The 107,973-nt window shown below is 71.4% G+C and carries 118 protein-coding genes, 1 tRNA gene and 2 pseudogenes (2 of these 121 running past the window's edge); 57 read left to right on the top strand and 64 right to left on the bottom strand.

Annotated features, from left to right (window positions below; all coding sequences use genetic code 11):
* Together ACTWJ9_RS17600 and mshD are read right to left on the bottom strand one after the other, a co-directional pair.
* Window positions 1-1,023: the beginning of an RNA degradosome polyphosphate kinase gene (locus ACTWJ9_RS17600; protein WP_279335181.1), read on the bottom strand. 1,215 nt of this gene lie to the left of the window's left edge; 1,023 of the gene's 2,238 nt are visible here — the first part of the coding sequence; its start codon is at window positions 1,021-1,023; the stop codon falls past the left edge of the window.
* Window positions 1,024-1,689: 666 nt separating this feature from the next.
* On the bottom strand, window positions 1,690-2,661 hold the full coding sequence (gene mshD / locus ACTWJ9_RS17605; protein ID WP_387035813.1) for a mycothiol synthase: 972 nt from the start codon (window positions 2,659-2,661) through the stop codon (window positions 1,690-1,692).
* Between the two features lie 271 nt (window positions 2,662-2,932).
* Here mshD and ACTWJ9_RS17610 point away from each other — a divergent pair, with 271 nt between their 5' ends.
* A complete protein-coding gene (locus ACTWJ9_RS17610; RefSeq protein ID WP_443294406.1) occupies window positions 2,933-4,789 on the top strand; it encodes a bifunctional metallophosphatase/5'-nucleotidase in 1,857 nt (618 codons plus the stop codon).
* Window positions 4,790-4,913: 124 nt separating this feature from the next.
* On the opposite strand, the gene ACTWJ9_RS17615 is transcribed toward ACTWJ9_RS17610, so the two are convergent.
* From ACTWJ9_RS17615 to ACTWJ9_RS17625, 3 genes are read right to left on the bottom strand one after another with little or no spacing between them, the layout of a single operon-like run.
* Window positions 4,914-5,114, bottom strand: coding sequence for a DUF1737 domain-containing protein (locus ACTWJ9_RS17615; RefSeq protein WP_279335184.1), 201 nt, complete (start codon window positions 5,112-5,114; stop codon window positions 4,914-4,916).
* Between the two features lie 47 nt (window positions 5,115-5,161).
* Entirely contained in the window at window positions 5,162-5,401 is a 240-nt protein-coding gene (locus ACTWJ9_RS17620; protein ID WP_279335185.1) for a hypothetical protein, read from the bottom strand.
* Complete coding sequence (locus tag ACTWJ9_RS17625) at window positions 5,398-5,724, bottom strand: DUF6247 family protein (RefSeq protein ID WP_279335186.1); 327 nt, start codon at window positions 5,722-5,724, stop codon at window positions 5,398-5,400. The genes ACTWJ9_RS17620 and ACTWJ9_RS17625 overlap by 4 nt, the downstream gene beginning before the upstream one ends.
* A 27-nt stretch (window positions 5,725-5,751) precedes the next feature.
* Here ACTWJ9_RS17625 and ACTWJ9_RS17630 point away from each other — a divergent pair, with 27 nt between their 5' ends.
* Window positions 5,752-6,231 (top strand): hypothetical protein, encoded by a 480-nt coding sequence (locus ACTWJ9_RS17630; protein ID WP_388708379.1) that lies wholly within the window; start codon window positions 5,752-5,754, stop codon window positions 6,229-6,231.
* Window positions 6,232-6,339: 108 nt separating this feature from the next.
* Here the strand turns inward: ACTWJ9_RS17630 and ACTWJ9_RS17635 are convergent, their stop codons facing one another.
* The 7 genes from ACTWJ9_RS17635 to ACTWJ9_RS17665 all read right to left on the bottom strand — a co-directional run bounded on the left by ACTWJ9_RS17635 (window position 6,340) and on the right by ACTWJ9_RS17665 (window position 12,797).
* On the bottom strand, window positions 6,340-6,969 hold the full coding sequence (locus tag ACTWJ9_RS17635; protein ID WP_387035805.1) for a class I SAM-dependent methyltransferase: 630 nt from the start codon (window positions 6,967-6,969) through the stop codon (window positions 6,340-6,342).
* Window positions 6,970-7,018: 49 nt separating this feature from the next.
* Complete coding sequence (locus ACTWJ9_RS17640) at window positions 7,019-8,479, bottom strand: sensor histidine kinase (protein ID WP_387035804.1); 1,461 nt, start codon at window positions 8,477-8,479, stop codon at window positions 7,019-7,021.
* Window positions 8,476-9,222: a response regulator transcription factor gene (locus ACTWJ9_RS17645; protein ID WP_279335189.1), complete on the bottom strand. Its 747-nt coding sequence runs from the start codon at window positions 9,220-9,222 to the stop codon at window positions 8,476-8,478. Before ACTWJ9_RS17645 ends, ACTWJ9_RS17640 begins: the two co-directional genes overlap by 4 nt.
* A 166-nt stretch (window positions 9,223-9,388) precedes the next feature.
* A complete protein-coding gene (locus tag ACTWJ9_RS17650; RefSeq protein WP_443294407.1) occupies window positions 9,389-9,583 on the bottom strand; it encodes a hypothetical protein in 195 nt (64 codons plus the stop codon).
* Window positions 9,584-9,652: 69 nt separating this feature from the next.
* Window positions 9,653-10,708 (bottom strand): S1C family serine protease, encoded by a 1,056-nt coding sequence (locus tag ACTWJ9_RS17655; RefSeq protein WP_443294408.1) that lies wholly within the window; start codon window positions 10,706-10,708, stop codon window positions 9,653-9,655.
* A gap of 141 nt (window positions 10,709-10,849) precedes the next feature.
* A complete protein-coding gene (locus ACTWJ9_RS17660) occupies window positions 10,850-11,872 on the bottom strand; it encodes a LacI family DNA-binding transcriptional regulator (protein ID WP_279335192.1) in 1,023 nt (340 codons plus the stop codon).
* Window positions 11,873-11,996: 124 nt separating this feature from the next.
* The gene (locus tag ACTWJ9_RS17665; protein WP_279335193.1) at window positions 11,997-12,797 is read right to left on the bottom strand and encodes a winged helix-turn-helix transcriptional regulator; all 801 of its coding nucleotides are present in this window, start codon (window positions 12,795-12,797) and stop codon (window positions 11,997-11,999) included.
* A 324-nt stretch (window positions 12,798-13,121) separates the two neighbouring features.
* Between ACTWJ9_RS17665 and ACTWJ9_RS17670 the strand changes: the two genes are divergently transcribed.
* The 8 genes from ACTWJ9_RS17670 to ACTWJ9_RS17705 all read left to right on the top strand — a co-directional run bounded on the left by ACTWJ9_RS17670 (window position 13,122) and on the right by ACTWJ9_RS17705 (window position 18,552).
* Window positions 13,122-14,042: an alpha/beta hydrolase gene (locus tag ACTWJ9_RS17670; protein ID WP_279335194.1), complete on the top strand. Its 921-nt coding sequence runs from the start codon at window positions 13,122-13,124 to the stop codon at window positions 14,040-14,042.
* 41 nt (window positions 14,043-14,083) lie between these two features.
* Window positions 14,084-14,338 carry a MoaD/ThiS family protein gene (locus ACTWJ9_RS17675; protein ID WP_279335195.1) on the top strand — a complete coding sequence of 85 codons (255 nt, stop codon included), beginning with the start codon at window positions 14,084-14,086 and terminating at the stop codon, window positions 14,336-14,338.
* A 3-nt stretch (window positions 14,339-14,341) separates the two neighbouring features.
* Window positions 14,342-15,574: a hypothetical protein gene (locus tag ACTWJ9_RS17680; protein WP_443294409.1), complete on the top strand. Its 1,233-nt coding sequence runs from the start codon at window positions 14,342-14,344 to the stop codon at window positions 15,572-15,574.
* Between the two features lie 183 nt (window positions 15,575-15,757).
* Window positions 15,758-16,498, top strand: coding sequence for an LmeA family phospholipid-binding protein (locus ACTWJ9_RS17685; RefSeq protein ID WP_279335197.1), 741 nt, complete (start codon window positions 15,758-15,760; stop codon window positions 16,496-16,498).
* Window positions 16,499-16,746: 248 nt separating this feature from the next.
* On the top strand, window positions 16,747-16,854 hold the full coding sequence (locus ACTWJ9_RS17690; protein WP_350849312.1) for an Ms5788A family Cys-rich leader peptide: 108 nt from the start codon (window positions 16,747-16,749) through the stop codon (window positions 16,852-16,854).
* A 134-nt stretch (window positions 16,855-16,988) separates the two neighbouring features.
* Window positions 16,989-17,834: a sulfurtransferase gene (locus ACTWJ9_RS17695; RefSeq protein ID WP_279335198.1), complete on the top strand. Its 846-nt coding sequence runs from the start codon at window positions 16,989-16,991 to the stop codon at window positions 17,832-17,834.
* A gap of 50 nt (window positions 17,835-17,884) precedes the next feature.
* On the top strand, window positions 17,885-18,172 hold the full coding sequence (locus ACTWJ9_RS17700) for a DUF1416 domain-containing protein (RefSeq protein ID WP_006139129.1): 288 nt from the start codon (window positions 17,885-17,887) through the stop codon (window positions 18,170-18,172).
* A gap of 110 nt (window positions 18,173-18,282) precedes the next feature.
* Window positions 18,283-18,552: a DUF3099 domain-containing protein gene (locus ACTWJ9_RS17705; protein ID WP_279335199.1), complete on the top strand. Its 270-nt coding sequence runs from the start codon at window positions 18,283-18,285 to the stop codon at window positions 18,550-18,552.
* 18 nt (window positions 18,553-18,570) lie between these two features.
* Here ACTWJ9_RS17705 and ACTWJ9_RS17710 read toward each other — a convergent pair whose 3' ends face one another.
* Together ACTWJ9_RS17710 and ACTWJ9_RS17715 are read right to left on the bottom strand one after the other, a co-directional pair.
* Window positions 18,571-18,933, bottom strand: coding sequence for a DsrE family protein (locus ACTWJ9_RS17710; RefSeq protein ID WP_443294410.1), 363 nt, complete (start codon window positions 18,931-18,933; stop codon window positions 18,571-18,573).
* A complete protein-coding gene (locus ACTWJ9_RS17715; RefSeq protein ID WP_279335201.1) occupies window positions 18,915-20,204 on the bottom strand; it encodes an RNA-guided endonuclease InsQ/TnpB family protein in 1,290 nt (429 codons plus the stop codon). The genes ACTWJ9_RS17710 and ACTWJ9_RS17715 overlap by 19 nt, the downstream gene beginning before the upstream one ends.
* Window positions 20,205-20,302: 98 nt before the next feature.
* Between ACTWJ9_RS17715 and tnpA the strand changes: the two are divergent.
* The 4 genes and pseudogenes from tnpA to ygfZ form a co-directional block, all read left to right on the top strand.
* Window positions 20,303-20,669 (top strand): annotated as a pseudogene (gene tnpA, locus ACTWJ9_RS17720) (IS200/IS605 family transposase); the annotation flags it as partial.
* Between the two features lie 302 nt (window positions 20,670-20,971).
* Window positions 20,972-21,547 carry an FABP family protein gene (locus ACTWJ9_RS17725; RefSeq protein WP_279335202.1) on the top strand — a complete coding sequence of 192 codons (576 nt, stop codon included), beginning with the start codon at window positions 20,972-20,974 and terminating at the stop codon, window positions 21,545-21,547.
* Window positions 21,548-21,658: 111 nt separating this feature from the next.
* Window positions 21,659-22,096 (top strand): Fur family transcriptional regulator, encoded by a 438-nt coding sequence (locus ACTWJ9_RS17730; protein ID WP_279335203.1) that lies wholly within the window; start codon window positions 21,659-21,661, stop codon window positions 22,094-22,096.
* A gap of 9 nt (window positions 22,097-22,105) precedes the next feature.
* On the top strand, window positions 22,106-23,071 hold the full coding sequence (gene ygfZ / locus ACTWJ9_RS17735; RefSeq protein WP_279335204.1) for a CAF17-like 4Fe-4S cluster assembly/insertion protein YgfZ: 966 nt from the start codon (window positions 22,106-22,108) through the stop codon (window positions 23,069-23,071).
* 102 nt (window positions 23,072-23,173) lie between these two features.
* Here ygfZ and dtd read toward each other — a convergent pair whose 3' ends face one another.
* The gene (dtd, locus tag ACTWJ9_RS17740) at window positions 23,174-23,599 is read right to left on the bottom strand and encodes a D-aminoacyl-tRNA deacylase (protein ID WP_109379231.1); all 426 of its coding nucleotides are present in this window, start codon (window positions 23,597-23,599) and stop codon (window positions 23,174-23,176) included.
* A 176-nt stretch (window positions 23,600-23,775) separates the two neighbouring features.
* Here dtd and ACTWJ9_RS17745 point away from each other — a divergent pair, with 176 nt between their 5' ends.
* From ACTWJ9_RS17745 to ACTWJ9_RS17755, 3 genes are all read left to right on the top strand, one after another.
* Window positions 23,776-24,516, top strand: coding sequence for an RsiG family protein (locus tag ACTWJ9_RS17745; RefSeq protein ID WP_279335205.1), 741 nt, complete (start codon window positions 23,776-23,778; stop codon window positions 24,514-24,516).
* A 104-nt stretch (window positions 24,517-24,620) separates the two neighbouring features.
* Window positions 24,621-25,907 carry a GNAT family N-acetyltransferase gene (locus tag ACTWJ9_RS17750; protein WP_279335206.1) on the top strand — a complete coding sequence of 429 codons (1,287 nt, stop codon included), beginning with the start codon at window positions 24,621-24,623 and terminating at the stop codon, window positions 25,905-25,907.
* 347 nt (window positions 25,908-26,254) lie between these two features.
* Window positions 26,255-26,971, top strand: coding sequence for a winged helix-turn-helix domain-containing protein (locus ACTWJ9_RS17755; protein ID WP_279338004.1), 717 nt, complete (start codon window positions 26,255-26,257; stop codon window positions 26,969-26,971).
* A gap of 27 nt (window positions 26,972-26,998) precedes the next feature.
* Here ACTWJ9_RS17755 and ACTWJ9_RS17760 read toward each other — a convergent pair whose 3' ends face one another.
* Window positions 26,999-27,187: a hypothetical protein gene (locus ACTWJ9_RS17760; RefSeq protein ID WP_279335207.1), complete on the bottom strand. Its 189-nt coding sequence runs from the start codon at window positions 27,185-27,187 to the stop codon at window positions 26,999-27,001.
* Between the two features lie 164 nt (window positions 27,188-27,351).
* On the opposite strand from ACTWJ9_RS17760, the gene ACTWJ9_RS17765 reads away from it, so the two are divergent.
* The 5 genes from ACTWJ9_RS17765 (at window position 27,352) to rox (ending at window position 34,355) form a co-directional block, all read left to right on the top strand.
* Window positions 27,352-28,242, top strand: a complete 891-nt coding sequence (locus ACTWJ9_RS17765) for a winged helix-turn-helix domain-containing protein (RefSeq protein WP_279335208.1) — start codon at window positions 27,352-27,354, stop codon at window positions 28,240-28,242.
* Window positions 28,191-29,042 carry an HAD family hydrolase gene (locus ACTWJ9_RS17770; RefSeq protein WP_279335209.1) on the top strand — a complete coding sequence of 284 codons (852 nt, stop codon included), beginning with the start codon at window positions 28,191-28,193 and terminating at the stop codon, window positions 29,040-29,042. Before ACTWJ9_RS17765 ends, ACTWJ9_RS17770 begins: the two co-directional genes overlap by 52 nt.
* 190 nt (window positions 29,043-29,232) lie before the next feature.
* Window positions 29,233-31,470, top strand: a complete 2,238-nt coding sequence (locus ACTWJ9_RS17775; RefSeq protein WP_443294411.1) for a phosphotransferase family protein — start codon at window positions 29,233-29,235, stop codon at window positions 31,468-31,470.
* A 72-nt stretch (window positions 31,471-31,542) separates the two neighbouring features.
* Window positions 31,543-32,583 (top strand): vWA domain-containing protein, encoded by a 1,041-nt coding sequence (locus ACTWJ9_RS17780; protein WP_279335211.1) that lies wholly within the window; start codon window positions 31,543-31,545, stop codon window positions 32,581-32,583.
* 290 nt (window positions 32,584-32,873) lie between these two features.
* Window positions 32,874-34,355 carry a rifampin monooxygenase gene (gene rox, locus ACTWJ9_RS17785; protein ID WP_388708430.1) on the top strand — a complete coding sequence of 494 codons (1,482 nt, stop codon included), beginning with the start codon at window positions 32,874-32,876 and terminating at the stop codon, window positions 34,353-34,355.
* Between the two features lie 106 nt (window positions 34,356-34,461).
* On the opposite strand, the gene ACTWJ9_RS17790 is transcribed toward rox, so the two are convergent.
* Window positions 34,462-35,541, bottom strand: coding sequence for a MerR family transcriptional regulator (locus ACTWJ9_RS17790; protein WP_279335212.1), 1,080 nt, complete (start codon window positions 35,539-35,541; stop codon window positions 34,462-34,464).
* Between the two features lie 312 nt (window positions 35,542-35,853).
* Between ACTWJ9_RS17790 and ACTWJ9_RS17795 the strand changes: the two genes are divergently transcribed.
* Window positions 35,854-36,588, top strand: coding sequence for a hypothetical protein (locus tag ACTWJ9_RS17795; protein ID WP_443294412.1), 735 nt, complete (start codon window positions 35,854-35,856; stop codon window positions 36,586-36,588).
* A 103-nt stretch (window positions 36,589-36,691) separates the two neighbouring features.
* On the opposite strand, the gene ACTWJ9_RS17800 is transcribed toward ACTWJ9_RS17795, so the two are convergent.
* Complete coding sequence (locus ACTWJ9_RS17800) at window positions 36,692-37,138, bottom strand: hypothetical protein (RefSeq protein WP_387035779.1); 447 nt, start codon at window positions 37,136-37,138, stop codon at window positions 36,692-36,694.
* Between the two features lie 388 nt (window positions 37,139-37,526).
* Here ACTWJ9_RS17800 and ACTWJ9_RS17805 point away from each other — a divergent pair, with 388 nt between their 5' ends.
* The 5 genes from ACTWJ9_RS17805 (at window position 37,527) to ACTWJ9_RS17825 (ending at window position 41,539) form a co-directional block, all read left to right on the top strand.
* Window positions 37,527-38,597 (top strand): transposase family protein, encoded by a 1,071-nt coding sequence (locus ACTWJ9_RS17805; RefSeq protein WP_443294413.1) that lies wholly within the window; start codon window positions 37,527-37,529, stop codon window positions 38,595-38,597.
* Between the two features lie 41 nt (window positions 38,598-38,638).
* Window positions 38,639-39,199: a GNAT family N-acetyltransferase gene (locus ACTWJ9_RS17810; RefSeq protein ID WP_279335215.1), complete on the top strand. Its 561-nt coding sequence runs from the start codon at window positions 38,639-38,641 to the stop codon at window positions 39,197-39,199.
* A gap of 556 nt (window positions 39,200-39,755) precedes the next feature.
* Entirely contained in the window at window positions 39,756-40,367 is a 612-nt protein-coding gene (locus ACTWJ9_RS17815) for a helix-turn-helix domain-containing protein (protein WP_279335216.1), read from the top strand.
* Window positions 40,368-40,442: 75 nt separating this feature from the next.
* Window positions 40,443-41,057 (top strand): hypothetical protein, encoded by a 615-nt coding sequence (locus ACTWJ9_RS17820; RefSeq protein WP_279335217.1) that lies wholly within the window; start codon window positions 40,443-40,445, stop codon window positions 41,055-41,057.
* 149 nt (window positions 41,058-41,206) lie between these two features.
* The gene (locus tag ACTWJ9_RS17825) at window positions 41,207-41,539 is read left to right on the top strand and encodes a DUF2516 family protein (RefSeq protein WP_279338006.1); all 333 of its coding nucleotides are present in this window, start codon (window positions 41,207-41,209) and stop codon (window positions 41,537-41,539) included.
* A gap of 30 nt (window positions 41,540-41,569) precedes the next feature.
* On the opposite strand, the gene ACTWJ9_RS17830 is transcribed toward ACTWJ9_RS17825, so the two are convergent.
* The 3 genes from ACTWJ9_RS17830 to ACTWJ9_RS17840 form a co-directional block, all read right to left on the bottom strand.
* Window positions 41,570-42,973, bottom strand: a complete 1,404-nt coding sequence (locus ACTWJ9_RS17830) for a PP2C family protein-serine/threonine phosphatase (RefSeq protein ID WP_279335218.1) — start codon at window positions 42,971-42,973, stop codon at window positions 41,570-41,572.
* A 305-nt stretch (window positions 42,974-43,278) separates the two neighbouring features.
* Entirely contained in the window at window positions 43,279-44,454 is a 1,176-nt protein-coding gene (locus ACTWJ9_RS17835) for a C40 family peptidase (protein WP_279335219.1), read from the bottom strand.
* 163 nt (window positions 44,455-44,617) lie between these two features.
* Window positions 44,618-45,457: a class I SAM-dependent methyltransferase gene (locus ACTWJ9_RS17840; protein ID WP_384206793.1), complete on the bottom strand. Its 840-nt coding sequence runs from the start codon at window positions 45,455-45,457 to the stop codon at window positions 44,618-44,620.
* Window positions 45,458-45,709: 252 nt separating this feature from the next.
* Between ACTWJ9_RS17840 and mshA the strand changes: the two genes are divergently transcribed.
* On the top strand, window positions 45,710-47,047 hold the full coding sequence (gene mshA, locus ACTWJ9_RS17845) for a D-inositol-3-phosphate glycosyltransferase (protein WP_279338008.1): 1,338 nt from the start codon (window positions 45,710-45,712) through the stop codon (window positions 47,045-47,047).
* A complete protein-coding gene (locus ACTWJ9_RS17850) occupies window positions 47,040-47,552 on the top strand; it encodes a YbjN domain-containing protein (RefSeq protein WP_443294414.1) in 513 nt (170 codons plus the stop codon). Before mshA ends, ACTWJ9_RS17850 begins: the two co-directional genes overlap by 8 nt.
* Window positions 47,553-47,595: 43 nt before the next feature.
* On the opposite strand, the gene ACTWJ9_RS17855 is transcribed toward ACTWJ9_RS17850, so the two are convergent.
* Entirely contained in the window at window positions 47,596-48,414 is an 819-nt protein-coding gene (locus ACTWJ9_RS17855) for an AraC family transcriptional regulator (RefSeq protein WP_443294415.1), read from the bottom strand.
* Between ACTWJ9_RS17855 and ACTWJ9_RS17860 the strand changes: the two genes are divergently transcribed.
* The gene (locus ACTWJ9_RS17860) at window positions 48,413-48,880 is read left to right on the top strand and encodes a DUF2000 family protein (RefSeq protein WP_384206802.1); all 468 of its coding nucleotides are present in this window, start codon (window positions 48,413-48,415) and stop codon (window positions 48,878-48,880) included. The two genes, ACTWJ9_RS17855 and ACTWJ9_RS17860, sit on opposite strands and share 2 nt — an antisense overlap.
* Window positions 48,881-48,894: 14 nt before the next feature.
* On the opposite strand, the gene ACTWJ9_RS17865 is transcribed toward ACTWJ9_RS17860, so the two are convergent.
* The 6 genes from ACTWJ9_RS17865 to ACTWJ9_RS17890 form a co-directional block, all read right to left on the bottom strand.
* Window positions 48,895-49,317: a PIN domain-containing protein gene (locus ACTWJ9_RS17865; RefSeq protein WP_279335223.1), complete on the bottom strand. Its 423-nt coding sequence runs from the start codon at window positions 49,315-49,317 to the stop codon at window positions 48,895-48,897.
* Window positions 49,314-49,592, bottom strand: a complete 279-nt coding sequence (locus ACTWJ9_RS17870; RefSeq protein ID WP_443294416.1) for a CopG family transcriptional regulator — start codon at window positions 49,590-49,592, stop codon at window positions 49,314-49,316. The genes ACTWJ9_RS17865 and ACTWJ9_RS17870 overlap by 4 nt, the downstream gene beginning before the upstream one ends.
* Window positions 49,593-49,623: 31 nt before the next feature.
* Window positions 49,624-50,520 (bottom strand): phosphorothioated DNA-binding restriction endonuclease, encoded by an 897-nt coding sequence (locus ACTWJ9_RS17875; protein WP_443294417.1) that lies wholly within the window; start codon window positions 50,518-50,520, stop codon window positions 49,624-49,626.
* Between the two features lie 116 nt (window positions 50,521-50,636).
* Window positions 50,637-50,993, bottom strand: coding sequence for a hypothetical protein (locus ACTWJ9_RS17880; RefSeq protein WP_279335226.1), 357 nt, complete (start codon window positions 50,991-50,993; stop codon window positions 50,637-50,639).
* Window positions 50,990-51,334 carry a hypothetical protein gene (locus ACTWJ9_RS17885; RefSeq protein ID WP_279335227.1) on the bottom strand — a complete coding sequence of 115 codons (345 nt, stop codon included), beginning with the start codon at window positions 51,332-51,334 and terminating at the stop codon, window positions 50,990-50,992. The genes ACTWJ9_RS17880 and ACTWJ9_RS17885 overlap by 4 nt, the downstream gene beginning before the upstream one ends.
* A gap of 207 nt (window positions 51,335-51,541) precedes the next feature.
* Window positions 51,542-51,844, bottom strand: a complete 303-nt coding sequence (locus tag ACTWJ9_RS17890) for a DUF6404 family protein (protein WP_443294418.1) — start codon at window positions 51,842-51,844, stop codon at window positions 51,542-51,544.
* A gap of 271 nt (window positions 51,845-52,115) precedes the next feature.
* On the opposite strand from ACTWJ9_RS17890, the gene ACTWJ9_RS17895 reads away from it, so the two are divergent.
* Window positions 52,116-53,051, top strand: a complete 936-nt coding sequence (locus tag ACTWJ9_RS17895; RefSeq protein WP_443294419.1) for a class I SAM-dependent methyltransferase — start codon at window positions 52,116-52,118, stop codon at window positions 53,049-53,051.
* Entirely contained in the window at window positions 53,048-53,566 is a 519-nt protein-coding gene (locus tag ACTWJ9_RS17900; RefSeq protein ID WP_387037489.1) for a hypothetical protein, read from the top strand. The genes ACTWJ9_RS17895 and ACTWJ9_RS17900 overlap by 4 nt, the downstream gene beginning before the upstream one ends.
* 98 nt (window positions 53,567-53,664) lie before the next feature.
* Here the strand turns inward: ACTWJ9_RS17900 and ACTWJ9_RS17905 are convergent, their stop codons facing one another.
* From ACTWJ9_RS17905 to ACTWJ9_RS17925, 5 genes are all read right to left on the bottom strand, one after another.
* On the bottom strand, window positions 53,665-54,000 hold the full coding sequence (locus ACTWJ9_RS17905) for a type II toxin-antitoxin system PemK/MazF family toxin (protein WP_443294420.1): 336 nt from the start codon (window positions 53,998-54,000) through the stop codon (window positions 53,665-53,667).
* Window positions 53,997-54,362, bottom strand: coding sequence for a hypothetical protein (locus ACTWJ9_RS17910; protein ID WP_388703242.1), 366 nt, complete (start codon window positions 54,360-54,362; stop codon window positions 53,997-53,999). Before ACTWJ9_RS17910 ends, ACTWJ9_RS17905 begins: the two co-directional genes overlap by 4 nt.
* Window positions 54,363-54,448: 86 nt before the next feature.
* Window positions 54,449-55,369, bottom strand: coding sequence for a hypothetical protein (locus ACTWJ9_RS17915; RefSeq protein ID WP_443294421.1), 921 nt, complete (start codon window positions 55,367-55,369; stop codon window positions 54,449-54,451).
* A 281-nt stretch (window positions 55,370-55,650) separates the two neighbouring features.
* On the bottom strand, window positions 55,651-55,788 hold the full coding sequence (locus ACTWJ9_RS17920; RefSeq protein WP_387037494.1) for a DUF397 domain-containing protein: 138 nt from the start codon (window positions 55,786-55,788) through the stop codon (window positions 55,651-55,653).
* The gene (locus ACTWJ9_RS17925; RefSeq protein WP_387037518.1) at window positions 55,745-56,659 is read right to left on the bottom strand and encodes a helix-turn-helix domain-containing protein; all 915 of its coding nucleotides are present in this window, start codon (window positions 56,657-56,659) and stop codon (window positions 55,745-55,747) included. The genes ACTWJ9_RS17920 and ACTWJ9_RS17925 overlap by 44 nt, the downstream gene beginning before the upstream one ends.
* A 181-nt stretch (window positions 56,660-56,840) precedes the next feature.
* Here ACTWJ9_RS17925 and ACTWJ9_RS17930 point away from each other — a divergent pair, with 181 nt between their 5' ends.
* Entirely contained in the window at window positions 56,841-57,359 is a 519-nt protein-coding gene (locus tag ACTWJ9_RS17930; RefSeq protein WP_443295897.1) for an ATP-binding protein, read from the top strand.
* Window positions 57,360-57,550: 191 nt separating this feature from the next.
* Here the strand turns inward: ACTWJ9_RS17930 and ACTWJ9_RS17935 are convergent, their stop codons facing one another.
* The 4 genes and pseudogenes from ACTWJ9_RS17935 to ACTWJ9_RS17950 all read right to left on the bottom strand — a co-directional run bounded on the left by ACTWJ9_RS17935 (window position 57,551) and on the right by ACTWJ9_RS17950 (window position 59,977).
* Window positions 57,551-58,075 carry a hypothetical protein gene (locus tag ACTWJ9_RS17935; protein WP_387037497.1) on the bottom strand — a complete coding sequence of 175 codons (525 nt, stop codon included), beginning with the start codon at window positions 58,073-58,075 and terminating at the stop codon, window positions 57,551-57,553.
* A 247-nt stretch (window positions 58,076-58,322) separates the two neighbouring features.
* Window positions 58,323-58,712, bottom strand: a complete 390-nt coding sequence (locus tag ACTWJ9_RS17940; protein WP_443294422.1) for a VOC family protein — start codon at window positions 58,710-58,712, stop codon at window positions 58,323-58,325.
* 62 nt (window positions 58,713-58,774) lie between these two features.
* Window positions 58,775-58,936, bottom strand: a pseudogene (locus tag ACTWJ9_RS17945) (NmrA family NAD(P)-binding protein); the annotation flags it as partial.
* 60 nt (window positions 58,937-58,996) lie between these two features.
* The gene (locus ACTWJ9_RS17950; RefSeq protein WP_387037501.1) at window positions 58,997-59,977 is read right to left on the bottom strand and encodes an alpha/beta fold hydrolase; all 981 of its coding nucleotides are present in this window, start codon (window positions 59,975-59,977) and stop codon (window positions 58,997-58,999) included.
* Window positions 59,978-60,293: 316 nt separating this feature from the next.
* On the opposite strand from ACTWJ9_RS17950, the gene ACTWJ9_RS17955 reads away from it, so the two are divergent.
* The gene (locus ACTWJ9_RS17955; RefSeq protein WP_279335239.1) at window positions 60,294-60,650 is read left to right on the top strand and encodes a zinc ribbon domain-containing protein YjdM; all 357 of its coding nucleotides are present in this window, start codon (window positions 60,294-60,296) and stop codon (window positions 60,648-60,650) included.
* Window positions 60,651-61,344: 694 nt separating this feature from the next.
* Window positions 61,345-61,944 carry a hypothetical protein gene (locus tag ACTWJ9_RS17960; RefSeq protein ID WP_279335240.1) on the top strand — a complete coding sequence of 200 codons (600 nt, stop codon included), beginning with the start codon at window positions 61,345-61,347 and terminating at the stop codon, window positions 61,942-61,944.
* 147 nt (window positions 61,945-62,091) lie between these two features.
* On the opposite strand, the gene ACTWJ9_RS17965 is transcribed toward ACTWJ9_RS17960, so the two are convergent.
* The 3 genes from ACTWJ9_RS17965 to ACTWJ9_RS17975 form a co-directional block, all read right to left on the bottom strand.
* Window positions 62,092-62,292, bottom strand: coding sequence for a hypothetical protein (locus ACTWJ9_RS17965; protein ID WP_279335241.1), 201 nt, complete (start codon window positions 62,290-62,292; stop codon window positions 62,092-62,094).
* Between the two features lie 797 nt (window positions 62,293-63,089).
* A complete protein-coding gene (locus ACTWJ9_RS17970) occupies window positions 63,090-63,356 on the bottom strand; it encodes a hypothetical protein (protein ID WP_443294423.1) in 267 nt (88 codons plus the stop codon).
* A gap of 205 nt (window positions 63,357-63,561) precedes the next feature.
* Complete coding sequence (locus ACTWJ9_RS17975; RefSeq protein WP_443294424.1) at window positions 63,562-64,221, bottom strand: signal protein; 660 nt, start codon at window positions 64,219-64,221, stop codon at window positions 63,562-63,564.
* Between the two features lie 991 nt (window positions 64,222-65,212).
* Here ACTWJ9_RS17975 and ACTWJ9_RS17980 point away from each other — a divergent pair.
* Together ACTWJ9_RS17980 and ACTWJ9_RS17985 are read left to right on the top strand one after the other, a co-directional pair.
* Window positions 65,213-65,944 carry a ferritin-like domain-containing protein gene (locus ACTWJ9_RS17980; RefSeq protein WP_443294425.1) on the top strand — a complete coding sequence of 244 codons (732 nt, stop codon included), beginning with the start codon at window positions 65,213-65,215 and terminating at the stop codon, window positions 65,942-65,944.
* 354 nt (window positions 65,945-66,298) lie between these two features.
* Window positions 66,299-66,730 (top strand): SMI1/KNR4 family protein, encoded by a 432-nt coding sequence (locus tag ACTWJ9_RS17985; protein ID WP_443294426.1) that lies wholly within the window; start codon window positions 66,299-66,301, stop codon window positions 66,728-66,730.
* 160 nt (window positions 66,731-66,890) lie between these two features.
* Here ACTWJ9_RS17985 and ACTWJ9_RS17990 read toward each other — a convergent pair whose 3' ends face one another.
* Window positions 66,891-67,067, bottom strand: a complete 177-nt coding sequence (locus ACTWJ9_RS17990; protein WP_443294427.1) for a DUF7660 family protein — start codon at window positions 67,065-67,067, stop codon at window positions 66,891-66,893.
* A gap of 174 nt (window positions 67,068-67,241) precedes the next feature.
* Window positions 67,242-68,003, bottom strand: coding sequence for a phosphoglyceromutase (locus ACTWJ9_RS17995; protein ID WP_279335252.1), 762 nt, complete (start codon window positions 68,001-68,003; stop codon window positions 67,242-67,244).
* Window positions 68,004-68,150: 147 nt separating this feature from the next.
* Between ACTWJ9_RS17995 and ACTWJ9_RS18000 the strand changes: the two genes are divergently transcribed.
* On the top strand, window positions 68,151-69,434 hold the full coding sequence (locus ACTWJ9_RS18000) for an MDR family MFS transporter (protein ID WP_443294428.1): 1,284 nt from the start codon (window positions 68,151-68,153) through the stop codon (window positions 69,432-69,434).
* A gap of 31 nt (window positions 69,435-69,465) precedes the next feature.
* On the opposite strand, the gene ACTWJ9_RS18005 is transcribed toward ACTWJ9_RS18000, so the two are convergent.
* The 3 genes from ACTWJ9_RS18005 to phoU form a co-directional block, all read right to left on the bottom strand.
* Window positions 69,466-69,717, bottom strand: coding sequence for an SCO4226 family nickel-binding protein (locus ACTWJ9_RS18005; RefSeq protein WP_279335254.1), 252 nt, complete (start codon window positions 69,715-69,717; stop codon window positions 69,466-69,468).
* A gap of 132 nt (window positions 69,718-69,849) precedes the next feature.
* The gene (locus tag ACTWJ9_RS18010; protein ID WP_279335256.1) at window positions 69,850-70,011 is read right to left on the bottom strand and encodes a hypothetical protein; all 162 of its coding nucleotides are present in this window, start codon (window positions 70,009-70,011) and stop codon (window positions 69,850-69,852) included.
* 127 nt (window positions 70,012-70,138) lie between these two features.
* Window positions 70,139-70,840, bottom strand: a complete 702-nt coding sequence (phoU, locus tag ACTWJ9_RS18015; protein ID WP_279335257.1) for a phosphate signaling complex protein PhoU — start codon at window positions 70,838-70,840, stop codon at window positions 70,139-70,141.
* Between the two features lie 269 nt (window positions 70,841-71,109).
* Between phoU and ACTWJ9_RS18020 the strand changes: the two genes are divergently transcribed.
* The gene (locus ACTWJ9_RS18020; protein WP_279335258.1) at window positions 71,110-72,492 is read left to right on the top strand and encodes a sensor histidine kinase; all 1,383 of its coding nucleotides are present in this window, start codon (window positions 71,110-71,112) and stop codon (window positions 72,490-72,492) included.
* Window positions 72,489-73,169, top strand: coding sequence for a response regulator transcription factor (locus ACTWJ9_RS18025; RefSeq protein WP_042168908.1), 681 nt, complete (start codon window positions 72,489-72,491; stop codon window positions 73,167-73,169). Before ACTWJ9_RS18020 ends, ACTWJ9_RS18025 begins: the two co-directional genes overlap by 4 nt.
* 127 nt (window positions 73,170-73,296) lie before the next feature.
* On the opposite strand, the gene ACTWJ9_RS18030 is transcribed toward ACTWJ9_RS18025, so the two are convergent.
* Entirely contained in the window at window positions 73,297-73,962 is a 666-nt protein-coding gene (locus tag ACTWJ9_RS18030; RefSeq protein ID WP_279335259.1) for a DUF461 domain-containing protein, read from the bottom strand.
* Window positions 73,963-74,679: 717 nt separating this feature from the next.
* On the opposite strand from ACTWJ9_RS18030, the gene ACTWJ9_RS18035 reads away from it, so the two are divergent.
* The 6 genes from ACTWJ9_RS18035 to ACTWJ9_RS18060 all read left to right on the top strand — a co-directional run bounded on the left by ACTWJ9_RS18035 (window position 74,680) and on the right by ACTWJ9_RS18060 (window position 81,550).
* Window positions 74,680-75,162, top strand: a complete 483-nt coding sequence (locus ACTWJ9_RS18035; protein ID WP_042168913.1) for a CarD family transcriptional regulator — start codon at window positions 74,680-74,682, stop codon at window positions 75,160-75,162.
* Window positions 75,163-75,639: 477 nt separating this feature from the next.
* Window positions 75,640-76,437 carry a 2-C-methyl-D-erythritol 4-phosphate cytidylyltransferase gene (ispD, locus tag ACTWJ9_RS18040; RefSeq protein ID WP_279335260.1) on the top strand — a complete coding sequence of 266 codons (798 nt, stop codon included), beginning with the start codon at window positions 75,640-75,642 and terminating at the stop codon, window positions 76,435-76,437.
* On the top strand, window positions 76,427-77,002 hold the full coding sequence (gene ispF, locus ACTWJ9_RS18045; RefSeq protein WP_387038142.1) for a 2-C-methyl-D-erythritol 2,4-cyclodiphosphate synthase: 576 nt from the start codon (window positions 76,427-76,429) through the stop codon (window positions 77,000-77,002). The genes ispD and ispF overlap by 11 nt, the downstream gene beginning before the upstream one ends.
* Before the next feature lie 75 nt (window positions 77,003-77,077).
* Complete coding sequence (gene cysS / locus ACTWJ9_RS18050; protein ID WP_279335261.1) at window positions 77,078-78,484, top strand: cysteine--tRNA ligase; 1,407 nt, start codon at window positions 77,078-77,080, stop codon at window positions 78,482-78,484.
* Window positions 78,485-78,675: 191 nt separating this feature from the next.
* Window positions 78,676-79,617 carry a 23S rRNA (guanosine(2251)-2'-O)-methyltransferase RlmB gene (rlmB, locus tag ACTWJ9_RS18055; RefSeq protein ID WP_279335262.1) on the top strand — a complete coding sequence of 314 codons (942 nt, stop codon included), beginning with the start codon at window positions 78,676-78,678 and terminating at the stop codon, window positions 79,615-79,617.
* A gap of 118 nt (window positions 79,618-79,735) precedes the next feature.
* Window positions 79,736-81,550, top strand: a complete 1,815-nt coding sequence (locus ACTWJ9_RS18060; protein WP_443294429.1) for a DoxX family protein — start codon at window positions 79,736-79,738, stop codon at window positions 81,548-81,550.
* A gap of 124 nt (window positions 81,551-81,674) precedes the next feature.
* On the opposite strand, the gene ACTWJ9_RS18065 is transcribed toward ACTWJ9_RS18060, so the two are convergent.
* The 4 genes from ACTWJ9_RS18065 to ACTWJ9_RS18080 form a co-directional block, all read right to left on the bottom strand.
* The gene (locus ACTWJ9_RS18065; protein ID WP_443294430.1) at window positions 81,675-82,406 is read right to left on the bottom strand and encodes a nucleotidyltransferase family protein; all 732 of its coding nucleotides are present in this window, start codon (window positions 82,404-82,406) and stop codon (window positions 81,675-81,677) included.
* A gap of 152 nt (window positions 82,407-82,558) precedes the next feature.
* Complete coding sequence (locus tag ACTWJ9_RS18070) at window positions 82,559-83,029, bottom strand: hypothetical protein (RefSeq protein ID WP_279335265.1); 471 nt, start codon at window positions 83,027-83,029, stop codon at window positions 82,559-82,561.
* A gap of 235 nt (window positions 83,030-83,264) precedes the next feature.
* On the bottom strand, window positions 83,265-84,353 hold the full coding sequence (locus tag ACTWJ9_RS18075) for an ABC transporter ATP-binding protein (RefSeq protein ID WP_279335266.1): 1,089 nt from the start codon (window positions 84,351-84,353) through the stop codon (window positions 83,265-83,267).
* 211 nt (window positions 84,354-84,564) lie between these two features.
* Complete coding sequence (locus ACTWJ9_RS18080) at window positions 84,565-85,590, bottom strand: helix-turn-helix transcriptional regulator (protein WP_443294431.1); 1,026 nt, start codon at window positions 85,588-85,590, stop codon at window positions 84,565-84,567.
* 123 nt (window positions 85,591-85,713) lie between these two features.
* Between ACTWJ9_RS18080 and ACTWJ9_RS18085 the strand changes: the two genes are divergently transcribed.
* Both ACTWJ9_RS18085 and ACTWJ9_RS18090 read left to right on the top strand, forming a co-directional pair.
* Window positions 85,714-86,124: a DUF3224 domain-containing protein gene (locus ACTWJ9_RS18085; RefSeq protein ID WP_279335268.1), complete on the top strand. Its 411-nt coding sequence runs from the start codon at window positions 85,714-85,716 to the stop codon at window positions 86,122-86,124.
* A 93-nt stretch (window positions 86,125-86,217) separates the two neighbouring features.
* Window positions 86,218-86,294, top strand: a tRNA-Thr gene (locus ACTWJ9_RS18090).
* A 322-nt stretch (window positions 86,295-86,616) separates the two neighbouring features.
* On the opposite strand, the gene ACTWJ9_RS18095 is transcribed toward ACTWJ9_RS18090, so the two are convergent.
* Window positions 86,617-87,699, bottom strand: a complete 1,083-nt coding sequence (locus tag ACTWJ9_RS18095) for a YeiH family protein (protein WP_387038153.1) — start codon at window positions 87,697-87,699, stop codon at window positions 86,617-86,619.
* A 71-nt stretch (window positions 87,700-87,770) separates the two neighbouring features.
* On the opposite strand from ACTWJ9_RS18095, the gene ACTWJ9_RS18100 reads away from it, so the two are divergent.
* Window positions 87,771-88,763: a LysR substrate-binding domain-containing protein gene (locus ACTWJ9_RS18100; protein ID WP_279335270.1), complete on the top strand. Its 993-nt coding sequence runs from the start codon at window positions 87,771-87,773 to the stop codon at window positions 88,761-88,763.
* Between the two features lie 510 nt (window positions 88,764-89,273).
* Here the strand turns inward: ACTWJ9_RS18100 and ACTWJ9_RS18105 are convergent.
* Together ACTWJ9_RS18105 and ACTWJ9_RS18110 are read right to left on the bottom strand one after the other, a co-directional pair.
* Window positions 89,274-90,413, bottom strand: coding sequence for a PP2C family protein-serine/threonine phosphatase (locus ACTWJ9_RS18105; RefSeq protein WP_443294432.1), 1,140 nt, complete (start codon window positions 90,411-90,413; stop codon window positions 89,274-89,276).
* Between the two features lie 263 nt (window positions 90,414-90,676).
* Window positions 90,677-90,805, bottom strand: a complete 129-nt coding sequence (locus ACTWJ9_RS18110; RefSeq protein WP_443294433.1) for a hypothetical protein — start codon at window positions 90,803-90,805, stop codon at window positions 90,677-90,679.
* A 133-nt stretch (window positions 90,806-90,938) separates the two neighbouring features.
* Here ACTWJ9_RS18110 and ACTWJ9_RS18115 point away from each other — a divergent pair, with 133 nt between their 5' ends.
* A complete protein-coding gene (locus ACTWJ9_RS18115; RefSeq protein ID WP_279335272.1) occupies window positions 90,939-91,250 on the top strand; it encodes a hypothetical protein in 312 nt (103 codons plus the stop codon).
* 100 nt (window positions 91,251-91,350) lie between these two features.
* On the opposite strand, the gene ACTWJ9_RS18120 is transcribed toward ACTWJ9_RS18115, so the two are convergent.
* From ACTWJ9_RS18120 to ACTWJ9_RS18130, 3 genes are read right to left on the bottom strand one after another with little or no spacing between them, the layout of a single operon-like run.
* Entirely contained in the window at window positions 91,351-92,292 is a 942-nt protein-coding gene (locus ACTWJ9_RS18120; RefSeq protein WP_388703281.1) for an aminoglycoside phosphotransferase family protein, read from the bottom strand.
* 13 nt (window positions 92,293-92,305) lie between these two features.
* Complete coding sequence (locus ACTWJ9_RS18125; protein WP_279335274.1) at window positions 92,306-93,280, bottom strand: zinc-binding dehydrogenase; 975 nt, start codon at window positions 93,278-93,280, stop codon at window positions 92,306-92,308.
* Window positions 93,281-93,331: 51 nt separating this feature from the next.
* Entirely contained in the window at window positions 93,332-94,510 is a 1,179-nt protein-coding gene (locus ACTWJ9_RS18130) for an NAD(P)-binding protein (RefSeq protein ID WP_279335275.1), read from the bottom strand.
* Between the two features lie 210 nt (window positions 94,511-94,720).
* Between ACTWJ9_RS18130 and ACTWJ9_RS18135 the strand changes: the two genes are divergently transcribed.
* Entirely contained in the window at window positions 94,721-95,416 is a 696-nt protein-coding gene (locus ACTWJ9_RS18135) for a pentapeptide repeat-containing protein (RefSeq protein WP_279335276.1), read from the top strand.
* Between the two features lie 52 nt (window positions 95,417-95,468).
* Here the strand turns inward: ACTWJ9_RS18135 and ACTWJ9_RS18140 are convergent, their stop codons facing one another.
* Together ACTWJ9_RS18140 and ACTWJ9_RS18145 are read right to left on the bottom strand one after the other, a co-directional pair.
* Window positions 95,469-95,969, bottom strand: a complete 501-nt coding sequence (locus tag ACTWJ9_RS18140) for a hypothetical protein (protein WP_279338011.1) — start codon at window positions 95,967-95,969, stop codon at window positions 95,469-95,471.
* Between the two features lie 185 nt (window positions 95,970-96,154).
* The gene (locus tag ACTWJ9_RS18145) at window positions 96,155-96,730 is read right to left on the bottom strand and encodes a TerD family protein (protein WP_279335277.1); all 576 of its coding nucleotides are present in this window, start codon (window positions 96,728-96,730) and stop codon (window positions 96,155-96,157) included.
* A 171-nt stretch (window positions 96,731-96,901) separates the two neighbouring features.
* Here ACTWJ9_RS18145 and arfB point away from each other — a divergent pair, with 171 nt between their 5' ends.
* The gene (arfB, locus tag ACTWJ9_RS18150; RefSeq protein ID WP_279335278.1) at window positions 96,902-97,339 is read left to right on the top strand and encodes an alternative ribosome rescue aminoacyl-tRNA hydrolase ArfB; all 438 of its coding nucleotides are present in this window, start codon (window positions 96,902-96,904) and stop codon (window positions 97,337-97,339) included.
* 37 nt (window positions 97,340-97,376) lie between these two features.
* Here arfB and ACTWJ9_RS18155 read toward each other — a convergent pair whose 3' ends face one another.
* Both ACTWJ9_RS18155 and ACTWJ9_RS18160 read right to left on the bottom strand, forming a co-directional pair.
* Complete coding sequence (locus ACTWJ9_RS18155) at window positions 97,377-97,850, bottom strand: GNAT family N-acetyltransferase (protein WP_279335279.1); 474 nt, start codon at window positions 97,848-97,850, stop codon at window positions 97,377-97,379.
* A gap of 71 nt (window positions 97,851-97,921) precedes the next feature.
* Window positions 97,922-98,413, bottom strand: a complete 492-nt coding sequence (locus tag ACTWJ9_RS18160) for a flavin reductase family protein (RefSeq protein ID WP_341483716.1) — start codon at window positions 98,411-98,413, stop codon at window positions 97,922-97,924.
* A gap of 460 nt (window positions 98,414-98,873) precedes the next feature.
* On the opposite strand from ACTWJ9_RS18160, the gene cdgB reads away from it, so the two are divergent.
* Complete coding sequence (gene cdgB, locus ACTWJ9_RS18165) at window positions 98,874-100,574, top strand: diguanylate cyclase CdgB (protein ID WP_279335281.1); 1,701 nt, start codon at window positions 98,874-98,876, stop codon at window positions 100,572-100,574.
* Between the two features lie 117 nt (window positions 100,575-100,691).
* Entirely contained in the window at window positions 100,692-101,633 is a 942-nt protein-coding gene (locus tag ACTWJ9_RS18170; protein WP_279335282.1) for a CBM35 domain-containing protein, read from the top strand.
* Window positions 101,634-101,726: 93 nt separating this feature from the next.
* On the opposite strand, the gene ACTWJ9_RS18175 is transcribed toward ACTWJ9_RS18170, so the two are convergent.
* From ACTWJ9_RS18175 to ACTWJ9_RS18185, 3 genes are all read right to left on the bottom strand, one after another.
* Window positions 101,727-102,656, bottom strand: coding sequence for a 1-phosphofructokinase family hexose kinase (locus tag ACTWJ9_RS18175; protein WP_279335283.1), 930 nt, complete (start codon window positions 102,654-102,656; stop codon window positions 101,727-101,729).
* Window positions 102,657-102,839: 183 nt separating this feature from the next.
* On the bottom strand, window positions 102,840-104,012 hold the full coding sequence (nagA, locus tag ACTWJ9_RS18180) for an N-acetylglucosamine-6-phosphate deacetylase (RefSeq protein WP_279335284.1): 1,173 nt from the start codon (window positions 104,010-104,012) through the stop codon (window positions 102,840-102,842).
* Window positions 104,012-104,959: an ROK family protein gene (locus ACTWJ9_RS18185; RefSeq protein ID WP_387038165.1), complete on the bottom strand. Its 948-nt coding sequence runs from the start codon at window positions 104,957-104,959 to the stop codon at window positions 104,012-104,014. The genes nagA and ACTWJ9_RS18185 overlap by 1 nt, the downstream gene beginning before the upstream one ends.
* Before the next feature lie 137 nt (window positions 104,960-105,096).
* Between ACTWJ9_RS18185 and ACTWJ9_RS18190 the strand changes: the two genes are divergently transcribed.
* Both ACTWJ9_RS18190 and ACTWJ9_RS18195 read left to right on the top strand, forming a co-directional pair.
* Complete coding sequence (locus ACTWJ9_RS18190) at window positions 105,097-106,398, top strand: extracellular solute-binding protein (protein ID WP_443294434.1); 1,302 nt, start codon at window positions 105,097-105,099, stop codon at window positions 106,396-106,398.
* A 61-nt stretch (window positions 106,399-106,459) separates the two neighbouring features.
* A complete protein-coding gene (locus ACTWJ9_RS18195) occupies window positions 106,460-106,693 on the top strand; it encodes a DUF3263 domain-containing protein (RefSeq protein WP_279335286.1) in 234 nt (77 codons plus the stop codon).
* A gap of 383 nt (window positions 106,694-107,076) precedes the next feature.
* On the opposite strand, the gene otsB is transcribed toward ACTWJ9_RS18195, so the two are convergent.
* Window positions 107,077-107,973 carry the 3' portion of a trehalose-phosphatase gene (otsB, locus tag ACTWJ9_RS18200; RefSeq protein WP_279335287.1) on the bottom strand. Its footprint extends 9 nt past the window's final position, so only the last 897 of its 906 coding nucleotides appear in the window; the start codon falls outside the window, past its right edge; its stop codon occupies window positions 107,077-107,079.

Here is a 107,973-nt window from a genome sequence, read left to right on the forward strand (position 1 = left end):
CGGCAGCGGGTACACCTCGGCCTCGCTGATCTTCAGCTCGCGCACGAGCAGGTCCAGGACGTCGCGGTCGATGGACTCCTCGACCTCCAGGCGCACCGGCGGCCCGAAGCGGCGCCGCATGAGCTCCTTCTCCAGGGCCTGGAGAAGGTTCTCCGCGTCGTCCTCCTCGACCTCCAGATCCTCGTTGCGGGTGAGCCGGAAGGCGTGGTGCTGCAGCACCTCCATACCCGGGAACAGCTCCTCCAGATGGGCGGCGATGACGTCCTCGAGGGGGACGTAGCGGCCCGGGGAGCTCTCCAGGAAGCGGGACAGCAGCGGCGGCACCTTGACCCGGGCGAAGTGCTTGTGGCCGGTGACCGGGTTGCGCACGACCACGGCCAGGTTCAGCGACAGGCCCGATATGTACGGGAACGGGTGCGCCGGGTCGACCGCCAGCGGGGTCAGCACGGGGAAGATCTGGTGCCGGAAGAGGGTGAACAGGCGGGCCTGCTCCTTCTCCGTCAGCTCGCTCCAGCGGACCAGGTTGATGCCCGCGTCCGTCAGCGCGGGCAGGACGTCCTCGTGGAAGCAGGCGGCGTGCCGCGCCATCAGCTCGCGCGAGCGGCTCCAGATCATCTCCAGCACCTCGCGCGGCTGGAGGCCGGAGGCGGAGCGGACGGCGACACCGGTGGCGATACGGCGCTTCAGGCCGGCCACCCGGACCATGAAGAACTCGTCCAGGTTGCTGGCGAAGATCGCGAGGAAGTTGGCCCGTTCGAGCAGCGGGGTGGCGGGGTCCTCGGCGAGTTCGAGGACCCGCTCGTTGAACGCGAGCCAGCTGCGCTCCCGGTCGAGGAATCGGCCCTGGGGCAGCGGTTCGCCGCCCGTCTGCGACTCCTCGTAGGCGTCGAGGTCCGCGTCGATGTCGGGTTCCAGGTCGGAGACCGTGCCGGCCACGGTGTGCGGCCGGTGTGCGGCGATGGAGCCCACGGAGGGCTGCGCGTGCTGTACCTGTGCCTTTGCGTCGGCGTTCGGCTGGCTCATGGACCCATTGTTCCGCGCCTGCAGCCTCACGGGCGCGTCGGAAAGCGCGGGTGGGACGAATGGTGCCCCTGGGACGTCCCAGTCACCCCTCCGGGGCGGCGGTGGCTCTGAGGCGGCGCGATTCATTCGCCGAGCGTCGCAAGACTGTCTGAATCAGCGGTTACGGAGACATGACGTGCGGGATATCGGGGAGCGGCCCGCGGGGAGCGCGTCCGGGGTGCGAACCGTACATTCCCGGCGGTATGGCGCCGTGTCGATCAGGTGTCCCGTGCGGGGGTGGGGGTGTGGCCCGCCCCGGGCCCGCTTCGGGCCGGTTCTGCGGCCCTCCGTCAGCCGTATGCGCCCGCTTCGGGCGGGCTCGCGCCGGGGGCCGGATTCGGGCCCCCGGCGGAGACGGCGGGCCGGAGCCGGTGCGCGGGGCGCGAGCCCGGTCTCTCCGGTCCGCCGGTCTGTCGGGTCTGCTGGGTTCGCCGGTCTGTCGGGTCCGTCGGGGTCGCCGGGTTCGCCGGGTCCGCCGGTCTGTCGGGCTCGCCAGGTCCGCCGGGCCTGTCAGGTTCATCGGGTTCGCCGGGTCTGTCGGGCTCGTCGGGCCTGGCAGGTCTGACGAGCCCGTTGGGCTCGCCGGGTCCGTTGGGTCTGTCGGGTCCGCCGGGGCCGGTGGGTTTGTCAGGTCTCCGTCCGGTACATCAGGTCCGTCTCGTGGGTGAGGAAGCCCAGCCGCTCGTAGACGGCCACGGCCGCCTTGTTGTCGGCGTCGACGTACAGCATCGCGGTGGGCAGTCCCTGCCCCGCCAGGTACCGCAGGCCGATCGTGGTCAGGGACTTGCCCAGGCCGCCGCCCTGGGCCTGCGGGCTCACGCCGAGGACGTACACCTCGCCGAGCCCCTCCGCCCGGTGCACCTTGGTCCAGTGGAAGCCGACGAGCCCGCCGCCCTCCCGCTCGGCGAGGAAGAAGCCCTCGGGGTCGAACCACGGCTCGGCCTTGCGGTCGTCCAGGTCGCGCTGGGTGAGGGCACCCTGCTCGGGGTGGTGGGCGAAGGCGGCGGCGTTCAGCGCGAGCCAGGCGGCGTCGTCCCGCCCGGGGACGAAGGCCCGCACGGTCACGCCCTCCGGCAGTACCGGATCGGGCAGCTCCAGCCCGGCCAACGGCCGCCGCATCTGCCGCAGTTCGCGGAAGAGGGTGAGTCCGAGGACCTGGGCGAGATGGCGGGCCGCGGAGTGACCGCCGTGCGCCCACACCCGCAGCCGCTTGCCGGAGGCGGCGAGCAGCGCGGACCCGAGCGCCCGTCCGTGCCCCCGCCCCCGGTGGGAGGGGTGCACGACCAGCTCGGCGGCCGGTGGTTCGACCGGGTCGGTGTCCTCCAGCTGGGCGTACCCGACGAGTTCGCCGTCCTTGCCGCCGTCGCTCTCGCTCGCCTCGCTCGTCTCGCGGGTGAGGAAGAGCAACAGATGGGTCACGCCCGCCCGTTCACCGCCGCGCAGCTGCAACCGCCCCTGCTCGGACACCGCCTGCTGTCCGTCGGTCCGGGCGGCCTCGTCGAGCAGGGCGAGAACCGCCTCGATCTGCTCGGGGGAGAGCGCGGTGTACGTCTGGAGCGAGCGGGTGCGGCCCGGCCGTGCGAAGTCGTCGCTGGTCATGCGTACGAGGGTAAGCGGCGGGCGCCGAAAAGGGACGACGACGGCGTCGGACGCGGAGCCGAACGCACGGCGCGAGCGGCCCCGGCCGCACGGCGCGACCGGTGCCGGGACTGAAAGATAACCAGGATGTAATCATGAACCCCCTGTCGCGCTACGCGCGTTGACCCTAGGCTGCGCCGGGCGGTCGGCGCGCGCCTCACGCGGGTTCGGCCCGGCCCCGCGTAGACCAACCCCGACCGACTCCGACCCACGCAGACCCGCAGGGGGGCGCATGCCAGCCACACCCAGGTCCACATCCTTGACGTACCGTCCGCGCCGCAGACGCCGTACGAACCGTCTTCTCGTGTCCGCCGCCGGTGTGCTCACCATCGGCGCGCTGGCCGCGGCCACCCTGCCCGCGGAGGCGGCGAGCGCGGGTGGGGTCAAGGGCGGCGCGTCGCACGGGCACGGCCACCACAAGGGGCACCCGGGCCGCTACCAGGACGTGCAGCTGCTGTCCTTCAACGACCTGCACGGCAACCTGGAACCCCCGACGGGTTCCTCGGGCCGGGTCACCGAACTGCACCCGGACGGGACGACCAAGACCGTCGACGCGGGCGGTGCGGAGTACCTCGCCACCCACCTGCGCGAGGCCCGTAAGGGCAACCGCTACTCCGTCACCGCGGCCGCCGGCGACATGGTGGGCGCGTCCCCCCTCCTCTCCGGTCTCTTCCACGACGAGCCCACGATCGAGGCGCTGAACAAGCTCGACCTGGACGTCTCCTCCGTCGGCAACCACGAGTTCGACGAGGGCGCCAAGGAGTTGGGCCGGCTGCAGAACGGCGGCTGCCACCCCGTCGAGGGCTGCTACACGGACAAGAAGTTCAAGGGCGCCGACTTCCCGTACCTGGCGGCCAACGTCCTGGACGAGAAGACGGGCAAGCCCGTCCTGAAGCCGTACTGGGTGTGGAAGCAGAAGGGCGTCAAGGTCGGTTTCATCGGCGTGACGCTGGAGGCCACCCCCGACATCGTCTCCGCGGAGGGCGTGAAGGGCCTGTCCTTCAAGGACGAGGTCGAGACGATCGACAAGTACGCCAAGGAGCTCCAGCGCCAGGGCGTGAAGTCGATCGTGGCCCTGGTGCACGAGGGCGGCTTCCCCGCCTCGTCCTCCTACAACTACGACTGCGACTCCCCGGGCGCCGGCGACGGCGTCTCCGGCCCGATCGCCGACATCGCCAAGAAGGTCTCGCCCCAGGTGGACGCGCTGGTCACCGGCCACACCCACGCGGCGTACGTGTGCACGATCCCGGACCCGGCGGGCAAGCCCCGCATGGTCACCTCGGCCGCGTCCTTCGGCCGCCTCTACACGGACACGACGCTGACGTACGACCGCGCGACGGGTGACATCGCCCGTACGGCCGTCAAGTCGGCGAACCACGTGGTGACGCGGGACGTCCCGAAGGCGCCGGACATGACCCGGCTGATCGGCAGGTGGAACACCCTCGCCGCCCCCATCGGCAACCGCCCGATCGGCTACATCTCCGGTGACATCACCAAGGACGGCACCACCGAGACCCCGCTCGGCGACCTGATCGCCGACGCCCAACTGGCCTACGGCCGGACGCTGGACCCGGAGACCGACCTGGCCCTGATGAACCCCGGTGGCATCCGCGCCCCCCTCACCTACGCGGCGAGCGCCGCCGAGGGCGACGGCGTGGTCACCTACGCCGAGGGCTTCACCGTGCAGCCGTTCGCCAACACGGTCAACCTCCAGGACTTCACCGGCGCGCAGCTGATCCAGGTCCTCAAGGAGCAGGTGAGCGGCGCCAACGAGGCGGCGCCGAAGATCCTCCAGATCTCCGCCGGCCTGACCTACACCCTGGACCTGACCAGGACCGGCGCGGAGCGGGTGGTCACGGACTCCCTCAGGCTGAACGGCTCCGCGATCGACCCGGCCGCCACCTACCGCGTCGCCACGAACAACTTCCTCGCGGGCGGCGGCGACGGCTTCCCGACCCTCGGCGAGGGCACGGCGGATCTGGTCGGCGAGGACGACCTGACGGCCCTGGAGCAGTACCTGACGGCCAACTCCTCCCCCACGAACCCGATCGCCCCGCCGGCGGCGGACCGCATCACGGTCGTCCGGTAATCGGCGGACGACCCCCGGGAGGGGCCCGGCACACCCGGCAGGCCGTGAGGCCCGCGGGCGCCGGGCCCCTTCTTTCCGTTCCGGAAGCCCGGCCCGGCCGTGCGCATGCGCCGGAGCGTGTCCGTCACCTCGAGGCGGTGTCTCCCGCTCCGGGCCACACGACCGCCTGCGCGACGATCACCCGGTCGCCGTCGAAGGTGACCGACGGCCCTTCGTGGAGCCGGTACCCCATCGCCAGGGCCTCGCTCACCCGACGGCAGAACGCCACGTCGTCAGGACCGGTCAGCACGCGGTACACAGGCAGCCCGTCCGGCGGTGTCTTCATGATCCCAGCGTGTCACACGCGTCCCGGTTCCAGAGGGCTCAGAGGGCTCAGAGGGCCACGAGGTCGATGACGTTGACGACGACGTGGCGGTTGGACACGACGTAGGTGACGAAGCCGCCCTGGAAGCCCGCGGACCAGCTGTTGTCGCGGTTGCTGAGGGCCGGCGGGCCGAACGGGTTCAGGGTGAGCAGCTTCTCGAGGTTCTCGAGCGAGGTCCGCCGGGAGCCCGGTAACGCGGCCTTCCGCGCCGCCGCGCGGTCCACGTACCGGATGGCGTAGGCGCTCACCGGCACCCGCCCGCGGGGACGGGCCGGCCGTCCGCGTCGAAGCCGTGGCCCTGCGCGTCGCGGAACACGAGGCCTTCGGTGTCGTCCGTCGTCATGCGTTTGACGGTCTGTTCGACGTCGTCGAGGTAGCCCGGCGTGGCGCAGGCGCAGGCGAAGGGGAACCACTTGTCGATCACGGCGTCGAGCGCCGACTGGTCGAAGTCGGCGGCGGCGCTCAGCCACTCCTGCTCGAAGGCCTGCAACCAGTCCCGGCGCCGCTGCAGGGCCGCACGGATCGCCTCGGGTGTCCTCTCGCAGGAGTTCGGATCCACCTCGTGGGCCATGGTCGGCTCCTCTCCTCCGGCCGGGGTGTGACGTGTGGGCCGGAGGACCACGGTAGAACGCGCGAGACACCGGACGGGGACAGACGGACGTACCACCTGTCACCACCGGCCCACCCGCCCACCGGCCTCCGGACCGCCGAGCACGGTCCCGCCGAGCACGGTCCCGCCGAGCACGGCCCCGGCGAGCACCTGCTCACCCGAGTGCGACTGGGCCGCTACCGCACCCGCGCCGGGGAACTGCTCACCGCCGGAGTCTTCTCCGACCGGGGGCGTCGCCTGTCACCGCAGTCGGCTGAATGCCTGGTCGGCGTCGGCCACGGCCTCGGGGTGAACGTCGTGGGCGGTTCGACCGTCGGCGATCTTCTGCCAGTTGGTCCGGGCGAGCACCCGCTGGACCGCGAGTGTCTGGGCGGCCAGCAGGCGTGCCTGGATGCCTTCACCGAGGGCGCCCGCCAGTGGGCCGCCGACCACGCCACCGCGTTCACGGAGGGTTCGGAGAGGCCGTAACCTCGTCGACCGCGATCTGCGCCCCGGGCCGCAGCCCTCAGTCCGCCGTCGCCCGCCCCCCGTCTCCGGGATGTGCCGGACGAGTGCGCGCGTCGCCTGCAGACGTCCTCAGGGGCGGCGGGCCAGCACGTGGGCGTCGAGGAAGCCCCGCTCGGAGGCCGGGTCGTGGAGCAGCCGGGCGAACGTGACGAGGCCGGCCCCGGCCAGCAGCTCGGCGAACCGGTCCACCGGCCAGCTGTAGGCGGGCGTCACCTTGTGGTCGAAGCGGACCGGCTCCGGTCCGTCGGTCGCGAAGAACGAGACCAGGAGCAGGCCCCCCGGCGTCAGGACACGCACCTGCTCGGCGAGCAGCGCGGGCAGTTCCTCAGGAGGGGTGTGGATCACCGAGTAGTGGGCCAGCACGCCGCCGAGCGCGCCGTCCTCGACCGGCAGGGCCTCCATTCGCGCCTCGTCGAACCGCAGCGCCGGATGGGCCCGCCGGGCGTGGTCGACCATGCCCGGGGACAGGTCGAGCCCGAAGGCGTCCAGCCCCAGGTCGTGCAGCATGGCCGTCAGATGTCCGGGCCCGCAGCCGACGTCGGCCGCCCGCGGGTTCCCCGTCCCGCGCACCAGCTCGGCGAAAGTACCGATCATGTTCCGTGAGAACGGGTGCGTCTCCAGCCGATCGGCGAACAGCGACGCATAGAGCTCGACGACCCCGTCGTAGGCGGCCTTGGTCTCGTCCTGGTGTTCCGCCACGGGGAAGAAGCTAACACTCGTTCCGCACGCTCGATCGGCCCTGCCCCCGTCAGGGCACCTCGGGGGGTGGGGTGGGGGCGCCGGGGAGGCGGATCGTGGCGGTGGTGCCGCCGCCGTCCGCGCGGGTCAGGGTGACCCGGCCGCCCGCCTGCTGGACCGTGCGGGCCACGATGGACAGGCCGAGGCCCGAGCCGGGGAGGGCGCGGGCGGTGGGGGAGCGCCAGAAGCGGTCGAAGACGTGGGGGAGTTCGTCGGCGGCGATGCCGGGGCCGTGGTCGCGGACGGTGAGGACGCCGTCGGCGAGGCGGACGTCGACCGTGGCGCCCTCCGGGCTGAACTTCACCGCGTTGTCCAGGACGTTGACCATGGCCCGCTCCAGCGCGGAGGGCTCCGCGCGTACGTACCAGGGCCGGACGTCCGCCGCGATGGTCAGCTCCGGGCCGCGCAGCCGGGCCCGGCGCAGCGCCGACTCCACGACGTCCTGCCAGGCGACGATCTGCGCACGGCCCTCGTGCTGGCCGGTGTCCGGCCGGGACAGCTCCTGCAGGTCGCCGATGAGTGCCGCCAGCTCCGTCATCTGTGCCTTGACCGAGGTGAGCAGGGCCTTGCGGTCCTCGGCGGGCAGGGGGCGGCCCGTCTCCTCGCTGCGGGTGAGGAGTTCGATGTTGGTGCGCAGGGAGGTGAGCGGGGTGCGCAGTTCGTGGCCGGCGTCCGCGATGAGCTGCTGCTGCAGGTCGCGGGAGCTGGCCAGGGCGGACGTCATCGAGTTGAAGGAGCGGGAGAGACGGGCGACCTCGTCCTCGGAGTCGTCCTCCACGGGGATGCGGACGCCCAGGTCCTCGGTGCGCGCCACGTGCTCCACGGCCTCGGTGAGCTTGTCTACGGGACGCAGACCGGCGCGGGCGACCGCGAGGCCGGCGGCGGCCGCACCGAGCACTCCGACGCCGGAGACGAGGAGCAGGATCAGCGCGAGGTCGCCCAGCGTCGACTCGGTGCCCTTGAGGGGCACGGCGACGAGGACGGCGGCCTTCGAACTGGTCAGCGTGCTCGGATTGTTGATCACCAGCGGCAGCGTCAGGACGCGCACCTCGGCGCCGTCCTGGTCGGTGCCGTCGCGGTAGAGGCCCGTCGAGCCGTCGCCCGCGCTCGCGATGACGTCCCGGTCGGACTCGGTGACCTTGATCCTGCCCGCCGAGCTGGGGAACAGGCACACGGTCCCGTCCTCCCTGACCACCTGGGAGAAGGTCTGCCCGAAGCCTCCGTCCATGCTGTCCCGGGGGGTGTCCGTGCAGTTGCCGAGGGCGCTGCGGATCTCGCCCCGCTGCTGCGGGTCCTGCAGCGCCGTCGCCTTCTTCAGGTCGTTGTCGACCTGCTCGTACAGCTTCCCCTGCACGATGAACCAGCACGTCACCGACACCGCCGCCACCGCGAACGCCACCGCCGCCGCCACCAGCAGCGACAGCCGCGCCCGGATGGGCAGCGCGCGGAACCGGCGGACCAGTGCCGTCACTCCGTGCCGTCCTGCCGCAGGGCGTAGCCGACGCCCCGCACCGTGTGCACCAGGCGCGGTTCGCCGCCCGCCTCGGTCTTGCGGCGCAGATACATGACGTACACGTCGAGGGAGTTCGACGACGGTTCGAAGTCGAAGCCCCAGACCGCCTTCAGGATCTGCTCCCGGGTGAGCACCTGGCGCGGGTGCGCCAGGAACATCTCCAGCAGGGTGAACTCGGTGCGGGTCAGCTCCACCCGTCGCGTGCCCCGGGTCACCTCGCGGGTCGCCAGGTCCATGCGCAGGTCGGCGAAGGCCAGGACGTCGTCCTCCTCGGCGGTGCCGGCCACGGCCGCCGCGTACGAGCTGCGGCGCAGCAGTGCGCGGATCCGGGCGAACAGCTCGTCCAGCTCGAACGGCTTGACCAGGTAGTCGTCCGCCCCGGCGTCCAGCCCGGTCACCCGGTCGCCGACCGTGTCCCGGGCGGTCAGCATCAGGATGGGTGTGGTGTCGCCGGTGGCCCGGATGCGGCGGGCGGCGGTCAGGCCGTCCATCCGGGGCATCTGGATGTCGAGGACGACCAGGTCGGGCCGGTGGGCCGCCGCCTTCTCCAGGGCGTCCGCGCCGTCGACGGCGACCTCGGTGCCGTATCCCTCGAAGGCCAGGCTGCGCTGGAGCGCTTCGCGCACCGCCGGCTCGTCGTCGACGATCAGGATGCGCTGGGGGGCACGGTCACGGTCACGGTCGCCGTCTGCGGGGCTCATGGGGTCGGGGGATCCTCTGGTCTGCCGGGATGTCGGGGGGCCGGGATGTCGGCCGGTGGTGTCTCGGGCTGCTGGCCTGCTGGTCTGGGAGGGGAACGCGCGGCCGGGCGTTCGAACTCTCAGGGTCTCAGGCTCGCACGAGTGCCCGGGGCGCGTGGGTCACGGATCAGCCGCGCGCGGTGCGGCGGTGACCGTGTCCGTTGTCGGTCCTGCGGCGGGTCGTGGCCGGGGCGACCTCCGGGGCCCGCGGTGCCGGGGTGGGCAGCTCGGCCGCGACCTCCAGCGCGAGGGCGAGACCGGCCGGGTCGGCGCCGGGGACCTCGTGGGTGACCTGTTTGATCTGCCGGGCCTGTGCGATCATGTCGGACTCCTCGGGTGGGAACCGCGTCGGATCGGTGCGTACCGCGTGGGGCGGGGATGCGCGGCACTGTCAGTTCATGGCGCCGGACCGCAGGGCCGGGAGGTCCGCCTTGACCGTGTTGACCGGGATGGCGAAGCCCAGGCCCACGCTGCCGGCGTCGGCTGAGGAGGAGCCGCCGCCGCTCGACGAGTACATCGCGGAGTTGATGCCGATGATGTCGCCGTTCATGTCGATCAGCGCGCCGCCGGAGTTCCCGGGGTTCAGGGACGCGTCGGTCTGGATCGCCTTGTACGTCGTCGTGGACCCGCCGGTGTCGCCGTTGAACTGCTGCCCGCCGAACTCGAAGGGCAGGCCGCCGCCCGGCTGCCCCTGCGGGCTCTGCCCCTGGCTCCCGTCGGTGGAGACGGTCACGTCGCGGTCGAGCGCCGAGACGATGCCGCTGGTGACGGTGCCGGTCAGGCCCTCGGGGGAGCCGATCGCCACGACCTGGTCGCCGACCTGTACGCCGTCGGAGTCGCCGAGGGTGGCCGGTGTCAGGCCCGAGGCGTCGTTCAGTCTGATCAGCGAGAGGTCCTTCGAGCTCTCGGTGCCGACGACGTCCGCGGTGTACGTCCTGCCGTCGCCGGTCCGCACCTTGACCGAGGAGGCACCGGCGACGACGTGGTGGTTGGTGATGATCTCGCCGTCCCCGGTGATGATCACACCGGAGCCGGTGGATGATCCGGCGCCGGAGGTGGCGTTGATCTCGACGATGCTCGGGCTGACCGCCTTGGCGACGCCGGACACCGTGCCCTTCTGACCGGTCGGCACCACAGGGGTGCTGCTCGCGTTCGACGAGGCGACGGTGCCGTTGCCGGTCAGCTCCTGGATGCCGTAGGCGGTGCCGCCGCCCACGGCCGCCGCCACGATCGCCACGGCGGCGAGCAGGGCGGCCGGACCCCGGTTCCGCTTCCGGCGGGGCCTGGCGGTGCCGGTGGTGCCGGTGGCGTCGGCGGTGACCGGATGCCCCGGCGCGAACGCAGGCGGGGGCGGCCACTCGGGGTTCACCGGAGAGGAGGAGGGGTGCTGCGGGCCGCCCGCGTGGGGGTTCTCGTGTGCGCCGCTGCGGCGAAAGGATTCGGTCATGTCGACGAGCCTCCCGTCCCCCCATGAGAACACCCTGAGTGCCCGCTGAGAAGTCCGACAGAACCTCGTATGCCCGATATGAAGACGCCCTCGGTGGCCCGGGCGGCGGCTCGAGCAGTGGTCCAGCCGGTGGCCTGACCGCTACGCGCAGCCGCAGGAGCTGCGGATCACCAGTTCGGAGGGGAAGACCTTCAGCCGCTCGCGCTGCGAGCCGGCCACCCGCAGTCCGTCGTCGAGGACGAGGTCGACCGCCGCGCGGGCCATCGCCGAACGGTCGGAGGCGACCGTGGTCATCGGCGGATCGGTGAGCGCCGCCTCCTTGATGTCGTCGAACCCGACGACCGCGAGCTCACCGGGCACGTCGATGCGCAGCTCGCGCGCCGCGCGCAGCACGCCGACCGCCTGGTCGTCGGTGGAGCAGAAGATCGCGGGCGGGCGGTTCGGCCCGGAGAGGATGTCGAGCCCGACGCGATAGGCGTCGTAGCGGTTGTACGGGGCCTCGAAGAGGCGGCCCTCGGTCGGGAGGCCGGCCTCTTTCATCGCCCGCCGCCAGCCCTCGACGTGGTCGGAGACCGGGTCGCCGACGGAGGGGGTCTCCGCGGTGCCACCGACACAGGCCACGTACGCGTTGCCGTGCTCCAGCAGGTGGCGGACGGCGAGCTGGGCGCCGCCGAGGTCGTCGGTGACGACGGCGACGTCGTCCATGGCCTCGGGGCGCTCGTGCAGCAGGACGACCCTGGCGTCCCAGGCGTCGATCTCCGCGGCGGCCAGGTCGTTGAGCGCGTGGCTGACCAGGATCAGTCCGGAGACGCGCATCCCCAGGAACGCCCGCAGGTAGTGGACCTCGCGCTCGCCGATGTAGTCGGAGTTCCCGACGAGCACCATTTTCCCGCGCTCGGCCGCGGCCTGTTCGACCGCGTGCGCCATCTCCCCGAAGAAGGGCTGGCGCGCGTCCGGGACGATCAGGCCTATCAGGTCCGTGCGCCGCGACGCCATCGCCTGGGCGACCCGGTCGGGTCGGTACCCCAGCTCCTTGATCGCGGCGAGTACGCGTTCGCGCGTGGCCGGGGCGACCGGCCGGGGTCCGTTGTTGATGACATAGCTGACGACGGCGGTGGAGGTACCCGCCAGTCGCGCCACATCATCCCTTGTCACCTTGGCCACGCGCGGAGTCTACGCGGATATAACCGATCCCGGCAGAGTGAGAAAGATCCTGTGAACGGGAAGCAGCGGGAAGCTGTGGGAAACAGAGGGAAAAGGACGCGTGCCCGCGAACACACGCGAAGTCTCACGCCTGCGTCCGTGCCTCCGTGGTTCTCCGGACGGCCTTCTCGTCCGTGTCCGCCGCCTTGTGCCGGTCGGTGGCCTTGTTGTCGTCCTCCTCGGCCTTGTCCTTGGCCTTGGCGGCACGCTCACCCTTCTCCGGCGTAACGAATCGATAACCCACGTTCCGGACGGTGCCGATCAGCGACTCGTGCTCGGGTCCGAGCTTGGCCCGCAGTCTCCGTACGTGGACGTCGACCGTGCGGGTGCCGCCGAAGTAGTCGTAGCCCCAGACCTCCTGCAGCAGCTGGGCACGGGTGAACACCCGGCCGGGATGCTGGGCGAGGTACTTCAGCAGCTCGAACTCCTTGAAGGTGAGGTCGAGGACGCGACCCTTCAGCTTGGCGCTGTAGGTCGCCTCGTCGACGGACAGATCGCCGTTGCGGATCTCCATGGGGGAGTCGTCGCCGGCGATCTGCAGCCGGCCCATGGCGAGCCGCAGCCGGGCCTCCACCTCCGCCGGTCCGGCGGTGTCGAGGAGGACGTCGTCGATGCCCCAGTCCGCGGTGACGGCGGCGAGGCCGCCCTCGGTCACCACGAGGACGAGGGGGCAGCCGGGGCCGGTGGAGCGCAGCAGCTGGCAGAGGCTGCGGACCTGCGGGAGGTCGCGCCGGCCGTCGACGAGGATGACGTCGGCGCCGGGGGTGTCGACCAGGGCGGGACCCTGCGCCGGGGCCACGCGCACGTGGTGGAGCAGCAGGCCGAGGGCGGGGAGCACCTCCGCCGACGGCTGGAGGGCGTTGGTCAGCAGGAGCAGTGAACTCATCGCACCCCTCCTCCGAGATCTCGGCGCCGGGAGCCGAGTTCACGGAACCGGTTGTCGGGTTCCCGGTCCGGTGCGGGTGCTGCCCGCTTCCGGGTCGTCGTACGGTCGTGCACGGTTCGCTCGCCCATGACGTCTGGTTCCTCCTCGGTCCCTGCGACGGGGTACCTCCCACGCCATCGGGGCGGTGGGGGAGTCCGCGGCTTGCCTCGTGCGTCCGACGGCCCGTACGTCAGCGGTCTCCCGCGTCGTACACGATGCTTCCGAAAGCACAAAAGGACCCGGGGGCTTCGCTGCCCGAGTCCTCTCCCCCGCAGAATAGCCGACATGAGCACCGGTCCGGCAGGTCATGTGGAACGTTCCGCCATTCGTCCGAATTCCGAGACGCACGGCGCAACAGGCGGTGGTATGTCTTTGCGGACGTTTCTGCGTACCGCGGACGGTGTACGGATCGATTCCGTGTACGAATCGGCGGTGTACGGATCGGCGGCGCACGGATCGGCGGTCGCTCCGGCGGCGGCCGGGAGCGGCGGCTTCCGGTTGCCTTCCCGTGATCCGGTGTTCGTGATCGCGCACGGGTTCACGGGGCACGTGGACCGGCCGCACGTCCGCAGGGCGGCGCGGGCTTTCGCCCGGCACGGGGCGGTCGTGACGTTCTCCTTCCGCGGGCACGGCGCGTCGGGCGGGCGGTCCACGGTGGGGGACCGCGAGGTGCTGGATCTGGCGGCGGCGGTGTCGTGGGCGCGGGAACTGGGGCACGCGCGGGTGGCGACGGTCGGGTTCTCGATGGGCGGCTCGGTGGTGCTGCGGCACGCGGCGCTCGGCGCGGGCGGCGGGGGTGGTTCCGGTGAGGCGGACGGTCCGGATGCCGTGGTGTCCGTCAGCGGGCCCGCCCGGTGGTTCTACCGGGGGACGGCTCCCATGCGGCGGCTGCACTGGCTGGTGACCCGGCCCTCTGGGCGGGCGGTGAGCCGGTACGGGCTGCGGACGCGGATCCACCGCCGGAACTGGGACCCCGTCCCGCTGTCCCCCGTCGAGGCGGTGCCGCGCATCGCGCCGACACCGCTGCTGGTCGTGCACGGCGACCGGGACGGCTACTTCCCGCTCGACCATCCGCGCATGCTGGCGGCCGCGGCCGGCGAGCACGGGGAACTGTGGGTGGAGCCGGGCATGGGGCACGCGGAGAACGCGGCGTCCGACGGGCTGTTGCACCGGATCGGGGACTGGGTGGTGGCCCGATCGGGCTAGCCTGACCGTGTTCACCGTCAACCCGATTGAGGAAGCAGCAGATGGCAAAGGTCACGGTGCGGTACTGGGCCGCCGCCAAGGCCGCGGCCGGGGTGGCCGAGGAGGCCTTCGAGGCGGCCACGCTCGCCGAGGCGCTCGACACGGCACGCGAGCGGCACCCCGGCGAACTCACGCGCGTCCTGCAGCGGTGCTCCTTCCTCGTCGACGGTGATCCCGTGGGCACCCGCGCACATGAGACGGTACGGCTGGCCGACGGCGGCACGGTCGAGGTGCTCCCGCCGTTCGCAGGAGGGTGAGCGATGACCAACCAGCCGTATCAGGGCTACGACGGGCACGAGGGACAGCGGGGCCACGACCCCCACGGGCGGCCCCAGCCCCAGCCCCAGTCCCAGCAGAACCAGCAGTATCAGCAGCCCCAGCAGTATCAGCAGCCCCGCCCCCCCGAGGCGCAGGCGTGGTCCGGGGGACAGCCGGGGCACGAGGATCCGCACGCCGCCATGCAGTACACGCAGCAGTGGCAGGGGCAGACGTGGGAGACGCAGATGCAGCCGCCGGTACCGGCGGCCACCTCGGCGGAGGAGACCTCGTACCTGCCGCAGACCCCACCGGCCCCGCAGGGGCACGGCGGGCCCGCGGCGTACGCCGGGTACGGCGCGGCCCCGGTCCACGGGACCCCGGCGGGCGCCGTTCCCGCACCCCCGCTCGCACCCTCCGCACCCGCACCCTCCGCACCCGCTGACGGTCCCGGGTACGGGCCCGCCACCCTCGCCGGGAGCACCCGGGTCACGGACGCGCAGCGGGCCCGTGCGGAGGGGCGCTCGCCGATCATCGAGCCCGGCATGCAGCCGGCGGCGCTCACCGCGCTGCTGGGGCTGCTGCTCGCCGGTGGAGCGGCGCTGGGCACATACGCCCTGCTCGTACCGCTGGTGGCCCTCCAGGGGCTCACCGCCGCGGGCTGGTTCCGGCTGAACGGGATGTGGCCCGCGCGGCAGGGCATCGCGCTGGGCTTCCTCGGGGCGCTGGTCGCCGACGTGGCGCTGCTGGCGTCCGACCGCTCACCGTCGGCCGTCCTCGGCACGCTGGGGGTGTGGGTGGTGCTGTCGCTGGTACTGCAGCTGCGCTCGCACGCCGACCCCGACGAGCGGCTGTACGGCCTGACGGCGACGGTCGCCGCGTCGGCGCTGGCGATCGTGGCGAGCGGATACCTGGCGGCCGACGCCGACGCGGTGACGGTCGGCGGGGTCGCGCTGGCGGCGGCGGTCGTGGCGCGTGCGCTGCCGTTGCCGACTCCGGCGTCCCTCGTGGCCGCGCTGCTGGTGGCGGCGGGTGTGGGCGCGGCGGTCGGCGGGGCGACGGGGTTCGGTGCCTCGGGCGCGCTGATCGGTGCGGGCGCGGCGGTGTGCGCCCTGATCGGGCACCGCGTCGCGAGCTACGACTACCCGTCCCGGTTCGTCCACTTCACGGCCGGGGTGGCCCTGCCGCTGGCCGCGGCGGCACCGGCGGTGTACGTCCTGGGACGCGTCGTCGGCTGACGGCGGGGACAGCACAAACAGCACGGACGGCGCACGGACGGCCGGCGGACCTGCGGCCCCTGTCACAGGTGATCGACAATCGCGGGGTTTCCCCGGTCGTGCGGGTTACCCTCGCGCAGGACGGCTGCCCGGCCGTCCGTGGGGGACTGCCGTCGAAAGCACCTAGGTGGGGGAACCAACCGCATGCGCGCACTGCGAATACTGCTGGTCGTCGTCGTGATTCTGGGCGGCATCTTCGTGATCGTGGACCGGGTCGCGGTCAGCTTCGCGGAGGGCGAGGTGGCCGACCGGCTCAAGTCGACGGAGAACCTCGCCACCGCTCCCGACGTGTCCATCAACGGTTTCCCCTTCCTCACCCAGGTCGCCGGCGGCACCCTCGACGAGGTGCAGATCGGCATCGAGGGCTACGAGGCCGCCACCGGCGACGGCGCGAAGAGCATCCGTATCGCCGACCTGCGCGCCGACATGACGGGCGTCGAGTTCTCCAGCGACTTCAGCTCCGCCACCGCAGCCGCCGCGACCGGCAGCGCGACCGTCGCCTACGACGAGCTGCTCAAGGCCGCCACGTCCGATTCCACGCAGGTGGCCCCCGGTGTCACCGCCGCCGTCGTCGGCCTCTCCGACGGCGGCAACGGGAAGATCAAGGTGACGGTGGAGGCCACCGTCCTCGGCACCAAGCTGCCCGAGCCGGTCTCCGTGCTCAGCTCCGTGACGGTCGTGGACGGCAACACCGTGCGGGTGCGGGCGGACGGGCTGCCGAAGTTCGGCGGCGTCACGCTCGCCGAGACGCAGGTGCGGGCGGTCACCGACTTCGAGCAGAAGATCAACGGCCTGCCCGGCGGCATCAAGCTGGACAAGGTCGAGGCGGCGGAGAGCGGTGTCCACATCACCGTGAAGGGTTCCGACGTCCGCCTGGCCGGGTAGGTGGCGAGCGGCGGGCTCCCGGGGTCCCCGATGAACCTCCGACGCCCCTGACGAATCCCCGTCGGACCTCAGACGTCCGACAGGCGAGACGAGGACGTCCGTAGAGCAGATGTGGCGGCGCACACGGCCCCGCCCGGGGTGCGCGGGGGCAGGCCCGGCGGTACAGTCATCCCACATCCCGGACAATCCTGTATCAGGATGTGACACATCGGTGACACGCCCGCCCTGCCCTCCCTACGATCGACGGCATGCAGTGTCAGACGAGCGTCCTCCGAGCGCGAGGACAAGCGGATCTCACGAAGCGGCGGGCAGTCGACCTGTGCCGCGTCGCCGCCATGCTCTGTCGACCTTTCTGAGCGGCCGCACCGCCGTCCGCGCTTACTGCTTTCCCGCTTCGCCCCGCCGAGGGGCGTCCGTGCCCCGGCCCCGCAGGGGTGCGCAGCCTCTCTACTCACATGCCCCGCCGCAACTGCCCCGGAGGAGACGGAACATGAGCCGCAACGACGTACTGGTCGACGCCGACTGGGTCCAGGAGCACCTGGACGACCCGACGATCGCCATCGTCGAGGTGGACGAGGACACCACCGCCTACGAGAAGAACCACATCAAGAACGCCATCCGGATCGACTGGACCAAGGACCTCCAGGACCCGGTCCGCCGTGACTTCGTCGACCAGGCGGGCTTCGAGAAGCTCCTGTCGGAGAAGGGCATCTCCAACGACCACACGGTCGTCCTCTACGGCGGCAACAACAACTGGTTCGCCGCGTACGCCTACTGGTACTTCAAGCTGTACGGCCACGAGAACGTCAAGCTCCTCGACGGCGGCCGCAAGAAGTGGGAGCTGGACGCCCGCGAGCTGGTCGCCGGCGACGAGGTGCCCGAGCGGGCGAAGACCGAGTACAAGGCCACGCCGCAGGACCTGTCCATCCGCGCCTTCCGCGACGAGGTCGTGGACGCCATCGGCACGCTGAACATCGTCGACGTGCGGTCGCCCGACGAGTTCTCCGGCAAGCTGAACGCCCCGGCGCACCTGCCGCAGGAGCAGGCGCAGCGTTCCGGCCACGTGCCGAGCTCCCGCAACATCCCGTGGTCCAAGAACGCCAACGACGACGGCACCTTCAAGTCCGACGAGGAGCTCAAGAAGCTCTACGAGGACGAGCAGATCGACCTGTCGAAGGACACCATCGCCCTGTGCCGCATCGGTGAGCGCTCCGCGCTGTCCTGGTTCGTGCTGCACGAGCTGCTGGGCGTGGAGAACGTCAAGAACTACGACGGCTCCTGGACCGAGTACGGCTCCCTCGTCGGCGTGCCGATCGAGCTCGGCGACGGCAAGTAAGCCCGGCCGGCCGACCCTTCCAGACCACTAGACCACTTCAGGAGTACGTCATGTGCGGTGCGAAGGCCGGTGGCCCGGACGCCTCGACGATCAAGCCCGGCGAGACCACCATCCAGGGTCAGGTGACCCGTGACGGCGAGCCGGTGACGGGCTACGTCCGTCTGCTGGACTCGACCGGAGAGTTCACGGCCGAGGTCCCGACCTCCGCCACCGGACAGTTCCGCTTCTACGCGGCCGAGGGCACCTGGACCGTCCGTGCCCTGGTGCCCGGCGGCAGCGCCGACCGCACGGTCGTCGCCCAGCAGGGCGGGCTGGCCGAGGTCGCCATCGCGGTGTGAGGGCCGGTCCCGCGGACCCGTCCGCGGGACCGGTGACGGCCGAAGGGCCGCATCCCCGGAACGGACGCCGGGATGCGGCCCTTCGTGCTGTTCGGTTCTACGCTGGAGACATGTACGCGCGCAGGCGTCATGTCTACTTCGTCATGATGGGGACGTGTATCACGCTGTTCGTCCTGGCCTGGAGCGTCGTGCGGCTGTGGTCGGTTCCGGTGGCCGTGGGCATGTGCGTGGTGGCCATGGTCATCCCGCCGGTCGCCGCGATGATCGCCAACCGGCGTGGCCCCGAGGACCGCTGGTGGGACGACCCCTCCGGCGATCCCCAGTCCGACGAATGGTGGGACGAACTGGACGGCAAGAAGGGACCGCGGCCGCCCCGGTGAGAGGCGGGCGGCGGATCCTCAGTACACGAGTGCCTGGGTGTCGTCCGCCAGCGCCTCCTGCACGAACACCTGCGCGCCCGCGATCCGTACGCCCTCGATGACGTCCTTCTCCGTGATGTCCCGGCGGGCCGCGCACTGCGTGCACAGGGTGAGGCGCCCACCCGCGACGATCGAGTCCAGCAGGTCGGGCAGCGGGGCCGCGTGCGGCAGCTCGAACTCCGCGGCACGGCCCGGCAGCGCGAACCACGCGGACTCGCCGGTGAGCCACAGGGAGACGTCGACCCCGCTCGCCACGGCCACCGCCGCCACCGTGAACGCCTGCGAGCAGCGTTCGGGTGCGTCGGACCCCGCGGTCACCTTGATCACAAGCTTCTTCGCCATGGCTGAATCTTGACGTGCTCCCTGGACTGAAGTCCAGGGATTCCGGCCTGGCTCGTCCGAGCCTTCCGGGGGCTTCCTGCTTCACCGCGCTGTGCGGGCACGGGTGCCCGTCTGACCGGCGCTCCACAGGCGTTTGGTGTCTCCGCCCGTCCGGCGGCGACGATCCGGCGTCCCTCGACCAGGACGTTGCGGGCCGCGTTGTGGTCGCGGTCGTGCACCGTGCCACATTCCCTGCACGCCCACTCACGGACGTGCAGCGGCTTGGGACCGTCCCGAAATCCACAGGCCGAGCAGACCTGGGAGGACGGGAAGAAGCGGTCCACCCTGGCGAAGGTGCGGCCATGCTTGACCGCCTTGTACTCCAGCATCCGGGTGAACGCGGACCATCCCGCGTCGTGCACCGACTTGGCCAGCCGGGTGCGGCCGAGGCCGGACACCGAGAGGTCCTCCACATACACCGCTTGGCTGTCGCGGATGATCTGTGTGGAGGCCTGGTGGTGGAAGTCCCGGCGCCGGTCCGCCACACGCGCGTGCTGGCGTGCGACCCTGCTGCGGGCCTTGGCCCGGTTCTTCGACCCCTTCTGCTTGCGGGACAGCTCCCGCTGAAGACGCTTGAGTTTCCTCTCCGCCCGGCGCAGAAACCTCGGAGAGGCGATCTTTTGGCCATCGGACAGGACGGCGAACGCGGACAGGCCGAGATCGATCCCGGCGTCGGTCTCCACGTCCGGGAGGACGTCCGGTGCGGTGTCCACGACGAAGCTGAGGAAGTACCGGCCACAGCTGTCCTTGGTGACGGTCACAGAAGTCGGGGCTGTGGGAAGCCGACGCGACCACTTGACCTTGAGGTTGCCGACCTTGGCCACGTACACCGTGCCGTCGTCCTGGAGGGAGAAGGCGTTGGAGTTCAGGCGGATCGACTGCCGGGTGTCCTTCTTCGACTTGTAGCGGGGCGGGCCCATCTTCCGGCCCCGCCGCCTGCCGGTGAGGCTGTCGAAGAAGTTCTTGTAGGCGGTATCCAGGTCCCGCAGCGCTTGCTGCAGGACGACCGCGGAGACGTCGGCGAGCCAGGCGCGTTCCGTGGTGCGCTTGGCCTGGGTGATGCGCAGCCGGGACAGCTCGGCCGACGTCACGTACGGCAGCCTGGCCGCGTGCGCTTCCTTGCGGTCGCGCAGGCAGTCGTTCCACACCACCCGGGCGCACCCGAAGGCACGCGCCAGCGCATGGCGCTGGGCGGCGTCGGGGTAGGCGCGGTAGTTGTAGCGAAGCTGCACAAACCGTGACGCTACTACGATTGGTCTCACCGAGGGGCGGAACGGCTGAAAGCGTGGCAGGCGCGGGGTACGGGCGTGGCAGGCGTGTCGTTTCGGCGATGCATGCGCGCTTGGTCTTCGTGACGGAGGGCCGGCACCGGGTGTTCGACGACGAGATGCCGGCGCGCTGCGAAGAGAGCATGCGCAAGGTGTGTGGGGACTTCGAGGCGGAGCTGAAGGAGTTCAACGGCGAACGCGATCACGTCCACCTCCTGGTGCACTACCCGCCCAGGGAAGCTGTCTCCAAGCTGGTCAACAACCTCAAGGGCCTCTTCGCTCGCCGGATGCGGCCGGGGGAGAATTCCCGGCCGGATCAACCGCGCCATCATGCACGGACACCTGTGGTCACCCTTCTGCTTCTCCGCGTCGTGCGGCGGGGCGCCGTTGGCGATCGTCCGTCAGTACATCGAGCAGCAGAAACGTCCACTCCAAAGTGCGCGTCAAAGCACTCTTGAGAAGCATTCGCCCCAGGCGCGAACACCGGGGCTTTCTGCAAGGAACCCGGTAAGCAACCGGGTGCACGACGGGGCCGGGTCCCGGCCGCGTAAGCTGGGGGCGGCCCTGTGTACACGCAACGCACCGCACCCGCTCAAGGAGCACCCCGTGGAGATCTTCTTCTCATTCCTGCTGGTCCTGGTCGCCGTCGGCGTCCTCGCCTTCGCCGGGCTGGCCGTGAAGAAGCTGTACCAGGGTCAGCGCTGACCGCCCACGTCCAGGAACTGCCACTGATGATCGAGATCCCGTCCGACCTCCACAAGGACCTTGTGCCGCTCGCCTTCCTGCTCGGCGACTGGGCGGGCGCCGGGGTGCACGACTTCCCCGGCGCCGAGAAGTGCAACTTCGGGCAGGAGGTCTCCTTCACCCACGACGGCCGGGACTTCCTGGAGTACAGCTCCCGCACCTGGGTGCTCGACGGGGACGGCAAGAAGGTCCGCCCCCTGGAGTCCGAGCACGGCTTCTGGCGGATCGACGCCGCCCGCAAGGTCGAGGTGACGATGACCCGCGACGACGGCGTCATCGAGATCTGGTACGGCGGGCTGGCCGACCAGAAGCCGCAGATCGACCTGGTGACGGACGCGGTGGCGCGCACCGCCACCGCTGATCCCTACAGCGGCGGCAAGCGGCTGTACGGCTACGTCAAGAGCGACCTGATGTGGGTCGGCGAGAAGCAGACCCCCGAGGTCGAGCTGCGCCCCTACATGTCGGCGCACCTGAAGAAGGTCGTCACCCCGGAGGACGTCGAGCGCTGGGCCAAGGCCCTCCCCGACGACATGCCGGACGACGGAATCGCCTTCTTCAAGTGAGCTCCCGGGCCGCACGGCCCCGGGTTCCGTGCCCCACGTCCCAGGGCCTCTCGTTCGGACCAGGCCCCGCGAGCCCGGCCTGATCCGAACGAGAAGCCCTAGACTCGTGGTGTGGTGAGCACCGACTGGAAGAGCGACCTCAGGCAGCGCGGCTACCGGCTGACGCCGCAGCGCCAACTCGTGCTCGAAGCCGTCGACACGCTGGAGCACGCGACCCCCGACGCCATTCTGGTGGAAGTGCGCAAGACGGCGTCAGGGGTCAACATCTCCACCGTCTACCGCACGCTGGAGCTCCTGGAGGAGCTGGGGCTGGTCAGCCACGCCCACCTCGGGCACGGCGCCCCGACCTACCACCTCGCCGACCGGCACCACCACATCCACCTCGTCTGCCGCGACTGCACCAACGTCATCGAGGCGGATGTGGAGGTGGCCGCCGAGTTCACGGCGAAGCTGCGCGACATGTTCGGTTTCGACACGGACATGAAGCACTTCGCGATCTTCGGCCGCTGCGAGGACTGCTCCCTGAAGCGTTCAACTACCGAGTCGTAGGCTAGGGGTATGAAGAGCCCTCTGCTGACCCTGCCCGGCGCCGTCCCCGCCGAGGGCGTGGACGAAGGCGTGGCCGCGCACTACGGCGACCTGTTCCGCGAGCAGCGCGCCCTCGCCGACGGCACCGGCTTCGTCGACCTGTCCCACCGCGGCATCGTCACCGTCTCCGGGGCGGAACGGCTGAGCTGGCTGCACCTGCTGCTCACCCAGCACGTCAGCGACCTCCCGCCGCACCAGGCCACCGAGGCGCTGATCCTCTCCGCGAACGGCCACATCGAGCACGCGCTCTACCTGGTCGACGACGGTGAGACGGTCTGGGCCCACGTCGAACCCGGCACCCAGGACGCGCTGATCGCCTACCTGGAGTCGATGAAGTTCTTCTACCGGGCCGAGGTCGCCGACCGCACCGCCGACTTCGCGGTGGTGCACCTGCCGGCCGGTTCCATCACGGAGGTGCCCGAGGGCGTCGCCGTCCGGGAGACGCCGTACGGCCGTGACCTGTTTCTGCCCCGCGCCGACCTGGAGTCGTTCGCGGAGAAGGCGGGGCCGCCGGCCGGCATCCTCGCCCACGAGTCGCTGCGGGTCGAGCAGCACCGCCCGCGGCTCGGTTTCGAGACCGACCACCGCACCATCCCGCACGAGCTGGGCTGGATCGGCGGCGCGGTGCACCTGCAGAAGGGCTGCTACCGGGGCCAGGAGACGGTCGCCCGGGTCCAGAACCTGGGCAAGCCGCCGCGCAGGCTGGTCTTCCTGCACCTGGACGGCAGCGAGGTCCACCTGCCGCCGGCCGGGACCGACATCCGGCTCGCGGACGACGGCCCGGACGGGCGCAGGATCGGCTTCGTCACCACGTCCGTACGCCACCACGAGCTGGGACCGGTCGCCCTCGCGCTGATCAAGCGGAACGTCCCCGTCGACGCCCGGCTGATGGCCGGGGACACGGCGGCGGCGCAGGAGACCGTGGTCGAGCCCTGAGCGTCGGGGCTCCGGCCTGCGGGCCCGAGCGCTCGAGGTCCGAGGGTTCACGGGTCCGCGGGTCCGAGCGCTCGAGGGGACGGGTGCTCGAGCGCCCGCGGGTCAGACCTCCAGCAGGACGGTGAACGGGCCGTCGTTGGTCAGCGACACCCGCATCTGCGCGCCGAAGCGGCCCGTCGCCACCGTCGCGCCCAGGGAGCGCAACCGGGCCACCACCTCGTCGACGAGCGGTTCGGCGACGTCCCCGGGGGCCGCGGCGCTCCAGGTGGGGCGACGGCCCTTGCGGGCGTCGCCGTAAAGAGTGAACTGGCTGATCACCAGGAGCGGCGCGTCGATGTCGCTGCACGACTTCTCGTCCTGGAGGATCCGGACCGACCAGAGCTTCCGGGCCAGCTGGGCCGCCTTCTCCTTGGTGTCCTCATGGGTGACGCCGACGAGGACACACAGGCCCTCGCCCTCGATCGCCCCCACCGTCTCGCCGTCCACGACGACGCTCGCGCCGTCCACCCTCTGCACCACCGCACGCATACGTCCATCATGCCGGTCGGCGAACGGACGACTGACGGCGGCTCGTGCGGGACCCCGGTCGGGCTATTTTCACTCCTTACCCCCATCTGGGGCGGATCAGGGGCACTCGGTCACATAGCGGCCACCAGGGGTGGCACGATGCTGGCACACACCGGTCGAGGGGACGGTTGAGGCACATGAGCACACCAGGAACCGGGCAGCAGCCCGGCTCTGTCCGGTCGGCGGCCTTGTCGGCGCCGACCGGAGTGGGGGTCGGGGAACGCGTCGGGGAACAGGAGTTCCACCGTCCGCCCGCCCAGCGCACGGACAGTCCGGCACTGGAGCACGATCCGGCACCGGAGCCCGAGCTGATCGCACGCAGCCTGCCCGACCTGCGCACGCTGCGCCGTGACGCGCAGCGCGACGAGGCCGACCTCAGCTATGTGCGGCGGCTGCTCCAGGGGCGCATCGACATCCTGCGGGCGGAACTGGCCCGGCGTACGCCGGTGGACGGGCCGGGGGATGCCGGCGCGGGCGCGGGCCCGTCCGACGGGGGTGGGTCCGACCCGGGCACGTCCGGCGGGGGCGCGGTCCCGGTCGTCGCGCCGGTGGAGGCGTCCGTGGTGGAGCGGCTTCCGGAGATCCTGCGGGACACCCCGGCCCGCCACCGTTCCTCCGCCCGCCACGTCACCCTGGGCACCCCGCGCAGCGAGGAGTCCCGGCGGCTGGCGGCGGAGATGCTCGCCGAGGTGGAACTCTCCGACCTGGGGGCGCGTACGGACGGCGAACTGCGCGCCGCGATGGGCCGGCTCGTGCGGTACGAGGAGCAGGTCTCCCGGCGGCGGCAGGGGCTGCAGCGCACCGCGGACGACTGCGGCGCGGAGATCGCGCGCCGGTACCGCGAGGGGGAGGCCCAGGTCGACGACCTGCTCGAGTGAGGCGGGAGCACCGGAGCAGGCGGCCGGAACAGGAGGTCGGAGCAGGCGGACGGACCGTCGGAAAAGTGCGCGACACCCCGCCGGGCGCGATCTACCGTGAACGCATGACCTCCAGCGCCGCCACCCCCCGTGCCGTCACCCCCCGCACCGACATCGACGTACGCCCGATCACCGAGACCGAGTTCGAGGACTGGAACCGGGCGCTGAACATCGGGTTCCTGCGCGAGCCCACCCCCGCCCGGGAGGAGCTCGACGCGCGGCGCCCGGAGTTCCGGCCGGGCCGGTCGCTGGGGGCCTTCGACGGCGGCCGGTGTGTCGCGACGCTCCGCTCCTTCGCGCAGGAGCTCACCGCCGTCGGCGGCGCCGCCGTGCCCGCCGACGCCATATCGAACGTCACCGTCAGCCCCACCCACCGCCGGCGCGGCCTGCTGACCCGCATGATGGCCCAGGACCTCGCCGCCGCGAAGGAGCGCGGGGACGTCGTCGCGACGCTCATCGCCGCCGAGTACCCGATCTACGGCCGGTACGGCTTCGGCCCCGCCACCTGGATGACCGAGTGGACCGTCGACGTCCCGCGCAGCGGCCTCGACCCGCGCTGGGCGGGCCCGGAGGACGGCGGACGCGTCGACCTCGTGGACGCCGAGGACGTACGCAAGCTCGGCCCGGAGCTGCACGAACGGCTGCGGGTGGCCCAGCCGGGTGCCGTCAGCCGTACGGAGCACTGGTGGAAGTTCGCCACCGGCGCCCTGAGCCACCGCCCGACCTGGACCGAGCCCTGCTTCGCCGTGTACCGCTCGGCGGACGGCGAGGTCGAGGGCATGGTCTCCTACAAGGCGGACGACCACTGGGACGACTCCATGCAGCCGCAGAACACGGCGAGTGTGAACTGGCTGCTCGCGGTGAGCCCGGCCGCGGAGCGCGCGCTCTGGCACTACCTGTGCTCGATCGACTGGATCGTGAAGGTGAAGAGCGGCTGGCGGGCCCCCGACGACCTGCTCCCGTCCTTCCTGCCGGACCCGCGTGCGGCAACCGTGACGATCCAGACGGACTGGCTGTGGGTGCGCGTCCTGGACGTCGTACGGGCGCTGGAGGCCCGGACGTACGGCGCGGCGGGGACGCTGGTGCTGGAGGTGGTGGACGGCTCGGGACCGGCCGGTGGCCGCTACCGGCTGGAGGCGTCGGCGGACGGGACCGGAGCCTGCGCGGCGACCACGGAGAGCGCCGATCTGACGCTGGACGTCGCCGGGTTGGCGTCGCTGTGGCTGGGCGACGAGTCGGCGGTGCGGCTGGCGGCGCTGGGCCGGGTGCGGGAAGAACGAGCGGGCGCCGCCCGTCAGGCCGACGCCCTGCTGCGTACGTCCAGGCGCCCGTGGTGCCCGGACCTCTTCTGAGCGCTTCTGCTGCTGCTCCCCTTCCTTTCTCGTCCCCGGCGGGCCTGTCCGCCGACGGCTGGTGCTGGATCGTCATCCGTAGCTGTGTGCTGTTCAGTTGTGGTTGTCGCGCCGTGACGCCGTGACGCCGTGGTGCTGGCCGGCCGGGTTCCCGGCTCCCCTCCAGGAGGGAAGCCCGGCCGGATCCTCGAGAGGTGCCCCGACGTTCACCGTGGGGGCCAACCTCCCGGGAGGTTCGACCAGGTCGCCCAAGTTGGCGACCAACTTCTCTTCAGTTATCTCCGCCTGGAAGCGGCTCATAACCACCTTTCCCTGAACTGCCCAAGGATGGCGCGAAGTTGTGGGGTTTGGTCGTGGACCCGGAATACGCCCCTGTCAATGGACGGAAGAGGTCACAGCGGCCACAGCACCCACAGCGGACACATCGCGAGGTGGCCGACGAGTTGCGCGCCCGGATCAGGTCCGGGGAACTGAGTGCCGGCCGGCGCATGCCCACCCAGGCCCGGCTCGCCGGGGAGTTCGGCGTCGAGCGCGGTACCGTGCGCCAGGCGCTGCGCAGCCTGCAGTCCGAGAGGCTCCTCGGCAACGTCTCCAAGGGTGCCCCGGCGACCGTCGCCGTCTGCCTGACCGCCATGTCCCTCACCCTCGCGATCGGCGAACCGCTGCGCCAGATCCATGCCGGGCGACTGAAACCGGCCAAGGTCGACGTCCGTGTCCTGCTCCCCGGCCGGGACATCGACCTCGCCTTCCCGGTGGCGGTCGAGGGCCGCGACGACGGCCACGCCGTGCACGAGCGGTGGCTGTCGATGCGCAACGCCCAGGGCCAGGTGCTCCGGCACGACCCGCTCGCCCTGCGCGCCACCCACGGCATCGACGTCCGCGTCTCCTTCCGGGCCCTGCCCTCCACCCCGCCGGTGAAGCTGTACCTGCTCAACGGCACGGAGGTGCTGTTCGCCTTCGGACAGGGCACCGGGACGCGGGACGCCACCTTCGTGGAGCAGTCCCGTCTGTGGTTCGACGCACTGCGGGGGACGATCAGTTCGGAGCCGGTGCTCACCGACTGACGTCTCCCGGCCGTGGGTGCCGACGGCTCACAGGGCGGGCCGCGCCAGCAGCAGGGCGAGCAGGACCGCTCCCGCGGAACTCACGCCGGGGCTGTTGGCCTTGATGCCCACGGTGAGCAGCAGCAGGCCGACGATGCCGGCGATGCCGTACTTCCATTCGACGTACTGCTCGACGGTGAGGAAGACCACCGCGGAGACGAGAGCGAGGACAGGCACGGAATTCCCCCTTCGTGCTTCCCCCGGCAGCGGAAGCGGAACTTCCGCCAACCCGGTCAAGTTGTCCAAGTTGGCAACCAACTCTAGGTGGGTTGTCCCCACTTGGTGGGTATCTATAAACAACTTCCAAACAACTCCCCATAGATGGATCAAAGTTGTAGCTTTTGGTCGTGACCCAGGAGAACGTCGCAGTGAACGGCAGCAGAAGGACATCGCCCCAGGAGATCGCCGGCATCCTGCGCGAACGCATCCGCGCCGGGGAGCTCAAGGCCGGTGAGCGCCTGCCCACCCAGGCCGAGCTCGCCGCGGAGTTCGGCGTGGAGCGCGGTGTCGTCCGCCAGGCCCTGCGCATTCTTCGGGAGGGCGGCCTCCTGAGCAACGTCAGCAAGGGCAGCCCGCCCCGGGTCGCCGTACCGGCCCCCGCCCCCGACGAACCCCAGCGGACCATGGTCGGCCTGGCCCCCCGCCTCACCGAGGCCTTCTCGGCGGCGCACGTCCGCATCGACGTCGTGTGCCACACCTCCGAGACCCTGATGGTCGCCCTCGGCGAACCCGTGCGGCTGATCCACGAGGGCACGCTCCACCCCGAGTCGATCGAGTTCCGTGTCCTCCTGCCGTCCCGGAAGATCAACCTGGCCTTCCCCGTCCTGGTCGACGAGGACGCCGACGGCGGGGACCCGGTGCACGAGCGGTGGCTGCAGATGCGCAACGCCCAGGCCCAGGTGCTCCAGCACAACCTGCAGGCCGTCCGCCACACCCACGGCATCGACGTCCACGTCAGGTTCCGCGCCCTGCCCTTCACCCCGCCGGTGAAGCTCTACCTGCTCAACGGGCAGGAGGCGCTCTTCGGGTACTACATGCTCGCCAGGCGCGAGGAGGAGTGGGGCACCCAGACCCTGGACATGTACGACGCCCTCGGCTCCCAGTCCCTGCTCTTCCTCTTCACCAGACATGCCGGACAGGCCGGACACCGGGACCAGGTGTTCGTGGAGGAATCCCAGAAGTGGTTCGACGCCCTCTGGGAAACCATCACAACGGACCTGACACTCTCCTAGTGACTTCTGATACGACACGGACCGATCCGGTGACACACGAGTCCGAGAAGGACCGAAAGCCCTCCAGGGACCCGAGCGAACCGAGCGATCCGAACGAGCTGAACGAGCTGAGCCATCTGATCAGAGGTGCCCGTGTGGTGCTGTGGGACTTCGACGGGCCGATCTGCCGCCTGTTCGCGGGCCATTCGGCGGAGCGGGTGGCGAAGGAGCTCGTCGAGTGGCTGGAGGGGCGGGGGCTGCACGGCCTGCTGACGGAGCCCGAACGCGAGTCCCCGGACCCGCACGCGGTGCTCCGCGCCGTGGACCGCCGCCACCCGGGCAGTGACCTGGTGGAGGAACTGGAGGCACGGCTCACCCAGGAGGAACTGCGCGCCACCTCCTCGGCGCTGCCCACCCCCTACGCCGACCCGCTGATCCGCACCTGGACCGCGGTGGGCTCCCGGCAGGCCATCACCACGAACAACTCCCCCGACGTGGTCCGCACGTACCTTGCCGACCGCGACCTCCTCGACTGCTTCGCCCCCCACGTCTACGGCCGCACCCAGCAGCTCAGCCGGCTCAAACCGGACCCCCACTGCATCAACCGCGCCCTGAGCGCCATGGGCGCGGCCCCGGACTCCGCCCTGATGATCGGCGACACCCCCTCCGACCTGTACGCCGCGAAGGCGGCCGGCGTGCCCTTCCTCGGCTACGCCCGCAACGAGCGGAAGGGAAAGGTGCTGCGGGACGCGGGCGCCACCACGGTCCTGTCCTCCCTGCAACCCCTCCTCGACCACATCCGCTCCGCCCCTCAGGCCTGAACCGTCAGCAGGGCCGCCCCCACGGCGAGTCCGTCCCGCCGGGTCCGCGTCCACACGCAGAGCGGTGGCACGTCACCTGGTGCGTACGGGTACGCGTGCCACTTTGTTGCGTGCGTCCATCGCGCGTGACATCGGCCTCGCGCTTACCGTTTGCCATGTCGTGACTCCCCTCGCACCTCCGGAGTGGTCAGTGGGCGCACCTTCGCTTCCCCGTCCCGCCCCCGGGAAGCGCCTTGCGCCCGACCCCGGATACCGCGCCTTCGTCGACCTGGCTGTGCGGGAGGGACGGTCGATCAGCGGCCACCACAACCAGAACCACGTCGTACCGGTCACACCGGCCATGGCGGAACCACTGGGCCGTGCTGTCGGTACGCCCGTCACCGTGCGGGTCCGGCGCGCCGAGGCGCTGCCGGTGGTGATCAGAACCTGGCAGAACGAGGAGGAGATCCTCGACGCCATCGAGGGAGCCCTGCCGCACGTGCCCCGGTGTCTGGCCAAGGGGGACGGCTTCGCGATCCACAGTTATGTGGAGGGCGTACCGCTCTCCGGCCTCTGCGCGAACGGCAAACCGGTCGACACCCTGCTCATGAAGACGCTGGCGGGGCTGCTGGCCCGGATGGCCCGGGTGCGGCGCGACACGCTGCCTCCGCTGCCGTCCGTCTGGCCCCGCGACGAGACGGACGGCCAGGGGTTCCTCCGGACGCTGGCCCACCTGGCGGACCAGCAGATCAGACGGCCCAACTGGTCCACGTTCGGGGGACTGTTCGTGGCCCTCGGCGTTCCCGAGGACGCCCTGACCGGGCTGGCCGGGCGGATCCCCGCCATGGCACGACGGCCGTACAGCCTGCTCCACACGGACCTGCACCGCGACAATCTCATCGTGTCGTACGGTGGCGATCCGCCCCTCATCTGCGTCGACTGGGAGCTCGCGACCTACGGCGACCCCCTGCACGACCTCGCGACCCATCTGGTGCGGATGCGGTACCCGGGTCACCAACGGCCCGAGGTGGTCGACGCCTGGGCGGACGCCATGCGGGAGGTCCGGCCGGCCGCCGTCAACGGCCTGGACAAGGACCTGCGCCACTATCTGGCCTTCGAACGGGCGCAGAGCGTGTACCCCGATGTGATGAGGGCGGCGCGGTCCCTGGAGGAGTCGTTCACCCGGAAGGGCCTGGACGAGGCCACGGCCCGGGTGCGCAGGGCGCTCGAGGCGGCCGCCCGCCCGCTGCGGCTCGCGAACGTGCCCGGACAGCGGGAGATCGAGAGCGCCCTGTTCCGCTGGCTGGTGTCCCGGGACCGGCACGGTCGTGGCGGTCGCGGTGTGATCACCACGGCCCTGAACTGGGCGGGGGACCGGCGTCTCGACCCGCCCGACGACTTCCCCGGGTCCGCGGTGCGCGAGGCCCTGACGGTGGAGGGGGCCGCGCCTGCGGGCCGCGTGTTCAAGGGGACCGCGCACCTCAACACCGTGGTGCGGATGTCGAGTTCGACCCGTCTCGTGGTCGTCCGGCGGAGACTGCCCGAGACGTGCCGCCGGGAACACGGCTTCCTCAGCGAGCACGCCGTCCTGCGAGCCATCGAGGACACACCCGTCGCCGTGGCCGCGCCGAGGGCCCTGGCACTGGGCGTCAGTCACCCGGACGGCCCCTTCGCCATCCACACCTACGAGGGCCCGGGCGACGTCGACCGCCCCCCGGAGCACCCGGTGAACGGCCTGCTGCCGCACGAGGCGGACGGCCTCGTGGACCAGCTCCGCGCCCTGACCCTGGTGGACTTCAGACGGCTCGATCCGCTGGCCGGGGAGCGGGGCTTCCACCGCCGGCTGAAAGACCAACTGGTCACCCTGGTGGCCGAACTGCCCGGGAGCTCCCGACTGCTGGCACGACAGCTGGGACTGCCGGACGCCGACCGCCTTCGGCAGATCCTCTCCCGGCACGAGGTGAGCCACCGGAAGCCGTCCCTGCTGCACGGAGATCTCAACCCGTGGAACCTGGTCCGCAGGGGGGACGCCTTCGCACTGACCCTCATCGACTGGGAGATGGCCCTGGTCGGCGACCCGCTCCACGACCTGGTGCGGCACATGCATCTGACGCCCACCCGCCCGGAGATCCGCGAGCGGATGTTCCGCCGCTGGGAACGCGGGCTGCCGTCCGAGTACACCCGTGACTGGCGGAAGGACTGGCAGGTGTACCGCCTGCTGGAGATCGTGCGCTCCGCCTACGTCGACCTCGATCGCATCGTGACCGGCGCGAGCCTGGACGCCTCCAACGTCCGGCGCGCGGTGGGCTCCTACGCGGTCACCCTGGCCGTCGCGACCGGCTCCCTGGGCCTGCCCGTCCGCACCACCGCCACCCCGTATCTGGCGCGCGCCCTGGTGCAGTCGGGTGCGGTGCGGGGTGGTGCGTCCCGGTCCGGGAGCCGAGGCTGATTGTCAGTGGTGGGTGAGACGGTAGGAGCATCGAGTCGGAGATCCGGAAAGCCGGAAAGAGGGGGATCTGCCATGTCTGGAACCCAGAACTACATCAACCACGTTGCCCTTGTCCTGGATGCCAGTTCGTCCATGTCGCACCTGAGCGGCAAGGTCGTCGAAGTCGCCGACCAGCAGATCGCGTACCTCGCCCGCCGGTCCAGGGAACTGGACCAGGAGACCCGCGTCACGGTGTACGTCTTCGCCGACAAGGTGGAGTGCGTCATCTACGACAAGGACGTGCTGCGGATGCCGTCGCTGAAGCAGATGTACCGGGTCGGGGGGATGACGGCTCTGCTGGCGGCCGCACTGAAGTCCCAGCGGGAGCTGGCGCAGACGGCCCAACTGTACGGCGACCACAGCTTCCTGACGTTCGTCCTCACCGACGGACAGGAGAACGCGAGCCACCGCTGCCCGGACGCCCCTGCCAGGAGTCAGCGTGAACTGATAGGTGCCGTGGCCGAGATGTTCCAGACCCAGAAGGACAACTGGACGCTGGCCGTCCTGGTGCCGGACCAGATGGGCAAGCGCGAGGCCATGCAGTGCGGCTTCCCGAAGGACAACATCGCCATCTGGGACGCCACGAGCACGCAGGGGCTGGAGGAGGCCGGGCAGGTCATCCAGCAGGCCACCGAGAAGTTCATGGTGGGCCGCACCCAGGGCATCCGGGGCTCGCGGGCTGTGTTCTCCACGGGTGCGGACGCGGTCAACAAGGACACCATCAAGGCGGCCGGCCTCTCCCCGGTGGATCCGTCGAAGTACCAGCTGATCCCGGTGGCCCGTGACGCGGGGATCAAGGAGTGGGTCCTCGAATGCGGGCACGCCTACCGTACCGGTGGTGCGTTCTACCAGCTGAGCAAGTCGGAGAAGGTCCAGGCGCAGAAGCAGATCGCGGTGCTGGAGAAGAAGACGGACCGGGTGTACACGGGACCCGAGGCCCGCGCCCTGCTCGGCCTGCCGGACGTGGAGGTCCGCGTCAAGCCGGACCACAACGACGACTTCACGATCTTCGTGCAGAGCACCAGCGTGAACCGGAAGCTCGTGGCGCACACCCGGCTGCTGCTCATGCTCTGAGGAAGGCGAAGGAAGGCGAAAGAGGGGTTGCTGGCGCAGGAAAGCAAAAAGGCAAGGAGGTTCGCCCACTCCTTGCCACTCTCAACGTATAGCGCACCAGGGGGCTTGCGGCAAGGCCCGGGTCGTGGCGCAGAATCGTCGCCCGAGGCCGGAACCTGGGGAAAGCGGGTGTTCGCGGGGCTCGTGCGCTTTTGTCACTGTGCAGGGCTCACGGCGCGACGTGGAGAGCCGGCCGGCCATCGACATCGTGCAGGGGGGTTTCCGTGGTGAATGCCAGTGACGTCGGCGACATCGTCGACGTGATCGTGGTCGGTGGCGGACCGACCGGCCTGATGCTGGCGGGGGAGCTGCGGCTGCACGGCGTACGTGTGGTCGTACTGGAGCGGCTGACCGAGCCGACCGAGCAGTCACGCGGCCGCGGGCTGCACGCGCGCAGCGTCGAGATGCTGGACCAGCGCGGTCTGCTGGACCGGTTCCTCGAGGTCAGCGAGAAGTTCCAGGTCGGCGGTCTCTTCGGCGGCATCGTGAAGCCGTGGCCGGACCGTTTGGACACGGCTCACCCGTACGGCCTCTCCACCCTGCAACCGGTCACCGAACGGCTGCTGGGTGAGCGTGCCCTCGAGCTCGGCGCCGAGATCCGGCGCGGCTGCGAAGTGGTCGGCCTGAGCCAGGACGAGGACGGGGTGACCGTCGAGCTGGCCAATGCGGGCGTAGCCGCCGGGGGAGGGGGAGGAGCGCGGCTGCGCGCCCGCTACCTCGTCGGCTGCGACGGGGGCCGCAGCGTGGTGCGCAAGCGGCTCGGCGTCGGTTTCCCCGGCGAGCCCGCCACGGTCGAGACGCTGCTGGGCGACATGGAGATGACCGAGGACCCGGAGACGGTCGCCTCCGTCGTCGCGGAGGTCCGCAGGACCCAGCTGCGGTTCGGCGTCATCCCCAACGACGACGGGAAGGAGGGCGTCTTCCGCGTGATCGTGCCCGCCGACGGTGTGGCCGAGGACGGTGCGACCGCGCCGACCCTCGAGGAGTTCAAGCAGCAGCTGCGGGCCTGCGCGGGCACCGACTTCGGCGTGCACTCCCCACGCTGGCTGTCCCGGTTCGGCGACGCCACCCGGCAGGCCGAGCGCTACCGGGTCGGCCGGGTGCTGCTGGCCGGCGACGCGGCGCACATCCACCCGCCGACCGGCGGACAGGGGCTCAACCTCGGCGTCCAGGACGCCTTCAACCTCGGCTGGAAGCTGGCCGCCGTGGTGGCCGGCTGGGCGCCGGAAGGACTGCTGGACAGCTACCACGCCGAACGGCACCCGGTCGGCGCGGCCGTGCTGGACAACACCCGCGCGCAGATCGCGCTGTTGGGCACCGATCCGGGCGCGACCGCGCTGCGGGAACTGTTCTCGAAGCTGATGGACTTCGAGGAGGTGAACCGGTACGTCACCGAGATGATCACCGCGACCGGAGTCCGCTACGACTTCGGCGAGGGACACGAACTGCTCGGCCGCCGGATGCGGGACGTCCGGCTGAAGCAGGGCCGCCTCTACGAGCTGATGCACGGCGGCCGCGGACTGCTGCTCGACCGGACCGGCCGGCTCTCGGTGGCAGGCTGGGCCGACCGCGTCGACCACGTCGTCGACACCGTCGACAGCGACGACACCGGTGAGGAACCGGACGTCCCCGCGGTGCTGCTGCGGCCGGACGGCCACGTGGCATGGGCCGGCCACGATCAGCACGACCTCCTCAACCACCTGCCCCGGTGGTTCGGCGCCCCCACCGCCTGAACCACCGGACCTTCCCGACGCGTCGCGTGAGTCGGTACGCGTCGGCTTCACGGATGAGTTCCCGGGAGCGGAACCGGTGCAACTCGAGGTGCATGCCGCTCACCGCTCACCGTTGGAGCGCCACGACATCGGCGACCAGGCAACTGACGTTGTCGGGACCGCCGGAGCCGTTGGCCAGGGCGATGAGTCCACGGACCGCCTGCTCGGGTTCCCCGGTCCCGGAGAGCACCCGGTGGATCTCCTCGGCCGGCACGACGGCCGGCAGACCGTCGGAGCAGAGCAGGTACCGGTCCCCCCGCCGGGCGTCGTGCAGGCGCATGTCGGGGGTGGCGTCGGCTCCTCGGCCCAGGGCTCGTACCAGCAGCGACCGCTGGGGGTGGGAGGCGGCCTCTTCCGGGCTGAGGCGTCCTTCGTCGACCATCGACTGCACCACGGTGTGGTCGTGGGTGATCCGGGACAGCTCTCCGTCGCGCAGGAGGTACGCCCGGGAGTCGCCGATGTGGACGAGGGCCAGCTGGGAGCCGGTCCAGAGCATCGCGGTGAGTGTGGTGCCGTCCTCTTCGGACGAGGGGCCGTTCCCGGCGGCGCCGTGCACCGCGTGCTCGGCCCGGTCGATCGCGTCCTCGAGGACGTTGAGGAGAGGGCCCGCCGGGATGCCGTCGGTTTCGAGGGGCTTGAGCGCGTCGACGGCGGCCGCGCTCGCCACGGCTCCTCGGCCGCCGTAGCCGTCGGCGACGGCGAGCAGGCGGGAACCGGCGTAAACGGTGTCCTGGTTGCTCTCGCGGACCAGGCCCGTGTCGGACAGTGCGGCGTAACGGATTCCCAGGGGCTCGGTGACCGGGGGCATGGCGGGGTCCTTCCTGGAGAGATGGTCGATGAGGAAGACGGCCAGGTCCCGCCGTGCGGCGGTGTCGGCTTCGAACTGGGCCCGGAATGCGCGGATCTCCTGGGCCGCCGGGCCCGCCTCCAGCGTGCAGACGTGCTGGATGCGGGCGAGGGGCATTCCCAGGCGCCGGAGCCAGGCGACCAGCCGGGCCCGGTCCAGTTGTTCCGGTGCGTAGGAGCGGTAGCCGGTCACCGGGTCGACGCGGGCGGGGGTCAGCAGGCCGAGTTCGTCGTACAGGCGCAGTGCCTTCGGCGACAGCCGGGACACCTTCGCGAACGCCCCGATGGTCAGCAGCCCCATGCTCGTTCCTCCTCGTGCCGGGCACCTCGCCCGGCCCCACCGATGCTGTGGCCTACCCCAAGGGGAAGGTCAACCAAGGCTGCTCGCGTCGCCCTCGGCAGCGTTCCGTGAGGGCGGGGTCCTGTCACATTCGCGCTACGGCAGCGTCATCGAACGGTGCGGGGTTTCCGGGAAGTTGGAGCCTCGGTACGAGAGATCGTTCATTTATGTGCCGATAAGTCACTTTTCTTGAAAGGTTCGAACGGTCGTGCGTCTCGTCGTCGCCCGGATTCGCCCCCGAGGTGTGTCGGTGGCGACGCTTACGCTCGTTTTATGCGATACCCCAAGATTCTGATCGGCCTGGCCGCGGCCGGCCTGCTCACCGCGGGCTGCGGCTCGGACGGCGGCTCCTCCGGCTCCAGCGGCAACCCGGCCGGCTCCAGCGACCGCTCTGCCGGATCCAGCGATCGTTCGGCCGGTTCGGGCGATGACCAGAAGGTGCTGCCGGTCGCCGTCGACGGTCCGCAGGAGGACGTGGTCGACAGCAGCGGCGACGCCAAGCTCAAGGTCACCCCGGCTCCCGAGAACGGCGCGCCCTTCACCCAGAAGGTGGAGCACAAGCTGCGCGAGACCGTCCTCCGCGGCGTCATGGTGCCGGGCGAGACCAGCGCCGAGTGTGCCGACGGCGTGACCCAGAAGGCCGGCGCGGTCAGCCAGTGTGTCGTGACGTACGAGGGGGCCGAGATCCCCTACGAGGTCAAGATCAGTGACAAGTACACCGAAGGCGGCATGTTCACCTTCTACGACACCACGCCCAAGAAGGGCCTGCTGGTGGCGAAGTCGGTCTACAACACGCTGCACGAGAGGTACAGCGCCGAAGCCGGGTACACGGGCAGCAGCAAGCTCGCCTGCGAGGAGATTCCCGTCGCCAAGACGGTCGACCTGAACTCCGACACCGGTTACACGTGCCAGTACTGGACCGAGACCGCCAACGACGGCGAGGGCGGCTACACGACCCTGCGGGTCATGATGGGCGTCCGGGGCCCCGGCTTCGAACAGGTCGGGTGACGCACCGGCGGGCGCAGCGCACCGCGGCCACGCACCCACGGGGTGGGGGCTCTTCGGCCCACACGGGCGGAGAACCCCCACCCCGTCCGCACTGCGCGTGCCGTCAGTGGATGGTGTACTCGCACAGGTGCTTGCCGTCGACACCGCCCGGGTCCTCGACGACCTTCTTCCCGTCGACGGTGATCGAGCAGGGAGCCGCACCGAGCCGGCCGTCGGACAGCTTCACCGGCCCCGGCGCGACGGACACGATGGTTCCGACCTTGAGTTGGGTGCTGGTCAGGGTGAGGCTGTCCGACTTCTTCCACGGCAGCGTGACCTGCTCGAAGTGGTTCGTGTCGAGGTTGTAGTAGATGCTGGACCTGCCCTCGCCGCCGACTTCGAGGGTGACCTCGTACGTCTTGTCCTGGCCCTCGGAGGCCGGCTCGGACGACGACGTGCTCGTTCCCTTGTCGGCGCGCTCCTTCTCGGCGTCGCCGCCTCCGCCGCTGCCGCACGCGGTCATCAGCCCGACTGCCGCGATGAGCGCCGTCATGGTCATGGCTCTGCGCATGTGTGTGTTCCCCCGTGGTGTGGATGTGACCCGGTGCGAGGAACGGGTCGTGCGAAGCATCGTAGGTGTGCGGTCCCTGGCGTCGGGGGGCGGGCTGACAGCCGGCCCGAAGAGCGCTCGGTCGCGGGTGTGGCTGAGCGCCGCGGTCGGCCAGTTCGAGCACGCCAGTTGGCCAGCATGAAATAGCACCCGCGCTGGTGTGACCGGGGTCGCATGGGGTGTTCTGGGGATTTGTGCCGGACTGCGGCCAACCCGGGACCGAGAGGTGAAGTTGTTGTCGTCACCTCAAGCAGTTCGGCCAGTGACGTTTTCTCAGCGAAATGATCTACGCGAAGCGGTATGAACCACTCCACGCGGCAGCCGCGCGCTCGGCCCGTTCCGCCAGGCCGTGCTGGTGCTGCGCTGGTTCCGCGAACGCGGATGCGTCCACTGCCTGGCCCGCGACGCCGGCGTCTCCCGGGCCACTGGCTACCGCTACCTGCACGAAGGCATCGACGTCCTCGCCGCCCAGGCCCCGGACCTGCACCAGGTCCTGGACCAGTGCCGACGCGAGGGGATGACCCACGTGATCCTCGACGGCACTCTCGTCGAAACGGACCGCCTCGCCGGCGTCCGCGACAACGGCAACGACCTGTGGTTCAGCCAAAAACACAAGGCGTTCGGCGGCAACGTCCAGTTCCTGGCCGCCCCGGACGGCACCCCGCTGTGGATCTCCGACGTCGAACCCGGCAGCGTCCCCGACATCACTGCCGCCCGCATCCACGCCCTGCCCGCGCTGTACAAGGCGGCGGCCGGCAGCCTGCCCACCCTGGCCGACAAGGGCTACATCGGCGCCGGGATCGGCAGCCTCGTCCCGGTCCGCTGCCCGAAGGGCCAGTCAGAACAGGCCCTGCACACCGACATGCGCACCACCAACAGCCTGATCAGAGGCGTCCGGGCCCTCGGCGAACGCGCCGCCGCCCGAGAGGGAATCGAAATGTTCACGGGTTTCGACAGCAGCACTGGCGCGGAGAGGTTGCTGCTGGGGTGCGATGGCCGACGCCGTCGGGGTCCAGTGCTCCGCATCGGTGCGCCGGCTTCAGGCAGGTGGAAGTGGCTTTGTGACGGTGACCGTGCCGGTCCACCAGTCCGGTTGATCGGGTCCGTGCCAGAGGACGTCGAGCCGGCGGTGGGCGAGTTCCGCCACCTTCCGAACCAGGGCCGCCTGCGCGATGTCCGGCTCGGACCAGGGCGGAGGACCGGCGAGCGCGCCGTCGGCGATGCCGGCCGGCCCGGTGAAGTGGACGGCGCACCTCCATCCGTCCGGGATCCGGTACGGGACGAGGCTGGTCGGCGTCCCGAGGGTGCGCCAGTACGACCGCCGTTTGCTCGCCCTGCCGGCACGGTACTGCGGACTCACCGCCCATGCGGCGCGTCCGGCGTCACCGGGGACGTACGCGCCCCCCGACCGTCCGGATAAACGGATGGTCGGGGCGAGCGTGACGCGGCAGGATGCTCCGCATGACCTTGCCCACCCCCGAGCTGCACACCGCCCGCCTGCGACTGCGGCCGTTCACCGACGCCGACGCGGCGCCGCTCTACGCGCTGCACAGCAGCGCCCACGTGCTGCGTTACTGGGACTCCCCGCCGTGGACCGAACCGGCCCGCGCCCAGCGCTTCATCGCGACCTGCCGGACGATCGAGGAGGAAGGCACGGGAGCGCGGGTGGCCGTCGACCGCGTCTTGGACGGCGCGTTCATCGGCTGGTGCGGCCTGACCAGCTGGAACCCGGACTTCCGCAGCGCGTCCCTGGGCTACGTCTTCGACGCCGCCGCGTGGGGCCACGGCTACGCCACGGAGACCGCGCACGCCGTCCTGCGGTGGGCGTTCGACACCCTGGACCTGAACCGCGTCCAGGCCGAGACCGACACCCGCAACGTGGCGTCCGCCCGGGTCCTGGAGAAGCTCGGCTTCGTCCGCGAAGGCACCCTCCGCGAGGACTGCGTCGTCAACGGCGACGTCTCCGACTCCTGGGTGTTCGGCCTCCTCCGCCGCGAGTGGCACCCGACGGCCGGCCGCTAGGACCCGAGACCTGCCCGCCTTTCGGTCCGCACCCCCCACCGAGGTCACCGTGGGCCGCTCCGGCGCGCTCAACGTCTTCGCTTGCCCCACCGATCCCGACCATCCGCACCGCTGGAGCCTCCAGTAGCTCGTAAGGTCCGCCTGGAGCGGCAACATTCTCATCGGCGTGCGCGGGTGCTGTCGCTTCTCGTGAACATCGAACACGCCGCGGCCCGGGTGCCTCCCGAAGCACTGAACAACTGCTGCCGCAACCGGTGAACAAAGCCAGCTCATCGCCGTGTCGGTCGCGGCCGGCATGGTGCGGGGCGATCTCACCCTCCTGCAGGCCACCGCCATCACCGACCGCTGGGGCACCGCCCACTACGGACGCCTCTCCGGTCTACTCGCAGCACCAGCGACCGCTGCGGCAGCCCTGGCTCCCTTCACCGGAGCCGCCCTCACCGCACCCCTCGGCGGCTTGGGAACCGGCCATCCGCCGTGCTCGGTCACAGCGGGCGTGGCGCACTATTGCAAGCGAGTGCTTGCAATAGTTAGCGGGGTGGGGCAGGGTGGGGGTATGGCGTCACTCAATGTCGGCAATCTTGGTGAGTACCTCCGTGAGCAGCGGCGCAACGCGCAGTTGTCGCTGCGGCAGCTCGCCGACGCCGCCGGGGTGTCCAATCCGTATCTGAGCCAGATCGAGCGCGGGCTGCGCAAGCCGAGCGCGGAGGTGTTGCAGCAGGTCGCCAAGGCGCTGCGGATCTCCGCCGAGACGCTGTACGTGCGCGCCGGCATCCTCGACGCCGAGCGGGACCGGGAGGAAGTGGAGACGCGGGCCGTCATCCTCGCCGATCCCACGCTGAGCGAGCGTCAGAAGCAGGTACTGCTCCAGATCTACGAGTCCTTCCGCAAGGAGAACGGGTTTGGGGGCGCCGAGGACGGTGAGGCGACCGGGACCGTCGGTGCCGCTGACGCCGGCGGGGTGGCTCAAGGGGCGGAGAGCCCGGAGGTTTCCGGAGGTGCCGACGGGAGCGGCGGCTCCGGCGGTGGTTCCGCGATACGTCGGGGCGGCCGTAAGGCCGGTGGCGGTACGGGCGCCGGGCGCCGGGGTTCCTCCGGCGACACCACCAGCACCACCAGTAACAGCAGCACCAGCAGTGGCATCGATCCGCAGCGGACGGACGGCTGAGCCGGACCAGGGCACCGGCCGCCGCCGCGGATCACACAGACCCTCAGCCGAAACGAATCCGGGAGGACCATCACCATGGCCATCACCGACGACCTGCGCAAGACCTTCAGCAACCCGACCCCGCTCTACTTCGCCGCCGGCACCGCCGACCTCGCCCTGCAGCAGGCCAGGAAGGTTCCGGGCCTGGTCGAGCAGATCCGTGCCGAGGCGCCGTCGCGCATCGAGGCCGTCCGCAACACCGACCCCAAGGCCGTCCAGGAGAAGGCGACCGTCCGGGTCAGGGAGACGCAGGAGACCGTCCAGACCAAGGTCGGCGAGTTCTTCGGCTCGCTCGACACCGACCTGAAGAAGTTCGGCGAGACCGCCCAGGACCTGGCCCTGCGCGGGGTCGGCGTCGCGGCCGAGTACGCGGTCAAGGCCCGTGAGACCTACGAGAAGGTCGCCGAGCACGGTGAGCAGGCCGTGAAGACCTGGCGCGGCGAGGCCGCCGAGGGCATCGAGGACGTCGCCGTCGCCGTCGAGGACGTCGCCGTGGCCGTCGAGCCGAAGCCCGAGGCCGTGACCAGGCCGAAGCTGGAGTCGGTCGAGACCAAGGAGGGCGACCTCGGCGAGGCGGCCAGGCCCGGGGCCAAGAAGGCCTCGACGCGCAAGCCCACGACGGCCAAGAAGCCGACGCCGCCCGCCAAGTAGGACCGAGCGGCAGCGGTGCCGGCGGGTGACAGCGGTACGGGCCGGGCACTCTCGCGGTGTCCGGCCCGTTCTCCTGGGTAGCCGGCCGGTGGTTACGGGTACGGTGACCGCGTAAGGACGAGCCGAGTCGGGTGGTGGACGTTGTGCTGATGCAGGGCTTCGCGGGGTTGATGTGGCTGCTGAACATGGCCCTGGTCGTGTTCAGCGGCTTCGCGTTGATCGACGCGGCCATCCGCCGGGAGGACGCCTACCGCGCGGCGGACAAGAAGACCAAGCCGTTCTGGCTGATCATCCTCGGGCTCGCCTTCGTGGTGAACCTGATCTTCAACGTCCTGTCGTTCCTGCCGATCATCGGGCTGATCGCGACCATCGTGTACATGGTCGACGTCCGTCCCGCCCTGCGCGGCCTCTCCGGCGGCGGGCGCAGCCGGCGGGGCTCCAGCAGCGACGGCCCCTACGGCCCGTACAACGGCGGACGGTAGGGAGAGGGCAGCGGGCCGGCCTCCTCACCGTCACGGCCGCGGTGGTGGCACCCGGTCCAGGAGCAGTACCGCCACGTCGTCCGTCAGCTCCCCGCCGTTGAGGTCGCGGACCTCGTTGACGGCCGCCCGCAGCAGTTCCTCGCCCCGCAGGCCGTTCGTGAGCTGGCGGTGGACCATGCCGACCATGCCGTCCTGGCCGAGCCGTTCCCCGCTGTCGCCGACCCGGCCCTCGATCAGACCGTCCGTGTAGAGCATCAGGCTCCACTCCGTGCCCAGCTCCACCTCCGTACGCGGCCAGCGGGCGCCGGACAGCAGCCCGAGCGCCGGGCCGTTGTTCTCGTACGGCAGCAGTTGCGCCGGTCGGCCCGGCCGGGCGAGGAGCGGGGAGGGGTGGCCGGCCAGGCACAGGCCCGCCTGGCGGCCGTCGGGGGAGATGTCCACCGCGCAGAGGGTCGCGAAGATCTCGTCGTCCGCGCGCTCGTGCTCCAGCACCTGCTGCAGTGTGCCCAGCAGCTCGTCCCCGCACAGGCCCGCCAGGGTCAGCGCGCGCCAGGCGATGCGCAGCTCCACGCCGAGGGCGGCCTCGTCCGGGCCGTGGCCGCAGACGTCGCCGATCATGGCGTGCACCGTGCCGTCCGGGGTGCGGACGACGTCGTAGAAGTCACCGCCGAGCAGAGCGCGCGAACGGCCCGGACGGTAGCGGGCGGCGAAGTGGAGCGGGGAGCCGTCCAGGAGCGGGGTCGGCAGCAGGCCGCGTTCCAGGCGGGCGTTCTCCTGGGCGTGCAGCCTGCCCTCGGCGAGCCGCCGCTCGGCGGTGTCGGAACGCTTGCGTTCCACCGCGTACCGGATCGCCCTGCTCAGCAGCCGGCCGTCCAGCTCGTCACGGAAGAGGTAGTCCTGGGCGCCCACGCGCACCGCCTCCGCGCCGCGCTCGGCGTCGCCCGACGCGGTCAGCGCGAGGACGGCGTGCCGGGGCGCGAGCTCCAGCACGTGCTTGAGCACGGCGAGCTCGTCGTCGTCACCGGAGCCGCCACCGCTGTTGCCACCGCCGTTGCCGTTGCCGCCCGCCCGGCTGCCGGGTGCGGGCAGCGCGAGGTCCAGCAGGATGCAGTGGACGTCGTCGGTCAGCAGCCGCGCGGCCTCGGTGAGGTTGCGGGCGGTGCGCACGCGGATCGGCTTGCCGGTCTGGTCGAGCAGGTCCGGCACGATCGGCAGGCCCGCCGGGTCGTCCTCGATCAGCAGCAGTGTGAGGTTGGTGGGGGCGGTCGAGGTCGCCTCGTTCCTGGTGTCGTTCTCGGCGTGCCCCGTCGTGTGCGGGGCCGTCGCTCCGGCCTCCGAGGTGTCCTCGGCGGAGCCACCGTTGGGTGATGCGGCGTGCGCCTGACCGCTTTCCGCGGCCGGGAGCGTTCTCTGCCGCGGTACGGGTGCGGGCATTCTTCCGGGTTCCTTCCCTCCCCCCGAGGGCGTGGCGGGGGCGCGGGGTCTCGGCCCGTGTACCCCGTGCTCTCCCCTTCGGATGAGCCGGGGGCGCCCCTTCCAGCGGGGACGATAGCGGGTGTCGGCGCCGCAGCGGAATGGTGTGCGGCACGCCGCTCGGCCATCAGCCGGTGTCATATGCCGCGTTATGGGCACCAGTTGGACACGTCGGCGATGCAGCCGGGATGACGAACGTCACGCACACGGGGGTACGGTCACGCCATCGGCGTGGACTGGGTCACAAGGCGCAGCTCACAGGGCGCTCAGTTCGCGCCCGTTTTCCTGCCGTCCTTTCCGTTTTCACTGCTCTTGTCGCCCTCGTCGCTTTCGTTCTTGTTGTCGGCCTCGCCGGTATTCGGGTCCGGGCGGACCACCCCGAGGATCGGCATCGAGCCGGCTCCCGCGATCGTGATCGTCCGTCCCGGGCGCGGGGCGTGGACGATGGCTCCGTCTCCGACGTACATGCCGACATGGCTGGCGTCCTTGAAGTAGATGACGAGGTCACCGGGCCGCATCTCCGCGACGGCGACGCGCGTCAGCCGCTTCCACTGCTCCTGAGAGGTGCGCGGGATGCCCTGCCCGCCCGCTTTCCACGCCTGTGAGGTCAGGCCCGAGCAGTCGTACGTCTTCGGGCCCTCGGCGCCCCACTCGTACGGCTTGCCGATCTGCGCGGTGGCGTACGCGACGGCCTTCCTGCCCTGCTCGGTCGCCTGTGCCCCGACGCCGTCGAGGACGCCGGAGTCCAGCCAGGCGGACTGGGCCTTCTCGGCGGCCCGCCGCTCCAGCTCGGCCAGCCGTTCCTTCTCCTCCTGCTCCAGCTCGGACTCGATCTTCTCGGCCGCCGCGATCTGCTTCTCGATCTTCCTCTGCGCCTTGGCCTTGGCCTTGCGGCCCGATTCCAGCTTCCGCAACTGGGTGCCGGCGTCCTGCGCGTACTGCTCCAAGTCCTCCTGGGCCCGCCTCGTCTCGCTGAGCAGGCCCTTGGTCGCGTGCTGGCCCTGGCGGATCCGGCCCGCGCCGACGAGGAACTCCTGCGGGTCGTCGCTCAGCATCAGGTGGGCCTCGGGCGGGAGTCCGCCACCGCGGTACTGGGAGGCGGCCGCGGCGCCCGCGCGGTCCTTCAGCTCGTCCAGCCTCTTTCTGCCCTCGGCGATCTTCTTGGCCAGCCGGGCGATCTCGGTGGACTGCTGCTCCGCCTTCTCCTCGGCGGCGTTGTACTCCTCGGTGGCCACCGCCGCGGCGCGGTAGAGCCCGTCGAGCTTCTTGCGTACGGCTTCGAGGTCCTTGGACGGCGCGACATCGGCGCTCGCGCTCGGAGCGGGGGCAGGGGGCGGCGGGGGAGTGGGGGCCGCGAACGCCGCGCCCGGTGCCGCCAGCACGGTGATCGCGCAGACCACGGCCACTGCCGTCGTGGTCAGCAAGCGCCTGCCCGTCTTCATGCCCCGCCCCTCAACTGATCGACCGTCAGCAACGTCCTTCGCCAGGGGATGTTGCCATGCCGGCTCCCGAAGTGACAGAGGTGACACTTCCCGGCTTCCCCGCCCCGTCACGGCGCTCGCCCCGTCGATGTGACGAACGGCTCACGGAGATCGTTCCCGGAGTTCACCCCCGTGGAGCCAAGGCCTCCCACCGCACCGTGACTTCGCCCTGCCGCCACCGGGCCGGCCCGTCCGCCACCGGCCAGTCGGCGGTCAGATCCCGCACCGTGCGGATCCAGCGCTGGCGGGCGCCGTACGAGGCGTAGGGCGCGGCGGCGGCCCAGGCGCGGTCGAAGTCGCGCAGGAAGGCGTGCACCGGTTCGCCGGGGACGTTGCGGTGGATGAGGGCCTTCGGCAGGCGTTCCGCCAGGTCCGAGGGGCGTTCCAGGGAGCCGAGCCGGGTCGCGAAGGTGACCGTGCGCGGCCCCTCCGGGCCGAGGGCGACCCAGACGTGCCGCCGCCCGATCTCGTCGCAGGTCCCCTCGACCAGCAGCCCGCCGCGCGAGCCGCTCGCCGGTTCGGCCGGGGCGAGCCGTGCGCACAGCCGTTGCCAGGCGGCGGCGACCTCGGCCTCGTCGTACTGGCGCAGGACGTTCGCCGCGCGGATCAGCGTCGGCCGTCCGGGGAGCGGGATCTCGAAGCCGCCGTGCCGGAAGGCCAGCCCCTCACGCTCGTACGGGCGGGCCGCCGCGACCCGGGCCGGTTCGATCTCGACGCCGACCACCTGCGTGCGGGGGGCCGCGGTGCGCAGGCGGTGCAGCAGTTCGACCGCCGTCCAGGGGGCGGCGCCGTAGCCGAGGTCGACGGCGACGGGGTGGTCGGCGCGGCGCAGTGCGGTGCCGTGTGTGGCCGCGATCCAGCGGTCCATGCGGCGCAGGCGGTTGGGGTTGGTCGTCCCGCGCGTCACCGCGCCCACGACGGGGGGCCTCCGGGAACGGGGGAGGGCGGCGGCGCGGGCGGTCATGCGTACGAGGGTATGCGGGCGGCCGGCCCCGGCCGGAACCGGCCGGGGAGGACCCGTGGGCGACGGCTCCCGCGCCCACGCGCCCGGCACTCGAACGGTTGAGCGATCGCCGGTAATGATTCGGCAAAGACCCGATCCGGAGAGGCCGCCCGGAAATGGGAGCGGGCCCCTTTGGTGTTGGGGAGCTGGAGGGCCCGCACGCCCCCAAAAGCCATGCCCGAACGTCAGGCCCGCAACGAGGAGGAACGCCACGTGAGCCAGTACATCGCCAGGCTCGGGCGGCGCTCCCCCGCCGTACCCCCGCGGCTGCGGCTGCACCGCAGGCCCCGCCGCGTGGCGATGCTCTCCGTGCACACGTCCCCGCTGCACCAGCCGGGAACCGGTGACGCCGGCGGCATGAACGTCTACATCGTGGAACTCGCGCAGTGCCTCGCCGCGATCAACATCGAGGTCGAGATCTTCACGCGCGCGACCACCGCCGCCCTCCCGCCCTCCGTCGAGCTCGCGCCCGGCGTCCTCGTCCGGCACGTCGACGCCGGCCCCTACGAGGGCCTGGCCAAGGAGGAGCTGCCCGCCCAGCTGTGCGCCTTCACGCACGGGGTGATGCAGGCGTGGGCCGGCCACCGGCCCGGGTACTACGACCTGGTCCACTCCCACTACTGGCTCTCCGGCCACGTCGGCTGGCTCGCCGCCCAGCGCTGGGGCGTCCCCCTGGTGCACGCCATGCACACCATGGCCAAGGTCAAGAACGCCAACCTCGCCGCCGGCGACACACCCGAGCCGGCCGCCCGGGTCATCGGCGAGACCCAGATAGTGGCCGCCGCGGACCGGCTGATCGCCAACACCGCCGGAGAGGCCGAGGAACTCGTACAGCACTACGCGGCCGACCCGGACAAGGTCGCCGTCGTCCACCCCGGCGTCAACCTGTCCCGCTTCCGCCAGGCCGACGGACGGGCCGCCGCCCGCGCCCGCCTGGGCCTGCCCCAGGACGCCCTGATCCCGCTCTTCGCGGGCCGCATCCAGCCGCTGAAAGCCCCCGACGTGCTGCTCCGCGCGGTCGCCGCGCTGCTCGCCGAACGCCCCGAACTGCGCTCCCGGCTCTGCGTCCCCGTGGTCGGCGGCCCCAGCGGCAGCGGCCTCGCCAAGCCCGAGGGGCTGCAGAAACTCGCCGCCCGCCTGGGCATCGCCGACGTCGTACGGTTCTGTCCGCCGGTCGGGCAGGAACAGCTCGCGGACTGGTTCCGGGCCGCGTCCGTCCTCGTCATGCCCTCCTACAGCGAGTCCTTCGGCCTGGTCGCCATAGAGGCGCAGGCCGCCGGCACCCCGGTGCTCGCCGCCTCGGTCGGCGGACTGCCGGTGGCCGTACGGGACGGACACACCGGCTTCCTCGTCCAGGGGCACGACCCCGAGGCCTACGCGCGCGTCCTGCTCGAGTTCGCCGACCGGCCCGACCTCGCCGACCGGATGGGCGAGGCCGCCGCCCGGCACGCGCAGTCCTTCGGCTGGGACAGGTCGGCCGCCGCCACGGCCGACGTCTACACGGCCGCGACGCAGGCCCACCGCCGTCACGTACGCTCCCAGCATGGCTGAAGCGGAACAGCAGCAGGCGGCGGCACAGGTCGTCGAGGGCGTCCTCAAGGACGCCGGACTCGACTGGGAGAGCCCCGAGGCCGGCACCTACGTGGTGAAACTCCCCGGCACCCGCAAACTGTCCACGACGGTCTCCCTCATCGTCGGCCGGCACTCGCTCTCCCTCAACGCCTTCGTCATCCGGCACCCCGACGAGAACGAGGCAGCCGTCCACCGCTGGCTCCTGGAGCGCAACCTCAAGCTGTACGGCGTGGGTTACGCCGTGGACCCGCTCGGCGACATCTACGTCACCGGCCGCTTCCCGCTGCCCGCCGTGACCCCGGACGAGGTCGACCGGCTGTTCGGTCAGGTCCTGGAGGCCGCCGACGGCAGCTTCAACACCCTGCTGGAGCTGGGTTTCGCCACCGCGATCCGCAAGGAGCACGCCTGGCGGGTGTCGCGCGGGGAGTCGACGCGCAACCTGGACGCGTTCACCCGGCTCATCGAGCGCCCCTCGGACGGGTAGGGACCGCGCAGGTCGGTGCAGGGCAGCGCAGGTCGCCGTAGGGCTACCGGCCTCCCGCGCGGTAACGGCCCGGTGTGACACCGACCAACTTCCGGAAATGCCGGGTGAGGTGGGCCTGGTCGTAGAAACCGGTGGCCACCGCGACCTCGCTCGGCAGCTCTCCGTCGAGCAGCAGCCGGCGGGCCCGGCCCACCCGGCGGGACGTCAGGTACTGGTGCGGCGCGATGCCGTAGGCGCCGCTGAACGCCCGGACGAGATGCGCGGGATGCGCGGACAGCAGCCCCGCGGCCTCCGCCAGGCCGATCCCCTCCACGACCCGCGCGTCGAGCAACTCCCGCAGTCGGCAAGCGAGGACGGGGTCCCGCCGGGGCGCCCGCGCGGCATCGTCCCGGGACCGCAGATGGGCCCGCAGCCGCTCCCCGACGAGCGTCAGCCTGCTCTCCGCCTCCAGTTCGTCGCCGGGCCCCACGAGCGCCGTGTGCACCTGCCCGACGCGCCGCCGCAGCAGCGGATCACGCAGGTCGGGCCGGTCGACGGCGGCCCCGATCAGATCGTCCCCGAGGTGGGTGCCGTCGAGGTAGAGCACCCGCTTGCGGAAGCCGTCCGGGGTGGCGGCGGCGCCGTTGTGCGGGACGTGCGGCGGCAGCAGGGACACGGTGTCGTGCGGGGTGCCGTGCTCGTGCCGGTCCAGGTCGTACCGCACGGCGCCGTCGTCGACGATCAGCAGCGTCCAGGCGTCGTGGACGTGCATCGGGTAGGCGTACTCGGTGAAACGGGCGTGGAAGACCTCCACGACGCCCGGGACCCGGGGCCGCCAGGCGGAGACGGTCCGCTCGGGACGCCCGGCGTGCTCTGCGGCCATGCAAACAACGTACAAGACGGGGACGTACGCCGATCGGCAGTCTCGAGGCATGAGCACACGCTTCGACACGAAGATCGCCGTCCTGCTGCGCGAGGACCTGGAGACCTGGCAGCGCCTCAACGTCACCGCCTTCCTGGTCAGCGGCCTGGGCACCCAGGTCCCCGAGGTGATCGGGGAACCCTACGAGGACGCGGACCAGGTGTCCTACCTGCCGATGTTCCGCCAGCCGGTGCTGGTCTTCGAGGGCACCAAGGAGACCCTGAAGGCGGCGCACACCCGCGCCCTCTCCCGCGCCCTGCCGCGTGCGCTGTTCACCTCGGACCTCTTCTCCACGGGCCACGACGAGGCCAACCGCGCGGCGGTCCGCGCCGTCGGCACCCCCGACCTGGACCTGGTCGGCCTGGCGGTCCACGGCCCGAGGAACGCGGTGGACAAGGCCCTGAAGGGCGCCCGGATGCACCCGTGAGCGGTGCGGACGGATCACACCTTCTTGACGACGACCGTGTCCGGGACCAGCTTCTCCACGTCGTCCACGTCCGATGTGAAGACCGTGACCTGCCCCTTCTGTTGACGCGCGACCACCGCGAGTACCGCGTCGATCGCGTACTTGTGGCCGTGCAGCCGCGCGTCGGCCAGGAGCCGACGGGCCTGTCGCGCCTCGTCCCTGCCGATCTCCACGACCTTGAGCCGCGAGAGCACCCAGTCCCAGCGCTGCTCGGTCGTTCTGCCGTCGTACGCCTCGATCAGCGTCATCGGGGAGGTCACCACCTCCGCTTCGCCCTGGGCCGCGAGGTCGAGCCGGGCGATCATCCCCCGATCGCCCCGTACGGCCAGGGACAGGGCCTCGCAGTCGAGCACGAAGACCCGGAGCGGCCGCCCGCGCCCACTGCTCCCCTTCCTCACGCGGCCTCTCCCGCGTGAGAGCTGTGGACCCTGCGGCGCTGTTCGTGCTCGGCGTCGAGGTCCTCCAGTTCCGCGAGTGCGGCCGCGTGCTCCTCGTCCGTGACCGGGCCGTGCTCCTCCTGGAGCCAGTCGGCCAGTTCCCGGAGCCGGTCACGGTCCTGCTTGAGGCGCAGTGCATCGGCGATGTACGCGGACAGTCCGCGCTCGGCGGCTTCCCCGCGGATCTCCTCCAGGAGGTCCTCGGGGATCGTCACGGTCACTTTCTTGGTAGCCATACAGAAGACCATACTCGTGGTGTCGGTGTGCTTACCAGGTTGCGGCAGCCGGACGCGGGTCGCCCTGGAAGACCTGTGTGAGGTGCCAGGCGCGGTGCGGTGCCGCGACGGGGGCGGTTCCCGGCTGCGGGCCGACGAGGGGCCGTCCGGAGAGTTCGGTGACCTGCGCGCGGGCCGCGTCGCCGTGCCCGACGAAACGCTGCGAGACCAGGATGCGGTGCTGGTCGCCGACGCCGAGGACACCCTTGTCGAAGAGCTTGTGGTGCAGCGCGCACAGGCACAGCCCGTTGTCGACGTCGTCCGGACCGTCGAACGCCCACCAGCGCACATGCGCCGCCTCCAGCCCCACGGGCACGCTCCCGATCCGGCCGTCGTAACCGCAGAAGGCGCACCGGTGCTCGTAGGCGGTCAGCACCAGCTCCCGCATCCGGCGGTCCCGCTGCCGCCGGACGGCCGTGAGGCGGGTCGCCTCCGCGGGCTCCAGCTCCAGGCCGACGGCCTCGCACAGTTCGCCGTGCAGCGAGGGCGGGAAGTTGGCGTCGAGCAGCACCCGTGCCATCCGGCCGAGCAGCGACGGCTCCCGCCGCAACGCCACCCGCAACTCCGGCACGAGCCGCCCGGCGGCGTGCGTCGCCCGCAACTCCCGCACCCCGGTACCTGGGCTACCGGCCCCGCGATCACTCCGCACCTCCCACACCCCGTCACCGACCAGGTGGTGGAACGGATAGGCGGGCGTGGTCGGCCGGGGCGGCCCGTACTCGGCCAGCAGCCGCTTCAGGTCCTCCTCGACCGCGCTGTAGGCCAACTCGCCGTCGGCGTCCTCCTGAAACCGGCCGAGAGCGTACAGCAGGAGCAACGGTTTGTGCGGGGCCCGGACCCCGCCCCTGCTCCACTGCCTCAACTCCGCCGCACGCTCTGCCCAGTCCATGGGCCGTGATCGTAACGGCGGTCCGGCGGGCGGCCGGATCGTATGTCGAGTACGTGCGGTGCCGAGGTGCTCCGGCCGGCCCCGTGGGTGAACGGGACGTCCCCACCCGGTCAGGCTCAGTGGTTTCGGCTGCCGGTCCGTGTGCGGATGCGGCACGTCAGGGTGAAGACGACCAGGGCCGCCGTCGCGCCGAGTCCGGTGGCCAGTGCGTCACCGACGTACCGGCCCCAGTCCGGGCGCAGGAGGTCGACGGCCCCGAACAGGACGACGAACCCGGTGAGGCCCGCCGCGACCGCGGCCGGCCAGACACGGTGGCGCGTCCAGAACCACTGGACGAGGCCCAGGCCCAGGAGGGGCGCGACCGTGAGGCCCGGGTCCTCCAGGGCGGCGAACACGGCATACCCCAGGCCGCTGATCACCCAGCAGGCCAGGGCCACGAGCAGGGCCTCGCCCCAGGAGACGCGCCGGTTCACACCCGCCGCCCCTCGTTCGCCACCCGGCCGGCGCGGCGCTCCCGCCACCGCCGGACCGTCCCGGCCACCAGGGGGAAGAGCACCAGCGGACCGGCGATCCAGCGGATCAGAATCAACGGCCAGGCCGGTTCCTCACCGGCTGTCCGGCCCACCTCTTGCGCGGTAAGACTCACCCCCAGCACCAGGTAGCCGAGGCCCCAGGCGCGGACGAGCCACCTGGGCCCCTGCACGCTCACCGGAGCCTTCCGGGGCCGACGCAGGGACGTCCATCCCAGCCAGGTGCAACCCGCCGCCACGACCAGCATCAACACGCCCAGGGCCGTGTCCGCCGGCTCTGCCATGGGTTCGATCATCTGCTCCACCGCCTCACGCGCTCCCGGGCAGGGCCGTGACCGGCGTGATCGACAGCCCGACCGGAATGATCATCCGTCATGATGACCGCTCGCTCGGGCCCACGTACCTGCCCGGTACGGCAAAGAGACCATGCCGTGGCCTTCCGGCCCCCGACAGCGCCGACCACCCCTCACCTCCGGCGGATCACCGCCTGCTCAAGAGCCGTCCCATATGCCCAGACGCCTGAGACGACGCTGCCGGAGCCGCTCCAAGACAGCCGTGAGCCCGAAGAGGAGTCCCATCAGCAGTCCGAAGATCACGGCGAACAGAAGAGAATCGGGCTCTCCCTCGGGCGCTGTCAGCCAGAAGAGGAGCGTGAAGGGGACGGCCATGCAGAGACCGGCCCCGACCGGGTGACGGGCCACCCATTGCTGGAGCCGGGTCGGAGGCTGCTGCCCACCCAGGACCCGGTCCAGAGCCCAGAACGCTTCAGCCATAGACCGCCGCTGCTTCGCCATGGCAGAAGAATAGGACGGCCGATCGCCGTTCCCTTGTTCGCCAACTCATGGCAGGGCAAAGGCTTTTCGGCTTTTCTTACGTGCCGTGAAGCCACCGGTGACTCGCCGGGCCTCCACCGGCGACTCCCCTGCCGTCTTCGGTGAGTGCATCGAAATGTGCACGGGTCTCGAACAGCACCGGTACCGAAGGAATACGGGATGTGGTCGGCACGCCACGGCAGGGGCAGCCGGCCCGCCGGGCTCGGCAGGGAGGACCATAGGGTTCTGTCCCGTGCACCAGCTTGAGATTTCCGACCTGATCACGGCGGTGGATCCACACAGCGGCCACCGGCTCCCGGTCCGGCGCGCCGAGGTGATCCGGCAGCTCCGCGAGAGCGGAGACGAACACGCGGCCCGGATCGTCGCCGGGCTGCCCACGGACCAGGACGGCGTACTCGACCCGCACGCCGTGGACCGCCTGCTCGTCAGCGTGCACACCGAGCTCCAGCGCCTGAACGAGGAACTGCGGACCGGCGAACGGCTGGTCCACCTGCTCGGCCCGCTCTTCACCGCGATTCGGTCGGCCACCGGGCAGCCCGGTCCGTACCGTCTGGTCGACGTCGGTTGCGGCCTGGGCTACCTGGTCCGCTGGCTGGCGACGACCAACGCTCTCGGCTCGGACGTCGAGTTGGTCGGGGTGGACCTCGACGCCACGCTGGTCGGCGAGGCGGACCGCCTCGCCCGGGAAGAGGGACTCGACTGCCGTTTCGTCCGCGGAAACGCCTTCGGCCTGCCGGAGGCCGCGACCGTCTACGTCTCCACCGGCGTGCTGCACCATTTCCGTGGTCCCGCCCTGGACGAGTTCTTCCAGGCCCAGGCCGCCTCAGCGGCGCACGCCTTCTGCCACTTCGACATCGCCGCGACCCGTCTCGCGCCCCTCGGCGCCTGGATCTTCCACCGTGCCCGGATGCGCAACCCGCTCGGCCGCCACGACGGTGTCGTCTCCGCACGGCGCGCGCACAGCGACGAGACACTGTTGCGCGCCGCCGAAGTACCCGGCATCCGCGCCCTGCTGTACGAGCCGCGCGGTGCGGTGAACCCGTTCTGCACCACGTTGCGCCCGGTCATCGGGGTGCGCCCGCACCTGGAGGCGCCGCTTCGCCGAGCCCTCGGGCGGGACGCACGCCGTATGGTCGGCCCGGAGCACCTTGCCGAGGCCACCCGATGACACCCGCCATACCGCTCATACTCCTGCTCCTCGGTCTGGTCGATGCGGCGTGCAGCGGCTTCCGCGCCTACGCCGGCAGCGACGCCCGCATCCGCAAACAACGGGCCACCACCCGAGCAGCCCTGCGTGGACTGGCCGTCGGGGCCGTCCTGTTGCTCGCCCCCACCCTGACCGCCGCCCTCCTGCTGCTGACCACACGCGACCAGGCCCGGACCTACGACACTCTGACGGCCGGTGGCCTCGGCTACCTGCTCCCGCTCACCGTCTACGCCACCGTCGTACTGCTTTCGCTCGCCGCCTACTTCACCCTGCCGTTCCGCGCCAGCACCCTCGCGATGGTCATCGGCCTCGGCCCGCTGACCCTGCTGCGCCCGCTCGCCGTTGCCGCCGCCTGCCTCGGCGCGGTCCTCAACGGCGGCGGCGGTTCCGCCCTGCTGGTCGGCACGATCGCGGGCGCCGCCGTACTGTGCGTCGAACCCGCGGTGCACCGACGCTGGTACCACCACGTGCGGTAGAGAACCTGGGCGATGCCGTACGGGTGCCACCGAGCGTCACGGCGATGGCCGACAAGCGGTGCTGCTCCTTCGAGGAACGCGAGGCGGTGGGTGGGTGACTACGCCAGACCCAGGATCACGCGCACGCAGTCCTCCACACGCCGCAGCTCGCTCGGGGCCAGCAGGCCCAGGCGCCGTCGCAGCCTCGGCTTGTCCACGGTGTGCAGGTCGGTGCAGTTCACGTACGACTCGTCGTACGTGGTCACCCCGCAGTCGGAACCGACCGGGACGTGGGTGGAGGCGGGGCCGGGCGTTCCGGTGATCACGGCGACGGTCAGCGCCGACAGCGGTTCGGCGATCCGGTTCACCGTGAGGACGACCACGGGGTGCGGGCCGATGGGGCCGGGGAGGGCACACCCCCATACTTCGCCCCGCAGGGCGGAGCCGGTGTTCACCACTCGGTCTCGTCCGCTGCCGCCAGTTCGTCCGCCGTGGCGGGTGCGACGCCCTCGGGGGTCGGGGCCCGGGTGCCGCGGTAGAAGTCGCGGATCTCCTGAGCGGCGGCGACCTCGGTCGCTTCGCGGGAGAGCAGCCGAAGCCCTTCGCGCAGGGCGTCGGAGAGTGAGTGCAGCTGGAGGGTCTGCATCACCTGCTGCAGGTCCGCCATCTCATCCGGGCGCAGCCGCACCTGGGCCACGCTGGTCGCGCCGCTGTCGCCCTGCTTCCGGCGCGTCTGGGGGGCCCGTGCCGCGGTCGAGGTGCGCTTTTTGGCCGTGGCACCCGCGGTGTGGCTCTTCTGCCCGGTCTTCGAGGTCATTCCTGCCTCCCTTCGTGTATGACAAATGTAGTACATCCAGTCTCCTCCTCGTGTCCGAGCTGGTCAAGCGCCCCTGAGTCGTCGGCTCAGGCTGCGTCGGGGAGAGCCTTCGCGTGCCGTCGGCAGTCCCGGCAGTGTCCGGGCTGTGGTGCGCGGAAGGCGCGTTCGCAGCCGTCGCAGGTCTGGAAGGGCAGGACGGCCGGGCGGTCGGGGGTCGGTGGGAGCGGTGCTGGGGGCGGTGCGGGCAGGGGGGTTTCGCGGAGGCGGAAGGCGAGGATGCCCGCCGGGCGGGTCAGGAAGTGGTCGGGGAGCCGTGTCGTGAGGTGTGCGGTGATCTGGGAGGGGGCGACCCCGGCCGCCAGCCACGCGGTGACGGCCGGCGCCAGGCGTACGGCCTCCCGTTCGGACAGGACCAGGCGCGGATCGACGCGGCGGAGGGAGGCGAGGACGGCGACCGCCTTCGGGTCGGCGTCGGCGAGTGCGGGGGCCGGGCTCTCGGTCGCCTCGCGGCTGGGGGCGGGCGCCCCCTCCTGCGGGACCGGGACCGGGACCGGGCCCGGAGTCGGGGCCGGTGCAAGGGCCGTGGCCTGCGGGACGGTGGGGGGCTTCCGGGGCCGGGGCGGCTCGGGTGGGTCGTCCGGGTCCGGCTGCGGTGTGCCGCCGGGGACGTCGTAGAAGTACGTGCGGGTGCGGATCTGGCCGGTGGGCATGCGTTCGCAGCGGCGTTCCAGGTAGCCGGCGGTTTCCAGTTCGCGGAGGGCGCGGGAGATGAGGATCTCGCCCTCGGTGAAGTGCGCGCACAGGGCGGCGATGCTGACGGGGGTGCCGGTGGGCAGGGAGAGGATGTAGACCGCGACGCCGACGGTGACGGCGCTGCCACGCCGTTGGGCGAGGGCGTTGGAGATCACGGTGAAGTCGGCGGTGAGCCGGGTGCGTACGTGGATCACGCCGGAGGTCGGAGCTCCGGCATCGGCGCGCAGGCGCGCATTAGACTGCGGGTCAGCCATCGGGAAGGTGCTTCTTCCTGATCGGTCAGGCCCTCGTTCCGGGACGGCAATCCCGGCCGGGGGCCGTCTCTGTTTGCGGTTGGTGTCGCGAACGTAACCGCCCGTGACCCGCCCCTGCAAGCCGGTCACCCGGACGGGTGACGCGGGCTTTTCGCCGGGGAGGGTGGGTGGGCGGGTAGTTCTTTCCCCCGGTTCTTTCAGGAGGTCAGTGGCCCACCGGACCCTCGCGGACGAGGAACCGGCGGGCCGGGAAGACGCGACGTGACCGGGACCTGGCCGACTCAGATCCGGTGCCGGTCGGCCTTCAACTCCCCTATGAACGCCGCCCAAGAGCTGGCTCCGAAGGACAGGGCAGGACCGTTCGAGACCTTGCTGTCACGGACGGGGACGACGCCGGGGAATCCGTGGGCCACCTCCACGCAGTTGCCGCCCTCCTGATTGCTGTAGCTGCTCCTGCGCCAGGCGGCGCCGTTCTGATCGAGACGGGACGTTCGCTCCACGGTGGTTGTCCTCCATCACGGATCGGATCATGCCGAGCGACATGAGCGGGGGCAGGGCTGCCGCCCGCAGCCGATCGTAGGTCAGGGAAAACTTCCTCACCTCGTCCGGATCCTCGATGAGTTGGCCGTAGTGCGCCCCTTCCGTGTAGGCGGCCTCCGAGCCGTCCGGAAGCGTGAGAACCGTCAGCGAGCCGCCCATCGCATCGTGCTCTCCTTGCTCGAAGGGCAGCACCTGGACGGTGATGTGACGCTGCGTCGCAGCGTCGAGCAGCCGCGCCAACTGCTCGCGCATCACGGCATGTCCACCGACCGGGCGTCTCAGCACCGCCTCGTCCAGGATGACCCAGAGAACCGGCCTGTCCTCCGAGACGAGCCGCTCCTGCCGTCCCAGACGGGCGGAGAGTCTTTCCTCCAACTGCTCCTCGCTGCTCAGCGTGACGCCGACCCGCAGAACGGCCCGTGCGTACTCCTCGGTCTGCAGGAGTCCGGGCACCACGTGGGACGCGTACTCCCCGATGAACACCGCCTGTTCCGAGTACGCCATGAATCTCCGTGACCAGTCCGGGAATGCCTCCCGGTACACGTACGGCCACAGGTCGACCAGCAGGTTGTCGGCGCCGAGAGCGGCGTCGAGGGCGCGTGCCAGTTCCAGGGTGGGTTTCGCTCCCGAGGTGCGTTCGATCTGAGTGATCCGGGATCCCACCACGTGGGTTCTCGCGCCGAGTTCGGCCTGGGTCAGCCCGGCCGCCGTGCGGAGCTTGCGCACCCGGGAGCCGAACAGGGCGGCCATGGAGGCGCTGGGGTCGATTCCGTTGGCCAAGACGTCACTTCCGTCCCTTACGAACCGAAAGGTAATGCTGCGTCACCTTCCGAGAGTAGGGCGATTCCGCGATTCTTGAGTACGGAACGTGACGACTCGTGCGCATCGCGGGACGTCTCAGGGCTCGACAGGCAAGGACGGACACACCGTGCTGACAGGAACGACCACTGCGGGTGACGGGTACGGCAGGGACACCGGTGTCGATCAAACCCAGGAGAAAACAGCCCAGTTCGCCTCCACGCCCTGCGGCGCACGGCTCGCCCGGCGCCTCGCCGTGCGATGCATGGAGGAGTGGGGGCACTCGTCGGCCTCGGACGTGTCGTGCACGGTCGCCCTGGTCGTCGGCGAGCTCGTCGCGAACGCGGTGCGGCACGGCCGCGTCCCGGGGCACGACTTCCGGCTCCGGCTCGTCCTCGATGAGGCTGCGGGCCTGGTGCGGATCGAGGTCGCCGACGCCGCCGCCGGGAGACGGCCGCCGACGGCTCTGCCCTCCTCGTGCCCCGACGGCGAGTCCGGCCGGGGCCTGCTCCTGGTGGACGCGCTGGCCGGGCGCTGGGGCTGGGAGCCCCGTGAGGCCGTGGGCAAGACGGTCTGGGCGGAGGTGCCGGTCTCACCGCTCGGGGGAGGGGTGACGGAGCCCGCCGACGACGGCTCCGGCCCCCAGCCGTGATCGGCTGGGGGCCTTCGGGCCGGCGGGCGCGGACGGTTCCGAACCGCCGACTTCTGCCGTGAGTTCACCAGTGGCCAAGAGCAGACCAGGTACATGGAGCGAGCCGGAGTGAACGCGGCGCGAACAGTCCTGGAGCCGTCACGTCCCTGGGGCGATCACGTTCGTCCCGGCGCAGGTGGGACGCTGTCCGTTCACGGCTCCGGCGTGGCTCCGGGCGTCGGCGCCTCGCGCTCCACCCACGTGCCGCAGCCAGTGATCACCGAGCCCGTGCGATCGCAGGTGATGGTGTGCACGGTGCCGGACGTGGTGATCACGTCGATGACGATGTCACTGCCCTGACCGGTGGGGCCGACGTCGATGGACACCCCGCAGGCCCCGTTGGGTACGGCTCCTCCCTCATCGGAGAGGTCGTCCCAGTCGATGGATCCGAGAGGGCTGAGCTCGTCACCGACATAGGCGACTCCACCACTTGTCGCCGCGTAGAAGGCTCCGCCGCCACCGCCTTCCTGGCGGACGGTGTCGATTTCGAAGCAACCGTCACCGGGGCCCGGCCTGTCGTTGTCCTTTTCCTTGCCGGGCTCAGGGCTTTTCGTGGGGCGGGGGCCCGACTCGGTGGAAACAGAGGTCGCGGCAGGGTCGTCGCTCAGGCCCTGAGCTGCTGTCGGTACGGCACCCAGCGTCCCCAACAGTGCTATTGCGGCCAGCGAGGTGCCCACGAATATCCCGCGCCGCGAAAGGCGAAGAGGCGATATGGATCTGTCTCGAGCATGCATGAAACGACTCCCTGGTCGATCGGGTCCGGATTTTTCCGGGGTACCGTTCCATTCTTTGCGGCCGACTGATCCCTACCACTTCTATTGAGCTGGCCGAATGACTCCCGTTGAATTCCGTGGAGAATCTCGTCTTCCTCGCGGCAGCCGGAGTGAGGGCCCGGAGGGTGCCGCCCGCCCGCTGCGGACGCGGTCACACGACCGGTTCGCCGATACCCAGCAGGTTTCCCTCGCTGTCGCGGAACCAGACGGCGCGTTCGCCGCGGGCGCCCTTGCTCGGGTAGTTCCCCTCGATCTCGGCGATTCCGTTCTCCGCCGTCCGGAACCCCGGCAGGTCGACCACCTCGAACACCACGCCGCGCCGCCTCAGCTCCGCCACGACCGCTTCGATGTCGTCGATCTGCCACCCCATCTGCGTGAAGGCCCCGGACGAGGCCCCCGCCGACCGGAACACGGTGAACTCCGTGCCGCCGCACCGGTACAGCAGTCCGCCCGGCCGCTCGTCCACGGGCTCCAGACCGAGCTTCTCGGAGGAGAACCGCCGTGCCCGCTCCAGGTCCCGGGCCGGCAGCCTGGTCGCCACGCGGCCCTGCGCCCTGAAGGCGTCCGCGTGCTCCGCGGCCCACCGGACGAAGGCACGGGCCGGGCGGGCCGGGCGGATCGTGCCGGGTCCCGGGTGAGGGCGCGCACCGCGTGGCCGCGGGCGAGCAGTTCGGCGACGACCTGACGGCCGACGGTGCCGGTGGCACCGGTGACGAGCAGCTTCTGCGTCCGCTGCGTCTGCTGTGCCTGCTGTGTCTGTGTCATGGCACGACCGTAGGAAGCATCGCGGTCGGATTCTGTCCGCGTGGGTGCCGGAGGGGTGCGTCAGGTGGGCAGCGCGGTGAGCCAGTCGGTCAGGAGCCGGTTGACCTCGGCGGGGCGTTCCTGCTGGATCCAGTGGCCGCAGCCGTCGAGCAGGTGGGAGGAGACCAGGCCCGGCAGCGTGACCGGATACGCCTCGATCGCTTTGGCCAGCCAGGTGGTGGAGGCGTCGAGACCGCCGCCGATGAACAGGGACGGCTGGGTGACGGGGGCGCCGTCGAAGGCGGCGAGGTCCTCCCAGTCGCGGTCCATGTTCCGGTAGCGGTTGAGCGCTCCGGTGAAGCCGGTGCGCTCGAACTCCCCGGCGTAGACGTCGAGATCGCTCTCGCCGAGCCAGGCGGGCCGCCGGCCGACGGGGAACCGGTCGCGCATCGTCCCGCCCTTGCTGACGAAGTGCGGGTCGGGGGCTCCGGGCGCGGGCATGGTGTCGGGGGACAGGGCCGCGTACAAGCCCGCGAGCCAGCCGCGTACGTCGGGCTCGATCTCGGCCTCGGCGCGGCCCGGCTCCTGGAAGTACGAGACGTAGAACTCCTCGTCCCCGCCCATCCGGGCGAAGACCTCGCTGGGGCGGGTGGCGCCGCGCGGGGTGTAGGGAATGCTCAGCAGTCCCACCGCGCGGAAGACGTCCGGCCTGAGCAGGGCGGAGTTCGCGGCGATGGGCGCGCCCCAGTCGTGGCCGACGACCACCGCCGACTCCTCGCCCAGGGCGTGCACCACCGTGACGTTGTCCTCCACCAGGGCGAGCATCCGGTACGCGTCCGTCGCGGCGGGCTTGGAGGAGCGGCCGTAGCCGCGGACGTCGAGGGCGACCGCGCGGTACCCCGCCGCCGCGAGCACCGGCAGCTGGTGGCGCCAGGAGTACCAGGATTCAGGGAAGCCGTGCACGAGCAGCACCAGCGGCCCGGTTCCCTGCTCCGCGAGGTGGATCCGGCCTCCGGGCGAGGTGATCGACCGGTGGGTGATCCCCGCGGCGTTCTGGTCCATGCGTCCTCCTCCAGGGCCGGTGGTCTCCTCTGGAGCCGATCACGCGAAAGAGCCGGCCGAGAGGACGAGCCCGTTTGCCGACCCGGCGGACCCGGACCACGCCCGCTGGAACCTGCCCCCCTGTCGGTCGGGGAAACCTGGCCGCGCTTCCCCAGGGCCCACCCGCGCCCGATCGGTTCCGGAGAGGAGACGGTCGATTCGGTCGAGCCGTGACCGCACCGGTGGACGGGATCCTCACAGGAGCCCGCAGCCATCCGCGGGAGGGGCGCCCCGGGCTTGTTGGCCGGTCGTACTGATGTCTGGATACGCTCGCAAGATGATGGAGAACCTTCCCCCCTGTCCGAAATGTTCCTGCGAGTACACCTACGAGATGAATTCCCTTGTCGTGTGCCCGGAGTGCGCACACGAATGGGACCCCGAGAGCGGCGCGGAGAGCGAGGGTGCCGTCGCGGAGCGCGTCGTGAAGGACGCCGTCGGAAACGTGCTGCAGGACGGCGACACCGTGGTCGTCGTCAAGACGCTCAAGGTCAAGGGGAGCCCGACGGGCATCAAGGCCGGCACCAAGGTGCGCAACATCCGGCTGATCGACGGGGTCGACGGCCACGACATCGACTGCAAGGTCGAGGGCTTCGGGGCGATGCAGCTCAAGTCCGGTGTGGTGAAGAAGGGCTGACCGAAGGTGACCGCCGGAGGGCGTCGGACACTGCTGATCCCTCGCCCCCCCGGCGGGCCCACCCGGCGGTCGAGGAGGCTCGCCGTGCGCGGTGCCGGGACGGGTGCCCGCGCCCACGGGCGTGACACACCTGTCCCATGGCGTGAGCACTTCGGCCGCCACTGTCCGGATGCCGCTCGTTCGAGCGCCCGGGTGACACTTTCCCGCCGACTGCTCACGCTTTTCCGGAAGGGGTCCGTGTCCGGCCGCCCCGCGGCATCGGGACCGCCGGTCACCCCTCCCGTTCGGTCCGTTCGCGGCCGCCCGACGGGTGATTGCAGCCGGTCCGGTGTCACCGCTCGTACGGAACGGGGTGCCGTCGCCGTCGGTGTGCACCGTGCCGTCGGTCAAGCCGATGGTGCTGTCGCCATGAGCGCCATGCTGAACGGCAGGGCGCGCTCTGTCCGCTTTTCCCATTCCGCCAGGTTTGCTCGCCATTTCACTTGACGGCCGACTTGGTTGCCGAAAGCGCCGTCGGGGCGGGTGGGTAACCTCGTGAATCTCGCACCGTTTCTCTGTGCTCGCCATGTTTCGCCGGTGGCGTGGGAGGGCCCTTCTGCTGTTCCTCCAAGGGTAATTGAACGGCAGTTGAGTGATCGTTTTCGTGGTAGAGTTTCAATGAATTCACAGAACGCCGCGAAAAAAGGGGAATGGCGTGAACACCGAGAAGGTCACGGCTCGACGTCTTACGGCCGAAGAGGTTTCGGAGTTGGGCCCCCAGGACGGAATCTTCGTCTCGGCAGAGATGGACGACCTTTCTCTCGACTGCTACGCTCCGGCTTCCCTCACGGAGCCGGGTCAGAAGTTCGAGGGGGGATCCTTCACCGCGAGGACGATATTCGGTCAGGAAATCCGTGTCCTCCCGGACAATTCCGAAGAGCCCGGGATCTGGGTCGCCGACGAAGCGGGAGAGGAAATCGAGGTTCTGCAGAATGCCGGCGTCCTCCTGAACCTCGCTCTCTTCGTTCCCAACGGGAACAGGGAGTCCCTGGAGTCGCTCTACTCCGCCGCCCGGGACGCCTTCGGTGCGGGGATCGTCCAGCGCTGGAGCGAGGAAGTCGTCGCGGTTCCGGATGTCAAGGTCGACTTGTTCGAGGAGCCGGCCCGGGGGCGGAAGAACGCGAACGGCCAGAACCGAGACCGCCGGGCCCTGGACATCTACCCGACCCGAGTGCGCTTCATGGAGCCCAGCGACGGCTGGAAGTTCATTGTCGAACCGCACAAAGAGATCGTCGATGAAACGCCGACGATCTGACCTGATGGCAGGTTAGCCTCGGTCTTTCGCGGGAGCCCGTCAGCTTACTGGCGGGCTCTTCTTCGTCTGTCGGGACGTACGGACAGGCCGCCGGCCTGATTGCCGCCTTGAGTGAGGCGGATGTCCGAAGGTGCCGCTGTACGCGCTTTATGCCTCTTCCAGGGCTTCTCCGAACTCGCGCAGCACTTTGCCGTGGCGGCTGCGGGCGAGTTCGTGCCCGACGCCTATGGCGAGCGCGATGGGCCACTCGATGAGTTCGAGTGCCGTGAGGATGCCGAGGCCCGCGAGGAAGGCGAGCTGGTCGATAGGCGGCAGTTCGATCCGCAGACCGTCTATGTGGACGGTCATCGTGTTGCTCGATACGACGTGCTCAGCCGCGGCGCGGGGTCCGCGGGGCTTCGTGATCGGAATCGGCGCACTGGAAGGCGCGGTGTCGAGGCCTGTCCTGCTTGCCTGCACGGTCATGGTGTATTCCGTTTCATCGGCCGGTGCCGGGCATCCGCTCGATGTCCTTTTTCCACGCTAGCCCCGTACGGTCCGGTGCCCCAGTCCGGAGAGCGCGTAACCGGATACCGCGCGGCCTGGTCCATCGCTGACCTGCATGTTTCCGGACGACCCTCTGCCGTTCCCCCCGGATCCCCACTCTGTCCGACATGTCAGGGGCATGGTGTCACTCGTAGCTCAGGCGAGCTCAGCTCGAGAGGTGAGGCAGGAATCGGCGACGACGCGGAGCCAGAGCGAAACATCTGCCTGTCGCCGCGCTCGCCGCCGTGCCTGTCGCACAGCCCGACGGTCGGTCGGGCTGTGGTCTGCCCTTGGCGGACGTCTCGGTTGAGCCGGAAACAACACCGTCGGTATCTCCGTCCAGGAGGTGACACCCCGTCCGAAAACCGTGAACACTTCGGCCGCTACTGTCCGGATGTGGCTCATGTGAGCGCTCACGTGACCATCGGCCGATAATTGCTCCCACATGGACGTTCGAGTCGAAGCGCGACGACAGGGAAGCGCTCCAGCTCTCCTTCTTCTTCGGTCGCGACACCCGTCCGGGCCAAGGGTCGCTGCCCCGGCCCGGAGTCAAGCCATGTGCAGCGGCCTCGCCCTCGTCAGGCCGATCATGCCGGCTCTGCGCCGACCGGCATTCGAGTTCAGCACTTCTCCTTCAGCATGTCGTAGAAGTTGTCGGCGAACTCATCCAGAGACTCCTCTGAGAGATACGAAGGGATGCGGACGGGACGCTGTGGATCGTGCGCGCGGTAAGCCTCGCAGTGCTCCCGGCGCTGCTCCTGGCTGCTCGCGTACCAGGCGCCTTCCGCCGCCGACCTGGGGGGCCGCAAGTCGTCCTTCCCCTGCGCACACCCTGCGAGCAGGGCGGCAGCCGAGAGAACCACGGCGGTTACGGGGACGAGTCTCATACGTTCTCCTGGTCGTGAGGTCGGTGGAACCGATGTGATGTGAGCGAACGTGATCCCGCAGGTTTCCGGAGCGTCGGGCGACCTGAGGGCTTTTCCCCGTCGCCGACCTCGGCGTTGTGAGGTCAGGACGGTGGCGGGACGGACGGGTCGGAGTCCGGTCCGGCAAGGTGGTCCGGCTCTGTCGTCGGGGAGGGAATCCATCCCGTCAGTCGGACGTGTCCTCGACGGCGAGCGAGTAATCCACGCCGACGGAGAAGTCACCGGACTGGCCGCGGATCTTCAGCGAATGAGGTCCAGGCTTCAGCGGGGGCAACTGGACCCACAGACCGCACCCTTCAATCAGCACAGTTCCGTCCCATCCGGTGACAGGGTTGTCCGCAGTCCCCTTCACGGTGATCGGCTCCGCCGGGTGGACGTCCGGTTCGACCCGTTCACCGTCCAGCTCGGCCGATCCCTCGGCCGTCCTCATGAATGCCGCGCAGTCCTCGGTGCTTCCGACCTGGTTCACGAGGGGGAAAACGACCGGAAGTCCCTCGGGGACAGTGCACGCGCGGCTCTCCTGAGTGCCGAAAGTGCCGGCCAGGAACCAGACGTCCCCCGGTTGGTTGCGCCCACATTCGCTTCCGTCCCGATCGACGACGGGGTTGGTTTCCTCCGGCTCCCGCGCGGCCCACGACCACCACCGCGCTTGCAGGTCCCGGGAAGACAGACGCGGATCCGCCCTCGTAGGCGAGGCCTTGGAGGAAAGCGCACCTGACGCGGGCTCAACCGCCTTCTTTGTTCCCTCGGTTGCCGCAGTCCCGCACCCCACCGACCCGGCAAGCATGATGGCCGTGAGCCCCACCGTTCCAGCTCTGCGCTTCATGTGTGCCTCTCCCCGCGCCACCCAGGTGCCTCGCCCCCATGACTGACGTGACGAGTCCGGTCACTCTACTCACGATCAAGTTCCGCACTGTGGCGGCCCGTTGCTGCGCTTCGATGCCGTACCGCCGAACGCCGTACCGCCGAACGCCGTACCGCCGAACGCCGAATGTCGGAGGCCTCTGACTCGACGTCCGGGGCCTCTTGCCCGTATGCGCTGGGCAGGATGCGAACCTGCAGCCCTCTGACCCGTGGCTCTCTGGGGATCGGCCGCCGCTGGTCATGGGTGTGTGACGCGATCTCGTCGAGAGTCTCCTGGTTGTCGCTCAGGGGCGTCGGCGCTTGGGCTTGTGCCAAGTGGGTCCGGTCCCCGGCGACGCGGTGTTCACCGGTCAGTGGCCGTGTCTCAGTCGGTCGAGCCAGCGGGTGGGTCCTCGTTTTGGGCGGCGAGGGCGGGGGTGGAGGGAGCGGCGCTTGGCTGCCCCGGACCGATCGGCTTCGTCGGGGCTTCGCCCCCAGTGGTCGTCGGGTGACAGGAGCGGTGCTCTGCGTTCTGTTTGCGCTCGGATCTCGACGTGAGCTTCGTGGGCCGTGATGCGGAACGCCTCTTCGTACGAGGCCATGACCGCACTCATGGCCCCGCCTGCGAGGCCCCGTCGACGAATGCGGGCCGCCAGCCACGCGAAGAAGCCCAGGACTGCGGCAAGGATCCCGACCGAGATCAGGAACGGTAGGAGCGCATCCATCGACATGATCCTACTGCGCTGATCCTCGGTACCCTCCTGACCGCCGAGTGCTGCCCGGACTCGGCAACAGGCGGCGCCGTGGGGAGAAGCCCCTGCCGCGGCGGAAGAACCGTCGGCAGGGTTCTCGCACGGTGCGCGCGTGTGAACTCGTGAAGTTCGCGGCGCCGGGCAGCAGTGGAACGGTTTGGTGTCCGCCGGCGTCTTCCCTTTCCGGGGCATGGTGGCTGTGCCCTGGGGAAGGGGGGCCGGGTGCGTACGGGCGACTTCGCCAAGTGGACAAGGCATTTCGAGGATGAGCGCGAGCGCAGGCGCGCCCAGGGCGACCCGGACTGGGGGCAGAGCGCGACGCTGCATCCGGCGGTGTGGGCCGGCATTCAGCGCTTCCAGGTCGGCGAGGACGGTGACGGCGCCAACCTCATCGGCAAAGCGGAGGAGGCCGGCGACGGCGACTACGCACGGGCAGTCCGGTTCTTCGTCGCCGAGGAGCAGAACCACGCCCGTCTCCTCGCCCAACTGCTGGCTGCGGGTGGTGTACCGACGTTGGCCGGCCACTGGAGCGACACGGTCTTCGTACGGCTGCGGCGTCTCCTGGGCCTGCGCATGGAACTGTTGGTGCTGATGATCGCGGAAGTGGTGGCGCTGCGTTATTACCGGGCCCTGCGCGACGGCACCGACGACTCGCTCACCTCGGATGTGGCGGGGCGGATCCTGTCCGACGAGCAGCGCCACGTGCCGTTCCATTGCGAGCGACTGCACGCCTCCCTGGCGGAGCTGCCCCGGGCAATGCGCCGCCCGGTGATGGCCCTGTGGCGACTTCTTCTGCTCGCGGCCTCCCTCGTCGTCGCCGCTGACCACGGTCCGGCGCTGCGACGACTCGGCATCGGACGCCTGCGATTCGTGGCTGATGTCGCGGCCTCGTCCGGCGCGGTCGTCTCCGCGGTGCTGGCGCCCCACCCGGATGCATGGACGAGCGCGGGCTGACAACAGACAGTCCACCGCCTCCCGCTCACCTCCTCGGGAGCGAGGTCGGGCGATCACTGGCCGGGCCTGCTGGTTCCTTGCCCTGAGTCGATCTCCTGCGGTGGCCCCCTCGGCGCCGTGATTCCCCGTGGCTCCCCGCTGGATCTGGCACGGATGTGGCACGGATGTGGCACGGATGTGGCACGGAACTTCTGATCCGTAGCTCTATGCGGATCGGTCGGTGGCGGTCATATCGGTTGCGCTGAGGTCCTGTGAGTGCGTTGCCGATCGGGGGCGGTTGCTGTGGTTGCTGTACTTCACTGCTGTACAGCGCCTGTTGTCGGGGCGGTCAGCCCTTCGGCCTAGGCTGCGCCTATGTGGAAAGAAGCCGCTGCCGAAGCCTTGCCCGAGACCGAGTTCCGCGCACCCGTTGACGCGACTGCTCTGGCCGAGGCGGCGCGGCGCCTCGGCCGAGGCTTGCCGGCGCAGCTGACGGCTCTGCTGATGGAGACCAACGGGATGGTCGGTGAGTACGGGACTGACGTCGTATGGTCCCTGGATCGGATTGTGGAGCAGAACCTGCTGTTCTGGTCCCCCGACACGTTCCCCGGCCTGTACATGCCCTTCGATCCGCTGCTGTTCTTCGGCGACAACGGCGGGGGCGACCAGTTCGCCTTCGTGCTGACGCCTGAGCGTCCGGACATCTTCGCCTGGGACCACGAGAATGACAGTCGGCTGTGGGCTGCGCGCGAGCTGGAGGACTACCTGCACCGTTCCCTCGCGGGCGATGGCGACTGGTACCGGTAGCCACCCTCTATGTCCCTAGTTTGGAAGATCACGTATGCGGGTGGGTGCTGACCTGGAGAGACGGCGACCTGCGCGTTCCTGGGACGTTCGCCGCTGTTCCCGGTGTTCCCCGCCGGTCGCCGCTCGGTCGGGCACGCAAGGGGCACGGTGCCTACCAGGCCTATTCGTAGATCCGAGCGGCAGCCAGGGCACAGGCGAAGAACGTCCAGTCACCTTCGGGCGGCAGGTCGTGCCCGAAGGTCCGGTACCACCCCGGAGACGCAGCGACCCAGGCTCCCAGGAACCTGCCCAGCGTCGCGTTCTCCCACTGCTGGCCGGTTGGCTGCGTAGTCGGCACGAAGACGCGCCAGGAAGGCGCTGAAGGCCTCGCGATCGCCAATGTGATCGTCAGGCGCCAGGGGGCTCGTCATGACTGCGACCTCTAAGCGCCACGGCCCAGAGACGGCCCAAGCACAACAACAAGCCCCCTACTCGCGGAGAACCCGCAGGTAGGGGGCTTGTTCGTGGGGGCTTACTTCTTCTTGCCCTGGTTCTTGACCGCTTCGATGGCGGCCGCGGCGGCATCCGGGTCGAGGTAGGTGCCGCCGGGGTTGACCGGCTTGAAGTCGGCGTCGAGCTCGTAGGAGAGGGGGATGCCCGTCGGGATGTTCAGGCCCGCGATGTCGGCGTCGGAGACGCCGTCGAGGTGCTTGACCAGGGCGCGCAGGCTGTTGCCGTGGGCGGCGACCAGGACCGTGCGGCCGGTCAGGAGGTCGGGGACGATCGAGTCGAACCAGTACGGGAGCATCCGGACGACGACGTCCTTCAGGCACTCCGTGCGCGGACGCAGCTCCGGCGGGAGGGTCGCGTAGCGCGGGTCGTCGAACTGGGAGTACTCGGCGTCGGTGTCCAGCGGGGGCGGCGGGGTGTCGTAGGAGCGGCGCCACAGCATGAACTGCTCCTCGCCGAACTCCGCGAGGGTCTGCGCCTTGTCCTTGCCCTGGAGGGCGCCGTAGTGACGCTCGTTCAGGCGCCAGCTGCGGCTGACCGGGATCCAGAGGCGGTCGGCGGACTCCAGCGCCAGCTGCGCGGTGCGGATCGCGCGCTTCTGGAGGGACGTGTGGACCACGTCGGGCAGCAGGCCGGCGTCCTTGAGCAGCTCGCCGCCGCGTGTCGCCTCCTTCTCGCCCTTCGGAGTGAGGTTGACGTCCACCCAGCCGGTGAACAGGTTCTTCGCGTTCCAGTCGCTCTCGCCGTGGCGGAGGAGGATCAGCTTGTACGGTGCGTCGGCCATGGGTCCGAGCGTAATCGAAGCCATGAGCGGGCCGTGCCCCCCGCTCGACGGGCGGACCGTCGGTGGGAACCGTTAATCGAGTGGTGGACTCCTCCGGTTCCTTTGTAAGGTGTGCTCGCCGTTTCAGGTGCTTACATCGGGGGTTGCATGGTGTCCGTCGTCCGTGTCCGGCGTGCGGTGCGGGAGACCGTGTCCGGACTGCCCCCGGCGTTCTGGTGGTTGTGGACGAGCACTCTCGTCAACCGGCTCGGTGCCTTCGTCGCCACCTTCATGGCGCTCTACCTCACCCTCGACCGCGGCTACTCCGCCACCTACGCCGGTCTCGTCGCGGCCGTGCACGGACTCGGCGGGGTGATCTCCTCGCTGGGCGCCGGGGTGATGACCGACCGGATCGGCCGGCGGCCCACGCTGCTCATCGCGCAGGCCTCCACCGCCGTGTCCGTGGCGGCCCTCGGTTTCGTGCGCGACCCCGTCTCCATCGCCGCCGTCGCCTTCCTCGTCGGCATGGCCAGCAACGCGTCCCGGCCCGCCGTCCAGGCGATGATGGCCGACATCGTCCGGCCCGAGGACCGTATCCGCGCCTTCTCCCTCAACTACTGGGCCATCAACCTCGGCTTCGCCGTCTCCGCCACGGCTGCCGGGTTCATCGCCGAGTACAGCTACCTCGCCGGGTTCCTCGTCGAGGCCGTGATGACCATGGTGTGCGCCGTCGTCGTCTTCGTGAAGCTCCCCGAGTCGAAGCCCGTGCGGAGTGCCGAGGAGGCGCGGGAGGACTCCGTGGGGCTGGGGACCGTCCTGCGGGACGGACGGTTCATGGGGGTCGTCGGGCTCTCCTTCCTCGTCGCGCTGATCTTCATGCAGGGGTCCGTCGGACTGCCCGTCGCGATGGGCGCGGCAGGGTTCACCCCGGCCGAGTACGGCATGGCCATCGCGGTCAACGGTGTGCTGATCGTCGCGCTGCAGATCCCGGTGACCCGGTTCATCGAGCACCGGGACCCCGGACGGCTGCTGGTGATCTCCTCGCTCCTCGCCGGGTACGGCTTCGGCCTCACCGCCTTCGCCGGGTCGGTCGGCGTCTTCGCCCTCACCGTCTGCGTGTGGACGCTCGCCGAGATCGTCAACGCGCCCACCCAGACCGGGCTGGTCGTCCGGCTGTCGCCGGCCCACGGGCGCGGGCGCTACCAGGGCATGTACACGATGTCCTGGGCCGTCGCCGCGCTCGTCGCCCCGCTGATGTCGGGGTTCGTCATCGACCGGTTCGGGGCGCGGTGGCTGTGGGGCCTGTGCGCCGTCATCGGCACCGTGGCCGGCCTCGGGTACGGGCTGCTGATGCGTGGTCTGCCGACCGAGGAGACCGCGACCGGCGAGGAGAAGGCCGACGGGGGCAAGGCCGGCGGGGTTCAGCAGGCGCCGGAGGTCAGTGCTCCCTGAGGGGCGCCGCCTCCGGCTGGGTCCGGTCCGCCTACTGCACCATCAGCGGCACCGCGTGGATCTCGTCGGCCTTGTGGCCGGTGCGCTCGTGGATGCGTTGCACCGCTTCGGCGGAGGGTGCCTCCGAGAGACAGTAGATCGTGCCGGAGTCCGGGTCCGCCCAGGCCTGCCGGAAGTAGACGCTCTCCTCCTCCTGTATCGCGAGGTCGGCCTCATGCGCCTGCCGCAACTGGTCCGCCGTGATGCCCTGCATGCCGTGATGGATGTCCATGAACTGGGTCATGGCCGCGTACCTCCTTCCCACTCCGGGCCGTACGTACCGACTCGGGGCGTGCGTACTTCCATGCTGCGCCCGCACCGGCCGCCCGGCACACCGAAGGCCCCGGCGGTCGCCGGGGCCTTCGAACGGGCGTGCTCAACACTGGCAGGGGCTGCCCGACTGGCAGCCACAGCTGCAGCCGGAGCCGCAGCCGCACGCGGCGACCAGGGGCAGGCTCCTGATCTCGGCGGGCTGCTCCGTCTCCCGCTCCTGCGTGGGATCGGGCGTCGTGCCGGGGGAGCTGGGGGAATCGGCCATGGGTCCCTCCTCGAGACTGGCGCCGTGCCTATGTCCATTGGATGCCCGTTCCAGCGGGCGCATCAACGGCGCATCGGGGGCTCATGCGCGCTTTCGGCCGGTTCCCGCGCTCCCCCACGCGGTCCGGTCAGGCCTCCTGGGCCCCCGGCACCGGCTGGATGTCGGGCTGGACGTCCGGCTGGATCTCGTCCGCGTGCTCGCCCGTGACCAGGTAGACCACCCGCTTGGCGACCGAGACCGCGTGGTCGGCGTAGCGCTCGTAGTAGCGGCCCAGCAGCGTCACGTCGACGGCCGTCTCGATGCCGTGCTTCCAGCGGTCGTCCATCAGGTGCTGGAAGAGGGTGCGGTGCAGCAGGTCCATCTCGTCGTCGTCCTGCTCCAGCTGGAGCGCCAGGTCGACGTCCTTGGTGATGATCACCTCGGCCGCCTTGGCCATCAGGCGCTGGGCCAGCTGGCCCATCTCCAGGATGGTCGCGTGCAGGTCGTGCGGGACCGCGCGCTCCGGGAAGCGCAGCCGGGCCAGCTTCGCCACGTGCTGGGCCAGGTCGCCGGACCGCTCCAGATCGGCCGACATGCGCAGCGAGGTCACGACGATCCGCAGATCGGTCGCCACCGGCTGCTGGCGCGCCAGCAGGGCTATCGCACGGGCCTCCAGGTCGTGCTGCAGTTCGTCGACCTTCTGGTCGGCCTCGATCACGTGCTCGGCGAGCTTCAGGTCGGTGTCGAGGATGGCGGTCGTGGCGCGTCCGATCGCCGACCCGACCAGTCGGGCCATCTCCACCAGACTGTCGCCGATCGAATCCAGTTCCTCGTGGTACGCGTCCCGCATCAGGGTTCCTCTCGTACGTCTACTCGGGGCTTCGGGAGCCGGGCTCCCGTGGGGTTCCGGGGCGGGTGCTCCGCCACGCAGTCGACGGCGCGAACCCCGCGCGACCGACGGTGCGAAACTCCACGCTCCCACGTTCCGATCCTTACGCGTCCGGTTCCGCCACCCCAAATGAACCAACCCTGGCTCCAAGGTGAACTCTGAGCGACGAGTGTTTGAGCTTGTCCTCCCGTGGCTGTGGCCACTGCTCGGCGCATGCCTAACCTGGACACATGGACGTGAACGCGGCGGTCGCCGCAGCGGCGGCGATCGCCGGATTGCTCACCGGCGCCATCGCCGTGCTGGCGTTCCGCTTCAGCGAGCGCGAACAGCGGCGCCCCACGCGTTCCTCGCTGCACACGGACCCGGTGCTTCCGCCGGGCGTGGACACCGTGCTCTCCGTGCTGCGCTCCTCCGCCGTCGTCCTGGACGAGGCGGACGGCGTGGTCAAGGCCAGCTCCGCCGCGTACGCCCTCGGGCTGGTCCGCGGCGGCAAGCTCGCCGTGGAACCCATGCTGCAGATGGCCCGCGACACCCGGCGGGACGGCGAGATACGGCAGGTCGAACTGGATCTGCCCCGCCGCGGCACCGGGCGCGGCGAGGCCCTCGCCGTCTCCGCGCGGGTGGCACCGCTCGGCTCCCGGCTCGTCCTGCTGCTCGTGGAGGACCTCACCGAGGCCCGCCGCATAGAGGCGGTGCGGCGCGACTTCGTCGCCAACGTCAGCCATGAGCTCAAGACCCCCGTCGGCGCGCTCTCCCTGCTCTCCGAAGCCGTCATGGACGCCTCCGACGACCCCGAGGCGGTGGAGCGCTTCGCCGGCCGGATGCAGGGCGAGGCCATCCGCCTCACCAATCTGGTGCAGGAGCTCATCGACCTCTCCCGCGTCCAGAACGACGACCCGCTCGAGGACGCCGAACCCGTCCCCGTGTACGAACTGGTCGCCGAGGCCGTCGACCGCTGCCGCCACGCGGCGGGCACCAAGCAGATCACCATGGCCTCGAACGTGTGGGCGCCCGGCGGGCTCGAGGAGATCGAGGGGCGCGAAGGGCTCGCGGGGTCCGACCAGGAGGGCGGCGGGCAGCTGCCGAGCGCCGCCGACCTGCGCGTGTGGGGCAACCGCGGCCAGCTCGCCGCCGCCCTCGGCAACCTCGTCGAGAACGCCGTCAACTACTCGCCCGCCCGCACCCGGGTCGGCATAGCGGCCCGCAGGGTCGCCCAGTCGGGCGGGGCCCTGATCGAGATCGCCGTGACCGACCAGGGCATAGGGATCTCCGACAAGGAGAAGGAGCGCGTCTTCGAGCGCTTCTACCGCGTCGACCCGGCCCGCTCCCGCGCCACGGGTGGTACGGGTCTGGGCCTCGCGATCGTCAAGCACGTGGCCGCCTCGCACGGCGGGGAGGTCACGGTGTGGAGCGCCGAAGGCCAGGGCTCCACGTTCACCCTGCGGCTTCCCGAGGCCGCCGCGGCCCCCACCCGCGACCGCACCTCCCCGTCGTCCCGCCGGGACGAACCCGAAGACCTCGAGGACGAGGCCGGAGGGTCCACCCCCTCATCCCCCCGCACTTCCGATCCATCCGCGTACGAAACGCTTCCCTCCCCGGAGGTCCTTCCGTGACCCGAGTGCTCGTCGTCGAGGACGAGGAGTCCTTTTCCGACGCCCTGTCGTACATGCTCCGCAAGGAGGGCTTCGAGGTCGCCGTCGCGGCCACGGGGCCCGACGGCCTCGACGAGTTCGAGCGCAACGGCGCCGACCTCGTCCTCCTCGACCTGATGCTGCCCGGCCTGCCGGGCACCGAGGTGTGCCGCCAGCTGCGCGGCCGTTCCAACGTCCCCGTCATCATGGTGACCGCCAAGGACAGCGAGATCGACAAGGTGGTCGGCCTGGAGATAGGCGCCGACGACTACGTCACCAAGCCGTTCTCCTCGCGCGAACTGGTCGCCCGTATCCGCGCCGTGCTGCGCCGCAGGGGCGAGCCCGAGGAGGTCGCCCCCGCGGCCCTGGAGGCCGGTCCGGTCCGCATGGACGTCGACCGGCACGTGGTCACCGTGAGCGGTACCAAGGTCGACCTGCCGCTCAAGGAGTTCGACCTGCTGGAGATGCTGCTGCGCAACGCCGGGCGCGTGCTGACCCGGATGCAGCTCATCGACCGGGTCTGGGGCGCCGACTACGTGGGCGACACCAAGACCCTCGACGTCCACGTCAAGCGGCTGCGCGCCAAGATCGAGCCGGACCCGGGCGCACCGCGCTACCTGGTGACGGTCCGGGGGCTGGGCTACAAGTTCGAGCCCTGAGACCTCGGCCGGGCCACGGGCGGCCGTGGCCCGGCACCCGTGGCCGGCGTTTTCTTCGGTACGACGGTGGGCGGGATCCCTGCGCAGGGATCCCGCCCACCGTCGTGTGCGGCTGTGCCGCCGTTGTTCAGCTGCCGGCCGACTGGCTGGCCGAGGCCGCGTCGGACGGGGTGCCCGCCGGCTCCGAGGTCGCGGAGTCGTCCGGCGTGCCCGAGGCGTCGTCGGCGGGTGCGTCGGACGACTCCGCCGACGGTTGTGCCGGGGCGCCGGGCGCGGCCGGGATCTCGCTCGGGCCCCACTCGCTGAAGAAGGCCTCGGCCGGGTGGACGAACGCGCGCAGGCTCACGTCACCGGTCTTGCTGAAGGTGAACGTGACCGGCTGCGCGTTGCCGTCCTGGACGGCCTCACGGCTGCTGGGCAGGACGGCGGAGGCGTTGCCCGGGCCGCCGATGATGAGCGAGCCGCCGGCCGGGACGGTCAGGCTGCCGCCCTCGGCGGGGGTGAGCGCGACGGTCTTGCCGGTGCCGGGGAGAGTGATCGACTCCAGCGTCTGGTCGGTGCGGCCCTCGTTGAACAGGGTCGCGGCGACGACCGCCGGGCCCGTGGACTCGCGGTCCGGCTGGGTGACGACGATGGCGTTCTGGACCTTGATGTCGCCCACGGACGTCGCGGCGTTGTCCGGCTGGATCTGGAGGGACTGGGCGTTGTTGCCAGACGTGCACGCGGAGAGCGAGGCGACTGAGAACGCGATGGCGGCGGCGGCGATGGCACCGCGTCGAAGGCTGCTGCTCACGACGGCGGCAACTCCTTGACTCGAGCGAGCGGCGGCGACCGGTCGGCCGCCTTTAAGTGTCTGTCAGCGGCCTCAGGCTATCGAGCCGTTCCCGCGGACCCGCACCCGACCCTCCCTGTGAGGCCCGTGTTCCCCCGGGAAGGCGCGCGCGGACCGCGGCCGTCACTCGATCACCGGCCGTTTCCGCGAACGTCCACGGGGAGCGTGGCGGCTTGCGTAAGTGACTCGAGTAAGTGACTCGCCGGTCACTTCGGGCACGCACTCCTCCGACATTCACATAAGTGCGGCCGGGCTCGTCCGCGGCACCTTCTCGGAGAGGCGCGTATTTCGTGAAGGAATCCGGCGGCGGACCGGGAAATGCCGGGGCGGTCCGGAAATTGATCACCGGCCGCTCCTCCCGGAGGGCGTGTGATCAATTCCGGATTCGGCCGGAACCCTGCCGTGCACACCGAACGGAGTAGCGGAACTCGAGCGCCTGGGGGTGGACATATGGGTACGTTTCGCCACCTGCCGAGGCCTCCGGATGCGTGTACCGTACGCGTTTCCCTTGCCCTCGAGGGCCCCTCCGACCTGCGAATACATGCTTCCGCTCAGTGGTCACAGCACGTTCCTGATGCTGTTGTCAAGCCCCGAGAATGGCCCTGACCTGCGAAAACGTCATTCAGAACACGTCGTATCCGTGTTACCCTGGATAGCCACGGAAGGGGTACCTGTCACATGACGTTCAAGGTTGGCGACACCGTGGTCTATCCCCATCACGGGGCCGCGCTGATCGAGGCTATCGAAACTCGCCAGATCAAAGGCGTGGACAAGACCTACTTGGTGCTGAAGGTCGCCCAGGGTGACCTGACGGTGCGTGTGCCAGCGGACAATGCGGAGTTCGTCGGCGTACGTGATGTGGTCGGTCAGGACGGGTTGGACCGGGTCTTCGAGGTGCTGCGCGCACCGTACGCCGAGGAGCCCACGAACTGGTCCCGTCGTTACAAGGCAAACCTGGAGAAGCTCGCCTCGGGCGATGTCATCAAGGTCGCGGAAGTCGTGCGTGACCTGTGGCGTCGCGAGCGTGAGCGCGGACTCTCCGCCGGTGAGAAGCGCATGCTCGCCAAGGCGCGCCAGATTCTGGTCAGCGAGCTCGCCCTCGCGGAGAAGACCAACGAGGACAAGGCCGAGGCTCTCCTCGACGAGGTTCTCGCCTCGTAAGGCGAGACGGACGAAGCAGGCGGAGCTTTCACGTCGCCAGTACGTACATCGAAGTGCGTCGAACTGCCGCGGTGCCCGATGACGGATGTGATGTCGCCGGGCGCTGCGGCATGTCCGTATCCGGACAGCGCCCGTACCCCGCAGCCGGTCCGTGCGCCGCACCCCTGCGCCGTACACACCCGCTCGGTACGCCCCGCACATCCCTGCGCCGCGCACTCCGGTGCCGCACGCTCCTGTGCCGCACCCCGCAGTGCTTCCCGGTCCGTGCGCCGCGCCGGGAACGTGTCACCACGCGTGTCCCCGCCCCTGGCGTGCGGGTCCGGGCGGCCGGCCCGACCAGAGTCACGGAAGGGGCTGGTCAAGGCGGTACGCCCGGCACTCCCCCCGCTCCGGGAGCAGGGGCTACGCCCAGGCCATACCCACCCCGGCCCTGTCGTCAAACTCCCCGGGCCGAGCACACCAACCTGACAGGAACCGATGTCTGACGAACCCCTCCTTCCGCCGACGCCGAACCCCGTGTCCGGCCCCGTGTCCGACCCTGCGACCGGCCCTGCGACCGCCCGCACGGCGGCCGTGATCCCGGCCGCCGGCCGGGGCGTGCGCCTCGGACCGGGAGCCCCCAAGGCGCTTCGCGCGCTGGGCGGCACGCCCATGCTCATCCACGCGATCCGGGCGATGGCCGCCTCCCGCGCCGTCTCCCTGGTCGTCGTCGTGGCCCCGCCGGAGGGCGCCGCGGAGGTCAGGACACTGCTCGACGCGTACGCGCTGCCCGACCGCACCGACTTCGTCGTCGTCCCCGGCGGGGAGACCCGCCAGGAGTCGGTGAAGCTCGGCCTCGACGCCCTGCCGCCCGGCTTCGACATCGTCCTGGTGCACGACGCGGCCCGCCCGCTGGTTCCCGTGGACACCGTGGACGCCGTCGTCGCGGCCGTCCGCGAGGGCGCCCCCGCCGTGGTCCCGGCGCTGCCGCTCGCCGACACCGTCAAGCAGGTCGAGCCGGCCGCCCCCGGCGAGCCGGAGCCCGTGGTCGCCACCCCCGACCGGTCCCTGCTGCGCGCCGTGCAGACCCCGCAGGGCTTCGACCGGGCCACCCTGGTGCACGCGCACGAGACGGTGACCGACGACGTCACCGACGACGCGAGCATGGTCGAGCAGCTCGGCCGGACCGTCGTCACGGTCCCCGGCCACGAGGAGGCCTTCAAGGTGACCCGCCCCCTGGACCTCGTCCTCGCGGAGGCGGTCCTGGCCCGCAGGAGGCTCAACGATGGCTTCTGAACCCCTGACCTCCGAGCCCCTGGCCTCCGAGCCGGACTCCGCATCGGTCTTCGCGTCGGCCTCCGAGTCGCACCCCGAGCCCCTGCCGGTGCTCCCGCGGGTCGGCATCGGCACCGACATCCACGCCTTCGAGGACGGCCGGGAGCTGTGGTGCGCCGGCCTCAAGTGGGAGGGCCAGGGCCCCGGACTCGCCGGGCACTCCGACGCCGACGTCGTGGCCCACGCCGCCTGCAACGCCCTGTTCTCCGCCGCCGGCCTCGGTGACCTGGGACAGCACTTCGGCACCGGGCGGCCCGAGTGGTCCGGCGCCTCCGGTGTGACCCTGCTGACCGAGGCCGCGCGGATCGTGCGGGCGGCCGGCTTCCGGATCGGCAACGTCGCGGTGCAGGTCGTGGGGGACCGGCCCAAGATCGGCAAGCGCCGGGACGAGGCCCAGCAGATCCTCACCGAGGCCGCCGGCGCCCCGGTGTCGGTCTCCGGCGCCACCACCGACGGACTCGGGTTCCCCGGCCGCGGCGAAGGACTGATGGCCGTCGCCACCGCCCTCGTCGTCCACACCGGCTGACGCCCCGGGCCGGGAGGACGACACGGGCCGGTAAAGGGGCACGGGGCACCGTCCCGGGCCGACTACCCTGGAGGGGTGACCATTCGCCTGTACGACACCAACGCCCGGCAGATCCGTGACTTCACCCCGCTTCGGCCGGGGTGCGTCTCGATCTACCTGTGCGGTGCCACCGTGCAGGCGGCACCGCACATCGGGCACATCCGCTCGGGGCTGAACTTCGACATCATGCGCCGCTGGTTCGAGTACCGCGGCCTGGAGGTGACGTTCATCCGCAACGTCACGGACATCGACGACAAGATCATCGCGAAGTCCGCGGAGCAGAACCGTCCCTGGTGGTCCATCGGCTACGAGAACGAGCGCGCCTTCACCGACGGCTACCAGGTCCTCGGCTGCCTCCCCCCGACCTACGAGCCGCGCGCCACCGGCCACATCACCGAGATGGTCGAGATGATGCGCGGCCTCATCGAGCGCGGCCACGCCTACGAGGCCGACGGCAACGTCTACTTCGCCGTCACCTCGTTCCCCGAGTACCTGGAACTGTCCAACCAGGAGCTCGAGAACCTGCTCCAGCCCTCCGGCGAGGGCGAGACCGGCAAGCGGGACCCGCGCGACTTCGCCATGTGGAAGGCGGCCAAGCCCGGCGAGCCGAGCTGGGAGACACCGTGGGGCCGCGGGCGTCCCGGCTGGCACCTGGAGTGCTCGGCGATGGCCCACAAGTACCTCGGCACCGTCTTCGACATCCACGGCGGCGGCCTCGACCTGGTCTTCCCGCACCACGAGAACGAGATCGCCCAGGCCAAGGCCTACGGCGACGAGTTCGCCCGGTACTGGGTGCACAACGCCTGGGTCACCATGAGCGGCGAGAAGATGTCGAAGTCGCTCGGCAACAGCGTCCTGGTCTCCGAGATGGTCAAGCGCTGGCGGCCCATCGTGCTCCGCTACTACCTCGGCACCCCGCACTACCGCTCGATGATCGAGTACAGCGAGGACGCCCTGCGGGAGGCCGAGTCCGCGTTCGCGCGGATCGAGGGCTTCATCCAGCGGGTGGGCGAGCTGACCGGCACGCCCGGCGCCGTCGAGCCGGCCGCCGAGGTGCCGCCCGCCTTCGCCGAGGCCATGGACGACGACCTCGGCGTACCGCAGGCCCTGGCGGTGGTGCACACCACCGTCCGGCAGGGCAACAGCGCGCTGGCCGCCGACGACAAGGAAGCGGCCGTCGCCCGCCTCGCCGAGGTGCGCGCCATGCTCGCGGTCCTCGGCCTGGACCCCCTCGACGCGCACTGGGCCGGCGACGGCGACCGCGGCGAGGAACTGAACGGCGTCGTCGACACCCTCGTCCGCATGGTCCTCGACCAGCGCGAGGCCGCCCGCGCCCGCAAGGACTGGTCCACCGCGGACGCCATCCGGGACCAGCTCGGCCAGTCCGGGCTGGTCATCGAGGACGGCCCGCAGGGACCGCGCTGGAGCCTCGGCCCGCGCTGAGGCAGACGGGGGAGCCGCCCGGAACCTCCTGGTTCTCCGGGTTCCCCAAGATCGGGTTGTGCCGTCCGGGCCTTCGGACGGCACACTTCACAGACGTAACACACACGCACGCACGTGTGGGTGCCTGCGGACGGACGCACACCAGCCCGTACGCAGGACCGCACGGACGACTTCACGGAGACGGGTAGATCATGGCCGCGAACAACCGCCGCATGTCCGGCAAGAAGGGCGCGCAGGTCGGCAGCGGCGGCCAGCGGCGCCGGAGCCTGGAGGGCAAGGGGCCCACGCCCCCCGCCGAGATGCGCAAGGGGCACGCCAAGCAGCGCGCCGCCCAGGCGAAGGCGCGCCGCGCCGCCGGACGCGCCCCGCAGCGGCGCGGCGGCGGCCGCTCGACCTCGGAACTCGTCGTCGGACGCAACCCCGTCGTCGAGGCGCTGCGCGAGGGCGTGCCCGCCTCCACGCTGTACGTCCAGCAGTTCATCGACAACGACGAGCGGGTGCGCGAGGCGCTCCAGCTCGCGGCCGAGCGCGGCGGCATCAACCTCATGGAGGCCCCCCGCCCCGAACTCGACCGGATGACCAACGGGCTGAACCACCAGGGCCTGGTCCTCCAGGTCCCGCCGTACGAGTACGCGCATCCGGAGGACCTCGTCGCGGGCGCCCACGACGAGGGCCGGGACCCGCTGATCGTCGCCCTCGACGGAGTCACCGACCCGCGCAACCTGGGCGCCGTCGTCCGCTCCGTCTCCGCCTTCGGCGGCCACGGCGTCATCGTCCCCGAGCGACGGGCCGCCGGGATGACCGCCGGTGCCTGGAAGACCTCCGCCGGCGCCGCCGCCCGTACGCCCGTCGCCCGCGCCACCAACCTGACGCGCGCCCTGGAGGCGTACAAGAAGGCGGGGATCACGGTCGTCGGGCTGGCCGCCGACGGGGAGGCCGAGATCGGCGAACTGGACGCGCTGGCGGGCCCGGTCGTGATCGTCGTCGGCAGCGAGGGCAAGGGACTGTCCCGACTGGTCGGCGAGACCTGTGACGTCCGGGTGCGGATCCCGATGCCGGGCGGCGCCGAATCGCTCAACGCCGGTGTGGCGGCCGGAGTCGTGCTGTACGAGGCGGCACGCCGCCGGGCCTGAACGGGCGTTCGACGCCATCACCCACACGGGGTGTTCCGGGTGGTCCGGACGAGCTTGACGGGGTCCGGACACATCCGGCGCGTCAAGGCAGTGTCCTATGACCACGTCACTCGGTTAGATGAGTGTGGACACCAGAACACCCCGCACACCCACGGGGGACCGTTCGTCGGGAATCGACGACGCTCCCGCGCTGAGCATGGTGAAGGTGCCGAGCGATCCGGCGCAGATCATCGTCAATCACGCCAGTTTCCGCGTGCAGTTGGGCGTCTCGGCGCGACGCGCCCGGTCCCCGCGGATCGCACGGCACTTCAGCGTCACCCAGGGCGCGCCCCGCATCCCCGTCGTCACCACCATGGGTGCCCCGGGCGGGGCCGCGCCCCGGCGGCGCCCCGTCGTCTGGAGCGGTCGCTCCGCCCCCGACGACACCGGCGCGCACCGGCTTCTCCAGGCCGTGCGCCACGAAGGCGTCCGTCACCCGGAGGAACCGCTCACCGACGCCGGAGCGACCCGGGTCGTCCCCCGCGTCGGCGAGGGGTACGGGAGCGAGGGGTACGGCTACGCCGACGACCCGGCCGACACCCAGCCCATCGAAGTGCCCGTCATCGGCTCCCAGCGCAGCCACGGCGGCGCACCGCCCCTGCTGCCCCCCATGCGCCCCGTCGGCAGCGCCTACGACGAACCGTCCTACGGCGGCTACGGCGGCTACGGGGACTACGGCTACGACGAGCACGGTTACGACGAGCGTGGCTACGACGAGCACGGTTACGGCGACCGGCCCGATGCCGACCGGCCCTACGACGAACAGGGCGGCGGCACCGGCGAGTTCGAGGGCGCCGCCGGCCACCGGGCCGACGGCCGGAAGTCCGGCGGCCGCCGGGCCAGGCGCCCGGGCGACGACCCGGCCCGGCACGCCTACTATCCCGGCCGCCGGATGAACCTCGGCGTCGTCCTGCTCCCGCTGCGCGTCGTCCTCGGCTTCATCTCCCTCTACGCCGGCATGGGCAAACTCTGCGACCCCGTCTACTTCGACGGCGGCACACGCGGCTCCATGGTGACGTGGCTGAACACCCTGCACCCCTGGGAAGTCGCCCAGCCGCTCCAGCAGTTCGCCCTCGCGCACCCCGTCGGCGCCGGACTCGTCATCGCCTTCCTCCAGGTCATCGTCGGCGTCCTGACCGTCCTCGGCTGCTGGCAGCGCGTCGCCGCCGTCGTCGGCGCCGTGCTCTCCGCCGCACTGCTGGTCACCGTCAGCTGGAAGAGCGTCCCCGTCTACGACGCGCCCGACATCATCTACCTCGCCGCCTGGTCCCCGCTGGTCATCGCCGGTGCCCCCGTCTACTCCGTCGACGGCCGCCTCGTCGCCCGCGCCTGGCGCCGTCTCGGCCCCCGTACCGACCTGTGGGACCTGCGCCGCTACGTCCTGCGCCGCGGCACCCTGATCACCGTCGTCGTCTGCGGGCTCACCCTGCTCGTCGGCTCGCTGCTCGGTGGGGCCGTGCGTGACTCCGACCGCGTGGTCGTCCCCGGGCCCGGCGAGGCCCCGCGCAACGAACTGCCCGGCTCCCCGCTCCCGGAGAAGCCCGGCAGGAGCAGGCAGGGGACCCCGTCCGCCTCCACCTCGCCCAGCCAGAGCGCCTCCGCCGGGACGACCGACCCGACCGACGGCACCGCCGGTACCGCCGGCACCGGCGCGACCCGGGACACCGGCGGCGCCGTCACCGGCGCGCCCAGCCAGACCCAGGGCACCGTCGGTGAGGCCCCGCCCCAGCAGTCCTCCCCGGTCGACCAGGCCCCGAGCACCAGCTCCGGCCCCACCTCCGGCGGCGGCACCACGGGCGGTGGCGGCGACGGCGGCACCCCGAGCGACAGCGGCGGGGACGAGGCCCCGTCCCCCGAGGAGCCCGGCCGGCTCGTGGGCGGCCTCCTGGGGTAGCCCGTCCGCGCGCTGACGACGACGGGGTCCCGCACGGTGATGTGCGGGACCCCGTCGTCGTGTCCGGCGGCGGTCGTGTCCGGTGGCCGTCGGGTCCGGGTGGCGGTGGTGTCCGGACGGGGGATCAGCGGTTCTGGGAGGCCAGCTCCTTCGACGCCTCGGTCAGGTCCTTCGCGGTGTCGATCGCCCGCCAGTAGGAGCCCTGCGGGATCGGGAACCCGGCCAGCCGGCGCTCACGGGCCAGCCGCGGGAACGTCGTACGCTCGTGGTCGCCACGCTCCGGCAACAGGTCGGCGAACCCGGGGGAGAAGACGTACACGCCCGCGTTGATCTCGACCGTCGACGGCGGGGCCTCGATGAAGTCGGTGATGTGACCGAACCCGTCGGTCTGCACGGCACCCCACGGAAGGCGCGGGCGGGCCAGGGCGAGGGTCGCGACGGCGTCCCGCTCGGTGTGGAAGTCGGCCATGTCGCGCAGCGAGAAACGGGTCCAGATGTCACCGTTCGTGGCGTACCAGGGCCGGTCCGGGTGCGGGAGGCGGGCGGCGGCGTACTTCAGACCGCCGCCGCGGCCGAGCGGCTCCGTCTCGACGACGGTGGTGACGGAGAGGGGCAGATCGGCGCTCTCCAGCCACTTCTGCAGCACCTCGGCGAGATGGCCGCAGGAGACCACCACGTCCGTGACGCCCTCCTCGGCGAGCCAGGAGAGCTGATGGCCGATGATCGGGGTCCCCGTACCGGGGATCTCGACCATCGGCTTGGGCCGGTCGTTGGTGTACGGACGAAGCCGGGAACCCTGGCCGCCGGCCAGGACGACGGCTTGCACGGGCCGCGACGCGGCGCTCGGATCGGTCATGATCGCACTGTACGTGGCAGCCGAGGGACCGGGCGGGCCGGGCGGCAGGCCCTCTCCCGCGGGCCTTGGTGCCGGGCCTTGGCGCGGGCTGCGGTGCCGGGCCGTGCTGCCGGGCTGCGGTGCCGGGCGGTGCTGCCGGGCCCCGGGCGGGCTCAGCCGTGGGCGGCGAGCACCCCCGACGCGAAGGAGGTGTCGCAGACCGGACGGGCGAAGGACTGGGCCTTGGTGGAGCCGTACATCCGGACCGCCTCCCTGCCCAGCGCACGTGCGATCGACGTGCAGTGCCGCGCCAGCGACGGACGGTCGTTCACCGCCTGCTGGAGATGGGTGAGGACGACGCCCGGGTTCTCCCTCCGCAACTCGACCAGGAGCGTGTCCCGCAGCACCTCGTGCGGGGCGCGCGCGGCGCCGCGAGAGGACGCGCCGGCCGAGGACGCGCCGGACACGGCCGTGTCCGCGGCGGCGAGCACCGGGCTCGAAGGGCTCCCCGACCAGTTGACGTGGGCGACCGCGAGGGTCCCGGAGAACACCAGGACGACGGGCAGGACGAAGGCGAGGGTGCGGCCGACCCGGCGGGCGGGGCCCCGGCCGCTTCGCGTCTGAGGCGTAGTGGAGTGCTTCACGCGTGTGAGAGTAGCGTCCAGTGATGGAATGGGGGCATTCAGTCACTGGTTCGGGTGACATGGGCGGCACGTTCCCTGGGTAGCGCGTTGACGCACACTGCTCGAAAAGCTCCGAATGTCGGGGTGTTCGTCGACAGTACGGGCGCATTGCAGAGGGCCCCGCAGCGGTCTGCGGGGCCCTCTTCATCAAGTCGGGTGAATCACCCGGGGTGGTGCGACGGTCCGGTCACGGCTCTCAGTCGGACAGGCGCGCGCCGGACGACGTCGAGAACACGTGCGTCTCACCGGACCGCGGCACGACGTGCAGCGTGCTGCCCTTCTCCGGCACGTTGCGGCCGCCGACGCGGACGACGAGGTCCTTGGACTCGCCGCCGACCTCGGTGGTGCCGTACACGAACGCGTCGGAGCCCAGCTCCTCGACCACGTTCACGGTGACCGCGAGACCCTGGTCGGACTCGGCACCGGCCACGTCGAAGTGCTCGGGGCGGACACCGACGGTGACGGTCTTGTCGGTGGCGGCGGCCAGCGCGTCACGGTCCACGGCCACCACCGAGTTGCCGAACTTCACGCCACCGTCCGTGATGGGCACCTCGACGAGGTTCATCGCGGGGGAGCCGATGAAGCCGGCCACGAAGAGGTTGGCGGGCCTGTCGTACATGTTGCGCGGGGTGTCGACCTGCTGGAGCAGACCGTCCTTGAGGACCGCCACCCGGTCGCCCATGGTGAGGGCCTCGACCTGGTCGTGGGTCACGTACACCGTGGTGATGCCGAGACGGCGCTGCAGGCTCGCGATCTGGGTGCGGGTGGAGACACGGAGCTTGGCGTCCAGGTTGGACAGCGGCTCGTCCATGAGGAACACCTGCGGCTCACGCACGATGGCGCGGCCCATGGCGACACGCTGACGCTGACCGCCGGAGAGCGCCTTCGGCTTGCGGTCCAGGTACTCCGTCAGGTCGAGGATCTTCGCGGCCTCTTCGACCTTCTGCCGGATCTCCGCCTTGTTGACGCCGGCGATCTTGAGCGCGAAGCCCATGTTGTCGGCGACCGTCATGTGCGGGTACAGGGCGTAGTTCTGGAACACCATGGCGATGTCCCGGTCCTTCGGCGGCAGGTGCGTGACGTCGCGGTCGCCGATGCGGATGGCGCCGCCGTTCACGTCCTCGAGCCCGGCGAGCATGCGGAGCGAGGTGGACTTGCCGCAGCCGGACGGGCCGACGAGCACGAGGAACTCCCCGTCCTCGATGTCGATCTCGAGCGCGTCCACGGCGGGCTTGGTCGAACCGGGGTAGATCCGGGTCGCCTTGTCGAACGTGACAGTGGCCATGGTGAATGGGCCCCCTTCTACCGGCAGGAACGTGCCGGACGATCCGAGTAGGAAGGTGGTGCCACGACGGGATGTTCCGTTGTGGTTCCGAGTGGTGCAGTCCACGGAAGCGAACTGGCACAGGACGGTACCCGCGTTCACCTGATCTGTCAGTACCCGAGGTCATGTGAACTTCGCGGAAACTTTCGCCGGCCGGTGTCGCCGGCCGGTGTCACCGCCCGGCCGCGTAACGCTCGGCGAGCACCGCCACGGCCTCCGCGACCGCCTGCCGCAGCCCCGGCGGACCGAGCACCTCCGCCTCGGTGCCCAGCCGGAGCAGATCGCCGACGGCGACCGCCTCCGACTCGACGGACAGCTCCACCTCGACCCGTCCCGCGCCGTCCGGCGGCCCCGCGTCCCGCAGCGCCCGGACGCCCGCCGCCCCGAACTGCATCGGCAGCAGCTTCTGTCCGCGGGGCGAGAGCCGCAGCCGCGCGGTGCCCTGCCGCAGCGCCCCCTCCAGCCGCCGGGAGGACTCCGCCCAGTACGCGGCGAGAGCGAACCCGGCGGGACGGGTGAACACCTCACCCGCCTCCTCCACCGCCTGGAAACGCGACACCCGGTAGGTGCGCACGATGCTCTCGGAGCTCTCGGAGCTCTTGGGGGCCTCGGAGTTCTCGGGGGCCCCGGCCAGCGCCACGAGGTACCAGATGCCGCCCTTCAGCACGAGCCCCAGGGGGCGGACCTCCCGGTGCACCTCGCCCCGCCAGCGCCGGTAACGGGTGCGCAGCACCCGCCGCTCCCACACCGCTCCGGCGATCCGTTCCAGGTGCGGCACCGGGTCCGCGTCGCGGAACCAGGCGGGGGCGTCCAGGTGGAACCGCTCACGCACCCGGCGCGCCTGCTCCGCGAGCGCGCCGGGCAGGGCGGCCTCAACCTTCAGCTGGGCACTCGCCAGTACGGCCCCCAGACCGAGGTCCCCGGCCGGCCCCGGCAGCCCGGCCAGGAACAGCGAACCGGCCTCCGCGTCGGTCAGCCCGGTCAGCCGGGTGCGGTACCCCTCCATCAGGCGGTAGCCGCCCTCCGGCCCGCGCTCACCCCGGACCGGCACCCCGGCCGCGCCGAGCGCCTCGACGTCCCGGTACACGGTGCGCACCGACACCTCCAGTTCCGCCGCGAGTTCGGGGGCGGTCATCAGTCCGCGGTTCTGCAGCAGCAGGAGCAGGGAGAGAAGCCGGTCGGCGCGCACGGGAGGCATTCTCCCGCGCCCCGGCCGTACCTGACAGGAGATGTCAGGTACGGCTCCCAGGATGGTCCCGCCGGGCCGCCGCGGCACGACCCTCGCCGACGGCACGACCGAACACGACAGAAGGAGCCCCCCATGCCCACCACCCGGACCACCGGCCACTTCACCTTCGCCGACTGGAAGGAGGCCCCCGTGGGCCCGGAGGACACCCACCCCCGGCTCGCCCACGCCACCGTCACCAACGCCTTCACGGGCGGCATCGAGGCCGAGTCCACCACCTGCGACTACTCCATCTCCTACCTGACCGCCACGACCGGCTCCTTCGCGGGAATGGAACTCCTCCGCGGCCGCCTCGACGGGCGCGAGGGCACCTTCGTCGTCGAGGAGCGCGGACGCTTCGACCCCGACGGGACCGTCCACTGCTCCTTCGAGGTCGTCGAGGGCTCGGGCACCGGCGAACTGGCCGGACTGCACGGCACCGGAGAGTTCACCTACCGGCACGGGGAGACGAAGGTGCCGTACACCTTCGCGTACGGCCTGGAGTGAGCGGGCCGGGCCCGCCGCCCTCAAGCGCGTGGCCCGGCGAAAGCCGCTCTGTGTACAGTGGACCCGCCCTCGCGCGTTCCGCGCGTGCGCGGCGCCTCCTTAGCTCAGATGGCCAGAGCAACGCACTTGTAATGCGTAGGTCGTCGGTTCGAATCCGACAGGGGGCTCCACTGAGAACCCCAGGCCGCATAGTTTGTGGCCTGGGGTTCTCTGTTGCTCGGGGCACGGCGCGTCCCACGACGGGGTGCCGGCTCTACTCTTCGGGCTTCTTCCACCGGGCCTTCTTCTCGCCCTCGGCACCGCGCAGGGCCGTTCAGGAAAGCAGGAACGCCGCACCCGCCGGTTGCGCCTGCCCGGAGAGCTGCGGCAGCGCGCGTGCCGAACCACGTCGTTCGGCACCCGGACGAGAGCGTGGTCCTGGGACGGTGGGTACGTGGGGTACGAGGCCGCTCATCGACCCCGACGAGGAGCGCGTGGCGCCGCGACGGGCCCTCAGGTCGTCAGCATGACCCCGGCGTACGCTGCGGCCGCGACGACCAGCCACGAACCCAGGCCGAGCAGTGCCATCCGCGGGCCGCCGGAACGGGCCAGGGTCGGCAGGTGCACGGCGCTGCCGAGGCCGAGCAGGGCGGCGGCGAGCAACAGTTCCTGCACGGTGTCCGCGGCGTCGAGCACTCCGCTGCCGAGCAGTCCGGTGCTGCGCAGTACGACCATCGCCAGGAATCCCACGACGAACAGGGGCAGCAGGGCGGGCCGGCGGCCGTCGCCGCCCGCGGGGTGCCCGGCGTTCTTGCGGCGGCGGCTCAGTGCCACTCCCGCGACGAGCGGCGCCAGCATCGCGACCCGGATCAGCTTGACCAGGACCCCCTCGGTCAGCGCCTGCGGCCCGGCGGTCCGGGCGGTGGCGACGACCTGCCCGACATCGTGCACACTGGCGCCGGCCCAGCGCCCGAACTCCGTCGCGTCCAGGCCGAGTGGGGTCTTGAGCAGCGGCAGTACGGCGATGGCGAGGGTGCCGCAGAGCGTCACCAGGGCGACCGACGAGGCGACCTCCGCTTCGTGCCGCTTGTCGTCCTTGTCCTTGCCGAGCATGCCGCTGACCGCGCCGATCGCGGAGGCGCCGCAGATCGAGTAGCCGGTGGCGACGAGCAGCGACAGGCCGTCGGAGAGGCCGATCCTGCGGCCCAGCCACTGCGTCCCGAAGAACGTGACCAGGACGACGCCGACCACCATGACCAGGGTCTGCCAGCCGAGTCCGGCCACGTCGCCGAGACTCAGTTTCAGGCCGAGCAGCACGATGCCGAGCCGCATCAGCCGCTTGCCCGCCATGGACAGGCCGGGCCGGGCGGCACCGTGTACGAGAGGAGCGACTCCCGGCAGATGCGCCACGACGACGCCGAGCACGACGGCCGCGGTGAGCACCGGTACGGCGGGCACCAGCGCGTGCACCCCGAAGGCCGCCGCCACGCCGATGGCGGCGAGCGCGAGGCCCGGCACGACGCTTTCTTCATGCGGGGCGGCGGGGGGCGGGGCGCGGTGCACGGACGTGCGGCGTTCGGGGCCGGAGAGAACCATGGCTTTCAGCGTGCGCCGGGTGGGCGGTGCCCACTAGATGTGATCTCGTGGGCAGGTCATAGGGTTTTCCTATGACTCCTGAGGCCTCCGACGCGCATCCACGACCGCTCCCCGATCTGCACGCCCTGCAACTGCTGGTCTGCGTCGCCGAGACCGGGAGCCTGGGGCGGGCTGCCGTGCGGCTGCGCATCAGCCAGCCCTCCGCGAGCGCCCGGATGCGCACGCTGGAGCGGCGTCTGGGCCTGCGACTGCTCGACCGCTCCACCTCGGGCTCCCGGCTCACCCCGGCCGGTGCCGTGGTCGGCGACTGGGCGCGCTCCCTGCTCGAACAGGCCGAGGCGCTGGTCGAGGGCGCCGCCGCGCTGCGATCCCGGCAGGACCACCGGCTCCTGGTGACCGCGAGCCTGACCATCGCCGAGGAACTGATGCCGGGCTGGCTGGTCGCGCTGCGCGAGGAGGAGCCCGACACCCATGTCGGGCTCACCGTCACCAACAGCTCAGGGGTGATCGAGGCGCTGCGCCGCAGGAGGTGCGACCTGGGCTTCGTCGAGGGCCCCTGGGTGCCGGACGACCTGCACCGCACCGTGGTCGGCCGGGACCGCCTCGCCGTGGTCGTGGCCCCCGGTCACCCCTGGGCCCGGCGCCGCCGCCCGCTGAGCGGCCGCGAACTCGCCGACACCCCGCTGCTGCTGCGCGAGCCCGGCTCCGGCAGCCGCGAAACCCTGGAGAAGGCGCTGCGCCCGTACGACGGTGTGGCCGTGCCGGTCCTCGAACTGGGCTCCACCGCGCCCCTGCGCAGCGCGGTCGTCCGGGGCCTGGCGCCCGCGGTGCTCTCCGCGCTGGCCGTTCACGAGGACGTGGACCACGGCCGCCTGGTCGAGGTCGAGGTCGACCCGGCGGTCCCGCTGCGCAGGCTGCTGCACGCCGTGTGGCTCAAAGGCCGTGAACTGCCGGAGGCGGCACTGAGACTGCTTGGGGTGGCACGGTCGGCCCAGGGGCGCTCTTCGAGCATCTGCTCGGCGTACAAGGGCGGTTCTGCGCTCCCGGGGTCCTCTTCTGTTTGAACCGATCGGGCGGTCGCGCAGCGCGGCGGAGCCCTGGGGCGGCCCCGTGCCGCAGCCCGTTCGTGCAGGGCGGGGAGAGCCCGCCGGATCGCGTGAGCGCTGCGTGCGCGGACGGGGTGGCACAGGGCGGACCCGGCGTCACACCGATCAAGGTCGCACGTCTTTGACCAGCGAAAAAAAGATTCTGCGGCACCGCCTGGCACGATCCGGGACGATCTTGCCAGGCCTTGTAATGCGTAGGTCGTCGGTTCGAATCCGACAGGGGGCTCCACTGGAAACCCCGGGTCACATAGTTTGTGACCCGGGGTTCTCCGTTACTCGGGCTTCTTCCACCGGGCCTTCTTCTCGCCCTCGGCATCGCCGCGAGGCTCTGTGGAAATGAGCGGTGCAGCCACTGAAGAGAGGCTGCCCGGACCTCTTGCGGCGCTGTGCCGAGGGCGCCGGTGAGCCGCCGTGAGGGTTTTCATGATCGTAGGTACCCCCGGCTCGGCCACTGAGGTTCCGCTGCCGTCACCTCCACGATCCACCGGCCTGCGGTGTGGTGGAGGGGTCTCGTCCCACGCTGCCGACCGGGACATGGGTGATCGCGAGGGCCGCGGCATCGTCCTCGAGTTCTTCGGTGTGCCGGAACAGAGCGGCGAGCATGGCGTCCAGTACGGCCCCGGGGTCCGGGGGGAGGGGGCCGGTCAGCGGGGGGACGGGGTCGAAGAAGACGCCGTTTCGGTCGTGGGCTTCGGTGATGCCGTCGGTGAACATCACGAGCGTGGCGCCGGGGGGCCACACGAACTCGTCCACCGGGACCTCGGGCCCGGCCAGGTCGCCCAGGCCCAGCGGCAGTGACGGCTCCTCCGGTTCCAGGACGGTCACCTCGCCTTCGTGGACCATCAGCGGCGCCGGGTGGCCCCGGTTCGCCATGCGCAGCACGGAACGGTCGGGGGAGACCTCGACGACGACGGCGGTGACGAAGTCCTCGTACGTCGTATCGTCCCGGTGGCTCTTGACGTCCTGCAGCTGTACTTCCACGCTGCGGACGACGGCGGGCAGGTCCGGCAGCTGAAGGGCCGCCGCGTGGAAGGAGCCCAGCAGGGTGTTGACCAGGGTGACCGCCCGCGTGCCTTTGCCGCGGACGTCGCCGATCACCGTGCGGAGGCCGTAGGGGGTGTCGTAGAGCGCATAGAGGTCGCCGCCGATCAGGGCCTCTTCCTGGGCCGCCTGATACCGGGCGGCGACGGCCAGCCCCCGGACACGGTCGGGCACGGCCGGCAGCACCGCGCGCTGGACGGCCTCCGCCACCTCCCGGGAGGTTCTCAGCTGTTCCCGTTCGCGTGCGAACATCCGGTTGAGGAACGCCGCGACGACGGTCAGGATGGCGATGGTCGAGAGCCCGATGAGATCCGAGCGGGTGAAGAGCTCCTTGCTTTCGAGAAAGGTCAGGAACAGCCCGACCAGGCAGGCCGCCGCACCACTGGCGATCGTCCAGGCCAGGGAGAGCATCGGTGCCGCGATCACGGAGACAGCCGCCAGCAGGGGGAAGGTGTTGACTTCCGGCCAGGCCAGGTCGATGAGGACCGAGGCGAGGAGCACGGCGGCAGGCAGGCACCGGGACCACCGCACCCTCCCGAAGGTGTGCTTGTACTGGTACCGCTCCATCCCTCGTGGTCCTCAAGTCGTCCTGTGCCGGTCTGGTCCCAGTTTCTGGTAGGTCCTTGTTCGGGGCGACCGCTGGCCGTCTCGGTGGTGCGCGGACCGCCGAGTCGGTCATCACGGCTCGTGCGCCACAGGCGTGCCGGAGCAAGCGGTCCGGCACGGTCGACAAGGGCGTCCGGGGGCCGGGGGCCGGGAGCCCAAGGTCCGGCCACCAGGGGGCTCTCCTGAAAACCCCGGGTCAGAAAGTTCTGACCTGGGGTTTTTGTTCAGAGGACGCGGTGCCGACGGCGGGCGCGGGCGGCGCGGCGCGTCCCTGGGGAGGTGGGACCGCCCTTCACGTGCCGGTGGGTCCGGCTGATCCGGGTGTGCCGCGTGATCTCCATGATGGTCGGCATGTCCACACCGAGTTCGTTCAGGATCGCGCCGGCGGGGAGCCGTACCCCGCCGGAAGCGCGTGGACGCGGACCGCGGTGGGTGTCATGATCACGCCGGTGTCCGGCGGAGGTCCGGCGTGCCGGGAGGGGAACCATGCGGCTTTATCTCGTCCTACCTTCTGTGGCGGTGGCGTTGCTCTTCGCTGCTTCGGGCGTAGCGGCGGTCACCCGTGGCTGGGTGCTTCCCTGGAACCGGCGTCACGTCCGCCGCGTTCGTCTCTACGGCTGGGGTCAGTTGGTGGCCGGCTTCGGCCTGTGCTGTCAGGTGGTCTTCGGGCTGGTGATCAGCGGCATCGGCATCCGGCAGTTCGGGACCTTTGCGGGGAGCGGGCTTCTGCTGACCGGTCTCCTCGTGATGGTGGTGAGCCAGTTCGGGGGTGACCGGCAGGGCAGCGGCACGCCTTGAGCGGGTCGACCGAAGCCAGGTGCTGATTCCAGGGCTGCCAAGGGGCCGACGACCCGCGGCGTGGTCATCCCGTCGCGCAGCCGCTTTGCCCGCCTGGTGATCACGGTGTCGGTGGGGTGGGTGCGGATCGTGGGGGGCGACGGCGCAGGCGGTGGGCGATCTCGAGGTCGAGGGGGGACGGGGGGCGGCCGTTCTCGATGTGCCACAGGCAGTTCTGGAGCAGGCGGGCGTGGGTCCAGGCGAGGGCCCGGTCGCGGTCCAGGCCGAGGACGTCGGTGAGCGCGTCGAAGCGCCAGGCGGTGTCGGCGGTGTCGTTGGCGTCGTCGGCGTCGAAGCGGTTGGCCAGGGCGGGCCAGAGGTCGAAGCCGGGGTCGCCGGCGAGTGGCTTGGGATCGATGGCGAGCCAGGGGGCGCGGTCGGCGGCCAGGACGTTGTCGTAGTGCAGGTCCCAGTGCAGGAGGCGGTCGCCCGGTTCGTCCGCCACCTCCCGCAGGGCCGCGGCGCAGTCGGCGACGGTGCGGCGGACGGCCGGGTCCGGGATACGGGCCAGGGCTCCGGGAGTCCGCTCCAGCAGGGCGTGCGCGATGTCGCCGAGGCGGCGCAGGCCCGCCGGGGCGGGGGTGCCGGTGAGGTGCGCCAGGAGGCGGGCGATGACCAGGACGGCCTCGCGGACGTCGGGCAGGCGGGCCAGTGTCCGGGCGGGGTCGAGGCGTTCCAGGAGCAGGGTGCCGGTGGAGGCGTCGTGGTCCAGCAGACGGACGGCTCCGTCGCCGTTCCAGGTGCGCAGGGCGACGGGCTCGCCCTCGGTCTCCTCGTCCGGGATCTGGAGCTTCAGCACGGCCGGTGTGCCGTCCGCGCGGTCGACGGGGAGGACCAGGGCGCTCACGCCGTGCATCGGCGCGCCGGTGACCCGCAGGTCCCAGTGGTCCAGGAAGGCGGCGGTCAGCCCGGGCAGCCCGGAGACGAAGGCGCGGCCCGCCTCGCCGTTGAACTTCTCCTGTGCCGCCGCGAGTTCCTCGGGTACGTGGATCACGGTGGGCACGATAGTGCGGTGCTCACGGCTCCAGGACGACTTTCCCGGTCGTGCCCCGGCTCTCCAGGGCGCGGTGGGCGGAGGCGGCCTCGGCGAGGGGGAAGCGGTGGACGGCGGGGGTGAGCCGGCCTTCGGCGGCTTCGGTGAGGGCGCGCAGTTCGAGGGTGCGTACGGGGTCGGCGCCGCCGGCCCTGCGCATCATCTCGGGGCCGAGGACGTTGAGGGAGACGCCGTCGACGAGGTAGGGGCCGGTGCTGTCGAGGCCTTGAGCGGACCAGCCGAAGACGACGTGGCGGCCGCCGGGGGCGAGGAGGGTGACCGCCACGCGGGCGGTGTCGCCGCCGACGCCGTCGTAGACGAGGGTGATGTCGCCCTGGTGGGCGGAGAGCCGCTCGGGCCAGGCCGGGTCGGTGTAGTCGACGGCGAGGTCGGCGCCGTTCGCCGCCACGCGGGCTGTCTTCCCGGGGCCGCCGGCGAGGCCGATGACGGTGGCGCCGGCGTTCTTGGCGTACTGGACGAGGAGGGTGCCGATGCCGCCGGCCGCGGCGGGGACGAGGACCACGTCGCCGGGGCCGGGCTCGGCGAACTGCACGATGCCCATGACCGTGCGGCCGGTGCCGATCATGGCGACGGCCTGGGCGAAGTCGAGGCGCTCGGGGATCTCGTGGAGGCGGTCGGCGTCGGTGACGGCGAGCTCCGCGTAGCCTCCGGGGGCGAAGCCGAGGTGGGCGACGACGCGCTTGCCGAGCCAGCCGGCCGGCGTGCCGTCGCCCAACGCGTCGACCACTCCGGCGACTTCGCGGCCGGGGACGGTGGGCAGGGTCGTCGGGGCGGGCGCGGGTCCCTGGTGGCCCTGCCGCAGCGCGGTGTCCAGGAGGTGGACTCCGGCGGCCCGGACGGCGATACGGACCTGGCCGGGGTCGGGTCGCGGCTCCTCGACCTGCTCGTGGACGAGGTTCTCGGCCGGGCCGAAGGCGTACAGGCGGACGGCGTGCATGAGGCTCCCAGGGGTGCGATGCGGCTTCGACAGCGCCCCCACTGTTCAACCTCAAGCCCGCTTGAGGTCAAGCTTGTGGGGGCCCAGGTCCAGGTCCAGGCGCAGGGCGAGGGAGACGGCGGTGAGGGCGCTGGTGAAGGAGACCTCGGAGAGCACGCCGGGGGCGGCGACCTGGTCGCCGGCGAGGTGGACGCCGTGGCCGCGGTCGACGGCGGGCCGGTCGCGCCAGCTGGTGCCCGGCAGGTCGACGGCGCCGGTGCGTCCGGCCGCGACCGCCTCCCGCCGCCAGGTGACGCGCTCCCGCCAGCCGTCGAAGGCGAGGTCCAGGAGTTCTTCGGCGCGGGCGGTCCCGTGGGACTTGGACTCGTGCGGGGCGATGGGGATCTGACCCTGGATGAGCTGTTCTCCGGCCGGGGCGAGGGTGCGGTCCTGGGCGGTGAACCGTTCCAGCCAGCCGGTCGCGTCCAGGTCGGACACGACGAACGCGTCGCCGCGCCGGGTGCGCAGGGCGAGGTCGACGAGGACGGTGCGGCCGCTCGGCCAGGTCAGGGTGGGGTCGCCGAGGAGCCGGCGGGCGGCGTCCAGGGAGGTGGCGACGACGACAGGGGTGTCGGTGGGGAGGGTGTCGACGCGGGACAGGGTCTCCACGCGGACGCCCAGGTTCCGGGCGTGGGCGGCCATCCGGTCGATGAGGCCGCCCCAGCCGCCGCGCGGGTAGTGGGCCTCGGGGGGCAGTGCGGTGGCGCGGCGCAGGCGTTCCTGCACATAGGCGGCGGACAGCGAGCCGGGGTCGTGGTGGAAGAGGGCGACTGCGGAGTAGTGGGCGGCGGCCCGTGCGCCTTCCTCGCCCGTGATGCCGGTCGCCCAGGTGAGGAAGTCGGTGTCGACGGGGGCACGGGCGTTGCCGCGGCGCAGCAGCTTCAGCATGGCGAGGGGCGGGGTACGGCGCAGTGCGCCCCGGTGGCGGAGGCGGAAGCGGGTGGCTTCCAGGGGCGGGAGGGGAGCGAGGGGGCCGATGAGGCCGCGTTGCCGGAGCCAGGGCCAGTGCGGGCCGCCGCTGTAGAGGGCGTGCGGGCCCTCGTTGGTGCGGTAGGGACCGTCTGCTGTGCGGGCCCGGCCGCCGAGGGTGTGGTGGGCCTCGTGGAGGGTGACTTCGGCCCCGGCCTCGGCGGCGGTGATGGCCGCGGTCAGTCCGGCGAAGCCGCCGCCGATGACGGTGATGCGGTGCATGGCTGAGATCTCCCTCGGTCGGGGTGGCGCCTGCTGGATCGGAGGATCGGAGGATCGGAGGGGTCGGGGTGGAGCGGAGGGAACGGGGGTCGGAGGGATCGGGCGGAGTGGGCGGTTCGCGGCTACGACGGTTCGGGGCTCCGGGATGTGACATGTGCGGGGTTCTCGCAGGTCGGGGGGATTGTCAGTGGTGGGGTGCAGGATGGGCGCATGGTGAGGAGAGCGGTGGGCGGTGCGGGGGCGGTGCGCGGTGCGGGGGTGAAGGGCACGCGGCGGCCGGAGCTGCGGCTGCCGGTGCTGGAGAGGTACGAGGAGGGCGGGCTGGAGCCGGACGGGGACTACGACGGGCTGGAGTTCCGGGAGCTGGACCTCTCGGGGCAGGACGGCGCGGGGGCGCGGTTCATGGACTGCGCGGTGACGGGGTGCGCGCTGGACGAGACCCGGCTGCCCCGGGCCAGGGTGCTGGACTCCGTCCTCGCCGAGGTGCGGGGTGTGGGCACGGACCTCGCCGGGGCGACCCTGCGCGACGTCGAGCTGACGGACGCGCGGCTCGGGGGGACACAGCTGCACGGGGCGGTGCTGGAGCGGGTCCTGGTCCGCGGCGGGAAGATCGACTTCCTGAACCTGCGGTCCGCGCGGCTCAGGGACGTCGTCTTCGAGGGCTGTGTCCTGGTCGAGCCGGACTTCGGCGGGGCGAGGCTGGAGCGGGTGGAGTTCGTGGACTGCGCGCTGAAGGACGTCGATCTCAGCGGGGCCACCCTGACGGACGTCGATCTGCGCGGTGCCGCTTCGCTGGAGATCGCCCGGGGGGTGGACAGGCTGGCGGGGGCGGTGATCAGTACGGGGCAGCTGCTGGATCTGGCGCCGGTGCTGGCGGGGGAGCTGGGGATCCGGGTGGAGGGCTGAGCCGACAGGACCAGCAGGGCCGGCAGGGAAGGGCCGGAGGGAGCGCGGCGGGTCAATCCAGGCGGGGGTAGCGGGCCTGGAGGGTCCAGACGGCCGGGTTCTCGCCGAGGTCCTCGTGCAGGTCGGTCAGGTCGGCGAGCAGGTCGTGCAGGAAGTCGCGGGCCTCACGGCGGAGTTCGGTGTGGGAGAACGTCAGGGGCGGTTCCGAGGCCGGAAGCCACTCGGCCTCGATGTCCACCCATCCGAAGCGGCGCTCGAAGAGCAGCCGGTCGGTGGACTCGGTGAAGTCCAGCTCCGCCCACTGGGGGCGGGAGGCGCGGGAGCCCGCCGGATCCCGGTCGATCCGTTCCACGATGTCGCACAGCGCCCATGCGAAGTCGAGCACCGGCACCCATCCCCAGGCTGTGGACAGTTCCCGGTCCGCCTCGGTGTCGGCGAGGTAGACGTCGCCGCAGAAGAGGTCGTGGCGCAGGGCGTGGACGTCCACGCGGCGGTAGTCGGTCTGCGGGGGGTCGGGGAAGCGGTTGGAGAGGGCGTAGCCGATGTCGAGCACGGAGGTGATGGTGTCACGACGGACGCGGTGCCCCACCCGACGGTCCCCGGGTGGGGGGCGGCCCGTATGCCGGTGCCCCCGCCCAGGACGTGCCGGGGCCCCCGGCCGGTGTGCTTCGCGATGCCGTGGTGCGGTGCGCGAAGTGCCGGGCGGCCGGGGGCTCCGAGAGGGCTGCGGGGCGTCCGTCAGACGTTCACGCCGAAGTCCTGGGCGATGCCCGTCAGGCCCGACGCGTAGCCCTGGCCGACGGCGCGGAACTTCCACTCGGCGCCGTTGCGGTACAGCTCGCCGAAGACCATGGCGGTCTCGGTGGCCGCGTCCTCCGACAGGTCGTAGCGGGCGATCTCGGCGCCGCCGGCCTGGTTGACGATGCGGATGTAGGCGTTGCGCACCTGTCCGAAGTTCTGCGAGCGGTTCTCGGCGTCGTAGATCGAGACCGGGAAGACGATCTTGTCGATGTCGGCCGGCAGGGCGGCGAGGTTGACGTTGATGGCCTCGTCGTCGCCGGCGCCCTCACCGGTGCGGTTGTCGCCGGTGTGGACGATGGTGTTGTCCGGCGTCTGCTTGTTGTTGAAGAAGACGAAGTGGCCGTCGGAGTAGACCTTGCCCCCCGGGTTGACCGCGATCGCGGAGGCATCGAGGTCGAAGTCCGTGCCGGTGGTGGTGCGGACGTCCCAGCCGAGGCCCACGGTGACGGCGGTCAGGCCCGGAGCCTCCTTGGTGAGCGAGACGTTGCCACCCTTGGACAGGCTTACAGCCATTGTTGGGAGTCCCTTCCCTCGTGTACGTACGGCTACGAAGCTACAGCTACCCCCTTGAACGCGAGAGGGGGGCGCGAGGTTCCAGGCCGCTTTGCTTTCTTTACCGGGATGACGGGGGTGACCGGGATAACCGGGATAACCGGGTGACGTGGACCGGTCAGAGGCGGGAACATGTACGGCATGTCCGGTCCCTATGTCATCCGTGGCTCCGTCTCGCTGCCCGAGGCCGAGCTGATGTGGCGTTTCTCCAGGTCCTCGGGGCCGGGCGGGCAGCATGTGAACACCAGTGACTCGCAGGTGGAGCTCCGCTTCGACCTCGCCGCCACCGACGCGCTGCCCGAGGTGTGGAAGCAGCGGGCGCTGGAGCGGCTGGCGGGGCGGCTGTCCGGTGGCGTCGTCACCGTCCGGGCCTCCGAGCACCGCTCCCAGTGGCGCAACCGCGAGGCCGCCGCCGTGCGCCTCGCCGCGCTCCTCGCCGAGGCCACCGCGCCCCCGCCCAGGCCCCGCAAGCCGACCCGCATCCCACGCGGCATCAACGAACGCCGGCTGCGGGAGAAGAAGCAGCGCTCGGAGACGAAACGGGGGCGCTCCGCGCGGGACTGGGGGTGATCCGCGGAAGGAGGACCGGGGCCGGGACCGCCGGCCGTCAGGCCAGGTCCAGTACCCCGACCGTCTCGCCCTCGACGACCTCCCCGTTCTTACGGAAGCCCAGGCCGAGGTAGAAGCCCTCCGGGCCGTGCTCGCCGGGGTGCCAGGTGACGTGGAACTGCTTGCCGCCCCGGGCGCGGATCTCCGCGGCCACCGACTCCACGGCGAAGCGGCCGTAGCCCTTGCCCTGTTCCCCGGCGGCGATGTTCAGCCGCCACAGGCCCGAACGGACGACGCTGCCACCGTCCTCGTGCCAGTCGGCGTCGAGGAAGGCCATCAGGAAGCCGACCGCGCGGTCACCGTCCATGATCAGGCGGGGCCAGGCGGAGCCGGAGTGGACGTACGCCTCGGCGAGGGACTTCACGACCGGGGCGACCGCGAACTCCTGGTCGGGGCGGACGCGTACGCCGAGGGCGGCGTCGAAGTTTTTCGGGGTGATCTCTTCGAGGCGGAGGCCTGTGGTCTTCGTCACCTGGGCAGGGTAGGTGCCCGATCGCCTTTCGGTGGAAGGGGTTTCCGGTCCGGAAAGCGCCCGGGGCGCGTTCAGGCCAGGTGGCGGTAGCGGCCTCGGAAGTAGGTCAGGGGGCCGCCGTCGGCGCTGGGCAGGTGCGCCGTGAGGACGCGGCCGATCACCAGGGTGTGGTCGCCGGCGGGCACCCGCTGCTCGGTGCGGCACTCCAGGGTCGCGAGGGCACCGCCCACCAGCGGGGCCCCGCTGTGCTCGCCCCGTATGTACGGGATGTCGGCGAAGAGGAGGCGGTCGCTGATCCGGCCCTTCATCGAGAAGCGGCCCGCGATGTGCCGCTGGCTCTCGGACAGCACGGAGACCGACCACAGCGGCTGCTCGTCGAGCAGGTCGTCCATGCGGGAGCCCTCGCGCAGGCTGACCAGTACCAGGGGCGGGTCCAGGGAGACCGACAGGAACGCCGTCGCCGTCATGCCCACGTCCTCGCCGGCCGGCGCCCGCGGGTCGTCCGGGTCCAGCGGCGGCTCCTGCGCGGTCACCAGGACCACACCGGCGGCCAGGCGGGACATGGCGGCACGGAACTCGTCGTTGCTCACCCCCTCAGCATGCCGGGTGGCAGGCGGAGCGGCGGGCGCGGGCGGGGGCGGCGGGGGCGAGGGGGGTACGGAAGTGTTCGGCACACCGGAAACGCTAATCTCCGCTCCGTGCGCACCGCATCGGGCCCCGGCCCGAGGAGGGACCTAGGACCAGAGGCGGAGCGGAGTACGGGCCACCTGCGGGGCGAGCGGGGAAACCCTGCGGAAAAGGTGTGAAATGCACACTCGGCACCTTCGGTGAATTCGCGGGGAAACCCCGGAAAGGCCTCTCAATTGTTCACGTTTGGTTGTGACTTGAGTCACAAGGGGTGGTAATTGTTGACCCTGTGTACCGGGTGGGCAGCGCGCTGTGATTCAGTGGCGGGGATACTGCCAGGACGATACGTCGATGAGATCGCTTGATCCGCCGCGAGGTCCCGGGGGGAGGGTGAGCATGGAGACCGATTCTGAGCCCTACGTCCGTCTTGCCTCCCTGCGGCAACTCCACCAGGCCATGGCCGCCATGAACTCGGCCCGCAGTCTGGCCGACACCCTGCAGACCGTCGCCGACGGCGCCGTCGACGCCCTCGGCTACGAACTGGCCTGCGTCAACCTCGTACGCCCCGACAACAACCTGGTCGTGGCCGCCTTCTCGGGCAACGCCGCCGCCGAGGCCCTCATCACCGGCCGGGTCGGCTCACGCGACTCCTGGGAGCGCCGTCTCTCCATGGGCGAGGCCTGGGGCGACCTGATCTTCATACCGCACACCGAGGGCTGGGTCCTCGACGACGACGACGTCCCCCAGTGGTACACCGACGGCCCCGCCCCCCGCTTCGAGGACGAGTGGCACCCCTCCGACCGGCTCTTCGCCCCGATGTACGCGCCCGGCCCGCAGGGCGGCGAGACCTGCGGCGAGCTGATCGGCGTGCTCTCCGTGGACCGCCCGCGCAACGGCCGGCTGCCCGGCGCCTGGGGCCGCGAAGCGCTCCAGATGTACGCCTTCCAGGCCGCCATCGCGATCAGCAACGCCCGGCTGCGCTCCAACATGCAGCGCGCCCTGGTCCGCCTGGAGCGCGAGCAGCAGGCCCTGCGTGCCAGTGAGGAAAGCTTCCGGCAGGCCTTCGAGTACGCCCCTTCCGGCATGGCCGTCGCGGAGCTGGGCGGCGACCAGCACGGCCGCATCCTGCGCACCAACGACGCGCTGTGCCGACTGCTCGGCCGCCCCGCCTCCGCGATGCGCCGCTACTCCTTCTCCGACCTCGTGCACCCCGAGGACATCGGCACGCTGCTGCGGACCTCCGCCGAGGGCGGCCGCGCCGAACTGCGGCTGGCCCGCAGGGACGGCACCTACCTCTGGGTGTCCCTGCGCAACTCCGTCGTCGCCGACGCCGCCGACGGGCCGCGCTTCCTGCTCACCCACGTCGAGGACATCGAGGAGCGCAAGCGCCGCGAGCTGCACCTCGCCCACCGCGCCTCCCACGACTCCCTCACCGGTCTGCCGAACTCCGCCGAGCTGCGTGCCCGGCTCTCCGCCCGCCTGTGCCGGCAGCGCCCGCAGGGCGTACTGCCCGCCGCCGTGGCCGACTCCCTGGCCGCCTTCGAGTCCTTCGAGCCCTTCGACTCCCAGGACGCCGCCCACGGCCCGCCCGCCTTCGACCGGGGCCACGACTTCGACTTCCCGCCCGAGGCCGAGACGTTCGAGGGCTACGACCACCATGTGCACGCCGTCGCCCCCGACGAGGGCCGCGACGACGGTGCCAAGGGTCTCGCCGTGCTCTTCTGCGACCTCGACGGTTTCAAGTCGATCAACGACCGGTTCGGGCACAACGCGGGTGACGCGGTCCTCATCGAGGTCGCCCGCCGGCTCAGCGCCGGTGTCCGGGACGGCGACACCGTGGCCCGGCTCGGCGGCGACGAGTTCGTGATCCTCGCCAACGGGCTCGGCCGGGCCGACGCCCAGGACCTCGCCGTACGGCTGCGCAACGAGATCATCCAGCCCATCCGGGCCGAGGGGCGGGCCGTGCGGGTGGGCGCCAGTTTCGGCATCGGATGGGCACACTGCGGCATGACCGCGGACGAGGTGTTGAAATCCGCTGACGAGCGGATGTACGTCGAGAAACGATCTCGTCCCAAACAGCACCGGCGCGCGGGATGAACCGCAGATCAGTGAGTTGATGCGGCGAGAGTCACCCGATCGGGTCATCGGGTGGGGGTAGGCTCGCCTTTCTCACCACTCGTACCGCAACCGACCCGCACCTAGGAGCACCAAGGGATGACGCCCGGCAACAACGGCGCGAGCACGCCCGAGGACGACGACCCGTTCGGCTACCTCTACGCCGACGGGCAGGCCAACGGAGCCCAACCGCCGTCCGGGGGCTACGGCTATCCGAACTCGGTCAACCGGGTGCGGCCGGTCGGGACCCGCCAGTACGGCCAGCAGGCCCCCGCTCCGCAGGCACCGCCGCAGCAGGGCACCTACGGCCAGCCGGCCGCGCACTACGCGGCACCGGAGACGCTGCCGGGCGGTGCCGCCACGACCCAGTCGCACCAGTCCTCGCACGGCGGCGGCGGCCGGGGCCGCGGCCCGAACACCAAGGGCCTGCTCATCGGCGCCGTCGCGGTGGTCGCCGCGGTGGTCATCGGCATCAGCGTGGCCATGCTCAGCGGCGACGACAAGGACGACAAGGGCGACAACCAGGCGGACGCGTCCCCGACCCAGTCCCAGGAAAGCTCCGAGCCGAGCCCGTCGGCGAGCAGCAGCGGCGACGAGAAGGAGGAGGAAGCGGCCGAACTGCCGAGCAGCGACGCGAAGACGCTCCGCCTGGACGGGGGAACGGCCACGGCCTCGGACATCAAGGGCGCGAAGGCCGACGGCGGCGTCTATGTGGCGGGCTTCGACAAGGTGGGCGCGAAGGTCACCTGGACCGTCAACGGCATCAAGGAAGGCACCTACCGGTTCTACGTGGGCTACGCCACGCCGGGTGAGGACACCAACGCGACCGTGGTGGTCAACGGCAAGGCCTCGACCCGGCCGATGGACATGAGGAACTTCGGCGGAACACCCAAGGGCGACTGGGAAAAGGGCTGGAAGGACACCTGGTCCAACGTGAACCTGGCCGACGGCACGAACACCATCGAGCTCGCGTGCAACGAGGGCAACCAGTGCAACGCCATCCTCGACCAGTTCTGGCTGACGGAGGAACCGCCGAGCTGACCGCAGGAAGCAGCCGACCACAGGAAACGACGGTGGCCGGCTCGTGGTCGAGAACGTCGAAAAGGGTGGCGCCGCCGCTTCGCCCGGCATGGCTCAGGCCGCGCCGGCCTCCTCTGTGATCGCCACCCGTCCGAGCAGTTCCTCGTAGGTCCCCCGGTCGAACTCGCCCGCGGACGGTGCCAGGACCGTCGCCGCCGACAGCGCGACCGCGCGGGCGAGGCGGTCCGGCCAGGGCAGTCCGGTGACCAGGCCCGAGAGCAGGCCCGCGACGGCCGAGTCGCCGGCGCCGGTCGGGTTGCCGTGCAGGGCGGCCGGTGGAGCCGCGTGCCAGTGGCCCTCCGGGGTCACCGCGAGCAGCCCCTGCGGGCCGAGGGAGGCGACCACCGCGCCGGCGCCGCGGCGGCGGGCGTCCCGGGTGGCGCGCGAGGGCTCGTGGGAGCCGGTGAGTTCGGCCAGTTCGTCGGCGTTGGGCTTGAGGATGTCGGGGCGGCCCGCGACCCCGCGGCGCAGGGCCGCGCCGCTGGTGTCGAGGAGGACGGGGACTTTGGCGGCGCGGGCGGTGCGGATCAGCCCGGCGTAGGCGCCGACCGGGACGCCCGGGGGCAGGCTGCCGCACAGGGCCACCGCCGAGACACCGGCCAGCAGGTCCTCGTAGACCTCCTGGAAGGCGTTCCACTCGGCGGCGGAGACGGTGGGGCCGGGCTCGTTGAGCTGGGTGGTGGCGCCGGAGCGTTCGTCGACCACGGCGACGGTGCGCCGGGTCGGGCCGGACACCGGGACCAGCGCGTCCACCAGGCCCGGCACGGGGGTGAGCCGGTCCCGCAGGAGCCGTCCGGTGAGGCCGCCCGCGAAGCCGGTGACCGTCACCTCGTGGCCGAGGGCGGCGAGCACCCGGGCCACGTTGACGCCTTTGCCGCCGGGGCGTTCGATCACCTCGGTGACCCGGTGGGAGGCGTGCGGGCGCAGGGCCGGTACGCGGTAGGTGATGTCGAGAGCGGTGTTCAGCGTGACCGTGAGGATCACCGGGCCGACCTCCCCCCTTGGCTACGTCTGGCGTTCGCCGTCTGCTGTGCGTTCCGGGGTTCCGGAACACCGGGGTCCTGATCATGCCAAACAGACGGCGGTCGGCCCACCCCTGAGACCGGCCACCGACTCTGACCGGCCACCAGCTCCTGACCGGCGGACGGCTCCTGACCGGCGGACGGATCAGCCCCGTCGGGGATCGACCACCCACTCACCCCGGCGCATCACGCCCCTGAGGGTGAACTCCGCGTCGAGGACCACCAGGTCGGCGTCCTTGCCGGGTTCCAGGGAGCCGATCCGGTCGTCCATGCCCAGCAGCCGGGCCGGATTGGCGGACAGGGCCGCCACCGCGTGCTCGACGGGCAGCCCGTCGACGGTCACCGCACGCTTGAGCGCACGGTCCAGGGTGAGCGTCGAGCCCGCGATGGAGCCGCCCTCCACCAGGCGGGCCACGCCGTCCTCGACGTCCACCTCCAGCGGGCCGAGCATGTAGCGGCCGTCGCCGAAACCGGCCGCGTCCATCGCGTCCGTGATGAACGCCACCCGCCCGGGGCCCGCGTGACGGAACGCCAGCCGGAGGGCGGCCGGGTGCAGATGCGTACCGTCGTTGATCAGCTCGACCGTGACCCGCTCGTCCTCCAGGAGGGCGGTGACCGGGCCGGGGGCGCGGTGGCCGAGCGCCGGCATCGCGTTGAACAGGTGGGTGGCGACCGTGGCGCCCGCGTCGATGGCCGCCACGGTCTGCTCGTACGTCGCGTCGGTGTGGCCGACGGCCGCGATCACGCCGTGCTCGGCCAGCAGGCGTACGGAGTCGAGGCCGCCGGGCAGTTCGGTGGCGAGGGTGACCATCCTCGCGTGGCCGTGCGCCGCGTCGATCAGCTTGCGGACCTCCGCCGGGTCGGGGTCGCGCAGCAGTTCCTCGGAGTGCGCGCCCTTGCGGCACGGTGAGATGAACGGCCCCTCGAAGTGGACGCCGGCGATGTCGCCCTGCTCGGCCAGTTCCGCCAGCAGGCCCGCGCGCCGGGCGAGGAAGTCCAGGTCGCCGGTGACGGTCGAGGCGACCAGGGTGGTGGTGCCGTGCAGGCGGTGGGTGTGGATGCCCTTGAGGACGTCGTCGACCGTTCCGGAGGTGAAGGACGCGCCGCCGCCGCCGTGGTTGTGGAGGTCGACGAAGCCGGGGACCAGCCAGTGACCGGTCAGGTCGAGCGTCTCGGCGGCGCTTTCAGGAGTGTCGGAGGGGGCGTTCGCGGGGGCCGTGGCGGTGATGCGCGTGCCGTCGACGGTCACGCGGCCGTCGTCCACGGTCCCGGTGGGCAGTACCACCCGGGCACCGGTGAGAACCTTCGTGGGGGCCATCAGGCGGTTACCTCCGAGGAGTCGTCCGAGGGGGCGGTGGGGGCGGTGTCAGGGGTGGTGGCAGCGGTGGCCTCGAGGAGGTCCCAGGCGAGGAGCCCCGCGCCCCGGCATCCGGCGGTGTCCCCGAGGACGGCCGGGACCAGGGACGGCGGTTTCTGGAAGGTGACCCGCCGCCGGACCGCCTCCCGCAGGGGTGCGAACAGGGTTTCCCCTGCCTCGGCCAGCCCGCCACCGATGATCAGGGTGCGCGGGTCCAGCAGGGTGAGCGCGGTGACCAGCCCGTCGGCGAGGGCGTCGACGGCCTCCTGCCAGACCTCCCGGGCCCGTACGTCGCCGGACTCCACGGCCTGGGCGCAGTCGGCCGCGTCCGCGCCCGGGTCGCCGCAGGCCGCCGCCCAGGCCTCGCCGACCGCCGCCGCGGACGCGAACCGCTCCAGGCAGCCGCGCTGACCGCACGGGCAGGGGGCGCCCCCGGGCCGTACGACGATGTGGCCGATCTCTCCGGCGAAGCCGTGCGCGCCCGCCTCCACCCGGCCGTCGATGCCGATGGCGCCCGCGATGCCGGTGCCCAGCGGGACGAACAGGAACCGGTCGGCGCCCCGGCCCGCCCCGACGCGGCCCTCGGCGAGCCCGCCGGTGCGGACGTCGTGGCCGAGGGCGACGGGGAGGCCGCCGAGCCGCTGGGCGAGCAGGGCGCGCAGCGGGACGTCGCGCCAGCCGAGGTTGGCGGAGTAGACGGCGACGCCCTCCGTCTCGTCGACGATGCCGGGGACGGCGAGGCCGGCGGCGGAGGCGGGCTCGCCGTAGCGCTCGACGCCATGGGCGCGGAGTTCGGCGGCGAAGCCGAGGATGCCGGCGACGACCGCGTCCGGGCCGCGGTCCCGGCCGGTGGCGCGGCGGGCCTGGTGCAGCAGCTCGCCGTCCGCTCCGACCAGGGCGGCCTTCATCCCGGTGCCGCCCACATCGAGGGCGATGACGTGTTTCACGTGGAACAGTGTGGCCCCGGGACCCGCAAGAGGTCTAGTCCACTTACGTGGTGTAGACCTTATTCCGAATATCGGACTACCGGAAAACCTTCGAACGGATGGCGCAGAGCGCCGGGTTGGGGCAGGAAGCAGTGCAGCGTCGGGGCTTGGCAAGGACGATCGCGGTGGTGTCCGCACTGGGACTGACGGGAGTCCTCGGCGGATGCGGTGCCGGCAAGGGCTCCTCCGACGTGACGCTGAGACTGGTCGCCGCCGACTACGGCACCGGCGGGGCCGACAGCTCCGAGAAGTACTGGGCCGCGCTGACGGAGCGGTACGAGACCGAGCACCCGGGCGTGAAGATCGACGTCAGCGTCCACTCCTGGAACGACGTCGACCGCGAGGTCAAGAAGATGGTCGACGCGGGCGACCCGCCGGACATGGCCCAGATCGGCGCCTACGCCGACTACGCCGCCCAGGGCCTGCTCCACAAGGCCGACGACGTGCTCTCCATCCCCGTCCAGGCCGACTTCGTCTCGCAGTTGGCCAACGCGGGCCAGGTCAACGGAGTGCAGTACGGCATGCCGTTCGCCGCCTCCACGCGCGTGCTGTTCTACAACAAGACCCTGTTCGAGAAGGCCGGCCTCACCCCGCCGAAGACCTGGGACGACCTCGCCGCGAACGCCGCGGCGCTCAAGGCGGAGGGCGTGAAGTACCCCTACGCGCTGCCCCTCGGCCCGGAGGAGGCGCAGGCCGAGACCATGCAGTGGCTGCTCAGCGGCAACGGCGGCTACGTCGACTCCCTGGGCTCCTACGGCTTCGACTCCGCGGAGAACACCGCGACCGTCACCTGGCTGAAGGACGAACTGGTCGGCAAGGGCCTGACCGGCCCGGTGGCGCCCGGAAAGCTCGACCGTGCCGAGGCGTTCGCCGCCTTCGCCGACGGCGACGTCGGCATGCTGAACGGCCACCCCTCGCTGATCGAGACGGCCGGGAAGAAGGGCGTGGAGTTCGGCACCGTGCCGACGCCGGGGATCGACGGCGAGAGCCGGGCCACGCTCGGGGTCGCCGACTGGATGATGGCCTTCAACAAGAACGGCCACGACGACGAGATCGGCGAGTTCCTCGACTTCGTCTACAGCGAGAAGAACGTGCTCGACTTCTCCCGCAACCACAACCTGCTGCCGGTCACCACCTCCGCGTCCCGGACGATGGACGGGGCCGAGCAGGACAAGGACCTCAAGCCCTTCCTCGGCGAGCTGGCCACCTCGGAGCTCTACCCGGTCGGCAACACCTCCTGGGCCGCGGTCAACGTGGCCGTCAAGCAGCAGATCGGCAAGGCGGTCGCCCCGGGCGGCAGCCCCAAGGGCGTGCTGGGCGGCCTCCAGGCGACCGCGACGCGCGCGGAGAGCTCGCACTAGGACTCCCCGTGACCCCCGCCGCCGGTGACCCGATGTCAGTGGCGGGGGCTACCGTCGGGGCATGGATGAGGAACGGCTGGCCCGGCGCGAGCAGGACATCATCGCGCTGGAGCGCCGCGGCTTCCTCGGCCCCGGCGTGAAGGAACGGGCGATACGCGAGGAGCTGGGCCTGGCCCCGGTGCGCTACTACCAGCTCCTCAACGCCCTGCTCGACGACCCCCGCGCCCTGGCCCACGACCCGGTCACGGTGAACCGGCTCAGACGCGTCCGCGAGTCCCGCCGCACGCAACGCTGACCGCGGCCGCCCGGGGCACCGGAGCCGATCCCGGCGGCGGACCGGGCGGGGCGGACCGGCCGGGGGCGCCGGGGCGCACCGGGAGGCGGGACGCGGAGGCGCGCCCGCCCGCCGGGCGGGCCGGGATGCCGGGAGCCGCGCCCGGAGGCGTTCGCGAACCCGAGAGCCCGAGCAGCCGGCGGCGGGCACACTCGCGCGCCGGGACACCGGAGCGGCACCGGGACGCAGAAGCGGGCCCGCCCGGCGGGCCCGGGGTGCTGGGAGCCGGGTTCGGACGAGTTCGGGGCCGAGGCGCTGGCCCCGGACTCGAACGAGCCCGGGGCCAATACGCCGGACCCGGGGCCGGAGGTCCGGGGAGACGCGTTCGTGGGGGCAGGGCCGGGTCAGGCGGGGTGCAGGGACGATGCCAGGGCCCGGAGCAGGCGTACGACTCCGGCGGGGCCGTCGACCACCAGGTCCGCGCGTTCCCTCAGCTCGGGGACCTCGTCGCTGCCGCTGCACACCAGCAGGCCGGGGACGCCCTCGGAGCGGAGCTCCTCGACGGCGGCGTACGCGGGAAGGTCACCCAGGTCGTCCCCCGCGTAGAGGACGGACCCGGCGCCGATCTCACGGGCGTGCTCCAGCAGGGCCACACCCTTGTCCATTCCCGGCGGACGCAGCTCCAGGACCATGCGGCCCGGCTCCACGACCAGGCCGTGCCGGGCCGCCAGCTCGGCCAGCGGCCCGCGCAGCGCCTCGAACGCGCCCCGGGGGTCGGCGGCCCTGCGGGTGTGGACGGCCACCGCACGGCCCTTCTCCTCGATCCGGACCCCCTCGCCGGCACCGGCCCGGTCGAGCAGCCCCGGCAGTTCCGCGCGCACCCCGGCGACACCGGGGTGCGGGGCGGGCGCGGTGATGTCGCCGGTGGCGGCGTCCCAGCGTTCGGCGCCGTAGTGGCCGAGGACGACGAGGTGCTCCAGACCGGGGACGCCCGCGAAGCCGCCGTTGCGCACCGCGACCTCGGGCGGCCGGCCCGTGATCACCGCCACGGAGGCCACCCCCGGGGCGAGCGCGGTGAGCGCGGGCACCGCCTCCGGGTGGGCGCGGGCCTGCTCCGGGTCGGGCACGATCGGCGAGAGCGTGCCGTCGAAGTCGAGACCGATCAGCGCCTTCCCCGGCCGCGCGAGCAACGCGTCGAGCCCCTCCCGCCCGGCCCGCGTGGCGGGCGTCGGCAGGGGCTCCGCGGCGCTCGGGCCGGCGGTGTCCGCGTGTGTGGCATGCGGGTCCGTGGAATCCGTATG

This window comes from Streptomyces sp. GDS52 (assembly GCF_052246875.1).
Classification (GTDB): Bacteria; Actinomycetota; Actinomycetes; order Streptomycetales; family Streptomycetaceae; genus Streptomyces; species Streptomyces cathayae.

Bases quoted from the DNA above. Each gene is read 5' to 3' on its own strand.
- ACTWJ9_RS18135 (WP_279335276.1), top strand. From the start codon at position 94,721: ATGGTGAGGAGAGCGGTGGGCGGTGCGGGGGCGGTGCGCGGTGCGGGG.
- ACTWJ9_RS17885 (WP_279335227.1), bottom strand. From the start codon at position 51,334: ATGGCAGAGCCGGCGGACACGGCCCTGGGCGTGTTGATGCTGGTCGTG.
- ACTWJ9_RS17815 (WP_279335216.1), top strand. From the start codon at position 39,756: ATGGCGTCACTCAATGTCGGCAATCTTGGTGAGTACCTCCGTGAGCAG.
- ACTWJ9_RS17745 (WP_279335205.1), top strand. From the start codon at position 23,776: ATGAGCACACCAGGAACCGGGCAGCAGCCCGGCTCTGTCCGGTCGGCG.
- ACTWJ9_RS17800 (WP_387035779.1), bottom strand. From the start codon at position 37,138: ATGCGCAGAGCCATGACCATGACGGCGCTCATCGCGGCAGTCGGGCTG.
- ACTWJ9_RS17645 (WP_279335189.1), bottom strand. From the start codon at position 9,222: ATGAGCCCCGCAGACGGCGACCGTGACCGTGACCGTGCCCCCCAGCGC.
- ACTWJ9_RS17955 (WP_279335239.1), top strand. From the start codon at position 60,294: ATGATGGAGAACCTTCCCCCCTGTCCGAAATGTTCCTGCGAGTACACC.
- ACTWJ9_RS17670 (WP_279335194.1), top strand. From the start codon at position 13,122: ATGAGCACCGGTCCGGCAGGTCATGTGGAACGTTCCGCCATTCGTCCG.
- ACTWJ9_RS17695 (WP_279335198.1), top strand. From the start codon at position 16,989: ATGAGCCGCAACGACGTACTGGTCGACGCCGACTGGGTCCAGGAGCAC.
- ACTWJ9_RS17825 (WP_279338006.1), top strand. From the start codon at position 41,207: ATGCAGGGCTTCGCGGGGTTGATGTGGCTGCTGAACATGGCCCTGGTC.
- ACTWJ9_RS17680 (WP_443294409.1), top strand. From the start codon at position 14,342: ATGACCAACCAGCCGTATCAGGGCTACGACGGGCACGAGGGACAGCGG.
- ACTWJ9_RS17995 (WP_279335252.1), bottom strand. From the start codon at position 68,003: ATGGCCGACGCACCGTACAAGCTGATCCTCCTCCGCCACGGCGAGAGC.
- cdgB (WP_279335281.1), top strand. From the start codon at position 98,874: ATGGAGACCGATTCTGAGCCCTACGTCCGTCTTGCCTCCCTGCGGCAA.
- ACTWJ9_RS18095 (WP_387038153.1), bottom strand. From the start codon at position 87,699: ATGGTTCTCTCCGGCCCCGAACGCCGCACGTCCGTGCACCGCGCCCCG.
- ACTWJ9_RS17650 (WP_443294407.1), bottom strand. From the start codon at position 9,583: ATGATCGCACAGGCCCGGCAGATCAAACAGGTCACCCACGAGGTCCCC.
- rlmB (WP_279335262.1), top strand. From the start codon at position 78,676: ATGGCCGCGAACAACCGCCGCATGTCCGGCAAGAAGGGCGCGCAGGTC.
- dtd (WP_109379231.1), bottom strand. From the start codon at position 23,599: ATGCGTGCGGTGGTGCAGAGGGTGGACGGCGCGAGCGTCGTCGTGGAC.
- ACTWJ9_RS17725 (WP_279335202.1), top strand. From the start codon at position 20,972: ATGATCGAGATCCCGTCCGACCTCCACAAGGACCTTGTGCCGCTCGCC.
- nagA (WP_279335284.1), bottom strand. From the start codon at position 104,012: ATGGCCCCCACGAAGGTTCTCACCGGTGCCCGGGTGGTACTGCCCACC.
- ACTWJ9_RS18110 (WP_443294433.1), bottom strand. From the start codon at position 90,805: ATGCCGACCATCATGGAGATCACGCGGCACACCCGGATCAGCCGGACC.
- ACTWJ9_RS17830 (WP_279335218.1), bottom strand. From the start codon at position 42,973: ATGCCCGCACCCGTACCGCGGCAGAGAACGCTCCCGGCCGCGGAAAGC.
- ACTWJ9_RS18130 (WP_279335275.1), bottom strand. From the start codon at position 94,510: ATGCACCGCATCACCGTCATCGGCGGCGGCTTCGCCGGACTGACCGCG.
- ACTWJ9_RS18085 (WP_279335268.1), top strand. From the start codon at position 85,714: ATGCCCACCACCCGGACCACCGGCCACTTCACCTTCGCCGACTGGAAG.
- ACTWJ9_RS18190 (WP_443294434.1), top strand. From the start codon at position 105,097: ATGGCGCAGAGCGCCGGGTTGGGGCAGGAAGCAGTGCAGCGTCGGGGC.
- mshD (WP_387035813.1), bottom strand. From the start codon at position 2,661: ATGACCAGCGACGACTTCGCACGGCCGGGCCGCACCCGCTCGCTCCAG.
- ACTWJ9_RS17625 (WP_279335186.1), bottom strand. From the start codon at position 5,724: ATGGCCCACGAGGTGGATCCGAACTCCTGCGAGAGGACACCCGAGGCG.
- ACTWJ9_RS18080 (WP_443294431.1), bottom strand. From the start codon at position 85,590: ATGCCTCCCGTGCGCGCCGACCGGCTTCTCTCCCTGCTCCTGCTGCTG.
- ACTWJ9_RS17705 (WP_279335199.1), top strand. From the start codon at position 18,283: ATGTACGCGCGCAGGCGTCATGTCTACTTCGTCATGATGGGGACGTGT.
- ACTWJ9_RS17950 (WP_387037501.1), bottom strand. From the start codon at position 59,977: ATGGACCAGAACGCCGCGGGGATCACCCACCGGTCGATCACCTCGCCC.
- ACTWJ9_RS17915 (WP_443294421.1), bottom strand. From the start codon at position 55,369: ATGGCTGACCCGCAGTCTAATGCGCGCCTGCGCGCCGATGCCGGAGCT.
- ACTWJ9_RS18065 (WP_443294430.1), bottom strand. From the start codon at position 82,406: ATGACCGATCCGAGCGCCGCGTCGCGGCCCGTGCAAGCCGTCGTCCTG.
- ACTWJ9_RS17820 (WP_279335217.1), top strand. From the start codon at position 40,443: ATGGCCATCACCGACGACCTGCGCAAGACCTTCAGCAACCCGACCCCG.
- arfB (WP_279335278.1), top strand. From the start codon at position 96,902: ATGTACGGCATGTCCGGTCCCTATGTCATCCGTGGCTCCGTCTCGCTG.
- ACTWJ9_RS18115 (WP_279335272.1), top strand. From the start codon at position 90,939: ATGCGGCTTTATCTCGTCCTACCTTCTGTGGCGGTGGCGTTGCTCTTC.
- ACTWJ9_RS17810 (WP_279335215.1), top strand. From the start codon at position 38,639: ATGACCTTGCCCACCCCCGAGCTGCACACCGCCCGCCTGCGACTGCGG.
- ACTWJ9_RS18005 (WP_279335254.1), bottom strand. From the start codon at position 69,717: ATGACCCAGTTCATGGACATCCATCACGGCATGCAGGGCATCACGGCG.
- ACTWJ9_RS17975 (WP_443294424.1), bottom strand. From the start codon at position 64,221: ATGAAGCGCAGAGCTGGAACGGTGGGGCTCACGGCCATCATGCTTGCC.
- ispF (WP_387038142.1), top strand. From the start codon at position 76,427: ATGGCTTCTGAACCCCTGACCTCCGAGCCCCTGGCCTCCGAGCCGGAC.
- ACTWJ9_RS17860 (WP_384206802.1), top strand. From the start codon at position 48,413: ATGCAAACAACGTACAAGACGGGGACGTACGCCGATCGGCAGTCTCGA.
- ACTWJ9_RS18020 (WP_279335258.1), top strand. From the start codon at position 71,110: ATGGACGTGAACGCGGCGGTCGCCGCAGCGGCGGCGATCGCCGGATTG.
- ACTWJ9_RS17870 (WP_443294416.1), bottom strand. From the start codon at position 49,592: ATGGCTACCAAGAAAGTGACCGTGACGATCCCCGAGGACCTCCTGGAG.
- ACTWJ9_RS17875 (WP_443294417.1), bottom strand. From the start codon at position 50,520: ATGGACTGGGCAGAGCGTGCGGCGGAGTTGAGGCAGTGGAGCAGGGGC.
- ACTWJ9_RS18060 (WP_443294429.1), top strand. From the start codon at position 79,736: ATGAGTGTGGACACCAGAACACCCCGCACACCCACGGGGGACCGTTCG.
- ispD (WP_279335260.1), top strand. From the start codon at position 75,640: ATGTCTGACGAACCCCTCCTTCCGCCGACGCCGAACCCCGTGTCCGGC.
- ACTWJ9_RS18010 (WP_279335256.1), bottom strand. From the start codon at position 70,011: ATGGCCGATTCCCCCAGCTCCCCCGGCACGACGCCCGATCCCACGCAG.
- ACTWJ9_RS18145 (WP_279335277.1), bottom strand. From the start codon at position 96,730: ATGGCTGTAAGCCTGTCCAAGGGTGGCAACGTCTCGCTCACCAAGGAG.
- ACTWJ9_RS17965 (WP_279335241.1), bottom strand. From the start codon at position 62,292: ATGACCGTCCACATAGACGGTCTGCGGATCGAACTGCCGCCTATCGAC.
- phoU (WP_279335257.1), bottom strand. From the start codon at position 70,840: ATGCGGGACGCGTACCACGAGGAACTGGATTCGATCGGCGACAGTCTG.
- ACTWJ9_RS17665 (WP_279335193.1), bottom strand. From the start codon at position 12,797: ATGAGTTCACTGCTCCTGCTGACCAACGCCCTCCAGCCGTCGGCGGAG.
- ACTWJ9_RS17675 (WP_279335195.1), top strand. From the start codon at position 14,084: ATGGCAAAGGTCACGGTGCGGTACTGGGCCGCCGCCAAGGCCGCGGCC.
- ACTWJ9_RS17610 (WP_443294406.1), top strand. From the start codon at position 2,933: ATGCCAGCCACACCCAGGTCCACATCCTTGACGTACCGTCCGCGCCGC.
- ACTWJ9_RS17780 (WP_279335211.1), top strand. From the start codon at position 31,543: ATGTCTGGAACCCAGAACTACATCAACCACGTTGCCCTTGTCCTGGAT.
- ACTWJ9_RS17710 (WP_443294410.1), bottom strand. From the start codon at position 18,933: ATGGCGAAGAAGCTTGTGATCAAGGTGACCGCGGGGTCCGACGCACCC.
- ACTWJ9_RS17750 (WP_279335206.1), top strand. From the start codon at position 24,621: ATGACCTCCAGCGCCGCCACCCCCCGTGCCGTCACCCCCCGCACCGAC.
- ACTWJ9_RS18100 (WP_279335270.1), top strand. From the start codon at position 87,771: ATGACTCCTGAGGCCTCCGACGCGCATCCACGACCGCTCCCCGATCTG.
- ACTWJ9_RS17685 (WP_279335197.1), top strand. From the start codon at position 15,758: ATGCGCGCACTGCGAATACTGCTGGTCGTCGTCGTGATTCTGGGCGGC.
- ACTWJ9_RS17795 (WP_443294412.1), top strand. From the start codon at position 35,854: ATGCGATACCCCAAGATTCTGATCGGCCTGGCCGCGGCCGGCCTGCTC.
- ACTWJ9_RS17970 (WP_443294423.1), bottom strand. From the start codon at position 63,356: ATGAGACTCGTCCCCGTAACCGCCGTGGTTCTCTCGGCTGCCGCCCTG.
- ACTWJ9_RS18125 (WP_279335274.1), bottom strand. From the start codon at position 93,280: ATGCACGCCGTCCGCCTGTACGCCTTCGGCCCGGCCGAGAACCTCGTC.
- ACTWJ9_RS17855 (WP_443294415.1), bottom strand. From the start codon at position 48,414: ATGGCCGCAGAGCACGCCGGGCGTCCCGAGCGGACCGTCTCCGCCTGG.
- ACTWJ9_RS17840 (WP_384206793.1), bottom strand. From the start codon at position 45,457: ATGACCGCCCGCGCCGCCGCCCTCCCCCGTTCCCGGAGGCCCCCCGTC.
- ACTWJ9_RS18170 (WP_279335282.1), top strand. From the start codon at position 100,692: ATGACGCCCGGCAACAACGGCGCGAGCACGCCCGAGGACGACGACCCG.
- ACTWJ9_RS18185 (WP_387038165.1), bottom strand. From the start codon at position 104,959: ATGAAGGCCGCCCTGGTCGGAGCGGACGGCGAGCTGCTGCACCAGGCC.
- ACTWJ9_RS17790 (WP_279335212.1), bottom strand. From the start codon at position 35,541: ATGGGGCTGCTGACCATCGGGGCGTTCGCGAAGGTGTCCCGGCTGTCG.
- ACTWJ9_RS18035 (WP_042168913.1), top strand. From the start codon at position 74,680: ATGACGTTCAAGGTTGGCGACACCGTGGTCTATCCCCATCACGGGGCC.
- ACTWJ9_RS17690 (WP_350849312.1), top strand. From the start codon at position 16,747: ATGCAGTGTCAGACGAGCGTCCTCCGAGCGCGAGGACAAGCGGATCTC.
- ACTWJ9_RS18160 (WP_341483716.1), bottom strand. From the start codon at position 98,413: ATGTCCCGCCTGGCCGCCGGTGTGGTCCTGGTGACCGCGCAGGAGCCG.
- ACTWJ9_RS18075 (WP_279335266.1), bottom strand. From the start codon at position 84,353: ATGGCCACTGTCACGTTCGACAAGGCGACCCGGATCTACCCCGGTTCG.
- ACTWJ9_RS18195 (WP_279335286.1), top strand. From the start codon at position 106,460: ATGGATGAGGAACGGCTGGCCCGGCGCGAGCAGGACATCATCGCGCTG.
- ACTWJ9_RS17615 (WP_279335184.1), bottom strand. From the start codon at position 5,114: ATGAAGACACCGCCGGACGGGCTGCCTGTGTACCGCGTGCTGACCGGT.
- ACTWJ9_RS17925 (WP_387037518.1), bottom strand. From the start codon at position 56,659: ATGGCCGCCCTGTTCGGCTCCCGGGTGCGCAAGCTCCGCACGGCGGCC.
- ACTWJ9_RS18105 (WP_443294432.1), bottom strand. From the start codon at position 90,413: ATGGAGCGGTACCAGTACAAGCACACCTTCGGGAGGGTGCGGTGGTCC.
- ACTWJ9_RS17700 (WP_006139129.1), top strand. From the start codon at position 17,885: ATGTGCGGTGCGAAGGCCGGTGGCCCGGACGCCTCGACGATCAAGCCC.
- ACTWJ9_RS17985 (WP_443294426.1), top strand. From the start codon at position 66,299: ATGTGGAAAGAAGCCGCTGCCGAAGCCTTGCCCGAGACCGAGTTCCGC.
- ACTWJ9_RS17900 (WP_387037489.1), top strand. From the start codon at position 53,048: ATGACACCCGCCATACCGCTCATACTCCTGCTCCTCGGTCTGGTCGAT.
- ygfZ (WP_279335204.1), top strand. From the start codon at position 22,106: ATGAAGAGCCCTCTGCTGACCCTGCCCGGCGCCGTCCCCGCCGAGGGC.
- ACTWJ9_RS17655 (WP_443294408.1), bottom strand. From the start codon at position 10,708: ATGACCGAATCCTTTCGCCGCAGCGGCGCACACGAGAACCCCCACGCG.
- ACTWJ9_RS17890 (WP_443294418.1), bottom strand. From the start codon at position 51,844: ATGGCGAAGCAGCGGCGGTCTATGGCTGAAGCGTTCTGGGCTCTGGAC.
- ACTWJ9_RS17835 (WP_279335219.1), bottom strand. From the start codon at position 44,454: ATGAAGACGGGCAGGCGCTTGCTGACCACGACGGCAGTGGCCGTGGTC.
- ACTWJ9_RS17850 (WP_443294414.1), top strand. From the start codon at position 47,040: ATGGCTGAAGCGGAACAGCAGCAGGCGGCGGCACAGGTCGTCGAGGGC.
- ACTWJ9_RS17910 (WP_388703242.1), bottom strand. From the start codon at position 54,362: ATGACCTCGAAGACCGGGCAGAAGAGCCACACCGCGGGTGCCACGGCC.
- ACTWJ9_RS18000 (WP_443294428.1), top strand. From the start codon at position 68,151: ATGGTGTCCGTCGTCCGTGTCCGGCGTGCGGTGCGGGAGACCGTGTCC.